Origin of the sequence: Thioclava atlantica (assembly GCF_000737065.1) — a bacterium.
Classification (GTDB): Bacteria; Pseudomonadota; Alphaproteobacteria; order Rhodobacterales; family Rhodobacteraceae; genus Thioclava; species Thioclava atlantica.
Genome location: NZ_AQRC01000009.1, coordinates 57,403 through 168,061, shown reverse-complemented (window position 1 = coordinate 168,061; position 110,659 = coordinate 57,403). Strand labels below are relative to the sequence as shown.

Genomic DNA, 110,659 nt, shown 5'->3' with positions numbered 1-110,659 from the left:
GCTACCAAATCTTCCGGTAGCGACCAAGGCGAGGATGGTGCAGCCTATGCCCCAAAAGAGGCAAACTTCCTCATCAGCATGCTCAAGGCTGCCAACTGCGGTGTGGTTTCGGTCAACCCGCAGGATACCGTCGAGAAGGCGATTACCCTGATGCTGGCGCACGATTTCTCGCAGCTGGCGGTCATGTCGAACGAGCGCACCCTCAACGGTGCGATTAGCTGGAAGACGATCGGCAAGCGCTTGAGCCACGAGAATAATCTCGTCGAAGTGAGAGACGCCATGGAGACGGCCGTCGCTCTGGAAGAAAGCGAAGCGCTGTTCAAAGCTACGAAATTGATCATCGAGCACGAATTCGTCTTCGTCCGATCCTCAACCGACAAGAAGGTTACTGGTATCGTCACTGCGACAGATCTGAGCGAGCAATTTCAGTTTCTATCAGAGCCATTTCTCCTCATCGGACAGATTGAGAACCAGATCCGAAAGCTGATGAATGGAAAGTTCACTACCCAGACTTTGCAGGAGGTCTGTGGCGACACGGACTCGGAGAGAAGGGAGCGAATTCAATCTGTCGTCGACCTAACGTTTGGTGAGTATCTTCGGATAATTCAGAAGCCAGAGAACTGGAAACTGCTCGACCTTCGCGTAGACAGGGGCGTATTTTGCGCTGAGCTGGATAAGGTCCGCGAAATCCGAAACGACGTGATGCACTTCGATCCGGACGGGATCGACGAAGAGCAATACGATCAGTTGAGACGATTCTCAGGGCTGATGGACGAACTGGATGCCTTAGCGCAATAGATATAGGCATCCACCCGGATGGGCGCGGAACTGACCGACAGCGCATCGCCAGGGCCGATGGACGATCTGTGCCAGCGCTGCGGTGGCCTGCGAGCATCTGGAAAGAGCTGGTCGGCGCCTTCGACGCGCCCTGTTCGAATGGCAGCTTCGGGCCGTTCGCGACGGGTCCGTAGGTCTGGGCGGAGAGCAGCCATTCGCTGCGCAAGCCACTAACGTCGGCAATGCGAAGATCGCGCACAGTCCGGTCTTGTCAGCAAAAGCGTCGCATCCGCTTTTGCTCCAGACTGCGCGATCAGGCTTTGTCGTCGCCTTCAGCCGATTTCGTTTCCGGCTTGGCGGCTGTCGGCAGCGTCGGCGGGCGCCGATATCCAAAGCCTTTCCGGGATTGCTTCTTCGCCGGCTGGCTCAGGAATTCGTTCAGGTCCAGTGGCTTCTTTTGAGGTGAATAGCCCAAGTTCGATCTCCGTTTCTACAGGTGACATGTGAACGCGCCGAAACATCCCGACACAGGGCGCGAGAAGCCGTTTGTGGTCTCTCGAAGCATATGCGGCGCCCGGACGGCGTTCTTCGTTCTGGGCGGCGCGCCGCAGGCGCGCTTTCGCGGGCCGGAAGGAACCGGCCCGCGAAGGACTGTATCAGACGAGTTCGAGATCCTTGGCGGATTCCCGACCATCGCGGCCGGTCTCGATCTCGAAGGTCACTTTCTGACCGTCAGCGACATGCGAGATCCCCGAACGCTCGAGCGCGGAGATATGCAGGAACACGTCCTTGCTGCCCGTCTCGGGTTCGATGAAGCCGAAGCCTTTGCTGGAGTTGAACCATTTCACGGTGCCATTGGCCATCGTGCTGTTTCCTTCTTTTGAATTCTGCCCGCAGGATGCGACAGGTCGGCCGGTCAGATCGAAAAGCAAACTGAGGCCGATGAAGGAGACAGGGTGCGGTCGGTATAACGAAGCTCTTTATACATGGGGTCTGACGGGCAGAAAACAAGGACGAACCGAAGATCGAGCCCCGGAAATCGCGATCCGTCGAGCGCTTGCGATCACGACATGGCCGGGGCCAGGCGATCTTTCTCGACATTGAGAAGGGCCTCGACCTGCGCAATCGCCTCGGCAGCCGGACGCCCCGGTGGGATCGCGGGGAAATAGGCCACCGTGATCGTTCCCTCGGTTTTGACACCCTTGCGCCAGACGTGACCGGCATTGTGCGCCACCGGCACGATCGGCAGGCCGAGTTTGCGGTAAAGCGCGATCAGGCCCGGCTGGAATGCGCATCTGTCGTCGACGCCGACACGCGTGCCTTCCGGGAAGATCAGGATCGAGCGCCCTTTCGCGGCCTCTTCGCGTGCCTGCGTGATCATTCCCGCCAGAGCACGCCCGCCACCGCCCCGGTCGATCAGGATCATCGGCGCATGTGCGAGGAACCACCCGAAGATCGGGATGCGCCGCAACTCGTGTTTTGCGATGATGCAGATATCGGGCACCAGCCGGTTGAAGGCCAGTGTCTCCCATGTGGACTGGTGGTTGCAGACATAGATGCAGGGGCGGTCGAGATGTTTGTTCTCGAGTCCCACTTCGCGCACGCGTTGCCGCAAGATCCCGCGCGACAGCAGGGAGAACCCGGCTGTCCAGAACCGAATGGCCGCCCGAACGAAGCTCGGTCGGTGCGCCAGCGCAAGGCACGGGATCAGCGGCGCCTGCAGCAGCGTCCAGAAACCGAACAACCCGTCGAAAAGCTTCGAGCGGGCTGCTTGCGGCCTCGACGTCGCAAAACCGCGTGCCTCCCGCAGCTGGGAAGCCTTTTGGGGGATGCGCTCAGGCCGCAAGGGGGCGAACACTCGCGTCGAACGGCATGAAACCAGCGGTATTGGCGGCACCGAGGAAAGCAGCGCGTGCGTCACCAACGGTGCCCATGCAGTCCATGGCCGCCTCGACACGCTCGATGGCGTGATCCAGCGCCGCATCGGCGACGGGCCATTTCCGGCGTAGCCAGTAGTGCGCTTGTTCGATTGTGCTGAAGTTTTTCACGTCGCCTTCCGGCGACACGACGAGCGAGATGGGTTGGCCCCAGTAAATTTCTATCAAGGTTCTTGTCTTTCTTGGTGTCCGTGATGGCTCCGATTTGAACGGTCGCGCGATCACGAAGGCACAGTAGGGGATTTCTCCGAAACCGTGCGGTTGATTGGTTGGCGCGCGATCACGCGCGCAGGTCTTTTTCCCGAACGGATCGTGCAAAGCTCAGCGCCGAAGCGCGCGCTTCTCGATCGTCAATCTCTGGCAAGCGAACGTCGCCAGGATATCGAGAGGGCAGCTTTCGCGGTCTCGGCCCGACAGAGCGCGGCTTGCTTGCCACGATCCTTGGTCTGCTCGAACGGCTTGGCGGCGCCATGCACCACCGAAAGGTTCCTTTTCCAAATGCCGCCTGCAAAGGGCAGCGGCCCGACAAAGCTCAAGATCGTCGCTGAGCCGGGAGGAACAGGGTCCGAGAATTAAGAGATGCAGGGAAGATGTAGGCGCTTTGTCCCGCGATTGCGAGAGAATTGATCCATTCGAGCGAAGTTTCCACGCAAGGCGTTGATAGCGTGATAAATAAATCCGCCTCGATAGGGGGAACACGCTGTCACGCAGAGCTTTGACGGCACGCAAAACCCGGCATCGGGACACATGAGCCTCGCATTCACACGCGACAAGCCCATATCGTGGGAATGGCCCTCCCGCGTGTTCGGCTGTCCCTTGGTGACGGTTCGCCTTGCCGGGACAGTCCTGCCGAAATCTTGCAGGGGCGCCATGCCACGCAGGAACGATCATTTCGATCACGCCGCGCCCTCGCGTGGCTATTGCATAGATATAAAGGACGCCGCCCGATGGCATTTCCGCCTCCTTCCGACATATCAGCCGCCGCAGGCGAGCGCGCCGATCTGCGCATCAAGATCGGCTGCCGGTTTGATCTCCGCCTGACGCAGCCGACGCCGATGATCGCGCTGCTCAATGTGCATTTCTCCCGCGCCGGAGATCTCGAATTCCCCGATCATCTGAAAACCACGCCGAATGTGCCGCTGAGCGCCTATCGCGACGGGTTCGGCAACTGGTGCACGCGCCTTGTCGCGCCCGAGGGCCTGTTCAGCATCGGCACAGAAGCGATCATCACCGATAGCGGCCAGCCTGACCCGCAGCCGCCCGAGGCCGGGTCCGACCGGGTGGAGGCATTGCCGGCCGAGGTTCTCGTCTACCTCCTTGGCAGTCGATATTGCGAGACCGACACCCTGTCCGAAACCGCCTGGCGCCTGTTCGAGCATACCCCGCCCGGGCGCGCCCGGGTGCAGGCGATCTGCGATTTCGTGCATGCGCATATCCAGTTCGACTATCTCGCCGCCCGGGCCACGCGCAGTGCCGCCCAGGCCTATGCCGAGGCGCAGGGCGTTTGCCGCGACTATGCCCATCTGGCGATCGCCTTCTGCCGATGCATGAACATCCCCGCCCGCTATTGCACAGGCTACCTTGGCGATATCGGTGAACCGCCGCCCTATCCGCCAGGGGACTTCGCGGCCTGGATCGAGGTCTGGCTGGAGGGGCGCTGGTGGGTCTTCGATCCGCGCAACAACACCCCGCGCATCGGGCGCATTCTCGTGGCTCAGGGCCGCGATGCGGCCGACGTTCCCCTGATCCATTCCTTCGGAACGAATGTCCTCGAGGGGTTCGAAGTCTGGTCGGATCAGATCCTCTGAACCCCCTCAGCCGAAATCGCGCAAAACCGGACGCTACTTATTTCCTTTGCTATTTTCGCCGAACCGGCGTAGTGAGAGCGGGCAACGTAATTCCCTTCTGCAACCTGTCTCCTTTGTCGGCTTCAGTCTGCCTTTTCGAATTGACTGAGCCGGGCTGTCGCGTTTTGCGGGCAGCATTTATCATAGGAGACATCACGATGGCCAATGGCACCGTGAAATGGTTCAACCAGACCAAAGGCTTCGGCTTCATCGAGGCGAAGACCGGCGGACGGGATATCTTCGTCCATATTTCGGCCCTTGAGCGCGCGGGCCTCTCGCAGCTCAATGACGGGCAGGCCGTGACTTACGAGATCGAGACCGGCCGCGACGGACGCGAGTCCGCCTGCGATCTGGCACTCGCCTGATCGGATCGGTTCCGGATCCGGTCCATCGGGCCGGATCCCGCGAACAGGGAGGGCACATGCCCCGCAAAGACAAGTTGAACGGCTTCTTCCGCGAACTTGCCCCGAAACCGGGGACGGCTCAGGACAAGACGGATGCCGCAGTGCGCATCATCCGAGAGGCGGAAGCTGAAAAAAGAGCGGATCTGACCGCGACTTTGCGCGCGGCGCGACTGGAGCGGGATGAGGGCGATCACGACCTGAAGCCACCGTCTCGCAGGACGAAACCGCGAAGTTGACCGGAAAATTCGGTCATCCAACAGAATTTCCCGGGCGTCTCCCGGGAATAACATGGAGGGCCGAAGATGGCTTTTGAAAAAGTGCCTTCGGGCAAAACGCCCCAGACGAATGACCTTGCGACCCATAAGGGCCATGCCGCCCTCGCTTGGCACCACTTCTTCCGCAGTCTGTCCGACGACAAGATATCGGACGAGCGTGGCCCCTTGGTGCGCGGCGTTCAGGAATAATCGTTCTCTAAAATCAGGGGTGTGGGGGTCCCGGCAAGAAGGCTGAGCGGCGCGAGGTTCCAAGCGAACCGGCTGACGCTCGCCACACGACTTGCCGGGAGGTGGAGCGGCAGGAGGAAACTCCTGCCGCTTCGCTTTTGAAAGGGCGGCCCTGCCCAATGATGGGACAGGCGACTATTTCCGTTCTCGGCAGCGATAATGTCATGTCCACGGAGCAGTGGTTTAGAGAACTCCGTCCCTTAGCCCGAGATGTCCGTCGTCAGATGGTTTGGGACACGAGGGGCTGATCTGGAACGGAGGGCTTGGCTCGTTTCCCAGGGCACCGGGAAGGTAGGAGTTCTCGAACAGGGGGCGGTTCTTCAGGGTCAGCTGCCGACGCTCGATCTTGCGTTGTGCCTGGAGGCTGCGACCGGCCATTCGCAGCGTCTCTTGCGAATGACCGCAATGGGCCGATAGCGTCAAACTTCCGGGCAACACAAGTTCGCGGCGTCTCTATCAGGCTTGATGAACGACCGGAATCGACGCGAGTTCTGCCGCGTGAGCTTTGGGCCATGCGGGCTGGAAAAACTCCCCGACCGCTAACCGTAAAAATCGAAAAAATTTCGACTGACGACTCACAGCAATTTTTCCGGCTACGCAAACTTATGCGCAAATCGCGCAAACTTATGCGTAGAACGCAAAGCTTTGCGCAAACCTACACCGCCTGTAGGGCGGCGCGAAGCGCTGCGCACTGAAAATTGGTTTTCTTCGAAAAAACCAGCACTCGGTGCCCATAAGATTGCGCACTGTTTGCGCAATAGTTTGCGCGCTTTTCCCATGACTTTGCGCTTTCAAAATGAGCGCTCAGTAGAGATTTCTGTTAAAAAGACTTTAGCGAATTTTTATTTCTGGAGAAAGAAAAATGACCCGCATTTCAGCCGAGATCGTGGATTTGACCGAGCAGCGGCGTCAATGAGGCTGATTGAATGAAGTCAGGACGCGGATTCCTCTATTGTTCGAATGTCGGGTGAGGTTGCCTCGACCCGCACGGCTCAGAGCTTCTCTTTGAAGTCTGCTTTCCCTAAAATGGTTTCCGCTATGCGGAGACGTTGCTCAGAACCGAGTACAGCATTGCCAAATCGCAGGTTTCGGTAGCTGCTCACATTGGTCTGCCGAGAGGTCATTTTTCACCTTCGACCGTGCGAAATAAAGTCTCGGCTGTGAACAGGCATGCAATTTTGGCTCTGGCGCACATTGTGTAATGTTTGACGGCTCCATTCCTAAATTTGGCGCAGATGCTGAAGATCATCTGTAGACGAAAAACTCAGGTGTTCTATCCCGACCGCCTGATCATGAGGCTACCGACCACAATGCTCGCACCAATCGCGAGCAGGAGAGGGCCGGCGAATTCCTCCGCCACAATGCCCGACGCGGAGGAAACCGACAGCAGCATCAGGCTGAACTCTCCTCCGTGGGCCAAGATGATCGCGGCCCGCCATGAGGTCTGAAGCGACTCGCCGAATAGTCGGGCGAGGAGTAAAACGATCAGCGTCTTTCCCAGAACCAGAATGGCGAGCCAGAACAGGACGCTCTGCCAAGACGAAGGCAAGATCCCAAGCGGCAGTTGCGTTCCGATGCCGATGAAGAAAATCCCCACAAATAAATCGCGAAAAGGCCGGATTTCCTTTTCGACCGCCTGGCGCGCGTCTCCCTCGCCGATAATCATGCCGGCCGCAAATGCGGCGAGTGCTGGAGAAAGGCCGGCGTAGGTCGCCACGATCGCAGACCCGAGCGCAATGGTGAGCGCGAGGAGTTGGGCAAGTTCCGGATCGCCACGCGACGCCACCCAGCGGGCAAGCACCTGCAACGGACCACGGGCAATGAACAGCGCGGCAACCAAAGCTGCCGCGCTGGCGATGACCGTTATCGCGGCATGCCCTTCAGCGGCCCCGCTCGTTGCATCGTGAAGAAGCAGGAATGCGACGGCTGCCAAATCCTGAAACAGAAGCACCGCGATGGCCAGGCGCCCCTGAGACGACGCCAGAGCGTCCAGGCTTGCGAGCACTTTCAGGCACATGGCCGTGGATGACATCGCAACGGCCCCGCCAACAAGAATCGCGGCGACGGGCGCGAAGCCGAATGCCAGACTTCCCAAGACCGCAGAGAGTACTGTCGTGATCGCGACCTGCGCGCCGCCGACACCGAAAACGTGATGCCTGAGCGTCACAAGCTTCTCAAACGAGAATTCGAGGCCGAGCGCGAACAGCAGGAGTATCACGCCAATCTCGCCGATGTTGGTGAGGGCCGTGCTCTGAGCAAGCAGTCCGAAACCGGCCGGCCCGATCAACAGACCCGCCAAGATGTACCCCACGATGCTGGGCACGCCGATCCGTGAGCATATCGTGACCAGCACGAACGCCACAGCCACCAGCAGGGCCGCACTTTCGAGAAATCCGGTCACGCCGTGCATTTGACTTATCCAAATCGCATGGCGCAGGGAAGGCCAGGAGCCAAAATCATCAGAGCCGCGATTGCGCCCATTGCGCGATCTGGGCGGCAGACATCGCGCCGCTCTGGCGCGCGATTTCCTTGCCGCCTTTGAAGAGGATCATGGTGGGAATGCCGCGGATCTCGTAGCGGCCGGCGATCTGCTGTTCGGCTTCCGTATCGAGCTTGCCCAGGCGGACACGGGGTTCGAGCGAGCGCGCCGCCGCTTCGAATTGGGGCGCCATCATCTTGCATGGTCCGCACCACTCGGCCCAGAAATCGACGAGCAACGGCAGGTCGGCATTTGCGTGGCGGTCGAAATTCGCCGCCGTTAGCGTAACCGGATGGCCCTGAAAGAGGGCGCCGCCGCAGCGTCCGCAATTGGGATTGTCGCCCAGGCGCTCTTGCGGCACCCGGTTGGTGGAATTGCAGTTCGGGCAGATAACGGTCGTCATTTGGTTTCCTTTGCTGAGCAGGCCCGGTCCTCCGGGCGGTGGATGGTTCTCTCGACGTCAGTGGCCAGACAGGCCGCGGCGCGCCTCGCGTTCTCGCGGCACGGGCAGATATTCGACGCCGCCGCCCTGCCGCCGCACAGGCTGCGGGTAAAGCGTCATCAGTTCCAGGACTTCCTTGGGCATGTCCGTTCCGACGGGCAGGCCCAGCTCGCGTGCCTCATCGGCGGAGATCGGATAATCATGGGTCCAGGTGCCGGTCGCCAGTTTCGCCGCCACATCCGCCGCCCGGGCCTCATCCATTTTGTCCGAGAGAAGCCGCTTCGCGAAGGCCTCGATCTGCGCGATGGCCTTGCGACCGACATCGGCCATGATCAGCGTCTGGTCGTCGATCTCGGCGATGGGTTTTTCCTCGACGACCTTGATCAGCGAGGCGGCGGGCATCTGGCCGAGCTGCGGATCGACGGGGCCCAGCACGGAATGCTCGCACATCACGATCTCGTCGGCGGCAAGCGCGATCAAGGTGCCGCCCGACATCGCGTAATGCGGCACGAACACGGTGACCTTTCCCTTATGGCCCTGAATGGCCCGCGCGATCTGGGTTGCTGCCAGCACCAGCCCACCCGGCGTGTGCAGCACGATATCGAGCGGCACCTCGTCGTCGGTCATCTGGATCGCACGCAGGACTTCCTCGGAATCGTTGACGTCGATGTAGCGCATCAGGGGAAAGCCCAGCAGGTTCATGGTCTCCTGCCGGTGGATCAGCGAGATGACGCGGCTCGCGCGTTTCTTCTCGATCTGGGCAATCTTGCGGGTGCGCATCGCCTCCAGATATCTGCGCTGAAGCACCGGTTGCAGCGCAGAGAAGATGAAGAAGAGCCAGAAAAGCTGCGTTATGTCCATGGACCTTGTCCTCCTTGCCGTCGGCCGTCGGGCAAAAAGCCGGAGATGCCTTCGTCGCGGTAATAGTTGCGATAGCCGTCGGCGCGCCTTCGAAGGAATGGCGTGACGAGCCAACCGGCGACGAACCCGCCGATATGCGCCCACCAGGCGACGCCGCCCATGGCCTGATCGCCCAGCGACAGGATGCCGGGGATCACCTGCAGGCCGAGCCAGATCATCGCGAAGCCAAGGGCCGGGACCTCGAAGAACAGCGGCAGGAAGAGAACCGGCACCATCACCACCAGCTTCGCCGCCGGAAACATGCGCGCATAAGCGCCGATCACGCCCGCGATCGCGCCGGATGCGCCGAGCGCGGGAATGACGGAATCGGGGTTGGCCAGGGCATGCGCCAGGCTGGCCGCGATACCGCAGAACAGATAGAACAGCGTGAACCGGCCCGGCCCAAGCCGGTCCTCGACCGCGGGGCCGAAAATCCAGAGCGTCCACATGTTCAAGATGAGGTGAAGCCAGCCCCCGTGCAGGAAGATATTGGTCAGGAATGGGGTCCAGCCGGACGGGGCGATGAGGCTTAGCTGTCCGAAGAAGCGCGAAGGCACCAGCGCGAACTCGAAAAGGAACCTGTCTACCACGCGCGGCGGCAGGCTTGTCTGATAGAGAAACGCGAGGACGTTCGCAGCAATGAGCGCCCATATGATGACGGGCGGGTAACGGCGTGCGACGCTGTCAAGATAGGGAAACAGTGGCAGTCTCCGCGTTCATCGGGGTGTCTGGCGGTCGTGGCGGAGCAAGGCGCGCGCGCGCGCCCGCCTTGCCCCTCGCCGTCACGCTTCGGCCTTGGTCTCATCGAGGAAGCGCAGGCTGTAACTGGCCTCGCCCAGCCTTTCGATGAGCTCGAGCTGCAACTCCAGCCAGGCCTTGTGCCCTTCCTCGTCGAGCACGATTTCCTCGAACAGCATTCGCGATCCGATGTCGTTTTCCTCTGCCGCGGCGCGTGCCGCCTGGCTGTAGAAGGCAATCGCCTCTTCCTCGTCCTTGAGGTCGGCTTCAAACATCTCGCGCAGGGTCTTTGCCCGAACCGGCGGCTTGTCGAAAGCCACCTCGGGCTCACCCTTGAGAAACAGGATCCGCTCCAGAAAGCGGTCGGAATGGCCGGTTTCCTCGGTCTGTTCCTCGCGCATCTGCGCGGCGAGACCGACAAGGCCCCAGTCCTCCAGGACATGGGCATGAAGCTGATACTGGTGTGCGGCGCTGATCTCCATCCTGAGCGCCTTGTTCAGGTTCTCAATTGTCTTGGCATTGGACATTTCGTCTCTCCTCGGTTGGGGTGTGGCAAAGTCTCAACTCTTTAGGCGGGGCGTCACGTCTTGCGCCGCCCCGCCGCGACGGTCACGCCCGTCCAGGCCGGCGGATCAGAAGCGGGGAAGGATTCGAGATCGGCCTCAAGCACCGGATCGAGCGGGCGATCATCGGTCCCGGACAGATCCCGCGCGCCATCTTGATCGACCGCCCTTCGCAGGCGGTGGTCCGAATGCCCCTGACCCGTGCCGGAGGAGACCCGAAAGGCCCCCGGCGCATCGGCCCCCTTGTAGAGTCGGTGCCTTTCCTGCCCCCGCCAGGGGTTGGGCGCGGTGCGGTGCGGGGCGTCCTCGCGCACGACATAATGCCAGTCCTGCCGCTCGGCGAAGTCCACGGCGCTGTCGCGGTCGGGGAATTTCAGCCGGATCGGGCGATAGGCGTCGTCGCTGGAGGTGTAGCCCATCAGCGGGTCGATCTGAAGCGGCCGGGACGGCTCGAACTCCAGGACCCAGTAGTTGGGCCGAGGCGCCGATGTCATCGCGGAACGGGCAGGACGGTAGATGATTGCCGTCGGCACGTCCCAGGATGGCAGATCGGTTCCGGGAATTTTCGGCGGGAATGGTGGACGATTATGGCCGCGCATATCAGTTCTCCCGGGTGTCGGTGGATACGAGAAGGTGACGTTCGAGATCGTCGAGTTTTTCCATTCGCCTCGAATTCAGGCGAACGGCGCGTTCGGTGTTCTGCGAAGGAAAGGCAGCAGCGTGCAGGACGTCCGACCGCATCGCTATCGTGAGATCGGCGACGGCATTCATCACGCCCTCTCCGTCCCCGTCCGAGAGCGTGCCGTCAGCAAAACCGGACTGCAAGCTCTCCAGTACCTGCTCGAAGCTGGACACGACCCCTGCACTCGCGACCACAGCCAGCTTGTGGCTGAGAACACGCAGTTCATCGATCAGCTTCGCATCGTGCCTTGCGGTTTCCACGATCTCTGCGACCTTCTCGATACAGGCCATGTAAATGTCGCATTGCTGCTGGAGGATGATGACCCTTCCTTCCTTGCGAAGCTCGAGATCGGTCTGGCGATTGAGAAGCGCCGCGGTCAGAATGATCGTCACGACAGCGCCGAGGAAGATGAGCGTCATCTCCTGCGCGAAAGGCAGTATGTCTTCGGCAAGATACATCGAACGAAAAACGAAAAGGATTCCGATGCCCAAGGCAGCGGCCGCACCAGCAAATACCAAGTCAGGCAGGCGGTTCGACATCAGCACCTCGCATTTTCGGTGTCAGGTGGCATGCACGGCTTTGCATCGGCGTCCGGCGCCTCTGCGTCCCGGTGCCGCAGGAAGATTGGCGTCGGACCGCTGCCGAACGGATTGAAGCCGGTGCTCAGGCAACGGTCGAAGATCGTTTCGTCCCATCGGGTGAAATCGTGCTCCTCGCCGGCAAGTCGCCCGTCATGCATCACAGGGCACCTCACGCCTTTGCCGATGGGGGAGCGTCATCGAAGGCCGCACCGTCCGAACGATCCGCCTTGCGAAGCCGTAACCCGAGGAGGATCATCATCACCCCGAAGAACGCGGCGTAGAAGCCGATCAGCCAGCCGAGCGCGAGGAAGCTTTCGACCGGGCGCGTCAGCAGCATCCAGGTCACGACGACACCGAGAACGACCGAGAGAAGGCCGCTTAGGATCAGCCAGATTTCGCCGTCGATTTCCTTTCGCAGGCGGATCGCTGCCGCGATCTCGAGGGCACCCGAGAACACGGACCAGAAGGCGATGCTGGCCCAGAGGAATGTCGCAAGCACAAGCGTCGCGACAAAAGGCGAGACAACCACGACGACGCCCGTGGCGATGCCCAGAATGCCGCTGAACATCAGCCAGCCCCAGCGTTCGCCCTTGCGGATGTTACGTATCGCGGCGACGAGGCCGAACACGCCGTCGGCAAAGGCGAACGCGCCGAAGACCAGCGTGAGCGCCAGAAGCGATTCCGCAGGCATGACGAAGGCTAACACTGCGATGATCAATGCGAGCACGCCGCGTAACACGAATGCCCACCAATTCCGGGACAGGCTGCACAGCATGTCCTGCATCTTGTCGGTCGGGTTTTCAGAGGCTGTGGTCATTGGTCGATCTCCTATTCAGTTCCATGTAAGGTGTCGGAGCCGACCTCCTCGCCGGTTAGGGCGGCGGCCAAGCGGCGGCGATCCTCGATCGGCTGAGGCAGACGCTGCGTGTGAGCGATTTCCCGTTGGACGGGCGCGCGGCCTGATGGTTCTCTGACAAACCCGGCTTCGGCAAGCCTCGCGCGTAGTGTCGCGCCCGCATTTTCTGCGATCTCCGCGACCTCTGTCTCGGTCAGGCCGAAAAGGTCTGCCGTCTCCGCGATCGTAGCGTTGTCGAGGTGGAGCCGATAGAGAACGCGGCGTTCGACCGACGGAAGATCGGCGATTGCCCGGTGCAGCACCATGGCGATCTTATGCCGATCCGCTTGGCTCTCGGGGTCTGTGCCGCCGTCGTCGGCGATGAGGTCCTCCAGCATCAGCACTTCGTCGGGCTGGTAGAACTCGAACATCGCCTGATCCGCCTCGGTCGGATCCTCCGCCGGGGCCTCGGGTTCCGCCTCGATGGAGGCGGCATCCTCAGGCACGGCGCGGGATTCTTCCTCGATGGTCTGAAAAGCCAGCCGTTTCAGCCAGTCGCCGACGGAAAACTCCGAAGGCCGATCCTCGAAGCGGGCCAGCCCCTTGAGGATCGTCGCATCGACGATATCGCGAACGCTCAGGTAGCCAGCCGGCACAGACCCGCTACACTCCAGATAGGTCAACTCGCGCCTGACGGTATCGTAAACCGTATCGAGATGATCCTCGATCAGGTCAAAGAAGAGCTGGCGCCGGTCCGCTTCCGCCGCATCCCGCGCGGGCGGCAGCGGGGCGCCGATCCGGCGCCGGCGGGCGGGGCGCTTGTATTCAGGCTCGTGCTTGAGGCGCGCCACATGCCGATCGACCTGGTGGCGCAGGTCGGCAAAGGTCTTGCGCAGGACAGGCTCGATCTCGAATCCCTCTTCCCGCGCCACGATCACGCCCGACGGCAGTTGCAGGCGCAGGCTGATTTTGATGCGCTTCTTGCCCCTCGTCTGCGAGGCAACGACTTCGAGCCGGACCAGATCCTCGCGAAAGCGCGCAAGGTGCGGTTCAAGTTGCCGCACCTCTTCCTCGATGACCTCAGGCGCGCGCTGTTGGCCGTGCCGGTCGAGATTGCGGAATGATCTAATGACGTTCATGCCGTGGACCTTCCTATAACTCTCCGAAGAGATGGTCCGGCGCGACCGATATCGCGCCGGGCCAGTCTTTTGCGCTGTCACTCGGCGGACTTGTCGTCCTTGGACTGCACCTCATCCCCAACGCTGGGCTTCGGAACGTCCGTCTTGTTTTCGGCAACTTCGCTGGACTCGCCGATCCCGGCTTGGGCCGGATCGTCCGGGCTGTCGTCACCGGTGTCCTTTACGATCTTTTCGAACACGACCCTCTGTTCGTCCTCCGACCAGGCGACGCGGACCTTGTCACCATCCTCGATCCGCCCGGAGAGCATCTCGCGGGCCAACTCGGTCTCCAGCTCCGACCGGATCAGCCGGCGCAGCTCGCGGGCGCCGAATTCGGGGCGGAAGCCGACGGCACCGAAATGATCGACCACGCTGGTGTCGAATTCGAGTTCGACGCCCTGGGTCATCGCGGTGCGCTTCACCCGGTTCAACTGCAATTCGACGATCTGGCGGATCTCCGACTGGTTCAGCGAGTGGAAGACGATGATCTCGTCGATCCGGTTGATGAATTCGGGCCGGAAATGACCGCGCAGCACGTCCATCAGTTCGGATTTCTGCTTTGCCTCGTCGAACTCCTTCGTGCCGCGCTTCTGTAGGTTGCGCTGGATGATGTCGGAACCGAGGTTCGAGGTGGCGATGATGATGGTGTTGGTGAAGTCTACGACGCGCCCCTTGCCGTCGGTCAGACGCCCGTCGTCGAACACCTGAAGCAGGATGTTGTAGACATCCGGATGCGCCTTCTCGATCTCGTCGAGCAGCACCACCGAATAGGGCCGGCGGCGGACCTTTTCGGTCAGCTGGCCCCCCTCGTCATAGCCGACATAGCCCGGAGGCGCACCGACCAACCGTGCCACCGCGTGACGCTCGCCATATTCCGACATGTCGATCCTGAGAAGCGCATCCTGATCACCGAAGATCACCTCGGCCAGCGTCTTGGCCAGTTCCGTCTTGCCGACGCCGGTCGGCCCGAGGAAGAGGAAGGTCGCAGTCGGACCGGAGCCTTCGCGCAGACCCGCGCGCGCGAGACGCACCGCATCGGCCACGGCGTGGATCGCTTCTTCCTGGCCGATGACGCGCTCGTGCAGCTTGTCTTCGAGCTTGAGGAGCTTGTCCTTCTCCTCGGTGGTCAGTTCGGTGACCGGAACCCCGGTGATCTTCGAGACGATCTGGGCGACGTGATCGGCGCGCACCTCGGCTGTCGCCGAAGCCTGATCGCGTTTCCATACCTCCAGCAGCTCGTCGAGCTCCGTCTGCCTGGCCTCCAGTTCCTTCTTCAGCTCGGCCGCCCGGTCGAATTGCTTGCGCGCGGCGGCATAGTCCTGTTCACGCCTGATCTGCGCGACCTCGGCTTCGAGCTCCTGCACGTCCACGGGCCGCGCAGTGGCCGAGATCTTCACCCGCGCCGCGGCCTGGTCGATCAGGTCGATCGCCTTGTCGGGCATGAAGCGACCGGTGATATAGCGATCCGAAAGCTCTGCGGCGGCGATGATCGCCTCGTCGGTGATCGTCACCTTGTGGTGGCTTTCGAGCGTGTCGCGCAGCCCGCGCAGAATCATGATCGTCTGTGCGACCGTGGGCTCGTCCACATAGACCGGCTGGAAGCGGCGTTCGAGTGCGGCGTCCTTCTCGATGTATTTCTGGTATTCGTTGAGCGTTGTCGCGCCAATCAGGTTCAACTCGCCGCGCGCCAACGCCGGCTTGAATGTGTTGGCGATGTCAAGTCCGCCCTCGCCGCCGCCCTGGCCGGCGCCGACGATGGTGTGGATCTCGTCGATGAAGAGAATGAGGTTGTCTTTCTCCTCGGTTATCTCCTTGAGGATCTTCTGCACGCGCTCCTCGAACTCGCCGCGATACTTGGACCCTGCGACCATCGAGTTGATGTTCAGTTCAACCAGCCGCTTGTCGCGCAGGGCCTCGGGCACCTCGCCGGCCACGATCCGCTGGGCGAGCCCCTCGATGATGGCGGTCTTGCCGACGCCGGGCTCGCCGATCAGCACGGGGTTGTTCTTCTTGCGCCGCGCAAGAACCTCGATCGTCGTCTCGATCTCGCGGGCGCGACCGATCACCGGATCGAGCTTGCCCTCGCGCGCGGCCTTGGTGAGGTCGCGGCTGAACTGGTCGAGATCGGGGGTGTTCGACGGAGTCTCGACGCGGCCTTCCTCGGCACCCTTGCCGACCACCTTCGTCACCTGCTGGCGCAGCGCCTGCGGCGTCAGCCCCAGCTTGCGCAGCATCGCCGCCGCGAGGCCTTCGCCCTCTTCGGCGAGCCCGATCAGCAAATGTTCCGGCCCGACATAGGAATGGCCAAGCTCGTTCGAGGCGATGAAGGCGCGGTTCAGCGCGTCCTTGAGACGCGGGCTGACACCGATCTCGCTCTCGGTCTTGCCCTCGCCGTGTTTGGCCTCTTTCTCGATCTGGCGGGCAAGATCATCCGCATCGATCTTGAACTGCTCAAGGATCGTGCGCACGACATCCGACGTTGTCAGCGCCAGCAGCAGATGTTCGGTATCCACCTCGTTGCGACCGAACTCGCCCGCCTTCTGCGCCGCCGCCTGCAACAGCTTGTTGCCCTGTTCGCTCAACCGGTCGGCGATCGTCTGCCCGCCGCCGCCCCGGCGGGCTCCGCGGCGCGGCGCTTCGCCGCCGAAGGTCGCGTCCACCACATCGTCATCCCCGACGTCGCCACCGGTATCCGTCGCGCCCACAGAGCGGCCCCGCATCGGGCTGTCCCCGAAGATGCTGCCAAAGCCGCTGTCGCCAAAGAAGTCGTCGAACAGCGAAGACCGCCCGAACAGCGATTCGAGCGGCGAGGCGCTGCGGCCCGACCGGCGCACCATCTCGCGGTAATGCTGGTCGCAAAGCTCCATGTCCTGCGTCTTGCCGTTGATCGAGGCCCGCACGCGCGCCGTCGCCGGGCGGCCGCAGATATCGCATTTTCCGTTCGCCATTTTGACCTCCTTCAGGTTGAAAATTGATGCGATCACACATTGAAATGAGTGCCGCGGATAAGACCTGGATCAAGTCGCCTTGCCCCGGGGCGGGTGGACCTTGCCCTGAACCTCCGCAAGGTCGGTCTCGTCCAGCGTCTCCTTCTCCAGCAGTCGCTGCGCGGTCTCGTCCAGCAGGGCGCGGTTCGCCGTCAGCAACGCCACCGTGCGCTCGAAGACCCCATCGACGATGTCGCGCACCTTCGCGTCCATCCGCTCGGCAGTGGCGTCGCTGTAGCGGCGGTTGAGCCAGGACGACTGATCGCCGGTGCCAAGAAAGCCCGGTCGCTCGCTGTCGTAACTCACATGGCCCAGATCGGGGTCCATCCCGTAGCGCGCCACCATAGCGCGGGCGATGTCGGTGGCCTTCACCAGATCGTCCGCAGCCCCGGTCGAGAGATGATCGTAGATCACCTTCTCGGCCGCGCGCCCGCCCAGAAGCACGGCGATCTTGTTCTCCAGCTCCTCGCGGGTCATCAGGAAGCGGTCCTCGGTCGGGCGCTGGATCGTGTAACCGAGCGCGCCGATCCCGCGCGGGATGATCGAGACCTTGTGCACCGGATCCACCCCCGGCAGCGCCATCGCCACCAGTGCGTGGCCCATCTCGTGATGGGCCACGATCTCGCGTTCGCGTGCGTTCAGAACACGATTGCGCTTTTCCAGCCCGGCGACGATACGCTCTACCGCGTTGTTGAAGTCTTCCATGGTCACCGCATCGGCCTTTCGGCGGGTTGCCAATAGCGCCGCCTCATTGACCAGATTTGCCAGGTCCGCTCCGGAAAAGCCCGGGGTCAGCGCGGCGACCTTCTCGGCATCCACGTCCGGTGCGAGCGTCACCTTCTTCATGTGTACCCCGAGGATCTGGATGCGGCCCTTCTTGTCGGGCTTGTCCACCAGCACCTGCCGGTCGAAGCGCCCCGCGCGCAGGAGGGCGGGGTCGAGGATTTCGGGCCGGTTGGTGGCCGCCAGCAGCACGATGCCTGCCGACGGGTCGAACCCGTCGAGCTCGGTCAGAAGCTGGTTCAGCGTCTGCTCGCGCTCGTCATGACCACCGGCGACCTGCCCGGCCGCGCGGGCGCGCCCGAGCGCGTCGAGCTCGTCGATGAAGATGATCGCCGGGGCGGATTTCCGGGCCTGTTCGAACAGGTCGCGCACCCGCGCGGCGCCCACGCCCACGAACATCTCGACGAATTCCGACCCCGAGATCGAGAAGAAGGTCACGCCCGCCTCACCCGCCACGGCGCGCGCGAGCAGCGTCTTGCCGGTGCCGGGCGGGCCGACCAGCAGGATGCCCTTGGGGATGCGCGCACCGAGCTTGCCGTAGTCGGCCGGGTTCCTGAGAAACTGCACCACCTCTTCCAGCTCGGCCTTGGCCTCATCCACGCCGGCGACATCGGCGAAGCTGACGCCAGTTTCCTTTTCCATATAGACCTTGGCCTTCGACTTGCCGACCTGCATGAAGCCGCCGAAACCCTGCCTGTCGGCGAACTTGCGAAACAGCAGCATCCAGATGCCGAAGAAGACGAGCGCCGGCGCCACCCAGGAAATCAGCGTGCCGAGGAACGTGTTCTGCGGCACGCCGGTGATTTCGACCCCCTTCTTGTCGATCAGTTGCAGGATCGAGGGATCGACGATGGTGGTCACGAAGTCGTTCTTGCCTTCCACTGGAACCGTAAACCGGCCCGAAATCGTATCGCGCCCCACGGTGACCGATTCGATCTTGCCGTCCTCGAGATAGGTCTGGAACTGGCTGAAGTTGATCGGTGCGACGGATCGCCAGCCCGCGATCGCGTTTTGGAGGAATAGAACGGCCACAAAAGCCACCACCCAATACCAGATGTTGTATTCGGTCTTCTTTTCCATTTCTCACCTGTTAGGTTCCAACCCGCGAACAGCTTAATGCGTTGTCGGCGCACCGCCAGACCAAAGTCGCGCCCCACCTCGTTTTTCGGGGGCGGGATCATTCCAGGGGTCGAAACCGTCCGGCCCTTCGGCTATCTACGGACGACTGACCCCGATGAAAGGCCCGGCCGAGATGACGTTCAATCCCCGCCACCGGTTCATCAACCTTGCCCAGTCTGTCCTGCTGCTGGCGGGAATGGGCGCCATCGGCTGGGTCGCCCTCAATGCCATCGTCGGCCCCGATCTGGCGCTGGCCATCGTTCTGGGCTCGCTGGGTGGGCTCCTGCTGGCGCCGGGGATGTCGAAACAGATCCTGATCCGCGCCTATCGCGCCCGCCGCCTGACCGGGCGCGACTTTCCCGAGGGGCTGGCGATCCTGGGCGAGCTGGCGCGCCGGGCGGGGCTGCCGCGGGTACCGGAACTTTACTACATCCCCAGCGAATTGCCGAATGCCTTCGCCATCGGCAAGCCGGAAGACAGTGTGGTCTGCATCAGCGACGGGCTCTTGCGGCTGCTCGATCGCCGCGAGCTGGCCGGCGTGCTGGCCCATGAGGTCGCCCATGTCGCCCATCGCGACCTGTGGATCATGGGGCTGGCCGATGCGTTGTCACGGGCGGTGTCGCTGGCATCCTGGTTCGGCCAGGTTATCCTGCTTGTGAACCTGCCGCTGATCCTCATGGGTGCGGCCTATGTGCCCTGGGAGGTGCCGCTTCTCCTGATCTTCTCGCCCACAATCATGGCGCTGCTGCAGCTTGCCCTATCGCGGACGCGGGAATATGAGGCCGATCTGGGCGGTGCGCGGCTGAGCGGCGACCCGGAGGGGCTGGCCTCGGCGCTTCTCAAGCTCGAACGCAGCGCGGGGCGGTTGTGGGAAGAGATGTTCCTGCCAGGCCGCCGCATCCCGGTGCCCTCGCTTTTGCGCACCCATCCGCCGACCGAGGAGCGGGTGCAGCGGCTGCGCGCGCTGGCGGGGCCGCTTCGGCCGACGCATCCCGAGGCGCCGTTGCGCCTGCCGCAGGTCGGCCGGATCGCGCCGCCGCGCTTCGGGCCCTGGGGTGTCTGGCGCTGAGCGAAAATTTCGTCGTGCCTCTCTTGAAACGAGCGTGACACATTCCTTGATTACAATCGAGACGCCCAATTGGGGTTTCAAGGACACGCAGAAAGGTTCGGCTGCAAGAGCGGACCACCGATGGCTCGCCAGTTCGGGAGTTTATCGGAAACGCGACGACACTCGAACGCCGATCGTCCGGCGGACCTTTCAACCTGTCCGGCTCCTCGGGCACCCTGGCTGACACGAGACCTTTCGTGTCATGGATTGGCAATGAAGGAGGCGAGACATGCTTTATCCCACATACATGCGCCGAAGCGACCCGTTCGCGCTGATGCGCTCCTTGCTGCGCGATGCAGACCGCTTCACGCCGTCGTTCGCGGCCCGGCCCGCCTTTCCGGCGGTGAACGTCTGGCAGAGCGACGAGGCCGTGGCGATCACCGCCGAACTGCCCGGCGTCGATCCGGCCGATATCGACATCCATGTGAAAGACGACGTGCTGACGATTTCGGGCGAGCGCAAGGCACCGGAATTGCCCGAGAACGCCCGCTGGCACCGCAACGAACGCGGCTATGGCAAGTTCAGCCGTGCCGTCCGTCTGCCCTTCGCCGCCTCCGATGACAAGGTCGAGGCGCGGATGACGGATGGCGTTCTGCGCATCGTCGTCGGCCGTCCGGAAGAGGACAAGCCGAAAAAGATCGCGATCAAGGCCGCCTGAGAGGAGGAGTTCGACATGACCACCGAAGTCACTAAAACTGCCGAGAAGACCCCGGCCGAGACGCCCGAGACCACCACCGGCGGGCGCGTCTATCAGCCGCTGGCCGATATCGTCGAGACAGACGAGGGCGTGACGCTGATGCTCGAGATGCCGGGTGTTGTCCCCGATGACGTGGATGTCACGCTGGAAAAGCGCGTGCTGACGATCCGCGGCAAGGTGCGGCCCACCAGCACCGAAAAGCTGCAACTGGCCTATGCCGAATATGGCGAGGGCGATTACGAGCGATCCTTCACCCTGTCGGAGGATTTCGACCCCGAAAGGATCGAGGCATCGGTCTCGCACGGCGTGCTGACGCTCTCGCTGCCGCGCGCGGCCGAAACTAAGCCGAAGAAGATCGCCGTCAAAGCGTCCTGAACAGAAGGAGGAATGGATATGCAGATCAAGGACCTGATCCCCTGGGCGCACAAAGATCACGCGCCCGAACCGAAAGCTGGTGACCAGAATCCCATCGCTACGCTTCAGCGAGATATGAACCGCCTGTTCGAAGGCTTCTGGAACCGCGTCGGCGATCTCGACTGGCCCTGGGGCAGCGGAGAGGCCCGCTCGGACGTGGTCGAGACCGACAACGCGGTCGAGGTGTCGATCGAGCTCCCCGGCATGGAGATGAAGGACATTGAGGTGTCCGTCAGCGACGACATGCTGACCGTCAAGGGCGAGAAGAAGATCGAGCGGCAGGACGAGAAGAAGGGCTACTACCTCTCCGAGCGCAGCTATGGCGCGATCTACCGCACGATTCCGCTGCCGCCCGGCGTCGATGGCGAGAAGGCCGAGGCGAGTTTCAAGGACGGCGTGCTGACGATCCGTCTGCCGCAGACACCCGAAGCCCAGGCCAAGGTCAAGCGCATCGAGGTCAAGGGCGCCTGAGGGCGTGTCACGGCGCCGCCGCGGGATAACCCGGCGGCGCCTTTTCCCCGAAAAAGAGATGACATGCTGGCAAGACTCGCCCTAATATTTATTCCCTATTATCCACGAGAAAAAGCAAGGCTTTCGGAAATGCTCAGCCTGCTTGCCTCGCGAAGGCCCCGGCTACGCCATAACGTCGTCGCTTCCGGTTAGGAGAAATCGGCCAATCTTCTGGGTTTCCCCCGAAGCGAGGCCACTCCATGATCACCGAACTGAAGTCCGTCCGCGATGTCTGGAAGAAGATGCCGACCGAACGTCACGCGCGGCTCTTCCTCGAGAACGCCATCTGGGGCGATGACCGGTTCTGTCCACATTGCGGCAGCTTGAGTTCGCGCCCGCTGCGCGGTGAATCCGTGCGCCCTGGCCTGTATCAGTGCATCGAGAGTGAATGCCGCCGCCAGTTCACCGTCACCACGAGGACGCCGCTCCACGCGACAAAGCTGGATCTCCGGACCTGGATCGCCGCGATGTTCCTCGTGCTGACGTCTTCCAAGGGCATCTCGTCGGTCGTGATGTCGCGCATCTTGGGGGTGAACCAGAAGACCGCGTGGAAGCTTGGCCACGCCATACGCGAGATGATGGATGATCGGCAGGGCATTGCCGGCCGACTGTCGGGTGTGGTCGAGGTCGATGAGGCCTTCGTCGGCGGCAAGCCAAAGTTCCGCCATGGCGTCAAGAACAAGCGGGGTCGAGGAACAGGCAAGCCGATCGCGCTCGTTGCTGCGGCGCGGAACGGTCAGGCTCGAGCTATTCTCATCCCGAATGCTCAAGCGCGCACGATGAAGCCCATCATCGAGGGCTGGATCGACCCGACCTCGGCGCTCGTCACCGACAAGAACCCGAGTTACGGAAAGATCGGGGCATCTTTTGCCAGCCACCATACGATCCAGCACAACAAGCGCCAGTATGCGAATACGAAGACCGGGGCGCATATCAACACCGTCGAGGCCGTGAACGCGGTCGTCCAGCGCGCTCTGATCGGCGTGTATCACCGTCTCGGACGGAAGCACCTACAGCGATACCTGGACGAGATCATCTGGAGGTGGAACCACAGGACCCCGGAGAGCAAAGTGCGGAAGCGGAAGTCTTCATCGGGCCTCTCAACCGCCGAGACCACGTCAGTATGGAGGCCGATCCCGGTTGTGGATCAGATGCGTGGCCTGCTCTGCGGAGCCGTCGGCCGCCAGATGAGACGCACACCGTCGTGGGGTCTTCGGTGGCCATGACCCCGTCGCAGCGAAGGTCCACTGAGAGCCCATTGCGGTCATAGGCATTCAAATGCGATGTTCCCAACCATGCCCAAGATGAACTTGCATATGATCAACGCGCGCCATCAGCTTACCGGCATAGCTAAATGGCTTTCAGAGCGGCTGGACGATGCTTTTGCGGTGTCTGCCAAGCATTTGCCGCTGCTCGATACGGATGTGATCATGAGGGCCGGTAAAGCCGTCATTCCTGAGAAGGGGCATCTGGGATATGCGCCCGAAAGGGGGCTGATCTACGTTACCGTAGACCCGGAAAATCCAGTCTTGCGGACGAACCCATCACAGTCTTTGGAACGTATGCTGGCGCATGAACTGCACCATTCCTCACGCTGGGACGGTCCAGGTTATGGCAAAACACTCGGTGAGGCGCTTGTTTCGGAGGGGTTGGCTGGGCATTTCGCACAGGAAGTTTATGGCGGCGAGCGTGAGCCTTGGGAGCAAGTGCCAGTCAGCACCTTGCGTCCCTACCTTTTCAAAGCTCAAGCTGATTGGCAAAGCGCCGATTACAATCATGCTGAATGGTTCTTCGGATCACACGAATTCCCGGCATGGGTGGGCTACTCCCTCGGGTATGAGATGGTAGGGCGTTATCTGGCTGCGCATGGTGATGCGCGTGCCGCGAAACTGGTCCACGCGGATGCTGCCGATTTTCGCGTATTTCTTGACGCTGTTTGAGGGGCCAGTTCGTCCGAGAAGCTGTCGAACGCGAACTTGGCGAGCCTCCTGCTTTTTCTCGTGGATAATAGGGAATTATTTTCGACGCGCAAATCCAAGGTTTCGGTGTCGACGAGGCAGAAGCCCTTGCTGACCAGCTGATGCAGCAGGCAAAAGCCAATGATGACAAACTGCGAGCGGCCTGATGTCCAAGCTTCCCATGTCTCCAATCCGAACCGGCGGAAAGCCCGCTCGAGTGAGCGAGCATCAACTGGAGATTGATGGTCTTTCCTTCGATGTTCATCGCAGTGATCGCCGCAAGACCATGCAGATCACGGTGGAACGTTCTGGTGAGCTGTCAATCGTTGCGCCTTCGACTGTTCCCGCTGATCAACTGGTCAGTTTCGTTGAAGAGAAGTTAATCTGGATTCACACCAAGGTCGAAGAGAAGGCAAGGCTTCAACAATGTGCCCCGAGAAAGGAATTCGTGGAGGGTGAAGGTTTCTTGTACCTTGGCCGGAGCCACCGCCTGCGTCTTATTGACAATCAACTGGTAGACCTCAGCCTGAAAAACGGCCGGTTCTGCCTGAGACGCGGCTCTATTCATCGAGGGCGGGACATCTTTGTCTCATGGTATACGCGGAGAGCCCAACAATGGTTCGAGAAGCAGGTCGCCGGGCTTTCCAACCGCATGGGTGTGACAGTGCAGGAGGTCAAAGTTCAAGATCTTGGCTTCAGATGGGGGTCTTTCGGCGCCGACGGCCGCGTTTCATTTCACTGGAAAGCTATCCTCCTGCCTCCCCGCATAGCCCAGTACGTTGCAGTGCATGAATTGGCACATGCTCATTACCCAGACCATTCCGCAAATTTCTGGATCAAGGTGGAGCAGCATTTGCCAGACTGGCGTTGGAGAAAGACTTGGCTGGCAGAGAATGGAATTCAGGCAGAGGGCCTATAGAACTAAGCCGCTCACCACACCGGTTGAGAAGTTCCGCAATGTGCCAAGATCGCCGCTGCGGTCGAAAGGGTGAGAAGCGGTCGTTCACTGCTCGCTCATGAAATGTCCGGTTTAGGCACCGACTTCTCGCCGCTCCATGAACCACTTTATTTGCTTTGCGGACGCGCAGTTGCTGGAACTGGATGTGGTGATTTGCTAGCTTGCGACCATGGCGACAGAAACGATTATCACCGACGCGCAACGCATGACCGAAGAGGGGACCTCGTTCGGGACGCCCAGCGGTATTGAACGGGAACTGCCGAGTGAGACTGTCGACGACCTACAGATCGCCGAACCGTTTAATCCTGATGATATCGACGTCACAACGCGCTCGATGACTATTGATCTTCTCCTATCGCGGATCCGTAGCAAGGCGATCGATCTCGAACCCGATTTTCAGCGACGCCGCGGCATCTGGACTGATCGCCAGCAGAGCCGGTTGATCGAGTCGCTGCTTCTCCGCATTCCGTTACCTACGCTCTATGCCGCCGAAGACGAGGAAGAGGATTGGGCGATCGTCGATGGGATCCAGCGCTTGACGACGATAACGCGCTTCATCGAACCAGAAGCAATCGGGGAAACCCCACTAAGCCTGACCGGGATGGAATATCTCGGTGAATCCTTCAATGGCAAGTTCTTCGCCGATCTCCCTGCGCGGCTGAAGCGCCGTTTGCGCGAGACCGAGCTCGTCGTTCACGTGATTCGTCACGGTACTCCGCAGGAAGTGAAGTTCAATATCTTCGCGCGGATCAACACCGGCGGCATGCCGCTCTCGGCGCAGGAACTGCGCCATGCCCTGATTCCGGGCAAGTCGCGGCATTTTCTTGGCCGGCTGGCTGGGCTCGAGGCGTTCAAGCAGGCTACCACCTATAGCATTCGCGACGAACGAATGGCCGATCGTGAGATGGTTTTGCGGTTCGTCGCCTTCAGCATGACCCGGCCTGAAGACTTCCGCGCCTATGATTTCGACCGCTTCCTTGGCGACGCGATGCGCGAGATAAATCGTCTCGACGATGCCGGTCTGCAAAGGCTCGAACACAGTTTCATTCGGGCGATGGATAGCGCGCGCGAAATCTTCGGCCAAGATGCGTTCCGCAAACGCTATCGCGAAACCGATGCGCGCTTCCCGATCAACAAAGCGCTGTTCGAGACCATTGCCGTGTCGCTCGCCAACCTCTCGGACAGCGAACTCGAGCGCTGCATATTACGGCAAGACGAGGTCCGTCGTCGGATGATGGAGGCGATGCAGGACCGAGAATTCGAGTCCGCCATTTCTCAGGGTACTGGCGGTATCGGCAAGGTGCGCAAGAGGTTCGAGACGGTGTCAAAGATGCTCAAGGACGTCGCCAATGTATAACGCCCTCACCTTGCATAATTTCAAGGCCTTCCGCGATATCCATATCCCCCTGAAGCCGTTGACCTTGCTGGCTGGTCTGAACGGTTCAGGGAAGAGTACCACGCTACAAGCGTTGGCTTTGCTCCGCCAATCATGGGATACTGGCTTCCTCTCGAGCCAGGGTTTTCTTCTGAACGGTGACTTACTCGAGCTCGGCACCGGTGTCGATGTGCTCAACGATGAGCATGATGACGAAGAAATCGGCATCACGCTGCATGGTCCCAAAGAGCGGGCCTTTGCGTATCGCGTCGCTTATGATCCTCGAGGCGATTTGCTGCATTTTGCCGTCAAACCCGAGTCTGGCTTTTACTCGGGGCTGGAGCATCAACGCGGCCTGTTCGGACATTGTTTTCAATATCTGCGCGCCGATCGCGCCGGGCCCGAGGTGAGCTTTCCGAAGGCCTATCACCTTGTCAACGAGCGCCGATTTCTTGGAAGCCGCGGTCAGTATACTGCGCATTTCCTGAGCCTGTTCGGCGACGATGAGGTCAATCCAAAACTTCGACATTCCAATGAGGCGGCCCCTGGGCTGCTCTCGCAAGTCAACGCCTGGCTGAAGGAGTTCAGCCCCGGCGTAGGGCTCGCTGTCGAGGACATCCCACGCACCGATGCCGTGCGCCTCGATTATTTCTACGGCGGGAGTGCCGGAATCAGTGGGTCCAATCCCTATCGCTCGACCAATGTCGGCTTCGGGCTGACTTATGTCCTTCCAATTCTCGTTGCGTGCCTGGCATCACCGCCTGACAGCTGGCTCCTGATCGAGAACCCGGAAGCGCACCTCCATCCGCAAGGCCAGGCTGCAATGGGGCAATTGATGGCGCGATCCGCCGCGACTGGTACAAGGATCGTGGTCGAAAGCCATAGCGATCATTTCCTCAATGGCATTCGCCTCGCCGTGAAGAACGGCGAAATTCTCGCCGGGGACGTCGGTCTCAATTTCTTCCGCCGGCCGTCCGGTATCAGCCAACCCGAGCGCGTTCATCCGGTCGTCACCCCCGAGGGTCGGCTCACAGACTGGCCCGATGGTTTCTTCGATCAATGGGACAAATCGCTCGATCAGCTGTTGAGTTGATATGACATTCATCGCTTTCTTAAACGAACTGTCCTTTCCAAGCGGCGCCGTTGAAGAGGAAGCCGCGGAAGCGGCGGTCTTGGGGCTGGCCAAGACGCTGCAGTCTTTGCGGCGGATCCATTCGAGCGCGGCGCTCCACTCCTCCGTGCCGCTGGCGTCGATTCCGCTCGGCGATGAGCAGTGGCTTGGCACGGTTATGGCAAAGGGACGCAGTCGCGACGAATGGCGGCTATTGCGCGGATTTGAGAACCGCGCGCCTTTCCGTGTCGAGTTGGGTGAAGCATTCGGCCTCGAAGCGGAATATCGTCACAATGACGTTCTGGCCGACGGTCTGGGCCTGAGCCACACCGTCGGTACACTCGGCGTCAGCTTTGCAACCGAGCCTTGGCTGGTCCCTACCGTGCCGCTCCATCGCATTTCGCTCGATAAAGACGGTGAGTGCGACGAACAGATCGTTCGCGTCCATCACGCCGCCACGCCCGCGCATGTCAGCGGCCATGACGAATGGCTGCGGCGGATGCCCGGAGAGCACGTGCGCGACGGCGAAGAGCTGTGGGCCCGCCGCGCCGAGATATTCCCGCATTTACTCTTCCTCCCGCGCACTGAGGCGCATCTACGCGCGTTAAAGGCTGGCGAGATCCACTTGGCATCTGCACAGCACGCGCTGATGGACCTCGAGATCGCCGCGGCGCGCTGGAAGATAAAGGATGCCGCGATGCCGACTTTCCTAACCAAAACCACACCGGAGGGGGAACAGCGGAGCAAGCTGTTCTACTTTGATGATCTGTCGGGCGTCCAACGCTGCTTCGACTGGCATTCGCGCTACACGCCCGGTGCCGGCAGGATTCACTTCTGGTGCGACCGTTCGTCGGGCCGACTTACGATCGCCCATGTCGGCGAAAAAGTACCGAGTTGATTGGGGCAAACGTAAGAGCCTTTCTGTGAGCACCCAATAAGAGCCGACGGAAGCTCATCCATGGGCTTGGTAGAACGCATGGGCCTGCAAAATGTGCTGCGGTGCCGCACTTGTTCAGATGTTTAATTCACTTTGAAATTCAATTCCGTCCCGCATCACTACCTTCATCGCCGAGTGCTGCTTCGGCACTCGTCGAACAGCGGCTTTGGGAAAGCAGAGAAGCGATATCCGTACCGTGTGACCGTCCGCAAAAGGGCCGAGCGCAGCACGATGCTGTGGCCTCAGCTATGCGGCGGCGCGGGGTTTTCTGCTACACGCCCAGTTTGACTGCCAGTGCAATAGGCACGAATGTTGTTTTTTTGGTGGGAAGCTGAAAACATGCAGGAATTAACGGATCTGGTGCCAGTCGGTTACGACATCGGCAACATGCTGCGAATTCACTGTGACTTTTTAGATCGCCACTTAAAGTCCAACCCGCATTGTGCAGTCTGAGTTTCTCCTGTTTCCTTATGAAGTCGTCTGCCAAATAACAGTCAAACTAGGCCCCCTGCCCCCACCTCAAGATACACCATCCGGATCAGACCCCGAGATTGAGCGCCTTGGCCTTGCGGTAGAAGGTCGCCCGCCCGATCCCGAGATCGCGCGCGGCGGCCGAGACATTGCCGCCATTGCGCGCGAGCGCCCGGGCCATCGCGGCGCGCTGCGCCTCTTCGAGCCCGTTGCGCATCCCCTGCTCGAGCAGGTCGGTCGCCGGGAGCTGCCCGATCTGGCCGGTCTCGAGCCCGAGATGGCGGCGCGCGGCGCGGGTCGCGCCGACCACGAGATCGTCGCGATCGAGCGCGAGCAGCATCACGCCCTGCGCCCCCGCCTCCCCGGTGCCGATCGAGAGGATCCGTGCGCCTTCATAGGAGGCGCGGAACAGATCGGCCTCGATCCGGTAGGCCGCATCCTGGACGGTGAGCGCCACGAGGCGCGCGTAGCCTTCGGTCATGTCCGCGCGCGCGGAACTCACATCGATCACCCCCGCCAGATCGCCCTGCGCCCCGAAGATCGGCGCGCCCATGCAGGTCAGCGCGGTGTTGCGGGTGCGGAAATGCTGGTCGCGCCAGACGGTGACGGGACGGGCTTCGGCCAGACAGGTGCCGATCCCGTTCGTGCCCTCCCGCCCCTCGGACCAGTCCGATCCGGGAGCGAGGTTCGAGGCGTGGAAATCCTCGGCATCGCCATCGCGCACCCGCTCGTCGAGCACGAGACCGCCGGCATCGGAGAGCAGCACCGAACAGCCCGCATCGCCCGCGGCGCGCGAAAGCCGATCTAGCACCGGCGAGGCGATCCGCATCATCAGCTCGGCCCTCTCGCGACGCGCGCGCATCTCGGTCTCGCTCAGGCGATCCTTGGGGCCGGCCTCGCCGGGGTCGATATGGTGATGGAGCAGCGAGCGGCGCCAGCTCGCGGCAAAGCCCGAGCGCACCGCGGAATGCGGCGAAGACACCACCTCGCGCACGATATCGGCATGATGGCGTTGCGTGGTCCGGATCTGCGACGGCATGCGAAAGCCTCCCCTCTTGCGCTGCGTCAGAGCAGGGAGGCTAGATCGATTCGGAGCGTTCACCACGAAAATTCGCTGCTGCAGCTGCTAAAACTGTCTCGAAAGTGAGACAGTCGGAGGTCACTCTTCCTCGTGGCGGCGGCCCCGGAACCCCTGGGCGACCACGAATTTCTCGGAACTGTCGGAACGCGAGGCGGGGGGTTTCACGTTCGCGACCTTCTCGAAATTCTTCTTCAGCGTCGTCAGGAGGCTCTGCTCCGCCCCGCCCGCGAGGACCTTGGCGACGAAGGTGCCGCCCTCCTCGAGCACGTCGAAGGCAAACTCGGCCGCCGCCTCGCACAGCGCGATGATGCGCAGGTGGTCGGTGTTCTGGTGGCCCGAGGACGCCGCGGCCATGTCCGACATCACCACGTCGGCCGGGCCGCCGAGCCACTCCTTCACCTTGTCATCCGCGCCTTCTTCGAGGAAGTCGAGCTGGTGGATCTCGGCGCCGGGGATCGCGTCGACCTCTTGCAGGTCGACGCCCAGAACCGTGCCGACCTTCTTGCCCGATTTCTCGCCGAGCGCATTGACCCGCTTCACCGCGACCTGACACCAGCCGCCTGGCGCGCAGCCCAGATCCACCACCCGCGCGCCGGGCACGAGGAAGCGGTACTTGTCGTCGAGCTCCATGATCTTGTAGGCCGCGCGGCCCCGGTAGCCCTCTTTCTTCGCGCGCTGCACGTAAGGGTCGTTGAGCTGGCGCTCGAGCCAGAGCGTCGAGGAGAGCTTGCGCCCCTTGGCGCTTTTCACGCGCACCCGCAGATCGCGCTGGCCGCGCCCGGAGGTGTTCTTTCCAGTCGGTGTCTTCGCCATCATTCCATCTCTTCGAGTACGCCGTCGGCGGCCATCTGCGCGTAAAGGAGCCCCTCGCGCAACCCCCGGTCCGCCACCGAGAGCTGATCGGTCGGCCAGACCCGCATCAGGGCCTGCAGGATCGCCGCCCCCGACATGATGAGGGTATGCCGGTCGCGCCCGATGCGCGGATCGGAGCGCCGCCCCTCGGGGCCGAGTTGCAGGAAGGAGCGGATCACCGCGTCGATCTGCGCGGAACTCATCGTCAGCCCGTCCACCCGGTTGCGGTCATAGCGCTTGAGACCGAGGTGACAGGCCGCCACCGTCGTCACCGTGCCGGACGTGCCGATCACCTGGAAGCCCTCTTGCGGGCTGCCCGAGGCATAGGGCGTGAAATCGGCCAGTTTCTCTTCGAAGAACCAGCTCATCAGCGCGAAGCGCGCGGCATCGTCCTCGACATCGGCGAACTGGTCCTTGAGCGTCGCCACGCCAAGGGGAACCGAGATCCAGTCCACCACCCGCGCGGCGGGCTCCGGCCCATCGGGCTGGTTGAACCCCTGCGACAGGCGCATGATCGCCCGGGCGCGGTCGCCGGGGGGAACGTCCTCGAGGTCGATCCAGACCAGTTCGGTCGAGCCGCCGCCGATATCGACCACCAGCACCTGTTCGGATTTCGGAGAGACCAGCGAGGCGCAGGAGATCACCGCGAGACGCGCTTCCTCCTCGGGCGGGATGATCTCGAGCGGCAAGCCCGTCTCGCGCCGCACATAGCGGATGAAATCGCGCGCGTTCTTCGCCCGGCGGCAGGCCTCGGTGGCCACCAGCCGCATCTGCAACACGCCATGGGCTTCGATCTTGCGCCGGCAGATCTGCAACGCCTGCACCGTGCGCGACATCGAGCTGCGCGAAAGCCGGCCATAGGTCTCGAGACCCTGGCCGAGCTGGACCGCCTTCGAGAAGCTGTCCACTACCTGGAACTGCGACCCGCTGGGGCGGGCGATCAGCATCCGGCAACTGTTCGTGCCAAGATCGAGAGCGGCATAAAGCCCCTCACCGGCCTTGGCGGTCTGGGTCGCGGGTGGCTCGACCTGAGCCGGTTTCACCGCTTTCGCGGGGTTCGCAGCTTTCGGGAGCGCGCCCGCCGACCGGCGACGCCTGGGCGCCATCTTAACGCCCTCCGATTTCAAGTTGTCACAAAACTATCGACTCGGAGGGGCCGGTTCAAGGGAGCGTGTCAGAGAAGTGATGGTTTGCAAGCGGCGCGCGGGGCCTCCCCCGCGCGCCGGGCTCTCAAAGAGAGGAGATCCGCAGCAGGCGGGCGATCTCGCCCACGATCCCGCGGCGGAACAAGAGCACGCAGGCGATGAAGGTGGCCCCGATCACCACCTGAACCCAGCTGCCGATCCCGCTCAGGACGTGCTGGAGCGTGACCACGATGAACGCGCCGACCACCGGGCCGAAGATCGTGCCCATGCCGCCCAGCAGCGTCATCAGGATCACCTCGCCCGACATCTGCCAATGCGCGTCCGTGAGCGAGGCGAACTGGAACACCATCGCCTTGGTCGAGCCCGCAAGCCCCGCCAGCGCCGCCGACAGCACGAAGGCGAGCAGCTTGAAGCGGTCGACGTTATAGCCCAGCGACAGCGCCCGCGGTTCGTTCTCGCGGATCGCCTGCAGCACCTGCCCGAAGGGCGAATGGATGATGCGGTAGATCGCGAGGAAGCCCACGAGGAAGATCGCCGCCACGAAATAGTACATCGCGAAGGGGTCGTTGAGATCGAAGATCCCCAGCAGATGCCCGCGCGGGATCCCCTGCAACCCGTCCTCGCCGCCGGTGAAGGGCATCTGCAGCGCGAAGAAATACACGATCTGCGCGAGCGCGAGCGTGATCATCGCGAAATAGATCCCCTGCCTGCGGATCGCGAGCGCCCCCACGACCCAGCCGAGCGCGGCGGCAAACAGCATCCCCGAGACGATGCCGAGGATCGGCGGGAAGCCCCAGACCTTGAGCACATGACCCGCGATATAGGCGGCGCCGCCGAAGAAGGCCGCATGGCCGAAGGAAAGCAGGCCGGTGAAGCCGATCAGCAGGTTGAAGGCCGCCGCGAAGAGCGCAAAGCACAGAAGCTGCATCACGAAGACCGGGTAGAGGAAGAAAGGCGCCGCGGCCAGGAAGGCCAGCAGGAGCCCCCAGAACACGAACTGCGCCGCGCGCGAGCGGGTCTTCTGCTCGGGGCTGGTCGCTTCGGCGTCGAATTCGCCGATTTCACTCGTCGTATTGCTCATGCTCTCACCCTCACCCTTGACGCCCGAAGAGACCCGACGGCCGCACCAAAAGCACGATCACCATCAGCAGGAAGATCACCGTGTTCGCAGCGGGCGCGTAGAACACCTTGGTCACCCCCTCGACGAGGCCGAGCGCGAAGCCGGTGACGACGGCGCCCATGATCGAGCCCATGCCGCCGATCACTACGACCGCGAAGATCACGATGATCAGGTTCGCGCCCATCAGCGGGCTCACCGAGTAGATCGGCGCGGCCAGCACGCCCGCCAGCCCCGCAAGCCCGGTGCCGAAGCCGAAGGTTAGCATCACCATCAGCGGCACGTTGATCCCGAAGGCCTTCACCAGCTCGGGGTTCTCGGTGCCCGCCCGCAGCCGCGCGCCGATCCGGGTGCGCTCGATCATGAACCAGACCGCCAGGCAGACGATGATCGAGAAGACGATCACGAAGAGACGGTATTTCGGGAACATCATGAAGCCGAGATTGGTCACGCCCTTGAGGCTTTCGGGCATGCCCGGATAGGGGGTGCCCGAGGCGTTGAAGAAGTTGATGAAGACGCCCTGCAGGACCAGGGTGACACCGAAGGTCAGCAGCAGCGAATAGATCGGGTCCAGCTTGTAGAGGCGGCGCAGCAGGAAGCGCTCGATCAGCATCCCGAAGCACGCCACCAGGATCGGTGCGAGGATCAGCGTCGGCCAGAAGCCGATATGCAGATCCGCCATCCCGATCCAGGTCCCGAGATAGGAATAGAGGATCAGCGCGAGGAACGCGCCCAGCATGTAGAGCGCGCCATGCGCGAAATTGACCACGTTGAGAAGGCCGAAGATCACCGCGAGCCCGAGGCTCAGCATCGCGTAGAACACGCCGTTATTGAGGCCCAGCATCCCCTGGGCGAGTATCAGTCGGATCATTGGATCCATAGGGTTATCCTCCCTGTCGGGTCCGGTTGCCCGGCCCGGTTTTCTCGTTACACGCTCAGATAGTGGTTGAGCCGGTCCATGCTGGTCTCGACCTGGTCGTGCTCGATCACGTCGACCACCTTGCCATGCTCGATGACGTAGTGACGGTCGGCCAGCGGCGCCGCGAAACGGAAATTCTGCTCCACCAGGACGATCGTGTAGCCGCGCGACTTGAGATCGCGAATCACCCGTCCCAGCGTCTTGACGATCACCGGCGCGAGGCCTTCGGTGATCTCGTCGAGCAGCAACAGCCGCGAGCCGGTGCGCAGGATCCGCGCGATCGCGAGCATCTGCTGCTCGCCGCCCGAAAGCCGCGTGCCCATCCGCTTGCGCACATTCGCGAGGTTGGGGAACATCTCGAAGAGCTCCTCGACCGACATGCCGCCCTCGCCCACATCGGGCGGCAGCATCAGGTTCTCCTCGACATTGAGCGAGGCGAAGATGCCGCGCTCCTCCGGGCAATAGCCGATGCGCCCCTCGGGCGAGATCCGGTGCGGCGGCTTGGTCAGGAACTCCTCGCCATTGATCCGGATCGAGCCTTCGCGGCGGTCCACCATGCCCATGATCGCGCGCAGCGTCGTGGACCGGCCCGCGCCGTTGCGGCCCAGAAGCGTGATCAGCTGCCCCTCGCCCAGTTCGAGGTCGATCCCATGCAGGACGTGGCTCTCGCCATACCAGGCGTGCAGGTTCTCGATCTTGAGCATCGGTTTGGTCATCGTCGCGGTGCTCATGCCATCTCCTCCTCGTCGGCGGAGACGCCCATATAGGCCTCCATCACCTGCGGGTTCTTCGACACTTCGGAATAGGGCCCCTCGGCAAGCACCTCGCCACGCGCGAGCACCGTGATCGTGTCGGCCAGTTCGGCCACGACGCCGAGATTGTGTTCCACCATGACGATCGTGCGGCCCTCGCGGACGCGCCCGATCAGTTCCGTCACCGCGCCCACATCCTCGGTGCCCATGCCCTGCGTCGGCTCGTCGAGCAGCATCAGCTCGGGCTCGAGCCCCAGCGTCGTCGCGATCTCGAGCGCACGCTTGCGGCCATAGGGAAGCTCCACCGCGCGCAGATGCGCGAACTCCCTGAGGCCGACCTGGTCGAGCTGGTCGAGCGCCTTCGCGTCGAGATCGTGCAGGACCGATTTCGACCGCCAGAACTGATAGCTGACCCCGAGGCTGCGCTGCAGCGCGAGGCGCACATTCTCGAGCGCGGTCAGATGCGGGAAGACGGCCGAGATCTGGAACGACCGGACGACGCCCATATTCGCGATCTCGGCGGGTTTCTTGTTGGTGATGTCGCCGCCATTGAACAGGATCTGACCCGAGGTCGGCGTGATGAATTTCGTGAGCAGGTTGAACATCGTGGTCTTGCCCGCGCCGTTGGGCCCGATGATCGCGTGGATCGCTCCGCGCTTGATGCGCAGGTCCACGTCGTTCACCGCCACGAAGCCGCCGAAGCTCTTGGTCAGCTTGCGCGCTTCGAGAATGATCTCGTCACTCATGATCTCTCTTTCGGACTGATACGTCAGCGGGGGCGGCCAGAGACCGCCCCCGTTCCAAACTGCGTTCAGGTCACTTCTGGACCAGCGGGCAGCCGCCCTCTTCGAGCGAGGCGTAGGCCTCGTTGCCCGGAATGGTGCGAACGACGTCGGCCACGTCCCAAGGATCGGTGCCGTCCTGCTTCACCTTCAGCAGGTACATGTCATGCTCGAGCAGACCGTCGGCGCGGATATGGCCGCCCTTGGCGAAGAAGTCGTCGATCTTCATCTTGCCGAGCTCGGCGCGCACCTTGTCGGGATCGTCGGTGCCCGCGGCCTTGACCGCGTTCAGATAGGCCATGGTGAGCGAGTAGTCGGCCGCATGCGGGAAGGTCGGCGCTTCGCCGCCCGAGAACTTCTCGTATTCCGCTTCCCACTTGCGCGACTCGTCGTCCTGGTTCCAGTACCAGCCGGTGGTGAACTGCAGGCCGTTCGCGACATCGGTGCCGAGCGATTTCACGTCGGAGATCAGCACCAGCATTCCGGCGAGCTGCTGACCGCCCGCGACGATGCCGAATTCATGCGCCTGCTTGATCGCGTTCACGGTGTCCTGACCGGCATTGGCCAGACCGATCACCTTCGCGCCCGAGCTTTGCGCCTGCAGCAGGTAGGAGGAGAAATCGGTCGTCGCCAGCGGCACGTCCGAAGAGCCCACCACCTTGCCGCCGAGACCCTCGACCACTTCCGCGGTGTTGTTCTGAAGCGCATGGCCGAAAGCGTAATCGGCGGTGATGAAATACCAGCTGTCGCCGCCATTCTTCACGACCGCGCTCGCGGTGCCGACCGGCAGCGCATGGGTGTCGTAGCCGTAATGGATGCCGTATTGGGTGCAGGCCTTGCCGGTCAGATCGGCGGTCGCGGCACCGGTGGCCATGGTGATCGTCTTCTTCTCGGACGCGAGCTGCTGCACCGCGAGCGCCACGGCCGAGTTGGTCAGGTCGGTGATCATGTCGACATGATCCTGGTCGATCCACTGACGCGCGGTGGCCGAGGCCACGTCCGCCTTGTTCTGGTGGTCGGCCGAGATCACCTCGATCGGCTTGCCGAGCACGGTGCCGCCGAAGTCGCGCACCGCCATCTTGACCGCGTCGACCGCGCCCTTGCCCGAGAAGCCGGTCGAATAAACGCCCGACATATCGCCCAGGACGCCGATCTTGACGACACCGTCCGAGACCGCGTCCTGCGCCAGGGCGCCATGGGCCCCCAGAGCCAGCGCGGCAGCGCTTACGCCCGCATAGATCGCTGATTTCATGTATAGTCCTCCCGTTTTTGGTTTCGCACGCCACATGCCCGGCCGACGGCCGATGCGCATGGCGCACAGCTTCAGGCAGCGCCTCCGCGCTCCCGAAAAGGCCTTGAGACTGGCTCACTCCTCCAGACACGGCCCGAACTCCTCCAGAGGGCCGTCTACAGGGAAACAGCTAGCCCGCATCCGGAGCTTTCAAGCCATCCTCCCCGTCGGTTCCCCCCAAGCCAGTAAAAATTCCGTCATCCTCTCCATGACGGGCAATTTCCGACTCTGGCCAAAAGGTTAGGTGGGAAAAAGCCCGTGACCATGCCACGTTTCGCCAACCCGATGTGCAGGAATACTCATACGAGCGAGAGATCATGAGCTTCGACTGGAACGACTTGCGATTCTTCCTCGCCGTGGCCCGGACCGGGCGGCTCACCGTAGCGGCGCGGATGATGGGCACCGATCACGCGACGGTCTCGCGGCGCGTGCGCGCACTCGAACTCCAGCTCGGCACGCAGCTCTTCGAACGCTCGCCGCGCGGCTACGCGCTCAGCGAACATGGCGAACGGTTGCTCGCGCATGCCGAGAAGATCGAGAATGCGGCCGCAAAAGTACAGGACGATCTTTCGGGAACGCTCTACGCGCTCTCGGGCACGGTCCGGATCGGCGCGCCGGACGGGTTCGGCGCCTTCTTCCTCGCGCCCCGCCTGGCCGATTTCGCCGTCGCCAATCCCGAGCTCGAAGTGCAGCTCGTCGCGACGCCGCGCCAGTTCAGCCTCTCCAAGCGCGAGGCCGATCTCGTGATCAGCCTCGACCGGCCCGAGAAGGGACGTCTGGTCACGCGAAAGCTCACTGATTACACGCTCCACCTCTATGCCACCCAGGACTATCTCGATCGCTCGCCGCCGCTCCGGCGCAAGGAGGATCTCTCCGAGCACCTGTTGATCGGCTACATCTCGGAGCTGATCTTCACACCCGAACTCGACTACCTGCCCGCCGTGGCCGAGAACGATCAGCACCGTTTCTCCTCGACCAACCTGTTCGCGCAGATGCGCGCGGCCGAGGCCGGGAAAGGCGTCTGCGTGCTGCCCGATTTCATGGCCTGCCACAGCCCCGCGCTGGTCCCCGTGCTGCCGCGGGACGTCGAGTTGAAGCGCTCCTACTGGCTGCTCACCCATCAGGATCAGCGCGAGATCGCCCGGGTGCGCGCCGCGATGAGCTTCGTCGCCGAGCAGGTGGGCCGCGCGCGGGCCGAATTCCTCCCCGAGATCGCGCCCCCCGCCCAGCCCGGCGCTTGAGGCGCGCTCATCATCTTGTCGCGGATTTTTCCGATCCGGCAGGCTGGCCGCGGCCCCTGCCCGGCTGCTAAGACCTGTCAGCGTCGCTCACCCGCGACGGAATGTCGAAAAACCACCGCGGCAGATGTCGCATTCGCCATACATCTTGGACACGAGGAGAGATTCGCATGGCACAGATCACCCTGGTCTACTGGCGCGATATCCCGGCCCAGATCATCGCGGGCAAGGGTCGGCGCGGGGTGAAGAAACCCCTGCCCGAGCGTTTCGAGCAGGCGATCGACCGGGCCGCGATGAAGATCGGCGCGAAGGATAGCGACGCCTATCTGGCCGAGTGGCGCAAGGTAGCCGCGGGCGAAGAGCCGGGCGACGATGCCGAGGCCGCCGAAGCGGTGCTGGCGCGGATCCTCTCCGACTACGACACGGCGCGCCTGCGCGCGCTGATCGCCAATGACGGGTGGGAGCCCCCGTCTTCGTAAGGGAGAGACGCGAATGGCACTTGTGAATTTCCGCCGCGAGGCCCTGAAACCGGCGGCGCGCCCGCCGGTGAATGCCCGGATCGCCGCGCTGCTCGACGGCGCCTCGGTCGAGGTGATGCCGCGCACCGCCGCCAAGGTGGAAAGCTTCCGCGAGTTGCTCGCGCCGGGCAGCCGCGTCTATATCGCCCATATCGACGGCACCCCCTTCGAGGAGATGCTCGCCACCGCGCGCCGCCTGCGCGCGGAAGGCTTCGAGCCGATGCCGCATTTCCCCGCGCGCATCATCCGCGACGCGGCCCAGCTCCACGACTGGGTGCAGCGCTACAAGGGCGAGGCCGGCGTGCGCCAGGCGCTGCTCCTGGGCGGTGGCGTGAAGGAGCCCGCGGGCGAATTCCACTGCGCGATGCAGATGATCGAGACCGGCGCCTTCGACGGCTTCGCGCGGCTCCATGTCGCGGGCCATCCCGAGGGCAATCGCGACATCGACCCGAACGGCGGCGAGGCCGAGGCGATGGCCGCGCTCAAGCTGAAACAGGATTTCGCCAACCGCACCGATGCCGATATGGCGATCGCCACGCAATTCGCCTTCGAGGCCGGACCGATCCGCGACTGGGCCGAACGGCTCGAGGCCAACGGCATCGAGATGCCGGTGCATCTGGGCGTGGCGGGCCCCGCCAAGCTGCAGACGCTCCTGAAATTCGCCATCGCCTGCGGCGTCGGCCCCTCGCTGAAGGTGCTGCAAAAGCGCGCCCGCGACGTGACCAAGCTGCTCCTGCCCTTCGAACCGACCGTGCTTCTGGCCGATCTCGCCGCTGATCGCCCCGGTAATATCGAAGCCATACATTTCTTCCCGCTGGGCGGCATCGCCGCCACGGCAAACTGGATCGACGAACAGAGAGGCCACTGAATGACCCGTACCGTCCTTGAATCGAAATCCAAGACCGTCGTGATCGGCTTCGACGAGCCCTTCTGCGTCATCGGCGAACGGATCAACCCGACCGGGCGCAAGAAACTCGCAGCCGAGCTCGAAATGGGCGATTTCTCGACGGTCGAGAGGGATGCGCTCGAGCAGGTCGCCTGTGGCGCCGGCGTGCTCGACATCAATTCGGGGGCGGTCTTCTCGAACAAGATGGCCGAGGACCCGCGCTATGCCGACAACAACTTTGTCGAACCGCCGCTGATGCGCGACCTGATCGCGAAGGTGCAGGCGGTGGTCGATGTGCCGCTGTGCATCGACAGCTCGGTGCCGGCCGCGCTCGAGGCGGGGCTCGCGGTGGCCGAGGGGCGTCCGCTGGTGAACTCGGTCACCGGCGAGGAGGAGAGGCTCGAACTCGTGCTCCCGCTGGTGAAGAAATACAACGTGCCGGTCGTCGCGATCTCGAATGACGACACGGGCATTTCCGAAGACCCCGACGTGCGCTTCGCGGTCGCCAAGAAGATCGTCGAGCGCGCCGCCGATTTCGGCATTCCCGCGCATGACATCGTGGTCGATCCGCTGGTAATGCCGGTGGGTGCGATGGCCACCGCGGGGCGTCAGGTCTTCACCCTCGTGCATCGCCTGCGCACGGAGCTGGGCGTCAACACCACCTGCGGCGCCTCGAACGTCTCCTTCGGCCTGCCCAATCGCCACGGCATCAACGGGGCCTTCCTGCCGATGGCGATCGGTGCGGGCATGACCTCGGCGATCATGAACCCGGTGCGCAACCAGGAGATGGAGGCGATCCGCGCCGCCAACCTGCTGATGAATCACGACCCGAACGGGATGGAGTGGATCAAGCTGTCGAAGACGCTCGACGCGATGCGCGAGGCCGGCCAGAGCTTCGCCGAAGCCTCGGCCGCCGCGGTGACCAGCGGCGGTGGACGCCGCGGAGGACGTCGCCGCACCCGCGGCTGAGCCGATCCCGCGAGACGACAGGAGGCCCGGGCCGGTCCCGGGCGTCATTGACGTTGCGCAAGGGGGCGATCCACCCGCCTGCCGCAGGGTTGGTTTTCCCTTTCTCGACAATCTCCGACCTGCCATCGCTTCTGCGCTGATTTTTGTTTCCGTTATCTCAACAATCCTATTCCAGGCAGAGAATCCGACACGAAAACCCCTCGGCACAGCGGCAACAGCCGGAGAAATCCGGCCAGGTCGGAAAATTCGCGATTGCCGGAAACCCGAGGCCCGGACCAAGCTGCTTGAGGGATGCCCGGGGCACCGGGCGGGAGGAGAACGAGCAGCGCATGTGCCTTTCACAGTCACGGCCCGAGGCGACCGATCCAACGGTGGCAACGCCCGCCTCGCCTGCGCGCCGTTATCTTCACGCTCTCGGCGCGGGGCTGGTCGCATTGGCGCTCGCGGGCTGCCTGCCCGCCCCGCCGCAGGCGGATGCCTCGCGCGCCGCGTCGAGCACGCTCGCCCTGCCGCCGGCGACGCTTGCGCCTTCCCCGCACATCTCGCCCGCCGCCCTCCCCGACAATGGCCGCCTCGGGCGCGATTTCCTCGAACTGAGCTTCTATCTCGAGACCGGCCGACCCCTGGCGCAGTTCACCCGCTTCGAGGGCCCGGTCTCGATCGCGCTCGCAGGCCCCGCCCCGCCCGTCGCCCGGCGCGAGCTCGACCGGCTCGTCGCACGGTTGCGCGAAGAGGCGGGGCTCCCCGTCTCGGCCCGGCCGGGGGCGGCGAACACGATCACGGTGCAATTCGTCCCGAAAGCGGTGATGCGCCGTTCCGTGCCCAATGTCGCCTGTTTCGTGGTGCCCGACACGCGCGACTGGGTCGATTACAAAAGCGCGCGCGGCACGGGACGGACCGACTGGTCGCGGCTCACGCAGCGCCGCCACGCGACCGTCTTCATCCCCGACCCCGCCACGCCGCAGGAAATCCGCGACTGCCTGCACGAGGAGATCAGCCAGGCGCTCGGGCCGGTCAACGATCTCTACCGCCTGCCCGATACGGTCTGGAACGACGATAATTTCCACACCGTCCTGACCCGCTTCGACATGACGATCCTGCGGGCCTATTACGATCCGGCGCTGCGCTCGGGCATGAGCCGCGAGGAGGTCGCCGCGCGCCTGCCCGAGATCCTCGCGCGGGTCAATCCGGGCGGCGGGCTGCGCGCGCCGCTTCCCGAGGACCCGACACCGCAAGCCTATGTCCGCGCGATCACCACCGCGCTCGGCTCGGGCGCAAGCGATGCCCGTCGCCGCGCCGCCGCGCGCACCGCCACCGAGATCGCGACCCGCTGGGGCTGGACCGACAGCCGCGCCGGCTTCGCCTGGTTCGCGCTCGGGCGGCTCGTCATGAAGACAGATCCCGACGCCGCGATCGCGGCCTATCGCAATGCGGGCGCGATCTATCGCGCGCTCCCCGGTGCCGCGATCCAGTCCGCCCATATCGACATGCAGCTCGCAGCCTTTGCGCTCGGCACCGGGCGTCCGCGCGACGCGATCGAGCTCGTGAACCGGGCGCTTGTGCTCGCGCAGGCGGGCGAGAACGCCTCTCTCATGGCCACGCTCTACATGATCCGCGCCGAGGCCTATGGACGGCTCGGAGATCCCGACCAGGCGCAGCGGGCCCGTCTCGACATGCAGCAATGGGCGCGCTATGGCTTTGGATCGGACGCGGCGGTCAAGCGCCGCACAAGCGAGGTGGCCGCGCTGGCCGTTGCAGGCGCGCGGGCGAACTAGCCGGGGCGTCCCGGCAGCAGGACCGGGAGGGGCGCGGATGTATGTTCTTGCAGGGATCGTGATCGGGATCATCTGGGGCGACCGGCGCGCCCGCAAGCGCGGCGGCAACACGCTCGACCGGGTCCAATACGCGGCCGTTCATGCGATCGGGCTGGCGCTGGTGGGGCTGTTCATCACCCTCGCGATCAACCGCATCTGGGCCTGAGGGAGGCCGGGGCGCGATGTTCCTGCCCTTCTATCAAAGCCTCAAACGCGGTGGAGTGCCCGTTTCCCTGCGCGAATACCTGAGCTTTCTCGAAGGGCTCGCGGCGGGGCTGTGCACCTACGATATCGACGGGTTCTACTATTTCGCCCGCGCCGCGATGGTGAAGGACGAGCGTTTCCTCGACCGGTTCGACCGCGCGTTTTCCGAGGCCTTTTCGGGGCTCGAGGCGATCACCCCCGAGGATGTGCTCGAGGCGGTCGATCTGCCCGAGGACTGGCTGCGCCGCGAGCTCGAGAAGCACCTCAGCGAGGAGGAGAAAGCCCGGATCGAGGCGCTTGGCGGTTTCGAGGCGCTGATGGAGACGCTGAAAAAGCGGCTCGAGGACCAGAAAGGCCGCCATCAGGGGGGCAGCAAATGGATCGGCACGGGCGGAACCTCGCCCTTCGGCGCCTATGGCTACAATCCCGAAGGCGTGCGCATCGGCCAGAGCGAAAGCCGCCACCAGCGCGCGGCGAAGGTCTGGGACAAGCGCGAGTTCCGCGATTTCGACGACACGGTCGAACTGGGCACGCGCAACATCAAGGTGGCGCTCAAACGCCTGCGCCAATGGGCGCGCCACGGCGCGCATGAAGAGCTCGACCTGCCCGGCACGATCCGCGCCAGCGCCGAGGCCGGCTATATCGACGTCAAGACCCGCCCCGAGCGGCACAACGCGGTGAAGGTGGTGCTTTTCCTCGATGTGGGCGGCTCGATGGATGCCCATGTGAAACTGGTCGAGGAACTGTTCTCGGCCGCGAAATCCGAGTTCAAGCATCTCGAACACTGGTATTTCCACAACTGCCTCTATGAAGGCGTGTGGAAATCGAACCAGCGGCGCTGGAACGAGGCCACGCCGACCTGGGACGTGCTGCATCGCTACGGGCCCGATTACAAATGCATCTTCGTGGGCGACGCCTCGATGTCGCCTTACGAGATCACCCATCGCGGCGGCGCGAACGAGCACTGGAACGACGAGGCGGGCCATGTCTGGCTGACCCGCGCGCGTGAGCAATGGCCCGATCACACCTGGCTCAACCCGATCCCCGAACGGCACTGGCCCTATACCCAGTCGATCCAGATCATCCGCGAGATCTTCGAGGACCGGATGCACCCGTTGACGCTCGAGGGGATCACCGCGGCGATGAAGGAGCTCGGATGAGCAAGCTGCGCTATCTCTGGGCCCATCACCGGGTCGCGGCGATCGGCTTCGCGCTGGCACTGCTGCTGGCGCTCTTCTTCACCGGCCGGCTGATGAACCGCGCGGTCTACTGGTCGGATCCCGCCCATCGCGACCAGATGCCCGAGGCCTGGATGACGCCGCGCTATCTCGCGCGCAGCTGGGATCTTCCGGTCGAGACCGTAACCGCGCTCCTCGCGCCCCCCGACGCGCGCGATCTCGTCACCGAGGGGCGCCCGACGCTCGAGCGGATCGCGAAGGCCAAGGGCCGCCCGGTCGCGGATTTGATCGCCGATCTCGCGGCCGCCCTGCCCGCCGCGCGCCAGGCGACGCCAGCCGGTGACGGGCAATGAGCTTTTCCGATCTCACCGACTGGCTGATGCTGCAGATCCCGTTCTACGGGCCGTGGCTGCTGGGGGTGACCACCTTCCTCAGTTGCCTCGCCATACCCGTGCCCTCCTCGCTGATGATGATCACCAGCGGCGCCTTCGTGGCCTCGGGGGATCTGTCGCTGGTGACCGTGGCGGGCGCGGCCTATGGCGGCGCGGTTCTGGGCGACCAGATCGGCTTCTCGCTCGGACGCCGGGCCGAGCGGTTCCTGCCCGCCCCCGGCACGAGACGCGGCGCCCTGGTCGCCCGGGCGATGGCGGCGCTGCGCAAGCGCGGGGCGCTCACCGTGTTCTTCTCGCGCTGGATGTTCTCGGCGCTCGGTCCCTGGGTGAACTTCGCGGCCGGCGCCTCGGGTTACCGGCGGCACCATTTCACCCTCGCCGATCTGGCCGGAGAAGCGGTCTGGGTCACGGCCTATGTCGGCCTCGGGATCGTCTTCGGCGCCAATCTCGACGCCGCCGCCGATCTCGCGGGCAACGCGCTCGGGCTGATGGGTGCGGGCGCGGCGGCGCTCGCGTTCGGCTGGTGGCTCTGGCACGCGGCGAAGGCGGCGCCGAAAGCTTGATCACGCCCGCGCGAGCCGCCATATCCATCCCATGATCCGTTTTCTCCCTTTCGTGCTCCTGCTGCTCTACGGGCTTGTCATGTGGCATTTCTCGTCCTGGCAGCTCAAACGCCAGTTCGACGGCAATTCGCGTCGGTTGCGCGACACCCGGCTCGAGCCGCTTCTCGACCGGCTCGCCGCAGCGCTCGAGGTTCCCGAAGTCCCGGTCCATGTCTACCAGATCGCACCGGTGAACGGGCTCGCCGCGCCCGATGGCCGCGTCTTCATCACCGAGGGGTTCATGGAGAAGTACCGCGCCGGCGAGGTCAGCCCCGAGGAACTGACCTCGGTGATCGCGCACGAGCTTGGCCATGTCGCGCTCGGCCATTCGCGCCGCCGGATGATCGACTTCTCCGGCCAGAACGCCCTGCGCGCGGTGCTGATGACGGTGCTCGGCCGCTTCATCCCGTTTCTCGGCGCCTGGATCGCCAACCTGATCACCACCGCGCTCGCCGCCCGGCTCAGCCAGCGCGACGAGTTCGAGGCGGACGAATTCGCCTCGGCCCTGCTGATCAAGGCCGGGATCGGCACCGCGCCCCAGGTTTCGCTCTTTCGCAAGCTCGACGCGCTCACCAGGAATGCGGGCCAGGGCGTCCCGGCCTGGCTGCTCACCCATCCCAAGACGCCGAAACGGATCGCCGCGATCGAGGCGAATGCGACGCGCTGGTCACGCGCAGAGCGCTGAATCTCCTTACTTTTGCCCCGCGCGCAGTCTAGTGTGCCCGCAACGGAGAGGCAGCGGATGCGCGACGACGGATCAGGGCAGGTGCGCAAACGCCGGGTGTTCTACATCCCCGGCTACGATCCCGTTCACCCCCGCCGCTACCGCGAAATCTACCGCAAGGAGGGCGCGGATCAGGCCGCGATCTCCGGCTATGACATCGCGCTCGAACCCAGGCGCGCGGGCAGCCGCTATGGCTGGCATGTCCGTTCCGCGCAGGAGGGCGCCCGGGTCGAGGCCGATATCGAGGTGCTGGTCTGGTCCGATATCGTGCGCGCCTCGATGGGGGTGTCGATCCCCGCGACCTATGCCCAGCTGATCGGCACGGCTGCGCGCTATATCGTCTCGGGCGCGCTCTTCCGGCTGATGCGGCTGAGGAAAGGCCCGGTCGTCGCGGCACTCTATCCGATCCTCGCGCTGATCGTGCAGGCGCTGATCGGGGTCGCGATCGGGGCCCTCGGCGCCGCCCTCCTGCTGGTTGCCCTGCCCGAATTCGCCTTCGACCGTCTCGTCGCGCTCATCCTCGCGGCCACCCTGCTCACGCTCAGCTTACGCTGGTTTCGCCGCCATGACCGCAAATACCTCGCCTATTACCTGATGCATGACTACGCCTTCACCGCCCGCTGGGGCGGCGCGAACCCGCCCGAGCTCGAGGCGCGCATGGCCGAATTCGGCGACCGGATCGCGCAGGCGATGGAGGAGGACTGGGACGAGGTGCTCGTCATCGGCCACAGCTCGGGCGCCCATCTCGCGATCTCGATCCTCGCCGATCTCCTCCGCGCCGGCCGAACCCCCTCTTCCTCTTGGCAAAAATATCCTCGGGGGTCCGGGGGCAGACAGCCCCCGGCACTGTCCTTCCTCTCGCTCGGCCATGTCGTCCCGATGGTGAGCTTCCTGCCCCGCGCGACGCGTCTGCGCGCCGATCTCGCCTATCTCTCGACGCGGCCCGAACTGTTCTGGCTCGACGTCACCGCGCCCGGCGATGGCTGCGCCTTCGCGCTATGCGATCCGGTCGCGGTCAGTGGTGTCGCGCCCGAGGGCCAGATCCATCCGCTGATCGTCTCGGCCGCCTTCACCCAGACGCTGAGCCCCGCGCGCTGGAAGGAACTGCGCTGGCGCTTCTTCCGGCTCCATTTCCAGTATCTGTGCGCCTTCGACCGGGTCGGCGATTACGATTATTTCCGCATCACCGCCGGTCCGCTGACGCTCGCGCAGCGCTTCGCAGGCCGCCCGCCCTCGAAAAGCCGCATCACCACCCCCGTCAACCGCTTCACCTCGACCGCCGCATGAGCCAGCCCCCCAGACCCACGCCCCGGCCCGACCGCGTCTCGCTCTGGCGCTATTTCCGGCTGTTTCGCGCCGATATCCTCTCGGCCCAGCCGGGGCGGCTCTACCGGGCCTGGATGGCCGAGTTCCGCACGCCCTTCTTCCATTCCTTCCTGTGCAACGATCCCGAACTGGTCGATCTGGTCCTGAACCGCCGCCCGCTCGATTTCCCGAAATCCGACCGCATCCGCGAAGGGCTCAAACCGCTTCTGCGCGAAAGCGTCTTCGTGACAAACGGCCCTCAATGGCAGCGTCAGCGCCGCATCATCGACCCCGCCTTCGAGGGCGGACGGCTGCGCGAGACCTTCCCCGCGATGTGGGCGGCAGGGCGCGCCTGCGTCGAGCGGCTGCGGATGAAGATCGCCGCCGATCCGATCGAGATCGAAGGGGAAACCTCGCATGCGGCGGCCGACATCATCTTCCGGACCCTGTTTTCGCTCCCGATCGAGGACCGGGCGGCCTCGGAGGTCTTCGCCGCCTTCAAGGCCCATCAGCGCACCGCGCCGGTGGTCAATCTCGGTGCGCTCCTGCCGCTGCCGCGCTGGTTTCCGCGCTTCCGTGCCCGCGAGACCCGCGCGAGCGCACGCCGCATCCGGGCGCTGATCGAGCAGTTGACCGAGGCCCGCGCCCGCGAGATCGCCGCCGGCACCGCGCCCGACGATCTCGCGACCAAGATCATGACCTTCCCCGATCCCGAAACCGGCGCCTGTTTCGCGACCGGGGAAATGGTCGATCAGGTCGCGGTCTTCTTCCTCGCGGGGCATGAAACCTCCGCCTCGGCGCTCGCCTGGTCGCTCTATCTTCTGGCCACACATCCCGACTGGCAGGCGCGCGTCGCGGCCGAGGCGCAGGAGGTCCTGAACACGGAAACCCCCGATTTTTCAACGCTCAACCGATTGAAGCTCAGTCGCGCAGTCTTCCGCGAAGCGATGCGCCTCTATCCGCCCGTGCCGATGTTCGTGCGTGAGGCGCGTGGCAAGGAGAATTTCCGGAGCCGCGAGGTTGCGCCCGGCGCTCAGGTGGTGATCAGCCCCTGGCACCTGCACCGCCACGAGCGGCTCTGGGACGACCCACACGGCTTCGACCCGGCCCGCTGGGAGAGCGAGAACGGCAAGGCCTGCCAGCGCCGCGCCTATATCCCCTTCTCGACCGGCCCGCGCGCCTGCCCCGGTGCGGGTTTCGCGATGGCCGAGGGGCCGCTACTGCTGGCGATGCTGACCCGCGCCTTCCGTTTCGAGGCGGTCGAGGGGCGCGAGCCGGTGCCGGTCGCCCATCTCACCGTGCGCGGGCGCGACGGGATCTGGTTGCGGGTGAGCGAACGCTGACGGGGCGCGGTCCCGGCGTGAGGGACGCGCGCTTCAGGAATTCTGGCCTGGAGGACGCGATCAGTCGCGGATCACCAGATCGGCGGCGCGGCTTTCGCGGCCGATCACGCGGCCATTGGGCAGATCGTTTTCCTCGACCCGGCGGCGGATCTCGGCAAGGTCGAGCCCCTGCTCGCGCCAGCGCCCGTTGAGCCGTGCGCGCAACTCCTCCTCGGGCACGTCGATCCGAACCGAGAGGTCGAAGAGCGGGTAGAGCTCGCGCCAGCCCGGACGGGTGAGCAGCAGGTAATTGCCCTCCACGATCAGATAGCGCGCTTGGCCCGGAACGGTGACGGCGCCCGGCACGACCGCATCCGCGTCGCGGTCGAACCCCGGGACAGGCATGTCCTCGCGGGTCGATTTCAGCGCGGCGAGAAGGTCATGAAACCCTTGCGTATCAAAGGTTTCCGGCGCGCCCTTCACATGGCGCAGCCCCTGCGCGTCGAGCCAGTCATTGTCGCGGTGAAACCCGTCCATCGCGACGATCGCCGCTTCGGCGCCGAGCCCGGCCGCCAGTTCGCGCGCGAGATGCGACTTGCCCGAACCGGGCGCGCCCACCAGCGCGATCACCACCCGCTCGCCCTCGATCTGGCGAACATGGGATGCGAGATCCGCACGCGGAACCTGCAATTCGGGATGCATGAACGCGCCGTGGTCGCCCATCGGGCCGTCGCTATCGCCGAGCCAGTCCGTCATCAGCCCATCGCCTTGACATAGCGCCCCAGAGCGGCGGCCGGATCGTCCTCGCGCCAGATCTCCTCGCCAAGCGCGAACCAGTCGGTGACGGGGGCGAAATCGGCGATCAGCGCCTCGGTCAGTGCGCCCTCGGCCACCACCGGCACCTCGATCACCTCCGACCACCACTCGAACAGATCGCGCTCGGCGCGCGGGCCGGTCCCCAGGGAGGTCTCGCCCACCGGGCCGAAGCAGACATAGTCGGCCCCCGCCTCGCCCGAGCTCATCCCGTCATGGCGCGAGGCACCGCAGAAGCTTCCGACGATCGCCTCCTGCCCCAGCTCCTTGCGCGCGGCGCGGATCTGGCGCGGGCCGTCGGTGAAATGCACCCCGTCGAGCCCGTGCCGCTCGACGAGACCCAGATGCGTCTCGATCACGAGGGCGACGTCGCGGGCATGGGCCACTTCGCGCAGCGCATCCGCCGCGCGGCCGATCTCGAACTCGTCGCGGCTTGCGAGCGCGAGACGGATGCAGGCCACCTCATGCGCATCGAGCACCCCCGCGAGACGGGGCGCGAATTCCTCCGCATCGAAGGCGGGCGGCGTGATGAGATAGATCTGCGGGCGATCCTCGGCCATGAGCGGGCTCCTTTGCTTTCTCGCCGCGTCTTAGCGCAAGGCGCGCGCCCTTGCCAGAGGGACGAGGCCCGACTAAAGGCGGGGATCGAAAAGGAGCGCCCATGACCGACCTTCCCGATCCCGCCCAACCCGCCTTCATCCTCGTACGTCCGCAGATGGGCGAGAATATCGGGGCGGCGGCGCGCGCGATGCTCAATTTCGGCCTGCGCCGGATGCGGCTCGTCGATCCGCGCGACGGCTGGCCCAATCCGAAGGCGGTGGCGATGGCCTCGGGGGCGGCGGGCCAGGTGCTCGATTTCGCGGGCGTCTACGAGGACGTGGCGGGCGCCGTGGCCGATTGCGATTTCACCTTTGCCACGACCGCGCGCGGGCGCGAATTGCCCAAACCGATCTACACCCCCGAAGCCGCGATGGTCGAGGCACGCCAGCGCATCCTCGAGGGCCAGAAGGTCGGCATCCTCTTCGGCCCCGAGCGCACGGGGCTGGAAAACGACGACATCACCCGCGCCAATGCGATCATCACCGTGCCGGTGAACCCGGAATTCTTCTCGCTCAACCTTGCGCAGGCGGTGCTGCTGACCGCTTATGAATATTCGCGCCACACGCTCGAGGCGACGCCGCGCGATCCCGGGCTTGCGGGCCATGACCCGGCCTCCGCCATCGAGGTCGAGAAGCTGGGCGATCACTTCGAGGAGCGGCTCGAGGAGGCCGGGTTCTTCCACCCGCCCGAGAAGGCGCCGATGATGAAACGCAACCTGCGCAACATGTGGAGCCGCTTCGGAATGACCCGCTCGGAGGTCCAGACGCTGCACGGCGCGCTGCGGCAAATTCTGCGCAAACGCGACTAAACGCTTCCCCAAATCGCCATTCTGTCCCATCTTGCCGCAATGTTGCGTGTGTTATGGATCTTTTTTCTGGCGATTTCGGCGGGCTCGGTCCTCGGCCTTGCGGCCCTGCTCTGGTTCTACCCGGTCCTGGGCGCGGGGGTGTGCCCACGCTGTTTCGGGCTCCAGCGCGCAGCGCCCGGTCTCTATGTCGAACCGGGCATGACGGGCTCGGCGCGCCGTCACGTCCTCGTCTCGATGGATACCGCGCGCGATCGCATCGTCGACTTCTATTCCGAGCGGCGCGCCCATGTCCGGATCGTCGCCTGCCACTCGGAGCGCTGTGATCGCAGGTTCGGCGGGCGCGGCGCCGCGGCGGTGACCTATTCGCTGGGGCCCTTCGCGGTGGTGCGGGTCTCCCCGCGCGGCCTCGACGCGACGGTCCTCGCCCATGAGATCGCCCATACCGAGGCCCATGCGCGGCTGGGCTTCGTGGGCCATGTCACACGCAAGATGCCCGCCTGGTTCGACGAGGGGCTCTCGGTGGTCGTGTCCGACGATCCGCGCTATCTCGCGCCCGGCACCGGCTCCGAGCGCTGCAAGGTGACGCCCGCCGCGGACCTGCCCGCCTCGCCCTTCGACTGGGCCCCGCGCGCGGCGCGCGATCCCAGCCTTTATGCGCAGGCGGCCTGCGCGGTGCTGCTCTGGGCCGAGGCGCAGGGCGAGGCGGGGGCGGTCCACACCCGGCTCGCGGCCGGAGCACGCTTTCCCTGAGCCCCCACGCGATTGCACTTGACCTCCGCGCGCGCGCGCAGAAAAAGGAGCCATGGCACAGGCATCTCTGAATATCGACCTCGACGCGGTGGTCGCGAACTGGCTCGCACTCGACGCGCGTTCGGGCGAGGCCACGCGCACCGCCGCCGTGGTCAAGGCCGACAGCTACGGGCTCGGCGCCGAGCGGGTCGCGCCCGCGCTTTACCGCGCCGGAGCGCGCGATTTCTTCGTCGCGCTGGCCGAGGAAGGCGCACGGCTGCGCCCGCATCTGGGCGAGGAGGCGCGGATCTTCGTGCTGGGCGGCCATATGGCGGGCGATGCCGCGCTGATCCGCGACGCGGGCCTTATTCCGATGCTGAACTCCCCCGAACAGGTGGCGCGCCATCTCGAGGCGCTCCCCGATGCGACATGCGGCGTGCAGCTCGATACCGGGATGAACCGGCTCGGGATGGAGGCGGAGGACTGGGAGGCGGCGGCGCCGATGCTGCGCGACAAGGGGCTCGCGCTGGTGATGAGCCACCTCGCCTGCGCCGACGAGCCCGAACACGAGATGAACCCCCGCCAGCTTGCCGAGTTTCACCGCATGACCGACGGCATCGGCGTGCCGCGCTCGCTCGCGGCGACGGGCGGCATCCTGCTGGGCCCCGATTACCATTTCGACCTGACCCGCCCCGGCATCGGCCTCTATGGCGGACGCCCCTTCGACGCGGCGCTCGGCGTGGCGCGCCTGTCGCTGCCGGTGATCCAGACCCGCGTGGTCCAGCCCGGTGAGACGGTGGGCTATGGCAATACCTGGGAGGCCGAGCGGGTCACGACGATCGCGACGCTCGCCGCGGGCTATGCCGACGGGATCCACCGGGTGCTGTCGAACGTCACCGATCTCTATGCGGGCGACATCCCCTGCCCGCTGCGGGGTCGCGTCTCGATGGATCTGCTGACGGTCGACGTGACCGATCTCGGCGAGGTGCCCGACACGCTCGATCTGATCGGTCCCTATCAGGGCGTGGATGCGCTGGCCGATCTGGCCGGCACGATCGGCTACGAGATCCTGACCGCGCTCGGGCCGCGCTATGCGCGCCGCTACTCGGAGCAGAAGACGTGAGCGCCGGGGCGATCACCGCCCCGCTCGCCCTGCTCGGCCGGGCCACGCTCGGTCTTCTGGCCGCCACGGGCCGGCGCGCGCTGTTTGCGGGCGAGACCATCGGCCACCTGCTGCGCCCGCCCTTCTATGCGCGTGAATTCTGGCTCGCCTGTCTCAATATCGGCTGGCTCTCGCTACCCGTCGTGGGGATGACCGCGCTCTTCACCGGGGCGGCGCTCGCGCTGCAGATCTTCGCGGGCAGCACGCGTTTCTCGGCCGAACAGGTGGTGCCCTCGATCACCGCGATCGGGATGGTGCGCGAGCTCGGCCCCGTTCTGGGCGGGTTGATGGTCGCCGCGCGGGTGGCCTCCTCCATCGCCGCCGAGATCGGCACGATGAAGGTGACCGAGCAGATCGACGCCCTCACCACCCTCTCGACCCATCCGATGAAATATCTCACCGTCCCGCGCGTGCTGGCCGCGACGCTCTGCGTGCCGGTCCTCGTGGGCGTGGGCGATGTCATCGGGATCATGGGCGGCTGGATGGTCGGCACGACCCGTCTCGGGTTCAACTCCGCGACCTATCTCAAGAATACCTGGGATTTTCTCGAATTCTGGGATGTCGGCTCGGGCCTCGTGAAAGGCGCCGCCTTCGGCTTCATCGTCGCGATCATGGGCTGCTATCACGGCATGCATTCGGGCCGCGGCGCGCAGGGCGTGGGCGGGGCCACGAAATCCGCGGTGGTCGCCGCTTCGGTGGCGATCCTCGCCGCGAACTACCTGCTCACGGAGGCGTTCTTCTCGGCATGATCGACCTCAGGGCCCTGACCAAGAGCTTCGGCTCCAACCATGTGCTGCGCGGGGTCGACCTCGTGGTGCCGACGGGGCAGTCCACAGTCATCATCGGCGGGTCCGGCACCGGCAAATCGGTCTTGCTGAAATGCATCCTCGGGCTCGTCGAGCCCGATGGCGGCACGATCACGCTCGACGGGCAGGACGTGCGCGAGGGCGACCGCGACGCCTTCCTCGCCCGGTTCGGGATGCTGTTTCAGGGCGGCGCGCTCTTCGACAGCCTCTCGGTGTGGCAAAACGTGGCGTTCCGGCTGCTGCGCGGCTCGCTGCAACGCCCCAAGGACGAAGCCCGCGAGGTCGCCATCGAGAAGCTGCGCCGGGTCGGGCTTTCGCCCGATGTCGCCGATCTCTACCCGGCCGAGCTTTCGGGCGGGATGCAGAAACGCGTGGGGCTCGCCCGCGCCATCGCCGCCGAGCCCGAGATCATCTTCTTCGACGAACCCACGACCGGGCTCGACCCGATCATGGCCGGCGTCATCAACGAGCTGATCCGCGAGATCGTCACCGAGATGGGCGCAACCGCGATGACGATCACCCATGACATGACCTCGGTGCGCGCGATCGCCGACCGGGTGGCGATGCTCCATGCGGGCAAGATCCGCTGGGAAGGTCCGATCGCCGAAATGGACGAAACGTCAGACCCTTACGTCCAGCAATTCATCCACGGCCGCGCCGAGGGGCCGATCGAGACGCTGCGCTGAACCGGCTCACCTGCTGCATGAATACCGCGCCTTAATCATCTGAATTATATATGTTTTGTTATTTCTTTATCGCAACACGAACGCCGCTCCCTCGCCTCGCCGCGTGACTTTCCGGGGAATTGGCTCTAGGGCTTTGAAATCCCGCGCCGCTGGCGCCAGACAGGGAACATGCGCCGGACATGCTGCTCAAACTTGCCAATCTGGCGCTCCTGATACTCTTTCCGATCGCCTGGACCGCGCCGCTTCTGCGCGCGGGTCTCCTGCCGTTTTTCGACCTCGACGCGATCTCGGTGCTCAGCGGCTTGCAGACATTGTGGGAAAAGGACGTGGCGCTCGCCCTCGTCGTCACCTTCCTCGCGCTCTTCGCCCCTTATCTGAAAGTGATCGGGCTCGCGCTGGTGCAGTTCGGCCTCGCCTCCGAGCGGCTCAAGCCCGCGCTGAGACTGCTGGGCAAGCTCGCGATGGCGGATATCTTCCTCATCGCGCTCTATATCGTGGTGGCGAAAGGCGTGGGCGTGGGGCGGATCGAGACCGCCTGGGGCCTCTATCTCTTCACCGGATGCGTGATCGCCTCTTTCGCGATCTCGCTGGCGGAGGGACGGAAGGCGCCGCAGCGCTGAGCGCGGCGCCTTCGCGAAATCAGTGCACCGAGACCGGCGCCAGATCGTTCTGGCGCGCCAGTGCGAAGGCCAGCTTGCGATCCTTCACCAAAGCGAGGCGCTCGCCGCTCGAATCGTGGACGGCATAGAGATGATCGAGGCCGCCCAGTTCCGCCTGCAGCTCCTCGGGGAGATCCTGCACCGCAACAGAACGGACATAGACGATCCGCTCGAGGCCCTCTTCGCCGAAATCGAATTTCGTATTCATGCGCGTTTCCTCCTTACCTCATTTCCGCTCGATCGGGATGGTCTGGACGACCGTCTCGGGCTGCGCCCGGCTGAGATCCACATGCAACAGCCCGTTCTCGATCGTGGCGCCCGCCACCTCGACGCCCTCGGCCAGCACGAAGCTGCGCTGGAAGGCGCGCGCGGCGATCCCGCGATGGAGGTAGAGCCGCTCGCCCTCCTCTTCGGATTGGCGCCCGCGGATCACCAGCGCCCGGTCCTCGAGCGTGATCGCGAGGTCTTCCTCGCGAAAACCGGCCACGGCCAGCGTGATGCGGAACGCATCCTCGCCACGTTGTTCGATATTGTAAGGCGGATAGGCGTCAGATCCCTTCGCGGTCCGCTCCACCAGCCTCTCAAGCTGATCGAAGCCCAGAAGATAGGGATGTGCGCCAAAGCTCAGTTTCGTCATCAGGCAAGCCCTTGTTCAAGCGACATTGCGAATGCGGATCCCGGTCAGCGGCAATCCGTCTAGGTGGAATATGGGCAGGGCGCGGGGCATCGGCAAGAGGCGCGCACGCGCCGAGGCGAAGGATTTTTTCTCCTAAGTGTCTCACAAACTGCTATATTGTACCTTCCGCCCGACCGCCCTGAACGAGTCGGGCGCTTGTACTTTGTCGCGTCAGAACCGGAAGCCGGATATGAATGCCCATATCGAGATGAACCCCGAAGAGGTGCTCCGCATGAAGCTCGAGGTGCTCAAGCGCGAGCACCGCGACCTCGACGAAGCGATCCACGCGCTGAGCAGCGCGGGCCATTCCGACCAACTGCGCCTCGTGCGGCTGAAGAAGCAGAAACTACAGCTCAAGGACGAGATCGCGCGGATCGAGGACCAGCTCACCCCCGACATCATCGCCTGATCGCGCCCGACAGGCACGGCTTGCCGCAGGGCTTGCCGCCACGGCACAGATTTCTATAGTGCGCGCTCCATCTGCGAGAGGGGATTGCATGGGCGTGAAAGTGGGAATCATCATGGGCAGCCAGTCGGACTGGTCCACGATGAAAGAAGCGGCGAACATTCTCGACGAACTCGGCGTGGCCTATGAGACGAAGATCGTCTCGGCCCATCGCACACCCGACCGGCTCTGGGATTACGGCAAGACCGCCGCGGAGCGTGGGCTGCATGTGATCATCGCAGGCGCCGGTGGTGCCGCCCATCTGCCGGGGATGATGGCCTCGAAGACCCGCGTGCCGGTGATCGGCGTGCCGGTGCAGACCCGTGCGCTCTCGGGCGTGGACAGCCTCTATTCCATCGTGCAGATGCCCAAGGGCTTCCCCGTCGCCACCATGGCGATCGGCGCCGCGGGAGCCGCCAATGCGGGTCTGATGGCCGCCGGCATCCTCGCGATCTCCGACCCTTCGCTGGCCGAACGCCTCGATGCCTGGCGCGCGGCGCTCTCGGCCTCGATCCCCGAGGAGCCCAGCGATGAGTGACGTTCTGCCCCAGGGATCGGTGATCGGCATTCTCGGCGGCGGCCAGCTCGGCCGGATGCTCTCGGTCGCGGCCTCGCGGCTCGGCTACAAGACCCATATCTACGAGCCGGGCGCCAACCCGCCCGCCGCCGATGTCGCCCATGCGGTGACGACCGCGCCTTACGAGGACGCGGCCGCCTTGCGCGCCTTTGCCGGGGCCGTCGATGTCATCACCTACGAATTCGAGAACATCCCCACCTCGGCGCTCGATCTTCTCGAGAGCCTCAAGCCGATCCGCCCCAACCGCCGCGCCCTCGCCGCGAGCCAGGACCGGCTGGTGGAGAAGGCCTTCCTCAACGATCTGGGGCTCGCGACCGCGCCCTTCGCGGCGGTCGACGATCTCGAGGATCTGCGCGAGGCGCTCGCCGAGATCGGCACCCCCGCGATCCTCAAGACCCGCCGCTTCGGCTATGACGGCAAGGGTCAGGTGCTGATCGAGAGCACCGATCAAGCCGAAGCCGCGCTGGCCGAGCTGAACGGCGCGCCCGCGATCCTCGAAGGCTTCGTCGATTTCTTCAAGGAGATCTCGGTGATCGGCGCGCGCGGGCTCGACGGCTCGATTTCCTGCTACGATCCCGGCCAGAACAAGCACGAGGGCGGCATCCTGCGCACCACCACCGTGCCCGCCGCGATCACCGACATGCAGCGCACCGACGCGGTGCTGCTGGCGGCCAAGATCCTCACCAAACTCGATTATGTCGGCGTGATGGGGGTGGAGCTCTTCGTCACCCGCGACCAGCTGATCGTCAACGAGATCGCCCCGCGCGTCCACAATACCGGGCACTGGACCCAGGCGGGTTGCACGGTGGACCAGTTCGAGCAGCATATCCGCGCAATCACCGGCTGGACGCTCGGAGACGGTGCACGCTATGCCGATGTCGAGATGACCAACCTGATCGGCGAGGATGTCGAGCGCGTGCCGCAGCTTGCCCGTGAATCTCGGAACCAGATCCATCTCTACGGCAAGGCCGAGGTCAAGCCGGGCCGCAAGATGGGCCATGTGAACCACGTCTTCTGAAGCCGGCGGGGCCGCGGCCCTGCGGCTTGGCGTCACTGCGCCGCCTTCACCCCGGCATCGTCGGGTTTGGAGGCGGTTTTCGCCGCGGGCAGGAAGCGGTCATCGATCAGGTCGTCGACGAAGACCGACAGAAGCGCGCCCCGCCCGTTCACCCCCGCCTTGCGGTAGATCGCGGCGCTCTGCGCCTTCACGGTGCCTTCCGAGGTGTCGCGCAGGCTCGCGATCTCGGCGATCGAAAGCCCCTTGATGGCGAACAGCGCGACCTCGCGCTCGGCCGCGGTAAGCCCCCATTGGGCGAAGCGTTCCTCGATCAGGTCGTGGAAGGCCGAGGTCGCCCGGCGCAGCCGCGCCTTCGTCCGCGCGCCCTCATGCAGGGCGTTGGCCAGCGCGATCGCGCCCAGAACAAGCCCCAGCAAAAGACCGAGCGCCGCGCCGATCTCGAGGATCTCGCGGCTGCGCCAGCTGATCGGCGCCACATAGAGGCCGAAGACGGATAGCAGGATATCGGAGATGAAGAACAGCGCGCAGACCGCCTGAAACAGGAAGATCGCCCCGACGAAGATCGCGCGCCGCATCCGCGTGGTCATCGGCGCCTCCCGGGGCGATGCGACGGCTCAATCATGCTCACCGTCGCTGCCGTCATCGCTGCTGTCGCTGCCCGAATCCGAGTCGTGATCCGAGCTGTCATCCGACCCACTGTCCGAGCTGTCATCGGAGCTGTCGTGGGCCCCGTCATCCGAGCCGTCATCTCCGCCCGAGGCGTTCGACAACCCCGAACCGCCCGAACCGCCCGAGCCTCTGCCCGTCCCGCCGCCCGGCCCGTTCAGGATCGGTGTGTGGCCCGAGCGCGAGAGATCGCGCAGCACCTCGCCGGTGCGCGGGTCGATCACGATCTCACGCGACACCGCGCCGCGCGCTGCGGTGATCCGGACCCGGCCCAGAAGCGTGCGGTTCACGTCGATATCGCCATAGCCGAAGGATTTGAGCTGGCGCACCACGGCCTCGGCCGCGGTCTCGGCTTGCGCCGCCCCTGCCCCGAGCGCCATCAGCGCCGAGGTCACGATCAGAAACCTGCGCCTGTTCATGCAGGGTCCTCCGATACTCTTGCGCCCCCGTTATGCCCGGCGCGACAGGCGCCGGGCAAGGGGGCAGATGCGTCAGTCGTCGCTGCCGCTGTCGTCATGGCCGGAATCGCTGCTGTCATCCGAGCTGTCATGCGAATCGTGATCGTCCGAGCTGTCGTGATCGGGGCCGTCATCGCTCGACATGCCGTGATCGTCGCCATGGTCGTCGGAACTGTCATCGCCCATGTGGTCGTGATCGTCCGAGCTGTCATCGGTGAAATCCTCGGAGCCGTTCTTCATCTCGACGCCCTGCGGAATGCTCTCGCCCGAACGGACGCGGTGCATTTCCTGCTTCTGGATCTTGCCCGTGGAGCGGTCATAGACCACCTCGATCTTCGTGCCGTCGGGATTGTATCCCTCGGCCTTGACCTGGCCGGGGCCGACGGTGACCTCGATCCCGGTAAAGCCATTCGCCTGCAGATTGTCGACGATGCCCTGGGTCGACACCTCGGCGGCGGCGAAATGGGTGCCCGCCGCGAGGACGGCCAGGATCGCAAGAGGGGTTTTCATGTTCATGTCTCGATCTCCTCCGTGACTGGAACGCCGCAGAAACGCGGCCGGTGGAGCGAGATTGGCGCCCCGCGCCGCCACCGTCCATTTGCCCGAGGGTTATATCGGGCCCCGCAATCCCCGGTTGATCGCCATAAACCTGAGTTTATGCGCCTCACGTCGCGATATCGACGCCCAGATGCTTCGCCACCGTGAAGATGTCCTTGTCGCCTCGGCCGCACATGTTCATCACGATGATATGCTCGCGCGGCAGCTCCGGCGCGATCTTCATCACATGCGCCAGCGCATGGGAGGGCTCGAGCGCCGGGATGATCCCCTCGAGCCGGCACGAGACCTTGAACGCCTCGAGCGCCTCCTTGTCGGTGATCGAGACATATTCGGCGCGCCCGATATCGTGCAGCCAGGAATGCTCGGGCCCGATGCCGGGATAGTCGAGCCCGGCCGAGATCGAATGCCCTTCGAGAATCTGCCCGTCATCGTCCTGCAGCAGATAGGTCCGGTTGCCATGCAGCACGCCCGGACGCCCGCCGGTGAGCGAGGCGCAGTGCTCCATCTTCTCGTCGACGCCGTGGCCGCCCGCCTCGACCCCGATGATCCGCACGGAAGGGTCGTCGAGGAAGGGATAGAACAGCCCCATCGCGTTCGACCCGCCGCCGATCGCGGCGATCACCGTATCGGGAAGACGCCCCTCGCCTTCCTGCTCGGCGAGTTGCCAGCGCACTTCCTTGCCGATCACCGACTGGAAATCGCGCACCATCGCCGGATAGGGGTGCGGGCCCGCGACCGTACCGATGCAATAGAAGGTGTCGCGCACATTGGTGACCCAGTCACGCAGCGCATCGTTCATCGCGTCCTTGAGCGTGCCGCGGCCCGATTTCACCGGCACCACCTCGGCGCCCAGAAGCCGCATCCGGAACACGTTGGGCGCCTGCCGCTCGACATCGGTCGCGCCCATGTAGACCACGCATTTCAGCCCGAACTTGGCGCAGACCGTGGCCGTCGCCACCCCGTGCTGCCCGGCGCCGGTTTCGGCGATGATCCGGGTCTTGCCCATGCGCCGCGCCAGCAGGATCTGCCCCAGCACGTTGTTGATCTTGTGCGCGCCGGTATGGTTGAGCTCGTCGCGCTTGAGATAGATCTTCGCGCCGCCCAGCTCCTCGGTCAGCCGGGGCGCGAAATAGAGCGGCGAGGGCCGGCCGACATAATGGGTCCACAGATCGTCCATCTGGGCCCAGAAACTCGCATCGGTCTTGGCCTTCTCGTATTCCTTCTCGAGCGCGAGGATCAGCGGCATCAGCGTCTCCGAGACGAAACGCCCGCCGAAAATGCCGAAACGCCCGTTCTCGTCGGGTCCGGTCATGAAGGAGTTGATCAGATCGTCGGCCATGGCTCACCTCGCGCGATTGTCTCGAAAAGGGGTGTATCGCCAAAGCGCGACGAGATAAATCCCCCGCCCCCTTCATCTAGACGAAAATACCCCGGGGTGAATGGCCGACGGTCAGAGGGGCAGCGCCCCTCGCCCCCGGTTCAGGCCTGCGCGGCCGCCAGAAAGGCGCGGATCCTGCCCGCATCCTTCTGCCCCGGCGCGCTTTCCACGCCCGAGGAGACATCGACCTGCCGCGCGCCGGTCAGCTCGATCGCCGCGCCCACATTCTCCGGCGTCAGCCCGCCCGCGAGCATCCAGGGCTTGTCCCATTCGCGGCCCGCGATCAGCCGCCAGTCGAAGGCCAGCCCGTTGCCGCCCGGCAGCTCGGCCCCCTTCGGGGGTTTGGCATCGACGAGGATCTGGTCGGCCACCGCCTCGTATTCGGCGATCTTCGGCAGGTCCGCGGCCTCGGCCACGCCCACCGCCTTCATCACCGGCAGCCCGAAGCGGTCGCGGATCTCGGCCACGCGCGCGGGGGTTTCGGTGCCGTGAAGCTGCAACATGTCGAGCGGAACCGCATCGCAGATCGCGGCCAGGTCTGCATCCGTCGCATTCACCGTCAGAGCCACCTTGGCGACGCCCGGCGGCACCTCGAGCGCGAGTTCGCGCGCCGCGGCGATCTCGAGATGGCGCGGCGATTTCGGGAAGAAGACGAAGCCGAGATAGCGGGCGCCCGCCGCGACCGCGGCCGCCACATCCTCGGGCGTGCGCAGGCCGCAGATCTTCACGCGCACCGGACCCGATGCGCCCCTGTCGATCGCGACGGTCGGCATCTCAGCGCCCGGGCCGATCGAGGAGCGCGAGCACCTCGTCCTCGGGCCCGTCCTTGTCCTTGCGCAGGGTCTTCACCTCGGCTTCGAGCTTGCTGGCCTTGCGGCTCGCGCGCGCGCCCTCGCGGCGCAGACGCGCCTCCCGCAGCCATTCCCAGACGAAGCCGATCAGGAGCCCGATCAGCGCGCCTGCCAGAATCACGAGGAAAAGCGGCACCGGAATCGCCCAGTCCACGCCGAGGAACTGCCCCAGTTCGGGCGGCAGCAGGCGCAGCGTGACGATCTGCCGGTTGGCAAGCGCCAGAACGATCAGGATCACGGCCAGAAGGCCAAGAAACAGCAGCCGAAGCATGCGGATCATGGGGTCTTATTCCTCTTTCCCGTTCAGCCGGTCGCGCAGCAGCTTGCCGGTCTTGAAGAAGGGAACGTGTTTCTCATCGACATCGACGGCCTCGCCGGTGCGCGGGTTGCGCCCGGTGCGCGCGTCGCGTTTCTTCACCGAGAAGGCGCCAAAGCCGCGGAGCTCGACGCGGTCGCCGTTGGCCAAGGCTTCGGTGATCTCCTCGAAGATCGTGTTGACGATCTTCTCCACGTCCCGCTGGAACAGGTGCGGGTTCTCTTCGGCAATCTTCGCGATCAACTCAGAGCGGATCATGTCAGGTTCCCCCCACGGGCTTTTTCCGGGTGTAACCCCCCGGATTCTCACGCGCGAATGGGCACGACTATAGGAGCATTCCTGCGAACGCGGAACAGCAAAGGATTGGAAAAACCGCATTTTTTGGCCGCGCGGCGCGGCACCGGCCGAAATTTGCCTCTTCGCATCTGCAGAAAACCGCCGCTGTTCGGCGGCCCGCAGCCCCGCGGCTTCGCATCGCGCGAATCGAAATGAAAAGGCCCCGCCATACGGCGGGGCCTTCCGTCGGGGCCGTGAGGCCCGCGTCTCTTACTGGTCGCCGCGCAGGGCCGCGCCGAGAATGTCGCCTAGGCTCGCACCCGAGTCCGACGAACCGTACTGTTCCACGGCCTCTTTCTCTTCGGCGATCTCGCGTGCCTTGATCGACACGCCGAGCTTGCGGGTCTTGCTGTCCACGTTGGTGACGCGCACATCGACCTTGTCGCCGACCTGGAAGCGCTCGGGGCGCTGGTCGGCACGGTCGCGGGCCAGATCCGAGCGGCGGATGAACGACTTCATGCCGTTATATTCCACCTCGATCCCGCCATCCTCGATCGCGGTCACTTCGACGGTGACGATCGAGCCGCGCTTCACGCCGTCAACGGCATCCGAGAAGGTGTCGGCGTCGAGCGCCTTGATCGAGAGCGAGATACGCTCTTTCTCGATATCCACCTCGGTGACCGCGGCCTTGACCACGTCGCCCTTGCGGTAGTTCTGGATCGCATCTTCGCCACGCTGGTCCCAGCTCAGGTCGCTGAGGTGCACCATGCCGTCGATATCGTTCTCGAGACCGATGAACAGACCGAATTCGGTGATGTTCTTGACTTCGCCCTCGATGACGGTGCCGACCGGGTGGGTCTCGGCGAAGACTTCCCACGGGTTGCGCATGGTCTGCTTGAGGCCAAGCGAGACGCGGCGCTTCGCGGTGTCGATCTCGAGCACCATGACTTCGACTTCCTGGCTGGTCGAGACGATCTTGCCGGGATGGACGTTCTTCTTGGTCCAGCTCATTTCCGAGACGTGCACGAGGCCCTCGACGCCCGGCTCCAGCTCGACGAACGCACCGTAATCGGTGATGTTGGTCACGCGGCCGGTATGAACCGAATTCAGCGGGAACTTGGCTTCGACCGAATCCCACGGATCCGACTGCAGCTGCTTCATGCCGAGCGAGATGCGGTGGGTTTCCTTGTTGATCTTGACGACCTGGACCTTCACGGTCTCGCCGATCGACAGGATCTCCGAGGGATGGTTCACGCGGCGCCACGCCATGTCGGTGACGTGCAGCAGGCCGTCGACACCGCCCAGATCCACGAAGGCACCGTATTCGGTGATGTTCTTGACCACACCGTCCACGACCTGACCTTCGGAGAGGTTCGCGATGACCTCGGCGCGCTGTTCGGCACGGCTTTCCTCGAGGATCGCACGGCGCGAGACAACGATGTTGCCGCGGCGACGGTCCATCTTGAGGATCTGGAAGGGCTGCTTGAGACCCATGAGCGGGCCGGCATCGCGCACGGGGCGCACGTCGACCTGCGAGCCCGGAAGGAACGCAACCGCACCCCCGAGATCGACGGTGAAGCCACCCTTGACGCGACCGAAGATGGCGCCTTCGACGCGCTCTTCCTTGGCGTAGGCTGCCTCGAGACGATCCCATGCCTCTTCACGGCGGGCTTTCTCACGCGAGATCACGGCTTCGCCGCGGGCGTTTTCCACGCGGTCGAGATACACCTCGACCTCGTCGCCGATCTCGATCTGCGGAGCCTCGCCGGGATTGGCGAATTCTTTCAGCTCGACGCGGCCTTCCATCTTGTAGCCGACATCGATGATGGCCTGGCCCGCCTCGACGGCGATGACCTTGCCTTTGACGACCGAACCCTCTTGGGGGGTGTCGATCTCGAGGCTTTCATTCAGAAGCGCCTCGAATTCTTCCATGCTTGCATTTTGCGACATGCGTTTACGAGTTCCTTTTCATATTCAGTTTTCTGGCCATGCGGTTGGCTCCGCCGGTCTTTCGTTGAACTGTCCGAATGCACGAAGGCGAGCGCCGGGCAAGACCCGACCCTCTCAGACCGCGCCGATATAGGCGCGATTTGCCTGTACAGCAAGATAAATCTGGCTTCGAGCGCGCTTTGGTCGCGCCCGCGCGCGAGGGAGCGCCTTCTCAGCCGTGCGCCGGTGCCGCCAGCGCAGCCTCGATCGCGCGTTCCATCGCATCGGAGAGCGGCTTGGTCGGAGCGCGGTAGGTCGCCGCGACATTGCCGTCGCGATCCAGCAGCACCTTGTTGAAATTCCAGCTCGGCTCGAAGCCCCGGCTCTCGCGCAGCCAGCTGTAGAACGGATGCGCCTGCGCGCCGGTCACTTTGGTGATCCGCGCCATCGGCAGATCCGCCCCGAAGGTCATCGCGCAATAGCGCTTGGCCTCCTCGGCGCTCGACAGCTCCTGCTTGAAATCGTTCGAGGGCACGGTGAGGACCACCAGCCCCTTCTCGGCATAGCGCTCGGCCAGATCCTGCAATTGGGTGAACTGGGGCGCGTAGCCGCATTTCGAGGCGGTGTTGACCACCAGGACGACCTTGCCGCGGTAATCGGCAAGGCGCACCTTCTCCCCTTCGACGAGATCGAACTGCAGATCGGCCGGGGCCGCCATCTCGGCCTGCGCCATCGTCACGCAAAGACAAAGCGACAGAATTGCGGCGGCAAGACGGGTCATCATCGCGGTCATCCCGGGGTGGCTTCGGTCTCAATACGCCGTCACGAGGCATCGGGCTCACATTTCCGTGATACCCTATCCGCAAACCGCCCCCCATTCAATCGCAGATCCGGCTCACCGAACGATATTTCGGCACCTTGGGATCGCGGATCTCGTTGGGATCCCGAGGGCTTACACCGGGCATCGGAGTGTCCGGCTCCACGCTCACGCTCTCGGGATCGAGGAGGAGATCCTGACAGATCCCGAGCGGGCTTTGCGTGATCTGGCCCAGATCGCGCAGGTCGATCAGATGCCCGCTCTTGCGCGCATATCCCGTGACCCCGAAAACGAGAGGAGGCGTGACCCGCAATCGCAGCGTGCCGGGCCCGAAGAGATCGCGGAGCCCCTGCCAGTCTTCGGGCGCCCCGAGCGCGAGCTGAAGCTCGAAGCGACCCGGCGGCACGAGCAGACGGAAGAACGCGCCGCCCCGCGCATAGCCGCCCATGACATCCTGCCCCGTCGCCACGTCCCGCAGCACGAGATAGATATCGCGCCCGGGCGCGGATTTGATCTGCAACGGCAAGGTGCGCGGCAGGCCCGTCTCGGCCCAGAGGAGCCCCTGCGGCCGGGGTTCGGCCGACACGGGCAGTGCCAGAAGAAGCAGGATCAGAAATGCTCGTAACATGGCCCAGACTAGCCCGGATCATGCCCGCCCGCCAGTCAGGCAAGCCGCGCCGCAACCGCCGCGCAGGCCGCGGCCACCGCCTCCTCGATGCTCAGATCGGAGGTGTCGATCACCAAGGCATCCTCGGCGGGCCGGAGCGGCGCATCGGCGCGGTTCATGTCGCGCGCGTCACGCTCGCGCACCTCGGCCAGAACCTGCACCTCGTCGCCTCCGACCTCGAGCCAGCGCCGATGCGCGCGCACCTCGGGCGAGGCGGTCACGAAGAGTTTCACCTCCGCCCCGGGGCAGATCACCGTGCCGATATCGCGCCCGTCGAGCACCGCGCCCCCCTCGCGCCGCGCGAACTCGCGCTGGAAATCGACCAGGGCCGCGCGCACCTCGGGAAGTGCTGCGACCTTCGAGGCCGCCTGCCCCGCCGCGAGCGTGCGCAGATCGTCGCGCTCGAGATCGGCCGGCGAGAGTGACCTTGCCGTGTCGACCGGATCGCGCCCGGTGGCCTGCGCCTTCACGCCCACCGCGCGGTAAAGCGCACCGGTATCGAGATGGGCAAAGCCGAACCGCTCGGCGACCGCGCGGCTGATCGTGCCCTTGCCCGCGGCGGCGGGTCCATCGATGGCAATGGTGAAGCGCATTCTCGCTCCTCTTTCTTCCTGGCGACCGGCGGATGCCTCCGGCGGGGGTATTTATCTCCAGGTGAAGAGGAAGCCTCTCCCGCCTTCACCTGGGTCAAATACCCCCCGCGGAGCGTCCCGTCCTAGCCGTTTTCCCTGACGATCCGGGCCCCGAGCCCCGCCATCAAATCCTCGAAGACCGGGAAGGAGGTGGCAATCGGCGATCCGTCATCGACCGAGACCGGCTCCTGCGCGGCCATGCCGAGCACCATGAAACTCATCGCGATGCGGTGGTCGAGATGGGAGGCGGCGATCGCGCCGCCCGGCACGCCCTGCGGCCCGCAGCCATGCACGATCAGCGTGTCCTCGTCTTCCTCGATCTTTACGCCATTGGCCTCGAGCCCGCGCGCCATCGCGTCGATCCGGTCGCTTTCCTTCACCCGCAGCTCATGCACGCCGGGCATCCGCGTCACGCCCGTCGCGAAGGCCGCGACGACCGAAAGGATCGGGTATTCGTCGATCTGGGCCGAGGCGCGCGCGGCGGGCACCTCGAGCCCGTGCAGCTCCGAATAGCGCACGCGCAGATCGGCCACCGGCTCGCCGCCCTCCTCTCGCTCGTTCTCGAACGTGATGTCGGCGCCCATTTCCTTGAGCGTGATGAAAAGCCCGTTGCGGGTCGGGTTCTGGCTGACGCCGGGCACCACGATCTCCGAGCCGGGCACGATCAGCGCGGCGCAGACCGGGAAGGCCGCCGAGGACGGATCGCGCGGCACCGCGACCTCCTGCGCGACCAGCTCGGGGCGGCCCTGAAGGGTGATGACATGGCCTTCGGCGGTTTCCTCGGTCGAGATCTCGGCACCGAAGCCGCGCAGCATCCGCTCTGTATGGTCGCGGGTCGGGGTCTTCTCGATCACCACGGTCTGGCCCGGCGCGTTCAGCCCTGCCAGCAACACCGCCGATTTCACCTGCGCCGAGGCCATCGGCGTCGCGTAGCGCACCGGCACCGGGTCGGCCGCGCCCAGGATGGTCATCGGCAGTTTGCCGCCCTGTCGGCCATAGGCCTGCGCGCCGAACATAGCGATCGGGTCGGTGACGCGGCCCATCGGGCGTTTGCGCAGGCTCGCATCGCCGGTGAAGGTCGCGGCGATCGGCGAGGTCGCCATCGCCCCCATGATCAGCCGCACGCCGGTGCCCGAATTGCCGCAATCGATGACTTGATCGGGTTCCGCGAAGCCGCCCACGCCCACGCCGTGCACCGACCATTCTCCGGGGCCGTGCTGCGTCACCTCGGCGCCGAAGGCCCGCATCGCCTTGGCGGTGTCGAGCACGTCCTCGCCCTCGAGCAGACCGGAGATCCTGGTCTCGCCCACCGAGAGCGCGCCGAGGATCAGCGCGCGGTGGCTGATCGACTTGTCGCCGGGAACCTCTGCGATGCCCGTAAGGGGCCCGCATTTGCGCGAGGTCATCTTGATCGGGGTGCCGTGGCCGGACATGTCGCCTCCCTCATTTCGTCGCGCCCGTGTTAGCGCGATCCGGCGGGAGGCGGAAGGGCTCAGATTCGGCGATAGGTCAGGTAATGCGGCTTGCGGCCCTCGCGCAGCGCCTTTTGCTCGTAGCGCGTGGAGAGCCAGTCCTCCCAGGGCGTGTCCCAATCGCCGGAAACCGGCTGCGGATCGTCGAAATCGAAAGCCGCGGGGACCTCGAAAAGCGGCTCGAACCCGGCCTTGGGAACCTCCTCCACCGTCTGGCGGACATAATCAGGAATGTCGGTCGCCACGCGGAACTCCGCGCCGGGCTTGAGCGCACGGTGCAGCGGTTCGAGATGCTCGTCGGTAACGAAGCGCCGACGGTGGTGCTTCGATTTCGGCCAGGGGTCGGGATAGAGCAGGAAGGCCTTCTCGATCGAGCCCTCGGGCAGCACGTCCATCAGGTCGCGCGCATCGCCCGGATGCACCGCGACATTGGTGATCCCCTCGCGGCGCAGCTTGCCCAGCAGCATCGCGACCCCGTTGATGAAGGGCTCGCAGCCGATGATCTCGACGCCCGGATAGGTCTTGGCCATATGCGCCAGATGCTCGCCGCCGCCGAACCCGACCTCGAGCCAGACCGGCTTGCCGAGGAACCGCGCCGCCATGTCGAGAGGCGCGCGCTCGGGGTTCACATCCCAGCCGACCGGACCGGGCGAGAGCCGGTCCAGATCCTCGCGCAGATAGTCCTTCTGCGCCTTGTTCAGCGTCTTGCCGTGGCGGCGTCCGTAGAAATTGCGCCAGGGCTGTTCCGGGGGCGTGCCGCTCGGGGCGGTGTCATCATGCTCACTCATGGCCGCGCCTCTAGCCGCATGCGGGGCGGAACTCAAGCCTTCTGGATCAGGAAGAGCCCCAGGCACATGAAGCCGATCCCCGCGCCGCGCATCAGCGTCAGTGGGCGTATCGCCGCGCCAAAGAGCCCGAACTGGTCGATCGCGGCGGCCGAGATCATCTGGCCGAGCAGGACGAAGAAGATCGCGTTGCCGACCCCGAAGCGCGGCGCGATGAAGGTGACCGAGAGCACGTAGAAGGCGACGAAGAGACCGGCGAGAAACAGATACCAGGGCTGGCCCGGCAGGCGCGCGATGGGCGACGGGCCGGTGGTCACCATCATCGCCGCCACCGCACCGCCGAGCGCCACGCAAAACAGCACGACCGCCGCCACCGCGGGCGATCCGATCCGTCCGCCGAGCTGGGCGTTGAGCGCGGCGAGCACCGGGATCCCGATCCCGGCGGCGAGCATGATGGCGGCATAGCGCAGGGCGTCGGGCATCGGGGCCTCCTTCGGGCTCGTTCGGCTGCGCGCGCAGGCTGGCGCGAAAGGCGGCGCGGCGCAAGCGGGATCGGCGCCCCGGGAGATCTGTTCGTTTTTGCGCATATTATCTGCCCCCATCGGCATTCTCTAAATTTTCGCACAGGGTAGAAGTCAGGGCATCGCCTTCGGGCAAGACAGATGACCAGATGAAGGACCAGCTCATGACGAAACTCTCCGACCTCGCGGCCCCGCTCGGCCGCCTCCTCCTCGCCCAGATCTTCGTGATCGCGGGCTTCCAGAAGATCACCGGCTATGCCGGCACGCAGGGTTACATGGAGGCGATGGGCGTGCCCGGCGCGCTGCTGCCGCTCGTGATCCTGACCGAGATCGGCGGCGGGCTCGCGCTGGTTCTGGGCTGGAAGACCCGGATCGTGGCCTTCCTGCTGGCGGGCTTCACCCTGCTCTCGGGCTTCCTGTTCCACTACCTGCCGGGGCTCGACGCGACCGGAATGGAGGCGCAGGGCCAGATGATCAACTTCATGAAGAACGTCTCGATCGCGGGCGGGATGCTGATGATCGTGTCGATGGGCGCAGGCGCGTTCTCGCTCGACCGGCGCGGCGCGGCGTCGCGCGGCTGATCCCCCGGCCATCGCATAATGCAAAAGGCCCCGCGAATGGGGGGCCTTTTCTTCCTGAATGTGTCGCGGTCAGCTGCGCTCAGCCGCGCCCGCGATAGGGCGGCACGCCCTGATCGGGGATCCACATATCGGCGGGTTGCGGCCCGGTCTGCCAGAACACGTCTATCGGGATGCCGCCGCGCGGATACCAATAGGCGCCGATGCGCAGCCATTCGGGCTCGAGCAGATCGCGCAGCCGCTGGCCGATCATCACCGAGCAATCCTCGTGGAAAGCCCCGTGATTACGGAAGCTGCCGAGGAAGAGCTTGAGCGACTTGCTCTCGACGAGCCAGTCCTTCGGCACGTAGTCGATCATGATATGCGCGAAATCGGGCTGTCCGGTCAGCGGGCAGAGCGAGGTGAATTCGGGCGCGGTGAAGCGCACGAGGTACCGCTCGCCCTCGCGCGGCTGCGGAACCCGCTCGAGAACCGCGTCCTCGGGCGCGTTCGGCAGGTCGGTCGCCTGGCCCAGCTGGGTCAGGCCGGTCACATCGGTGCTCATCTCACACGGCCTTCTTCAATGCGTCGATCAGGTCGGCCTTCTCCCAGGAGAAGCCGCCATCGGGTTCGGGCGCGCGCCCGAAATGCCCGTAGGCCGCGGTGCGCTCGTAGATCGGCTTGCACAGGTCGAGCGTCTCGCGGATGCCCCGGGGGGTGAGGTCCATCACCTGCCCCACGGCGCGTTCGATCGCCTCGTCATCGACCTCGCCGGTCCCGAAAGTGTCGACATAGATCGAGAGCGGCTTGGCGACCCCGATCGCATAGCTCACCTGGATGACGCATTTCTTCGCCATGCCCGCGGCGACCACGTTCTTCGCCAGGTAGCGCGCGGCATAGGCGGCCGAGCGGTCCACCTTGGTCGGGTCCTTGCCCGAGAACGCGCCGCCGCCATGCGGGGCAGCGCCTCCATAGGTGTCGACGATGATCTTGCGCCCGGTGAGGCCTGCGTCGCCATCCGGCCCGCCGATCACGAAAGTCCCGGTCGGGTTCACCCACCATTCGGTCTCGGGCGTGATCCAGCCCTCGGGCAGGGTCTCGCGGATATAGGGCTCGACGATGGCGCGGATATCGTCCGAGGTCTGGTGTTCATGCGCGTGCTGGGTCGAGAGCACGATCTGGGTGACGCCCACGGGGCGGCCGTTCTCGTAGCGCACCGAGAGCTGCGATTTCGCATCGGGGCGCAGTTCGGGCTCGGCGCCCGATTTGCGCGCCTCGGCCAGACGACGCAGGATCGCATGGGCATAATGGATCGGCGCGGGCATCAGTTCGGGCGTCTCGTCGGTCGCGTAGCCGAACATGATCCCCTGATCCCCGGCCCCGTCCTTGTCGACGCCTTGCGAGATATGGGCCGATTGCGGGTGCAGGAAATTCGCGACCTTCAGCGTCGCCCAGTGAAACTCGTCCTGCTCGTAGCCGATATCCTTGACGCAATCGCGCACGATCTTGTCGATGCCTTCGAGATATTCGGCCAGCTTGGTCTTGTCCGACAGCCCCACCTCGCCGCCGACGACGACCTGATTGGTGGTGGCGAAGGTCTCGCATGCGACGCGCGCGTTGGGCTCCTCCGCGAGGAAAGCATCGAGGACCGCATCCGAGATCCGGTCACAGACCTTGTCGGGATGCCCCTCCGAAACGGATTCGGAGGTGAAGACGTAATTCGCGCGTGCCATGAGAAGTGCTCCGTTGATTGAAATCCCCACTCCGTCAGGAAGCCGTTGGAGCGGTTCGAGATTTGTAGCTAGACCTCGCGTCTCGTGCGGTCAACGCCAATACGCGAAAAGATTGAGACAAGAGCGAGAAACGCAACGATCGCGGCAATGACGGGCAGATCCCCGATCTGCGAATAGAGCGTGGGCTCCAGCGCGGGCGGCAGCGCCACGTCGAGCTTGCCGGTCCGGTCCATCCCGAGGCTCGCCACGATCCGCCCCTTCGCGTCGATCATCGCCGAGACCCCGGTATTGGCGTCGCGCGCCAGCGGCAGCCCCTGCTCGATCGCGCGCAGCCGGGCTTGCGCGAGGTGCTGATAGGGCCCGGACAGCGTGCCGAACCAGGCGTCATTGGTGACCTGCAAGATCCAGTCGGGCCGCTGCGGGAAATCCATCAGATCCTGCGGGAAGATCGCCTCGTAGCAGATCAGCGGCGCGACATGGCCGAGCTTGCCGAGGTTCAGAAGCCGCTCGCCCGGCCCCGCCGAATAGCCATTGCCCACCTGGGCTGCGAAAGCGGTGATCCCGAATTTCGCCATCTCGTCGCCGAAGGGGATGTATTCGCCGAAGGGCACGAGATGGGACTTGTCGTAAAGCGCCTCGACCTTGGCATCGGGCGTGATCACCGCGAGCGAATTGAAATAGCGGCTGCCCTCGCCGCGCTGGATGCCCATCGCGATCGGGATGCCATTGGCCGCCTCGGCCGACACCTCCAAACCTCCCTGCGGGCGGTCGAGCAGGAACGGCACCGCCGTTTCCGGCCAGACGATCAGGTCGGGCTCGGGCTGGCCCTGCGCGGGCGGCTCATGCGAGAGATCGAGAAGCCGCTGGAAATATTTCATCCGGTATTCGGGCAGCCATTTGAGCGCCTGCGGCGCGTTGGGCTGCACCAGCCGCAAAGTGATCGGCTGGGCGCGCGGGCTGACCGGCGCGTCGAGTCGCGCGGCGCCGCCGAGCCAGAGCGCCACCAGCCCCGCGAGCGCCCCGCCCGTGACCCCGAGCGCCGGCGCGATCCGCATCCCGCGCGTCATCGCGGGGGCGGCAGCCACCAGCATCGTGATCAGGCTCAGCCCCAGCGGCCCGATATAGGCCGCCGCCTGAGCCACGGGCGTGCCGATCCAGACATGTCCGACCAGCACCCAGGGAAAGCCGGTGAAGACATAGGAGCGCAGCGCGTCCGAAGCTGCCATGCCAAGCGCGATCCCGAGCGCGCGGCTGCGCGGCCCCTGCCCCGCAAGCGCGCCGAGCCCGAAGCCCACCGCCCAGAACACGCCCATGCCCGCCGCCATCAGCACCAGCGCGAAGGGCGCCATCCAGCCATAGATCTCGGGCTCGACCATGAAGGGCTCGACGATCCAGAACATCGCCGCGAGCGCATAGCCGAAGCCCGTCGCGAAACCGGTCCAGGCCATCGAGGCCCGCCAGCGCTGAGCGGTAGCCAGCCACACCGCCGCAGCCAGCGCAGGCAACGCGATCCACCACAAACCGAAGGGCGCCTGCCCCGCAGCCACCAGAGCACCCAGCACAGCGGCCTGCGCCAGCACCTGCCAGCGCGGCCTCAGCGGGGCGCGCAAACCATCTCGGAGAATCTCGATCATGGGCCCGTCATAGAGCGCTTATTCGGCCGGCGCCACACCGGGCAGCCGCACGCGCAGCCTCTTGATCCGGCGCGGATCAGCATCGACCACCTCGTATTCGACACCGTTCTCGGCCACCACGACCTCACCGCGCGCCGGCACACGGCCCAGCTGCATGAAGACGAGCCCGCCCATCGAGTCGATCTCGTCCTCGGCCTCGGCATCGGCGAGGCGCATCCCCGTCACGGCCTCGAAATCGCATACCGGGGCGCGGGCCTGGACGATCCACTGACCGGGTTTCTCCTCGCGCCAATAGGCGTCGTCGGCCTCATCGTGTTCGTCCTCGATTTCGCCGATCACCTGTTCGATCAGGTCCTCGAGCGTCAAGAGGCCGTCCACTCCGCCATATTCGTCGATCACCAGCGCCATGTGGATGCGCTGGACCTGCATCTTCTGTAACAGGACGCCGATCGGCATCGAGGGCGGCACATAGAGAAGAGGCCGGATCAGCTTGCGCAGCGAGAACCGCCCGTTGCCCGAGCCGAACCCGTATTCCAGCGCGAGATCCTTGAGGTGCACGAGCCCCAGCGGCGTGTCGAGCGTCTCCTTGAAGACCGGCAGGCGCGAATAGCCATGCTCGCGGAATTTCTCGACCAGCTCGTCGCGGGTGATGGTGACAGGAACGGCCTCGATCTCGACTTTCGGGATCGCCACGTCACCCACGCGCATCCGGCGCAGGTTGCCAAGACCCGGCGGCGGGGCCGGCAGCGGGGCTTTGGGCTGTTCTGCCTGAATTTCGGTTTCGGGCGCACGCGCACCGAAGAACCGGCTGAGCAACCCGCGCGAGGCGGGCTCCGAAGACTGCCCGGGTTCGGAATTCTCCGAGGCTTCGGCAATGGCGGGGGAACCCCCGTCAGCGACCTGTCCCATATTTCCTTTCCAAAAACGACGCGTCCGCGATCCGATGATTACACATATGGGTTGCGGATTCCTACGCTTTCAAGAAGCCGGATTTCGATTTGTTCCATAAGTCGCGCATCTTCGTCGCGGACATGGTCGTATCCGAGCAGGTGGAGCACCGCGTGCACGAGCAGATGAAGCGCGTGATCGGCCAGGCTCTTGTCCTGCTCGCCGGCCTCGCGCGCGCAGGTTTCATAGGCGATCGCGAGGTCGCCGAGCTCGATCTCGCCGAAGATGTCGGGTTCGGGAGCGATGGGCTCGGCCCCGGCCTCCTCGGCGCCGCGCTCCTCGGCGGGCCAGCTCAGCACATTCGTCGCCTTCGGCTTGTCGCGGAACTCGGCATTGAGCTCGGCGATGCGCGCGTCGTCGCAGGCCAGCACCGAGAGCCTGCACAGCGCCGGATCGATTCCCCGATCCTCCAGCACCATCCGCGCGGCGCGTTCGGCCAGCTCTTCCAGCCCGAGCGCCTCCCAGCGGGGATCCTCGATCTCGATCTCAATTTCCATCCGCGCCCCCGATCGGCACCTGCCCGACCTGCTTGCCCGCCTTGTCGAAGACCAGCACCTCGCCCTGATTAGTCACCACGACCGTGTAGCTGCGCGCGAAGGTCACCGCCTCGGCCTGCGCGCCCGCGGGCAGCGTGATCGCAGGGGGAAGCTGCGGCAACGGAGAAGGTGCGCGCAAGCGGATGACAAGCAGCGCCACAATCGCTACAAGCCCCACGATCATCACGCCTGCCAGCACCGTCACCAAGAGCTTGAGAAAGCGCAGATCGGGTGGCAGCGTCGTTGGCAGGTCGTCATCAGGCAGGTCGGACATGGACAAGCAGATCCTCAGCGTAGAGATCGGGCCCGGGATGGGTCCCCGCCTTGATAAGGCCTTGGCGGCGGCTGTGCCAGAGGAAGCGTCGCTCTCGCGCTCGCGGCTGGCCAGACTGATCGCGGAGGGCTCGGTCAGCCGCGACGGCGCGGCGATCACCGACCAGAAGGCCAAGGTCGAGGAAGGCGAGATCTACCAGATCGCGCTCGAACCGCCCCGGCCGGTCGAGACCGTCGCCCAGGAGATCCCGCTCGAGGTGCTCTGGGAGGACGAGGACCTGATCGTGGTGAACAAGCCCGCGGGCATGGTCACCCACCCCGCCCCCGGATCGCCCGAGGGCACGCTGGTGAACGCGCTGCTGCATCATTTCGGCGGCAATCTCTCGGGCGTGGGCGGCGAGGCGCGGCCCGGCATCGTGCACCGGATCGACAAGGACACCTCGGGCCTGCTGGTGGTGGCGAAATCGGATCGCGCGCATCACGGGCTCGCCGCGCAATTCGAGGCGCATAGCGTGCATCGCCATTACCTCGCGGTCTGCCACGGCGTGCCTGACCCGGCCGATCCGCGTCTGCGCGGGCTCGACGGCGTGAGCTTCGAGCAGGGCGGCGTGCTCAAGATCGCGACCCAGCTCGCGCGCCACAAGACCGACCGCCAGAAACAGGCCGTCGTCGCGCATGGCGGACGTCACGCGGTCACCCGCGCCCGCGTCGTCGAGGCGTTCCAGGGCACCGCCGCGCTGATCGACTGCTGGCTCGAGACCGGCCGCACCCACCAGATCCGCGTCCACATGGCCTATGCGGGTCACGGGCTGATCGGCGATCCGGTCTATGGCGGTCGGCGCAAGATCTCGGAAAAGGCGATCGGCCCGGCGGCGGCCGAGGCCGCGCGCACCTTTCCGCGCCAGGCGCTCCATGCCGCGACGCTCGGCTTCGAGCATCCGGTGACCGGCGAGAACCTGTCCTTCGCCGCACCCCTGCCCGAGGATATGGAGGCGCTCGTGACCTGCCTGCGCGACGCTTCGTGACCTGGGCAGAGCTGGTCACGCTTCTCGTCCACTTCCTCGGCCAGATCGCGGCGCTGCTGCGCGTGCTCACCCGTCCCGACAAGCCGCCCGCGGTGCGTGCGAGCTGGGCGATCCTGATCCTCTCGGTCCCCTTCGTGGGGGTGCTCCTTTACGTCCTCATCGGCGAGACGCGGCTCAACCAGCGCATCGCGCGGCGGCTGAAGGCCACCGTCGCGGCCCTCCCCGCCCCCGCCGCGACCACGCCCGAGGCGATCGAGGCGGTCTCACCGGCCTATCGTCCCGCCTTCGCCCGCGCCGCCGCGGTGAACGGCTACGCGCCGGGTTATGCGGGAGCGACGCGCTTCCTGCCCGATACCGGCGAGCAGATCGACGCCCTGCTGGACGATATCGGCTCCGCGCGCGAGACGATCCACCTGACCACCTATATCTGGCTTGCCGACAGCACCGGGATCGCGGTCGCCGAAGCGCTGGCATCGGCGGCGCGCCGCGGCGTGACGGTGCGGGTTCTCGTCGACGGGCTGGGGGCGCGGCAATTCATGCGCTCGCCACATTGGCGCGAGATGCGCCGGGCGGGCGTGCGCACCGGCGTCGCCTTCTCCTTCCGCTGGCCGCTCTTCAAGCTCGCGACGATGCGCATCGACCTGCGCAATCACCGCAAGCTCCTCGTGGTGGACGGCCACATCGCCTATTGGGGCAGCCGCAACGTCGCCGACCCCGAATTCCGCATCAAGGCGAAATTCGCGCCCTGGCGCGACGTGCTGCTGCGCCTCGAAGGGCCGCTCGCGACCCAGGCCCAGCACATCTTCGCGACCGACTGGATCACCCATACGAGCGAGGACATCTCGGGCCTGCTCTCCGAGGCGCCGCCCTTCACGGGCCCCGCCGCGGGCGGTCTCGCGGTGAGTTTCGCGACCGGGCCGCTTCTCGATCCGCGCGGAGTGCCCGACGTGTTTCTCGCGGTGATCGGGGCCGCGCGCGAGAGCGTCTCCCTCACCACCCCCTATTTCGTGCCCGGCGAGGAGATCGCCTCCGCCCTGCGCGCCGCGGTCCGGCGCGGCGTGCGGGTCCGGGTGATCGTGCCGCGGCGCAACGACTCGCGCTTTGTCGCCCATGCCGCGCGCAGCTTCTATCCGTTGCTGGTCGAGGCCGGCGTCGAAATCCACGAACACGCGCCGGGCCTGCTTCACGCCAAGACGCTTCTCGCCGACGAGCGGGTCGCGATCATCGGCTCGGCCAATCTCGACCGGCGCAGCTTCGAGCTCAATTACGAGAACTCGCTGCTGATCGAGGACGCCGCCCTCGGCACGCAGATCGCGCAGCAACACGACCGCTGGATCGCGGATTCGCGCCTGCTGACGCATGAGCTCATCTCGGACTGGCCGCTGCATTGGCGGATCGTGAACAACGCGATGTCGATCCTCTCGCCGGTACTCTGATCCGCCCCGCCCGAACCTTACAAAAAATTAAGAATTTCGAGACGGAAAACTCTTAATGTTGCGTTAATATCAATATGCGACAGCCCGAGAGTGAACCGCGCGGACGACTCGCGCGTTACTTGAAAGACGAAACCGCGCTCCCCATATCGAGCGGTTGCCACAACGGAGTATTGGGAGACAGATGACGAGTTACAGCAATCTTCCGGCCCCCAGCCCGGAACAGGGGCTCAACCGGTATCTGCAGGAGATCCGGAAGTTTCCTCTTCTCGAACCGGAGCAGGAATACATGCTGGCCAAGCGGTGGGCCGATCATCAGGACACCGAGGCCGCGCATCAGCTGGTGACGTCGCATCTGCGGCTCGCGGCCAAGATCGCCATGGGCTATCGCGGCTACGGCCTGCCGCAGGCCGAGGTCATCTCGGAGGCGAATGTCGGCCTGATGCAGGCGGTCAAGCGTTTCGATCCCGAGAAGGGGTTCCGGCTTGCCACCTACGCGATGTGGTGGATCCGCGCCGCCATCCAGGAATACATCCTGCGCTCGTGGAGTCTCGTGAAGCTGGGCACCACCTCGGCGCAGAAGAAGCTCTTCTTCAACCTGCGCAAGGCGAAAGCCAAGATCGGCGCCTACGAAGAAGGCGACATGCGCCCCGAGAACGTGGCCCAGATCGCCCATGACCTGAACGTGACCGAGCAGGAAGTGATCTCGATGAACCGGCGCCTGTCGGGCTCGGATGCCTCGCTCAACGCGCAGATCGGCGCCGGCGACGAAGGCACCGCGCAATGGCAGGACTGGCTCGAGGACGAGGATGCCGACCAGGCCGAGGCCTATGCCGAAACCGAGGAGCTCGAGGCGCGCCGCGAGATGCTGATGGAATCGATGGATGTCCTGAACGAGCGCGAGAAGGATATCCTGATGCAGCGCCGCCTGCGCGACGCCCCGGTGACGCTCGAGGAGCTTTCGGGCCAGTACGGCGTGAGCCGCGAGCGGATCCGCCAGATCGAGGTCCGCGCCTTCGAGAAGCTGCAAAAGCGGATGACCGACCTTGCCCGGGAAAAGGGCATGTCGGTGCCCGCCTGACCGGATCTGTAGCCAGTGACGAGTACCCGCCGCTCCCGAAAGGGGGCGGCTTTTTCGTTTCCGGCCCTCCGAACGCGGGCGCACGGGACATATAGGCCGGGCGCCCGGTAGAAACCGTTGACCGGATCGACATTCGTGGTCAGCGTAGCGGCGTGTTCTCCCTGCAGGCCGGAAACCATGATCCCGCACAGTCTCCATCATCTGCTGCTCGTCTATCTGGCCTATCTGGTCGCAGTCGCCAGCCCCGGCCCCAGCACCCTGTCGATCATGGGCGTCGCGATGAACCGGGGGCGCATCCCCGCGATCGCGCTGGCCCTGGGCGTGGTGACCGGGATCATGGTCTGGGCGACCCTCGCCGCGACCGGGATTTCCGCGGTCCTGAGCGCCTACGCCCAAGCCATCTTCGCCATCAAGATCGCCGGCGGTGCCTACCTGCTCTTTCTCTCGTGGAAATCCCTGCGCGCGGCATGTGCCGCGGAGGCGCCGCGGGGGAAGACGATCTCGGGCGCGACGAACAGGACCTTTTACCGCCAGGGCGTGCTCATTCACCTGACCAATCCCAAAGCGGTGCTGGGTTGGATCGCGATGATGTCGCTCGGGATCGAGCCGGGCGCGCCCGCCTATACCCTGCCCGCCATCGTGATCGGCTGCGTCTGCCTCGGGCTCGTGGTCAATGTCGGCTATGCCTTCGTTTTCTCCACCGCGGCGATGGGCCGCGCCTATCGCGCCTCGCGGCGCTGGATCGAGGGCACCCTCGCCGCCGTCTTCGGCTATGCGGGCTTGCGTCTGCTGCTTTCGAGACCCTGACCCGTCCCGCAACTCCGATTGCACAGTCGCGCCGCCGCGCCATTGCGCCCCCCGCCGATCGCGCTAACATCGCGCCCGATTCACAGGAGGATGTAAGCATGGACGCAATGAACTGGGGTATCTTGGGCGCGGCGAAATTCGCGCGTGAGCACATGGGGCCGGCGATCCATGCCGCGAGGGGCGCACGGCTTGCCGCGCTTGCCACCTCGAGCGCCGAAAAGGCGCAGCCTTTCAAGGATTTCGCGCCCGATCTCAAGGTGCATGACAGCTATGACGCGCTGCTGGCCGATCCCGAGATCGAGGCGGTCTATATCCCGCTGCCCAACACGCTTCACGTCGAATGGACCAAGAAGGCGCTCGCCGCGGGCAAGCATGTGCTGTGCGAGAAGCCGATCGCGATGGAAGCCTCGGAGATCGACGGGCTGATCGCGGCGCGCGACGCCTCGGGCAAGTTCGCGACGGAAGCCTACATGATCGTGCATCACCCGCAATGGGAGCTCGCGCGGCAATGGCTCGACGAGGGGCTGATCGGCGAGCTGCGCCATGCCGATGTGGTGTTTTCCTTCAACAACCCCGATCCGACGAATATCCGCAACAAGCCCGAGACGGGTGGCGGCTCGATCCCCGATATCGGCGTCTATGCCTATTCCTCGGTCCGCTTCGCCGCGCGCGCCGAGCCGGGCGAGCTGCGTTCGGTGATCCAGCGCGAGAACGGCGTGGACACCTATACCCATGTGACCGGCGAGATGCTCGGCGCGAAGGGTGGCTTCACCTATTCGGCGATCACCTCGACCCGGCTGCATCCGCGCCAGGAAGTGACCTTCCAGGGCGACGCGGGGCTCATTCGCCTGAGTTGCCCGTTCAACGCCAATGTCTTCGATCAGGCCGAGGTCACGCTGAGCCGCACGGGCGAGCCGGACCGGGTCCAGCGCTTCCCGGGCGTGAACCAATACGTGATCCAGGTCGAGAACTACGTCCGCCATATCCGCGAGGGCGCGCCCTATCCGTGGACGCTGGAGGACGCGCGCGGCACCCAGGCGATGATCGACAAGGTGCGCGCGAGCGAGCTCTGAACACCATCAGCGACGCGCCCTGCTTTCGGGCGGGGCGCGTCGCTGATGATCTGGATGTTTGAGGCGAGCGCCCGCCTGTCACCTCAGCCCCCGATGCCAGCGCCGATGCGGCGATCCGGAAGGATCGACGTCGCCAGACGCCCCGCGCCAAGGACGAACCTCGATCGAGGCCCACGATCAGAAATACTGATCTCGATCGCCCGCGAATAAGCGCAGCTTATCTCAGCGCAGTTTCGGCGGCTTGGTCGGGTCCATGCCCGGAGCGGCGCCGGGGATGATCTCCTGGACCTCCTCTTCCTCGCGCTCGGGCACATGCAGAACCAGCCCCTGTGCGAGGAGGATCCCGGCCGCGGGTTCGTCCGCTCCGAGGAAGGTCACGTCGAGCTCGCCCGCGTCGAGGCCGGAGAAGGTCAGCGCCTCGCCCATCGCCTTGGCGATCCCGGCGCGGAACCGCTCCTCGGCGCCGATGATCGCGAGCACATGGCCGCGCCGGCCGCCCTCATAGGTCACCCCGCCCAGAACCGCCGATTGCGCGAGCCCCGCGAGCTGTTCGAACTTCGCCTCGAAAGCGGGCAGCAACAGCCCCAGCACCGCCGGCGAGAGCGCGGGCGCGGTGAACTCCACCGGACGGCCCTCTGCCGCCTGCGGCGCATGGGCCAGCGTCTCGCTCAGCCATTCGAGCGCCTCGGGCGGCAGCAGCATCGCGCTCTCGGCCACGCCCAGATTTATCCCGAGCCCGATCCCCTCGCCCACCAGATGCTGCGCGATCACGCGCCCGGGCAGCGCCGCATAGGGCTGGGGCCCGTCGGCAAACTCTCCCAGACGCTCCTCGGTGTCGAAGACCAGAACGAAATCGCCCTCCTCGGTCGAGAAGACCTGCGGGCGGATATTCTCGTCCTCGGGCTCTTCCTCGAGGAGCAGGAACAGCTCGGCATCGGCCAGACGGTCATAGACGGCGAGACGTTTCGCCTCGTTCTCGGGGTCGGTTTCCATCGCGGTATGGGCGCGGTCATAGGGGGTCATGTCAGCTCCTTCACCCGGGCGCGCAGAACCGGCAGCAATTCCGCTTCGAACCAGGGGTTTTTCTTCAGCCATCCCGTATTGCGCCAGGACGGATGAGGCAAGGGAAAGAGGCCCGGCGCATGCGCGCGCCAGCCGCGCACGGTCTCGGTGACGCTGCGGGTGCCCAGATACCAGCGCTGCGCCGCACCCCCCACGAGAAGCGTCAGATCGACCGGGCCGATCTCGGCATTGACCCGGTCGCGCCAGGTCTCGGCGCAGATCGCGGGCGGCGGAAGATCCGCGCCCTTCGCGTCATAGCCGGGAAAGCAGAAGGCCATCGGTGCGATCGCGAGGCGCGTGCGATCGTAAAAGGTCTCGCGGTCCACGCCCATCCAGTCGCGCAGGCGATCTCCCGAGCGGTCGTTGAAGGGCCGACCCGTCTCATGGACGCGGATCCCCGGCGCCTGCCCCACGACGAGGATTCGCGCGCCGCGCGCGAACCAGACGACGGGGCGCGGCTCATGGGCGGTCGCGGTGGCCCGGAAACGCGCACGACACAGCCGGCATGCCTCGATTTGCGCCTGCAGGCTCGGGCTCATGGTTCCTGACGCAACGACAATTTCCGTTTCATGCGAAAACTCTCCCGCAAATCGACATAATGCTGCCCACCTCGACAAATAACCAACTTTATTAACCAATGCAGAGCATGGTTTGGTGGGTTCCGACAGTTTCGGCAGATAGTGACGATGATCGAATTTGAAAACGTCTCCAAGTCCTTCTGGACCGGCAAGCAGCGCAAGGTGATCCTTGACCGCGCCAGCTTCCGCGTCGGGCTCGGAAATTCGCTTGGCATCCTCGCACCCAACGGCACGGGTAAGACGACGCTCATCAACATGATGGCGGGGCTCGAGAAGCCCGACGAGGGCGAGATCCGCAAGACCTGCCGGGTCTCCTTTCCGCTGGGCTTCATGGGCGGCGTCGTCTCGAAACATACCGCGCGCGAGAATGCGCGTTTCATCGCGCGGCTCTACGGGCTCGATCCCGATTACGTCGAGGCGTTCTGCCGCTGGCTCACCGGGATTGCCGAATATTTCGACATGCCGGTGGGAACTTACAGCTCGGGAATGCGCTCGCGCTTTACGTTTTCCTTGCTCCTCGCACTGGAATTCGACATCTATCTGATCGACGAGGGGATGCCGTCAACCACCGACGTTGAATTCAATCGCAAGGCAGGCTCGATCCTGCGCGACCGGCTGCGCGACAGCACGGTGGTGGTGGTCTCGCACAAACCCTCCACGATCGAGAAATTCTGCCGCCAGGCGGCGGTTCTGCGTGACGGGCAGCTCTACATGTTCGACAACCTGGAAGAAGCGAAGCGGATGTATGACTATCAGTCCTAAGGCACTCAAGTATCGCATCCGCCGCACCGGTCCCGTCCTCGCGGAGACCGAGCCCCGGACACCCGCGTCAGCCGCGGCGCCGCAACCGCGCGAGCCCGCCCCGCGCCGTGCCGTGGCCCTGCCCCGGCCGCAGCCGCAACCCGCCAAGCCCGCGCCGCAAACGGACGATCCCGCAGAGCTTTTCGAAGCGGATGAGGACGGGTTCGGCGATCAGAAATTCCCGACCGCGCAGGGCGGCACCGATGTGCTTGCCGCGGGCGAGAAGACGCCCGAGGAAGAGATCGCGGCGATCCGCGCCGAGGGGCTGACCGGGCGTCAGCTTCGCCTCGCGCGGCGGATGGCGCAGAAACAGGGGATCCGGGCGAGTTCGGATTTCGAGGCGGTGCTGATGCTGCGCCGGGCGGGCATCGACCCGTTCGACCGCTCGAACATCGTGGCGCTGGTCAAGGGCAAGGGCGATGCGACCTCGCGCGCGCTCGCGCGCACCGACGGGCCGGGCGCGGATACGCGGGTGCAGCTGCCCCAGACGGTCAAGCCGGGCCAGCCGCCCTCGACCGAGGTGATGTCCGGGGACCGCCGCGCCGCCGAGATCCTCAAGATCCAGCGCGACATCGCACGCCGCCGCCGCCGCAAGCTGACCCTGCTGGCCGCGCGGCTCGCCTTCTTCGTGTTCCTGCCGACGCTGATCGCGGGATATTACTATTTCGCGATGGCGACGCCGATGTACGCGACCCATACCGCCTTCGTGATCCAGAAGGCCGAGGGGCTGGGGCAGTCGGGGCTGAGCGGCCTGTTCTCGGGCACGCAGCTCGCCACGAACCAGGACTCGGTCACGGTGCAGTCCTACCTGCAATCGCGCGACGCGATGCAGCGGCTCGAACGCGATCAGGGCTTCAAGACGGTGTTCGAGAACCCTTCGATCGACCCGCTCCAGCGCCTGCCCGAACACGCCTCGGACGAGCAGGCCTACCGGCTCTACCAGCGGATGGTGAAGATCGGCTACGATCCGTCCGAAGGGATCGTGAAAATGGAGGTGATCGCCCCCGATCCGAAGGAATCGCAGAAATTTTCGGAGGCGCTGATCTCCTATGCCGAGGAACAGGTCGACCAGCTCACCTCGCGGCTGCGCGGCGACCAGATGAAGGGTGCGCGCGAGAGCTATCAGGATGCCGAGGCGAAGGTCTTCGCGGCCCAGGCCAAGGTGCAGAACCTGCAGGAGAAGGTCGGCATCCTCGACCCGGTGAGTGAGAACTCGCTGGTGATGGGCCAGGTCTCGAGCTTCGAGACCCAGCTTCAGCACAAGCGGCTCGAGCTTGGCCAGCTTCTCGACAACCCCAATCCGAACCAGGCGCGGGTCTCGGGCGTGCAGGGCGATATCGACCGGCTGCAGGGCATGATCGCGGGGCTGCGCGGCAAGCTGACCACGGCAAAGGGCTCGGGCGAGTCGCTCGCCGCCGTCACCGGCCAGCTCCAGATCGCGCAGGCGGAGTTGCAGACCCGGCAGATGTTGCTCTCGGCGGCCGCCCAGCAGATGGAGACAGCGCGGATCGAGGCCAACAAGCAGGTGCGTTATCTCGAGATGGGCGTGCGCCCGGTCGCGCCCGACGAGGCGACCTATCCGCGCAGTTTCGAGAACACGCTGTTGGCTTTCCTGATCTTCTCGGGCATCTATCTGATGCTGTCGCTCACCGCCTCGGTCCTGCGCGAACAGGTCTCGAGCTGATCTGAGCGGCCCCTGCAAAGGCTGCGGAGAGCATTATGAAAGACGTGAAAATCGGCGGGCTGACCGTCTCGAACGATCGCCCCCTGACGGTGATCGCCGGCCCCTGCCAGCTGGAAAGCCGCGACCATGCTCTGATGATCGCGCGCGAGATGGCGAAAGCCTGCGATCAGGCGGGTGCGCAATTCATCTTCAAGGCCAGCTACGACAAGGCGAACCGCACCAGCCTCAAGGGCAAGCGCGGCCTCGGGATCGAGGCGGGGCTGAAGATCCTCGAAGAGGTGCGCGCCGAGATCGGCTGCCCGGTGCTGACCGATATCCACGATGCCGAGCAGGCGCGGGTCGCGGGCGCCGTGGTCGACGTGATCCAGATCCCGGCCTTCCTGTGCCGCCAGACCGATCTGTTGCTGGCCGCGGGGGAAACGGGCTGTGTCGTCAATATCAAGAAGGGCCAGTTCTTGGCCCCCTGGGACATGCCCAATGTCGCCGAGAAGGTCGCCTCGACCGGGAACGAGAAGATCCTGCTGACCGAGCGCGGCACCTCCTTTGGCTACAATACGCTGGTGGCCGACATGCGCGGCCTGCCCGAGATGATGAAGACCGGCTATCCGGTGATCATGGACGCGACCCATTCGGTCCAGCAGCCGGGCGGTCAGGGCGGCTCCTCCGGCGGCCAGCGCGAATTCGCGCCGGTGATGGCGCGCGCGGCGGTCAGTCTCGGGATCGCGGGGGTGTTCATCGAAACCCACGAGGCGCCCGATACGGCGCCCTCGGACGGGCCCAACATGATCCCGCTGCGCGAGATGCCGAAACTCGTTCAGGTGCTGATGGAGTTCGACCGGGTCGCCAAGGACAACCCGATCCGGCTGTAACGAAAGCGGGCGCGCCGTGACCGGCGCGCCCTGCCCCAACTCGTTCGGCCGGTTTCAGCTGTCGGCCACGACCTCGGCGCGCTGGCGGCCGAGACCCTCGATCTCGAGCTCCACCACGTCGCCGGGGCGCAGGAAGCGCGGGTTTTCCATCCCCATCGCGACGCCCGGAGGGGTGCCGGTCGAGATCACGTCGCCCGGATGCAGCGTCATGAATTGCGACAGGTAGCTGACCAGTTTCGCCACGCCGAACACCATCGTCTCGGTCGAGCCGTCCTGCATGACCTCGCCGTTCACGCTCAGCTTCATCGCGAGTTTCTGCGGATCGGCCACAGCGTCGCGGGTCACCAGGTAGGGCCCGAGCGGGCCGAAGCTGTCGCAGCTCTTGCCCTTGGTCCACTGCCCGGCGCGGTCCTTCTGGTAGCTGCGCTCGGAGACGTCATTGGCGAGCACGAAACCCGCGACATGGTTCATCGCGTCGTCTTCCGAGACGTATTTCGCCGCGGTGCCGATCACGATGCCCAGCTCGACCTCCCAGTCGGTCTGTTCCGAGCCGCGCGGGATCACAATCGGATCGTTCGGGCCCTGGATGGCCGAGGTGGCCTTCATGAAGATCAGCGGTTCGGCCGGGACCTGCGCGCCCGACTCGGCGGCGTGGTCGGCATAGTTGAGACCGATGCAGATCATCTTGCCGATCTCGGCGATCGGCGTGCCCAGACGGGTGTCCGCCGGAACCGCCGGCAGCTCGGTCAGATCGAGCGAGCCGAGGCTGGCGAGGCCCTCGTCGCTCAGCACCGCCCCGCCGATATCCTCGATCTGACCCGACAGGTCGCGGATCACGCCCTGATCGTCGAGCAGACCCGGTTTCTCGGCCCCCTTGGGCCCATGACGCAGCAATTTCATGATCACTCCTCCTTGGATTGGCGGCATGAAGTCAGGCCGGGCGGGCAGATGCAAGGGGGTCAGTCGACATGCAGGACGAATATGACCATCAGCACGCTGAGCGCGAAAACGAGCGCCATGAGCACCAGGTCGGGCCAGTTCGTACCGCCTTCGTCGAGCGCCTCCTCCGCGTCAATCCGCGCCCGCAGGAGCCGCATCCGGATGAAGGCGAGCGCGACCACCACGCCCCCTGCCCCGATCATCGCCACGTCCGACCAGGCGGGCATTTTCGCGCCCGTGAGCTTCGCCGCCGTCAGCCCCACCCCGACGATCGCGATCGCGGTGCGCAGCCAGGCGAGGAAGGTGCGCTCATTGGCGGCGTGGTCCTTGAAGTTGCGGATCATCGGCGCGTCTCCTTGCGGTCCGGGGCCTGTCGGCTGACCGGGGGAATCGATGCGCGGCCGCGCGGCCGGACGCCTTCCCGAAATGGCCCCTCGGATGGCCAACCAACAGCCTCCGGACCGCGTTCCCCGATCGCTCGGCGGAGGTGTGGCGGGCAGCGCGCGCGCCGCTCACGGGGAATGTGAAGCCGCTCTCACAATTTCGTCGGCGCATTGAAACATCCGTCATGTCTTTTGACATCGGCGCGAGCGGTCCGGGCTCCATGAAACAAGGCGCGGCACCCAAACACCGCTGAACTCAGGCCCCGCGCCCGTCGGAGTGCTCGCGACCGATCATCTCTGCGTGAGGAGGAGTGGTCGCGCCCATTTGATTGCTCCACCCTATGCGGAACCGAGCGGCGATCCGCCGAAACCGCGTGAAATCTGACCTTTCCCGGACGGAGCCCTCCGTCCCATTCATGTATTTGAATATGAGGAACAGATCACGCTGGCGTGCGTTGCTCGTGAAAAGCAGAAGAAATGTCAGACCTTTAGGGAGCCATGACCGTGACGTCCAAGACACCCGCCGGCCCGATGCGCCCGAACGCCCAGTGAAGAGCGGAGCCAGACCATGCAAATAACCCCCACGCTCGGACTTCTGCTCGCGCTGAGTTTCGTCATCTCGCTGATCGCGCTTTCGATCCTGATCTGGGCGATCGCGAACAGGCAGGTCCGCACCCCCGATCAAGACGACGCGCGCACGATCTTCGCGCCCGGCGAAGGCGCCGAGATCGACGAACACGACAAGCCGCACCATTTCGACCCCGTCCGTGCCGGTATCGACGCCTCCTCGGCCCGCCCCGTGCTGTGGCTGGTGGGCGCGGCGGTGTTCTGGCTGATCTACGGCTCGCTGCACGGGCTCGCCGCCTCGCTCGAGCTGCACCTGCCCGACATGATGACGGGCGCGGCGCAGATGACCTTCGGCCGGATGCGCACCGTGCATCTCAACTCGGTCGCCTATGGCTGGGCCAGCCAGGCGGGCCTCGCCTCGGTGTTCTGGATCATTCCGCGCATCTTCCACACCAGGCTGCGCCATGCGGGCATGGTCAAGACCGGGATCGTGCTGTGGAATATCGGTGTCGCCGCGGGCGTGGCCGCGATCGCCAGTGGCTGGACCGACGGGCTCGAATGGCTCGAGATCCCGTGGCAGATCGACATCATCCTCGCCGCGGGCGCGGCCTGTTTCGTGCTGCCGCTGATCCAGACCGCGCGGGCGCGCAAGGTGCACCACATCTACGTCTCGGGCTGGTATTTCCTCGCCGGCATCCTGTGGTTCCCGGTCCTGTTCGTGATCGCGAACATTCCGGGCCTCCACTGGGGGATCGAGCAGGCCACGGTGAACTGGTGGTTCGCCCATAACGTGCTCGGGCTCTGGCTCACCCCGCTCGGCGTCGGCACGGCCTATTACATGATCCCGAAGATCATCGGCAAACCCGTCTATTCCTACGCGGTCTCGCTGGTGGGCTTCTGGGCGCTGGCGCTGTTCTATTCGCAGGTTGGGATCCACCACCTGATCGGCGGCCCGGTGCCGACCTGGCTGGTGACGCTGTCGATCGTGCATTCGGTGATGATGTTCGTCCCGGTGATCGCGGTGGCGATCAACCAGCATGTGACGGTGGCGCGCAATCTCTGGGCGTTCAAGGAGAGCGTGCCGCTGCGCTTCATCTCGCTGGGCGCGCTGTGCTACACGCTCGCCTCCTTCCAGGGCTCGATCGAGGCGCTGCGCTCGGTCAACTCGATCACCCACTTCACCCATTACACGGTCGGCCACGCGCATCTGGGGGCCTATGCCTTCGTGAGCCTCGTCATGATGGGCGCGATCTACCAGATCGTGCCGCGCGCGACGGGCAAGCAATTCCCCTTCCCGCGCATGATCATGTGGCATTTCTGGCTCAACGTGATCGGCTTCGCGGTCTATTTCCTGTCGCTCACCATCGGCGGTGTGCTGCAGGGGCTCGCGATGCTCGACGCGACGAAGCCCTTCGCCGACAGCGTGACCCTGCTCAAGCCCTATCTCGAGGGCCGCTCGCTGGGCGGCGGGCTGATGACGCTCGGCCATGTGCTGCTGGCGATCAATCTCATCGCGCTGGCCTTCGCGAAGCGTGAGACGACCGAAACCGACAACATGGTGGCCGCAGAATGAACCGCTATCTTCCTCTCGCTATCACCACGCTGGCGATCCTCGCGATCGCGACGCTGTTTCTGGTCATCGCTCCGGGAATGCAGATCCGCGGCCAGGGCGCCGCGCCGGGTCTGCAACCCTATACCGAGGCGGAGGCGCGCGGCCGCGAGGTCTATATCTCGATGGGCTGCGTCTATTGCCACAGCCAGCAGCCGCGCGCGACCGCGCAGGCCCCCGATGCCGAACGCGGCTGGGGCCGGGCCTCGGTCGCGGGCGACTATGCCTATGACGCGCCGCATCTGCTGGGCACGATGCGCAGCGGCCCCGACCTGATGGATATCGGCGACCGCCTGCCCTCGCAGGGCTGGCAGCTGACCCATCTCTACCAGCCGCGCGCGATCTCGAGCTGGTCGATCATGCCCGCCTACCCCTTCCTCTTCGAGCACAAGGACAAGGCGGCGCAGGGCGATGTGGTGGTCAAGCTGCCGCCCGCCTATGCGCCCGAGACCGGCGTGATCGTGGCCAACCAGGAGGCGCTCGACCTCGTGGCCTACCTGCGCGGGATGCGCCACGACTATGCCCCGCCCGCAGACGGTCTGCGCGACGACGGCTATGCGCTGATGGCGGCGCAAGCCAAGTCCAAGACCGAAGCCGCGAAATCCGCTCAGTGAGCCGGAGGGAGACCTGATGACTGACAAGAACAAGCAAGACCCGCGGCTTCCCGACGAGACGTTCGAGCCGTACGAAGCGAACCGCCGGATCCCCCTGCCGGTCTACTGGATCGCGATCGCGCTGGCGATCTGGGGAGTGGTGATGCTGGTCCAGACGAGCCATTCCACCCTGCTCGCCGACAAGGAGCGCGCCGCGCTCGACAAGCAGGACGTGGCTGCCAACGCCCCGGTCGGGGCCGAGCCCGCCGCCTCGGGCAAGACCGTCTTCAACGCCAATTGCGCGACCTGCCACGGCGAGTTCGGGACCGGCTCGGTCGGCGCGGTGCCGCCGCTCGCGAATTCCGACATCGTCAAGGCCGGAGGCGCGAAGCTTATCGCGCAGATCGCGATGCGCGGCATCGACGGTCCGATCACGGTGAACGGGACGACCTATGACGGTCACATGCCGAATTTCGCCTCCGCTCTCGACGACAAGGAGATCGCCGCGGCGGCCAGCTATGTCGCGCGCACCTTCACCGGCGCGAAGGACGGCGTGAGCGCCGAGGCGGTGGCCGAGATCCGCAAGGCCTCCGCGGGTCAGGACCCGTGGGCCGGCGGTGCGGAACTCGCGGCTGCAACCCCGGGGCTGCCCGCGCAGCCGAGCGCTCCGCAGGCGGCGGCGGATATGGTGCAGAATGCCGATGTGGCGACGCTGGTGAGCCAGGGCGCGGGCAGCGTCTGGTCCTGCGCGAGCTGTCATGGCGATCAGGGCGAGGGCACCCAGACCGTGCCGCGCCTCGCGGGCCTTCCCGCCGCCTATATCGCCAAGCAGCTGCATGACTTCCAGCAGGGCACCCGCGAGAACGACTCGATGGCCTATGTCGCCAAGGCGCTGACCGATGCGCAGATCACCGCGCTGGCCGATCACTACGCGGTGATGCGCGCGCCCTCGGGCGCCCGGCCCTCGCTCGACGGCGATCTCGCGCGCGGTGAGCAGATCGCCCGCGAGGGCGACTGGTCAATCGGCGTTCCGGCCTGCTTCACCTGCCACGGCCCCTCGGGCTTCGGCGTCGCACCGGACTTCCCCGCGCTCGCGGCGCAGCAGCCCGCCTATGTCGCGCATCAGCTTGCCATGTGGGCGGGCGGATCGCGCCACAACTCGCCGCTCGGCCTGATGGCCGGGATCGGCAAAGCCCTCAACGACGCGGATCGCCGTGCGGTGGCCGATTACCTCGCTTCGCTGCCGCCCGTTCCCGCGACCCCGAAAGTGGAGTTGACCGCGATGCGCTCCGACGCGCAGCCGGCCAAGGAGACGACCAATGACCAGTAACCATCCCTCCGACACCCCGCCCCCCGGCCCCGACAAGCCCTCGCGCGGGCAGACCGCGAAACGGGTCATCTATGCGGTGAGCGGCGGCCTCGTCCTCGCCGTGCTCGGCTCGCTCGCGCTCGATTACGGGCTCGCGCCGGGCTGGCTCACCGGCCAGGGGAACACGCCCACGCCCGCCGCGAAAGGCGATCAGGCCAAGCTCTTCACCCCGCCCGATGTCAGCACGATCCCCGATGACGATTTCGGCCAGTCGGTGCGCCGCGGCATGGCGATCTTCAACGATACCGGGACCAACGCGCATGACTATGTCGGCAATGCGCTGAACTGTTCGAACTGCCACCTCGATGCGGGCCGTCAGGCCTATTCCGCGCCGATGTGGGCGGCCTACCCGGTCTATCCGAAATATCGTAGCAAGAACAAAATGGTGAACACCATGGAGGACCGCATCCGTGGCTGCTTCACCTATTCGATGAACGCGCAGGGCTCGCCCACGGGCGGCCCGCCGCCCTATGGCTCGGATGTCTATCGCGACCTGCAGGCCTATTTCTTCTGGATGTCGAAGGGCCTGCCCACGGGCGAGAAGCCCGAAGGCGCGGGCTTCGGCAAGATCGACAAGCCCGAGAAGGAACCCTCGCTCGACCGCGGCGCGGAGGTCTTCGCGGCCAATTGCGCGGTCTGTCACGGCAAGGACGGGCAAGGCCAGAAGGACATGAACGGCAAGCAGGTCTTCCCGCCGCTCTGGGGGCCGGAGAGCTACAACTGGGGCGCGGGCATGCACAAGGTCGATGCCGCGGCTGCCTTCATCAAGCACAACATGCCGCTCTCCGAGCCGGGCAAGCTGACCACGCAGGAGGCCTGGGACGTGGCCGCCTTCGTCGACAGCCATCCGCGCCCGAAGGACCCGCGCCAGGTGAACGGGATGACCGTCGAGGACGCGTTCAACAAGCTGCACCACAAGCATGACGGCTACTACGGCAAGACCGTCGACGGGCAGTTGTTGGGGGGCGGAGCAAGCCCGCAAAGCGCCGGCGCCCCACAGCAAGACGGAAATTCGGGCGGGTGAACTCCCTCCTCCTTCCTCGACCCGAATTCGGACCGGCGCCTCCCTCGCGCCGGTCCTTTTTCTTGGGCGGGCGCGGTGCTCACCGCGGATCACAGCCTGCGGAATGTTCTTGAAACCCGGCGCGGGCGATGCATTATGTCCACGCAAACATATCGCAAAGACGGATCGCCCATGTTCGCTCGCCTGACCGCCGCCGCCCTCGCCCTTTTCACCCTTGCCCTGCCCGCGCAGGCCGGCGAGGTGACGGTCTTCGCCGCCGCCTCGATGAAGACCGCGCTGGACGAGGTGGCGAAGAGCTGGGAGGAGAAGACCGGCGATAGCGCCCATATCTCCTATGCCGGGTCCGGGGCGCTGGCGCGCCAGATCGCCGCCGGTGCGCCCGCGGATATCTACATCTCGGCCAATCCGGGCTGGATGGAGACGGTCGCCAGGACAGGCCGCGTGCAGGCGCAGGAGGATCTGCTGGCCAACCGGCTGGTGCTGATCGCTCATGATCCGCAGGCGAGCCAGGTGACGATCGGGCCGGATCTCGATCTCGAGGCGCTCCTGAAGGGCGGCAAGCTCGCGATGTCGCTGGTCAATTCGGTGCCCGCCGGCCAATACGGCAAGGCCGCGCTCGCGCATTACGGGCTTTGGGACGCGATCGCGCCCGATGTCGCGCAGGCCGACAATGTGCGCGCGACGCTCGCGATGGTGGCGCTCGGGGCCGCGCCTTACGGGATCACCTACGCGACCGATGCGGTGGCAGAGCCGCGTGTGCATGTCGTGGCCACCTTCCCCGATGACAGCCACCCGCCGATCCGCTATCCCGCGGCACGGCTGACGGATACGGAGGCGGCGCAGAGCTTCTACGAGGCGCTCACCTCTCCCGCGGCCGCGAAAATCTTTGAGGCACAGGGGTTCCATACGCTGAAATGAACTGGCTGAGCGGGCAGGACTGGCAGGCGGTCGCGCTGTCGCTGAAGGTTGCGGGATGGGCGACGGCGCTGTCGCTGCCGCCCGGCATCTTCGTGGCCTATGCGCTGGCGCGCTGGCGCTTTGCCGGGCGCTCGATCGTCAACGGGCTGGTGCATCTGCCGCTGATCCTGCCGCCGGTGGTGACGGGCTATCTGCTGCTGATCGGTTTCGCGCCGAACGGACCGATCGGGGGCGCGCTGGCGAAGATCGGGCTCACGCTGGCCTTCACCTGGAAAGGGGCCGCCCTTGCCGCGGGCGTGATGGCGTTTCCCCTGATGGTGCGCGCGATCCGGCTCGCGATCGAGGCGGTGGACCCGAAGCTCGAGGAAGCGGCCGCCACGCTCGGGGCGTCGCGCGCCTGGGTCTTCGCCACCGTCACCCTGCCCCTCATCGCGCCCGGCGTTCTGGCCGGCGCGATCACGGCCTATGCCAAGGCGATGGGCGAATTCGGCGCGACGATCACCTTTGTCTCCAACATCCCCGGCCAGACCCAGACCCTGCCGCTCGCGATCTATTCGCAACTTCAGGTGCCCGGCGGCGAGGCCGATGCAGCGCGGCTCGTGGTGATCTCGGTCACGCTGGCGCTGGGGGCGCTGCTGGTCTCGGAATGGCTCGCGCGGCGGATTGCGGCCCGGATCGCGGGGCGCGGGTGATGCTGGAGATTTCGCTCAGGCACCGGCTGTCGGGCTTCACGCTCGATCTCGCCCTATCCGCGCCCTCCGGGGTGACCGCGCTGTTCGGGCCGTCGGGCGCGGGCAAGACGACGGTGGTCAACGCGGTGGCGGGCCTCCTGCGTCCCGAGCAGGGCCGGATCGCGGTCGGGGGCGAGGTGTTGCTCGATACCGGGGCGAATATCTGCCTGCCGCCGCACAAGCGCCGGATCGGCTACGTATTCCAGGATGCGCGGCTCTTTCCGCATCTGAGCGTGCGGGCGAACCTGCTTTACGGGCGCCGCTTCGCCCCCGTCTCGCGCGACGGGGCCGAGTTCGACCGGGTGGTTGCGATGCTGGGGCTCGAAGCGCTGCTCGAGCGGCGCCCCGCGGCGCTCTCGGGTGGCGAGAAGAGCCGGGTCGCGCTTGGCCGCGCGCTGCTCTGCGCGCCACGGATGCTGTTGATGGACGAGCCGCTGGCCGCACTCGACGCCGCGCGCAAGGAGGAAATCCTTCCCTATTTCGAGCGGTTACGCGACGAAGTTCAACTGCCGATCCTCTATGTCAGCCACGCGCCCGCCGAAGTTGCGCGGCTCGCCACCTCCGTCGCGCTGATCGAAGCGGGGCATCTGCGCGGCTTCGGCCCGGCCCGCGAGGTGCTCTCCGATCCGGGCCTCGCGCCCTCTCTGGGGATGCGCGAGGCAGGCGCGGTGATCAGCGGACAGGTCGCGGGGCAGGAGGCCGACGGGCTCGCCCGGATCGAGACCGCGGGCGGTCCGGTCCTGTTGCCCTACCCGACCGGTCAGCCGGGTCAGGCGCTGCGGCTGCGCATCCATGCCGGCGACGTGACGCTCGCGCGCGGCCGCCCCGAGGGGCTTTCCGCGCTCAACATCCTGCCCGCGCGGATCACCCAGATCCGGCCCGCCGAGGCGCCGAGCGTCTATGTCCAGCTCGCCCTCGGCCCCGAACGCCTGCTCGCGCGGCTCACCACCCGCTCGGTCGCGGCGCTTGGCCTGACCGAGGGAATGGAGTGCCACGCGATCATCAAGGCGATGTCGGTCGCCTCGGAAGACGTTCTCGGCCGCTGATCAGCCCGCCAGAAGCGCCGCGTTGCCGCCCGCCGCCGTCGTGTCGACGCAGAGGTGGCGCTCATGAACGACGTCGGTCAGCTGCGGCGCGCCGGTGACGAGCGCGAGGATCGGCCCCTTGCGGACGGCGAGCGCCTGCACGTAATCGCCCGCGTCCTCGCCCCACCAGATCACCCCCGCGATGCCCTCGAGCGTCTCGAGCAACTCCGCCGGGATCCGGCCCTCGGCCCCGACCGCGATACCGCCCAGGGCCTCGACCGCCGCGATCTGCGCGGCCTGCGCCTCCGCCCCCGGCCCGAGGCACAGGATCGGCCCGCGCGCATAACGGCGCAGCGTGTTGGCCTCGCCCGTCGGACCGGGCAACTCGATCCGATCGAGCGGCGGGGCCGCGCGGCAGGTCGATTGCGCCGCGACGAGGCGTTTGCGCAGGGCGTTGAGATCGGCCTCACCCTCCCAGGCCACCGCCGGGGCCGCAGCCTCCGGGCTTCGCGCGAAACGGGTAAGATAGAGCGGCCCGCCGGCTTTCGGCCCCGTTCCCGAGAGCCCCTCGCCGCCGAAGGGCTGCGAGCCCACGACCGCGCCGATCTGGTTGCGGTTCACGTAGAGATTGCCGACATGGAGCGCGTCGGAGACCTCCTGCACGCGGTTGTCGATCCGGCTGTGCAGCCCTGCGGTCAGCCCATATCCGGTCGCGTTGATCGCTGCGAAGACCTTCTCGAGATCCTCGCCGCGATAGGTCGCGACATGCAGGACCGGACCGAAGACCTCGCGTTCGAGATCCTCGATCCCGCCCACGCGGATCAGCGTGGGCGCGATGAAATGACCCTGCGCGGGTGCGTCGAGACGGTGCAGCACGCGCCCCTCCTGCTCGGCCTTCGCGATATAACCCGCGATATCGGCCTGCGCCTCGTCGTCGATCACCGGGCCGACATCGGTCGAGAGATGCCAGGGATCGCCCAGGCTGAGCTCATCCATCGCACCCTTGATCATCTCGATCAGGCCGGGGGCCACATCCTCCTGCACGTAAAGGCAGCGCAGCGCCGAGCAGCGCTGGCCCGCGGATTGGAAAGCCGAGGCGACGATATCGCGCGTGGCCTGTTCGTGCAGCGCCGTGCTGTCGACGATCATCGCGTTCAGACCACCGGTTTCGGCGATCAGCGGCGCGGAAGGGTCGAGATTCTCGGCCATCGCGCGGCGGATCATCAGCGCGGTGTCGGTCGAGCCGGTGAAGACCACGCCGGAGATGCGCGGATGCGAAGTGAGCGCCGCGCCCACGCTCTCGCCGCGGCCCGGCAGCAGCTGCAGCACCTCGCGCGGCACGCCCGCCTGATGCATCAGACGCACCGCCATCGCGGCCACGAGCGGGGTCTGCTCGGCCGGCTTGGCAAGCACCGCGTTCCCGGTCGCGAGCGCGGCCGAAATCTGCCCGGTGAAGATCGCGAGCGGGAAGTTCCACGGGCTGATCGCGGCGAAGATCCCGCGCGGGGCCGGATCGCTCGCCTCGGCCTGCGCGGCGTAGTAGCGCAGGAAATCGACTGCCTCGCGCAGCTCGCCCACCGCGTCGAGCTGGCTCTTGCCCGCCTCGCGCGCGAGCACCGCGAAGAACGGGCCGAAATGCTCCTCGTAGAGATCGGCCACGCGGCGCAGGGTGGCGGCGCGTTCGGCGACCGGAGCCTGCCAGACGCGGGCGGCCTCGATCGCGCGGGCCACGCAATCCGTATCCGCCTCGACGACCTGCGCGATCTGCGCGCCGGTGGCCGGGTTCACGACCGGCACGGCCCGACCCGAGACCTCGCCCGCAACGAGCGGTCCGGCATCGGGGATCGGGACGGCGCGGGCCGCCTCGATCCGCGCGAGCGTGCCTTCGTCGGTCAGATCGAAGCCTTCGGAATTGCGCCGGCCCTCGCCGAAGATCTTCGCCGGATGGCGCAGAAGATCGGTGGGTTTCACATGGGCGAGCGCCGCGAACGGGTCCTCGGCGATGGTCTCGGGGGCCACGTCCTCATCGACGATCTGGTGCACGAAGGAGGAGTTCGCGCCGTTCTCGAGCAGCCGCCGCACCAGATAGGCCAGCAGGTCGCGATGTGCGCCCACGGGCGCATAGATCCGGCAGCGCGTGCCCTCTTCGCGATGGACGATCTCGTGCAGCCGCTCGCCCATGCCGTGCAGGCGCTGAAACTCGAATTCGCGCCCCTCGGCCATCTCGAGGATCGCCGCGACCGAATGGGCGTTATGGGTCGCGAATTGCGGGTAGATCCGGTCGGAATAGCCGAACAGCTTGCGCGCATTGGCGAGGTAGCTGACATCGGTCGCGGGCTTCGTGGTGAAGAGCGGGAAATCGGGCAGGCCCTCGACCTGCGCGAGTTTCATCTCGGTATCCCAGTACGCGCCCTTCACCAGCCGCACCATGATCTTGCGGTCGAGCCGGGTCGCCAGCGCATGCAGCCAGTCGATCACCAGCCCCGCGCGCTTGCCATAGGCCTGCACGACGACGCCGAACCCGTCCCAGCCTTCAAGCTCGGGATCCGACAGCACGGCCTCGATCACCTTGAGCGAGAGCACCAGACGGTCCTGCTCCTCGGCGTCGATATTGAGCCCCATGCCGCCCGCTCTGGCCTGGCGCGCCAGATCGCGCAGCACCGGCACCAGCTCGGTCATCACGCGTTCTTCCTGCGCCACCTCGTAGCGCGGATGGAGCGCGGAGAGCTTGACCGAAATGCCGGGATTCTCGGCGACCGGGCCGGGTTTGCACGAGCCCGCGATGGCGCGGATCGCACCGGCATAGGCGCGGGCATAACGCGCCGCGTCGGCCGCGGTCATCGCCGCCTCGCCCAGCATGTCGTAGCTGTAGGTATAGCCGCGCTCCTCGAGCTTCTTCGCGCGCCCGAGCGCCCCTTCGATCGTCTCGCCGAGCACGAACTGGCGGCCCATCTCCTTCATCGCGCGCGAGACCGCGGCGCGGATCACCGGCTCGCCCAGACGCCGCACCGCGCCGCGCAGCACGCCCGCCATGCCGGGTTTTTCCTCTTCGAGCACGCGCCCCGTCAGCATCAGCGCCCAGGTCGAAGCATTGACCATCGAGGACGAGGCCGCCCCCAGATGCTTGCCCCAGTCCGAGGGCGCGATCTTGTCCTCGATCAGCGCGTCGATGGTGTCGGCATCGGGCACGCGCAGCATCGCCTCGGCCAGGCACATCAGCGCCACGCCCTCCCGGGTCGAGAGCCCGTATTCGGCGAGGAAATGCTCCATCAGCGTCGGCTTGGCCTCGGTCCGGATCCGCCGCACCAGCTCGGCCGCGCGGGCCGAGATGTCGCGTCGCGTCGTCTCGCTCAGTTCGGCCTGGCCGCGCAGGCGCGCCAGCAGCGCCGCCTCATCGGCAAATTTCGCCTCGGTGGTGAACTGATCGAACGTTTCGCGCATCGGCGACCTCCCTTTGTCCAGATCGTGGGATTCTAGGCGATTTCCGCTAGGCGTTCCGCACAAAGATTTGCTAGAGACTAGCCGGACTGAACTATTTTCGGAGGCCGAAAAGATCATGAGCCCGAAACTCGACCCGATCGACAGGCGAATCCTCGACGAGCTCGTCGCCGATGCCCGCCTGCCCATCGCCGAGCTCGCGCGCCGCGTCGGGCTGTCGAAAACCCCCGTCGCCGCGCGGATCAGGCAGATGGAGGAGATCGGGCTGATCACCGGCTACCGGGCGATGATCTCGCCGATCAAGCTGGGCCTGACCCATGTCACCTATGTCGAGCTGCGCCTGAGCGACACCCGCGAGGCCGCGCTCAAGGCCTTCAACACCGCGGTGCGCGCGATCCCCGAGGTCGAGGAATGCTACATGATCGCGGGCGGCTTCGATTATCTGGTGAAGATCCGCGCCCGCGACATGGCAGATTATCGACGGATCATGGCCGAGGAGCTCTCCGCCCTGCCCCATGTCCACTCTTCGTCGAGCTATGTCGCGATGGAGGCGGTGGTCGAGCATAGCGTGCTGCCGATCGAGTGAACCCGGGGGTCCCGATCGTCTCCTCGGTCGGGTCGGCCAGACCGGGCCGCGCCGGGCCCTTCCCGAACGAAAAGGGCGGCGAGTTTCCCCGCCGCCCCTTCTCTTCCTTCAGGCGCGATCACTCGCCCTGTTTCTTGATCCGTCCGTCGAGCTTGGGCGCGACCGTGCCCTTCGCCTCGATGTAGTTGATCACGTCATTGGCCATCAGGTTGCCGTTGCCGGCATTGACCAGAACCTTGCCGCCGCCGAGCGCGGTATAGCCGTCGCCGCCCGAGAGCATGTAGTCATTGGTCGCGACCTTGTAGAGCTTGTCCTTGTCGAGGGGCTCACCGCCGACGGTGACGGAGACCACGCGCGAGCCGGCCGGGGCGGAGGCGTCATAGACGACATCCATGCCCGAGATCTGCGGGAAGCGGCCCGCCCCCTTCTCGACCTGGCTGAAGCCGTTCTCGAGCGCCGAGAGCAGCTGCGAACCCGGGATCTCGGTCACGACGGTCTTGTTGCCGAAGGGCAGTTCGGTCAGCACGTCCTTGCGGGTCAGCTTGGTGCCCGCGTCATAGGTGCGGTCGCCGCGGATGCCGCCGCCATTGATCAGCGTGACATCGGCCTTGGTCGCGTCGCGCAGGGCGTCGGCGATCAGGTCGCCCATCGGGCTCTCTTCCGAGCGCACCACGTTGCGGCGCGAGTCGAGCGCGGTCTCGGAGGTGCCGATCACCTGCCCGAGATTCTCATCGAGCTTCGTCTTCAACCCGTCCACGAGCTTCATCGAGTCCGGGTCGGGCGTGACATTGGCGGTGTCGATCCAGCGGAAATCGGGCGTCCAGCTGATCTTGCGCTTGCCGTCCTTCTCCGAGATGTCGACGGTCAGGTCGAGCGGCTGCAGGAAGCGCGCGTCGATCGAGGTCTCAACATAGGCGGTGATGCCGTCATAGAAGGTCGCGTTGAGGTGATCGTCGCCCGAGACGACGACGTCGAAATCATGGCTCGCGATCAGTTCGCGGTCGTTTTCCTGATCGGTCTGAACGACGCCGATCACCAGATCCGCCCCGTCCTCGCGCGCCTTCTTGGCCGCCGCGATCGCGGCATCGACGGTGGACTGGAATTTCAGATCGCCGGAATTCGCGACCTCGGGAGTTGTGTCCTGCGCGACCGGGATCAGCGCGACTTTCAGCCCGCCGATCTCCTTGGTCATCACGCCGCCCAGATCCGGAACGGGTGAGCCGTCGGCCTGCGTCACGTTGATCGCCGCCCAAGGGTAGTTCGAGGCCTTCATCTTCTGCTCGAAATTCTCCGGGCCGAAATCGAATTCGTGGTTGCCCGGCACCGCGAGGTCGAAGGGCACGAGATTGGTCAGGTCGATGGTGTTCTGACCCTTGTCGATCCCCGACATCAGCGAGGGCGAGAGCATGTCGCCATCGAAGAGATAGAGCGTGTTGGGATTGTTGGCGCGCTCCTGCTTGGCGACGGCGTTGAGCCGCGCGAAGCCGCCGCGATGGCCGTCCCCGTCGAAATTGTAGATGTCGCCGACGCCCAGAATGGTCAGCTTCACGGTCTCGGCCTGAACCGGCGCGCCGGCCAGAAGGGCCGACGCCGCGGCCCCGAGCATCACCGCAGCGAGGCGGCGCTTGATATCGGACATGTCTGTCTCCCCGTGGTTGTTCGTCAAATCCATGTTTGCTTTAGAAATTTTCCGCGGCCCCGAGAGAGGCGGCAGCGGACCACGCGGGCGATGATGCGCCAAGGCCGGAAAGCTGGCAAACCCCTTTCACGAGGCTTTCCGTAATGTCACCGAAGTTTCACTTGGCAGAACGCATCTATTTCGTTATTTCTCGAACTATGGAAGAAATGATCGTCACTCGCCTCGCGACCCTCGGCCATCCCCAGCGGCTGGCGATTTTCCGGCTGTTGATGCGCCGCTATCCCGACGCCTTGCCCGCGGGCGAGATCGGTGCGGTGCTCGATCTCAAGCCCTCGACGCTCTCGGCCTATCTGGGCGCGCTGGCGCAGGCGGGGCTCGTCAGCCAGAGCCGCGCGGGCACCTCGCTTCTCTACCGGATCGAGATCGAGAGCGTGCGCGCCACCTTCGACTACCTGCTGCTCGAGTGCTGCCGCGGGCGTCCGGAGATCTGCTCTTCCCCGACCCTGCCCTCATCGCGGACCCCCGAGCCCATGACCGGCCGCAAGTTCAATGTCCTCTTCATCTGCTCGGGCAACTCCGCCCGTTCGATCCTCGCCGAGACGATCCTGCGCGATCTCGCGGGCGAGAGGTTCACCGCCTATTCCGCGGGCACGAAGCCGTTCTCGGAACTCAATCCCTTCGCGCTCAAGGTGCTGCGCGACAAGGAACATGACATCGCGCCGCTGCGCGCCAAGCACGTGTCCGAATTCACCGGCCCCGAGGCGCCGCGGATGGATTTCGTCTTCACCGTCTGCAACCAGGCCGCGAACGAGGAATGCCCCGCCTGGGAAGGCCAGCCGATCAGCGGCCATTGGGGCATGCCCGACCCGGTGAAGGTCGAAGGCACCGAGGCCGAGAAGGCACTGGCGTTCCAGCAGACCTATGGCGCGCTGCGCCGGCGCATCGAGGCCTTCGCCGCCCTTCCCCTCGCCGCCCTCGACCGCATCGCCCTGCAATCCGCCGTCGACGATATCGGCCGCAGCCAATGAAAGAGACCAAGATGACCACCTATGCCCTGAACGGCCTCGGCCGGATCGGAAAGCTCGCTCTGAAACCTCTTCTGGAGCGCGGAGCGAAAATCGCCTGGATCAACGACGCGGTGGGCGACCCCGAGATGCATGCGCATCTGCTTCAGTTCGACACCGTCCACGGCCGCTGGGACGCGGAATTCGCGCATGACGCCGAGAGCGTCACGATCGACGGCACCCGCCTGCCCTTCATCGGCACGAAGAAGATCGAGGAACTGCCGCTCGAGGGCGTCGATGTGGTGATCGACTGCACCGGCGTCTTCAAATCCGAGGCCAAGCTCGCCCCCTATTTCGCGGCCGGCGTGAAGAAGGTCGTGGTCTCGGCCCCGGTGAAGGACGGACCGACGGCGAATATCGTCTATGGCGTCAATCACGACATCTACGACCCCGCGCAGCACCGGATCGTGACCGCGGCGAGCTGCACCACGAACTGCCTCGCCCCGGTGGTGAAGGTGATCCACGAATCCCTCGGGATCAAGCACGGCTCGATCACCACGATCCATGACGTGACCAACACCCAGACCATCGTGGACCGGCCCGCAAAGGATCTGCGCCGGGCGCGCTCGGCGCTCAACTCGCTGATCCCGACCACGACCGGCTCGGCCACCGCGATCACGCTGATCTATCCCGAGTTGAAGGGCCGGTTGAACGGCCATGCGGTGCGGGTCCCGCTCCTGAACGCCTCGCTGACCGATTGCGTCTTCGAGGTGGAGCGTGAAACGACGCCCGAAGAGGTGAACGCGCTCTTCGAGGCGGCGGCGGCCGGCCCGCTCAAGGGCATCCTCGGCTACGAGACCCGCCCGCTGGTCTCGGCCGATTACACCAACGATATCCGCTCCTCGATTGTGGACGCGCCCTCGACGATGGTGATCAACGGCACGCAGGTGAAGGTCTATGCCTGGTATGACAACGAGATGGGCTATGCGAACCGGCTGGTGGACGTGGCGCTGATGGTGGGGGCTTCGCTGTGACGCACCGACCCGAGGGGCTTTCCGCCTATATCGCGGTGACGGCGGCCTATTGGGCCTTCATGCTCACCGACGGTGCGCTCAGGATGCTGGTGCTGCTGCATTTCGACCGGCTGGGCTTCTCGCCGGTGCAGCTTGCCTATCTCTTCATCCTCTACGAGGTGGCGGGAATGGTGACCAACCTCTCGGCGGGCTGGATCGCGGCGCGGTTCGGGCTGACCTCGACGCTCTATGCCGGGCTCGGGGTGCAGGTGGTGGCGCTGCTCGCGCTCTCGCAGCTCGACCCGGCCTGGAGCCTGGGCTTCTCGGTGATCTACGTGATGGCGGTGCAAGGGGCGAGCGGGGTCGCGAAGGACCTCGCCAAGATGTCCTCGAAATCGGCGGTGAAGCTGCTCGCGCCCTCGGGCAATGGCGGGCTGTTCAAATGGGTCGCGGTGCTGACCGGCTCGAAGAACGCGGTGAAGGGCTTCGGCTTCCTGCTCGGCGCGGCGCTGCTGGCGAGCCTCGGCTTCGTGGGCGCGGTGATCGCGATGGCGACGGTGCTCGCGCTGATCCTTGCCGCGATCATCGTGGCGATGCCGCCGGGCCTGCCCAGGGGGCGCAAGGGCGCGAAATTCTCGGAAGTCTTCTCGAAATCGGCCAATGTGAACTGGCTCTCGGCGGCGCGGGTGTTCCTGTTCGGCGCGCGCGACGTCTGGTTCGTCGTCGGCATCCCGATCTATTTCTACGCGGTGCTCTCGGACGGCTCGCCCGAGGGCGACCGCGCGGCCTTCTTCCTCGTCGGCTCCTTCATGGCGCTCTGGATCATCCTCTACGGCGCGGTTCAGGCCGCGGCTCCGCGCATCCTCAAGGCGCAGACCCGCCCCGAAGCCGCGCTGATCGGCGCCGCGCGGCACTGGGCGCTCGCGCTTCTGGTGGTGCCGGCCCTGCTGACGCTGGCGACGCTGCTCGCCCCCGCCCCGACGCTTTGGCTCACGCTGACGCTGGTCGCGGGGCTCCTGATCTTCGGCGCGATCTTCGCGGTGAATTCCTCGCTCCATTCCTACCTGATCCTCGCCTTCACCCAGGCCGAGCGGGTGACGATGGATGTGGGCTTCTACTACATGGCCAATGCGGGCGGGCGTCTGCTCGGCACGCTGATGTCGGGCCTGAGCTACCAGATCGGCGGGCTTCCCCTGATGATGGGGGCCGCGACGGTGATGGTGGGGCTCAGCGCGCTCGCCTCGGGCCGGTTGAGTTCGGCCGATCCCTCCCTTTCCGCCTCCCGGTGAGTGGACATTCCCGCGCGGGCAGGGTTTTCTTGCGCGCGAGGAAGGGGCGACCCGCGTGTCGCCGGGAGAAAGGGAGGTGCCCCGTGCTGTCACGAGGCAAGGATTACGCCGCCACGCGCGCGGCGTTTCGCTGGGATATACCCGAGCACTACAATATCGGCGTCGGTACATGCGACAAATGGGCCGAGGCCGATCCCGACCGGATCGCGCTGATCGAGGTCGAGGAGGATGGCTACGGGCCCTTGCGCGAGACCTCCTTTGCCGAGCTGCACGCCGCCTCGAACCGCTTTGCCAATGTGCTCGCGGCGAAGGGCCTGGGCGGAAACGGACGTGATGCGGGCGACCGGGTGGCGATCTTGCTGCCGCAACGGCGCGAGACCGCGATCGCCCATATCGCGGCCTTCAAGGCAGGCTGCGTCTCGCTGCCGCTCTTCACGCTGTTCGGGCCCGAAGCGCTGTTGCACCGGCTGCGGGATTCGGGCGCGCGGGTGCTGGTGACAGATCCCGCGAGTTTCGAGCTGATCCGCGAGATCCGCGCCGAGCTGCCCGCGCTCGAGGCCGTCTTCGTCACCGATGGAGGGGCCGAGGGTGCGGAGGATTTCGACGCGGCGCTTGACGGCGCCTCGCCCGAGTTCACCCCGGTGAAGACCCGTGCCGAGACCCCCGGCGTGTTGATCTACACCTCCGGCACGACGGGCAATCCGAAAGGCGCGCTGCATGCCCATCGGGTGCTTCTGGGCCACCTGCCCGGCGTAGAGATGAGCCATGATTTCCTGCCCCAGGAGGGCGACCGGATCTGGACGCCCGCCGACTGGGCCTGGATCGGGGGGCTGCTCGACGTGTTGCTGCCCGCGCTCCATCACGGGGTGCCTGTCGTGGCCTGCCGTTTCCGCAAGTTCTCGGCCCGGGCCGCGGCGGACCTGATCCGCCGGCTGAGGGTGCGCAACGCCTTCCTGCCGCCGACCGCGCTGAAGATGATGAAGGCCGATCCCGACAGCGTGGCCTGGGATCTGCAGATGCGCTCGGTCGCCTCGGGGGGCGAGCCCCTGGGCGCGCAGCTTCTCGACTGGGGCCGCAAGGCGCTCGGGGTCACGATCAACGAATTCTACGGCCAGACCGAATGCAACATGGTGGTGTCTTCGGCCGCCTCGCTCGACGCGCCCGAGCCCGGCGCGATGGGCTGGCCGGTGCCGGGCCACGAGGTCGCAATCATCGACAGCGCGTCCGGCGAACGCCTGCCCGAGGGCGCGGAAGGCGCGATCGCGGTGCGCGCGCCCGACCCGGTGATGTTCCTGGGCTATTTCAACCAGCCCGAGGCGACAGAGGCCAAATTCGTGACCGGGTCCGAGGGACGCTGGCTGCTCACCGGCGACCGGGGCGTCGCGGGCCGCGAGGGACGGTTGCGTTTCAAGGGCCGCGACGACGACATCATCTCGACCGGCGGCTACCGCGTCGGACCTGCCGAGATCGAGGATTGCCTGATCGCCCATCCGGCGGTGCAGATGGCGGGCGTGGTCGGCCAACCCGATCCGTTGCGCGGCGAGATCGTCGCGGCCTTCATCACGCTCTGCCCCGGATACGGGGACAGCGAGAGCCTGCGCGAGGATCTCGCCCAGCATGTCCGTGCGCGGCTTGCGAAATACGAATATCCCCGCGCGATCTACGTGATCGACGATATGCCGGTGACCACCACCGGCAAGATCATCCGCAACGCGCTGCGCGCGCGCCTGCCGCAGGAGACCGTCCAATGACCGACAGCCCCGTCCTGTTCGAGACCCGCGACAAGATCGCGATCATCACCCTCAACCGCCCCGAGCGGCGCAACGCGATCAATGCCGAGGCCGGTCAGGCGCTGGCGGAGGCGGTGGCCCGGCTGGAAGCCGATGACGCATTGCAGATCGGCATCCTGCGCGGCGAAGGATCGGCCTTCTGCGCGGGCATGGATCTCGCGGCCTTCTCCGAGGGCAAGGTCGAGGAGCTTCTTTTCGCGAAGGGCGGCTTCGGCGGCATCACCGAGGCGCATCGCACCAAGCCGTTGATCGCGGCCTGCCACGGCGCGGCCCTCGCGGGCGGGTTCGAACTCGCGCTCGGATGCGATCTGATCGTGGCCGAGGACGGCTGCCGGTTCGGCCTGCCCGAAGTGCTGCGCGGCCTGGTCGCCGGCGCAGGCGGCGCGCTCCGGCTCGCCAGCCTGATCCCGCCCGCTCGGGCCCGCGAGATCCTGCTCACCGGGCGCCTGTTCGACACCGCGGAAGCTTGGGATCTGGGCCTGCTCGCACGGCGCGCCAACCCGGGTCAGGGCTTCGAGGCGGCGCTTGCATTGGCCGGGGAGATCGCGCGCAACGCCCCGCTTGCGCTGCGCGAGACGCTGCGCCTGTCGCGCGAGATCGAACGCGCGGGGCTCGATCCTCTCTGGTCGGAAAACGCGCGCACGCTCAAGGCGATCATGGAGAGCGACGATGCGGCGGAGGGCGCGAAGGCGTTTCTGGAGAAACGCGCGCCGCAATGGTCGGGAAAATAGGCTGAGGGGAGAGGGGATCGGGTGCGGTTCGAGGGCGAGCGCGCCCCGGGGCCCGTGTCCGATCGAGCAGCGCCCAGCCGGGGGCCGGGCGCTGCGCTGTCGCTTACGCTTTCTCGAACAGCGCCTTGCGGCGCTCGACGCGTTCGCGGATCTTCTCGACATCCGCGATCGGGGTCGCGGCCAGCAGCGTGCGCGTATATTCGTGCTGCGGATTGGCGAAGATCGCATCGCGCGAGGCGTGCTCGACCACCTCGCCCGCATTCATCACCATCACCTCGTCGGCGAAATAGCGCACCACCGAGAGGTCGTGGCTGACGAAGACATAGGTCAGGTCGAACTCGTCCTGCAGGTCCTTGAGCAGGTTGAGCACCTGCGCCTGAACCGACAGGTCGAGCGCCGAGACCGGCTCGTCGAGCACGAGGATCTTGGGGTTGAGCATCAGCGCGCGCGCGATCGCGATCCGCTGGCGCTGGCCGCCCGAGAACATATGCGGGTAGCGATTGTAGTGCTGACGCTCCAGCCCCACCTTCTGCAGCATCGCCTCGGCACGTTCGCGCCGCTCGGCCGCCGGGACATCGGTGTTGATGATCAGCGGCTCGGTCAGCACGTCGCCCACTTTCTGGCGCGGGTTAAGCGAGCTGTAGGGGTTCTGGAACACGATCTGCACCTTCGCGCGCAGTTCGGGCGTCACCTTCTGCTCGCGAATGTCGATCGGCTTGCCCTCGATCAGCAGCTCGCCCGTATTGGCCGGGTCGATCAGCGTCAGGATGCGCGCCAGCGTGGACTTGCCGCAGCCGGATTCGCCCACGATCGCCAAGGTCTTGCCCTGCTCGAGCGCGAAGGAGATCCCGTGCAGCGCCCGCACGGTCTTCGCACCGCGCAGGAAGCCGCCCGAGACGACATAGTCGCGCGTCAGGTTGCGCCCTTCCAGGATCACGCTCATTGCACACCCTCCCAGCCATCGGCGACGGTCAGCAGACGGTCCCCGGTCGCGTTTTCCGGCAACGCGGCGAGAAGCGCGCGCGTATAGGGATGTTGCGGGTTCTCGAAGAGGCTCAGCACGTCGGCCTCCTCCATCTTCCGGCCCTTGTACTGGACGCTCACACGGTCCGCGGTCTCGGCGACCACGCCCATGTCATGGGTGATCATGATGAGGCCCATGCCGTATTCCTCCTGCAACTTCATCAGCAGATCGAGGATCTGCTTCTGGATCGTCACGTCGAGCGCGGTCGTGGGTTCGTCCGCGATCAGCAGGCGCGGCTTGCACGCGATCGCCATCGCGATCATCACCCGCTGGCATTGCCCGCCCGAGAGCTGGTGCGGGTAGCTTTTCAGCCGCCGCGCCGGATCGGGGATGCCCACCGACTCGAACAGTTCGAGCGCGCGTTTGCGCGCGGCCTTGCCCTTGAGACCGAGATGGCGCTCGAGCACCTCCTCGATCTGGTAGCCGCAGGTGAAGGACGGGTTGAGCGAGGAGATCGGCTCCTGGAAGATCATCGAGATCTCGCGGCCGATGATCTGGCGACGCTCGCGGCCCGACATCTTCAGCATGTCGCGCCCGTCATAGGTCATCTCGTCGGCGGTGATGGTCGCGGTGGGCGGCAAGAGCCCCATCACCGCGAGCATCGAGACCGATTTGCCCGAGCCGGATTCGCCCACGATGGCGAGCACTTCGCGCTCTTCCACCTCGACATCGATCCCGTCCACCGCCCGGAACGGGCCCTGGGCGGTGTCGAATTCGACGGTCAGATTGCGGATTTTCAACAACGCCATGGTCTCAGCTCCGCTTCAGTTTCGGGTCGAGCGCGTCGCGCAGGCCATCGCCCATCAGGTTGATCGCCAGCACCGAGATCAGGATCGCGAGACCGGGGAAGGTCACGACCCACCACGCGCGCAGGATGAATTCGCGCGCCTCCGAGAGCATCGTGCCCCATTCCGGGGTCGGCGGCTGCGCGCCGAGCCCGAGGAAGCCGAGCGCGGCCGCGTCGAGGATCGCGTTCGAGAAGGACAGCGTCGCCTGCACGATGAGCGGCGCGAGGCAGTTCGGCAGCACGGTGCGGAACATCAGGCGCATGTTGCCCGCCCCCGCGACCCGCGCGGCCATCACGTAATCCTTGTTCTTCTCCGACAGCACCGCCGCGCGCGTCAGGCGTGCGAAATGCGGCTGCATCACCAGCGCGATCGCGATCATCGCATTGGTCAGCCCCGGACCGAGGATCGCCACGAAGACGAGCGCCAGCAGGAGCGACGGGAAGGCGAGGATCACGTCCATCACCCGCATGATGATGGTGTCGACCCAGCCGCCGAACCAGCCCGCGAGCAGGCCGAGGATCACGCCGACGGAGAGCGAGAGCACCACCACCACGACGCCGATGAAGAGCGAATAGCGCGCGCCATAGAGCAGCCGCGAGAGCAGGTCGCGCCCGACCGCGTCGGTGCCGAGCCAGAAATGGCCATGCGCGCTGTCGGTCATCGGCGCCGCCAGCAGCGCGTCGCGATATTGGGCGTCGGGATCGAAGGGCGACAGGACGGGCGCGAGGACCGCCGCGATCACCACGAGCACGAAGACCGCGAGCCCGATCACCGCGCCACGGTTTTCCTTGAAATAGAACCAGAACTCCGCGAATTGCTCGCGCCGCGTTCCGGAGGGGATGTTGGTTTCGGTCACTTCGGACATGTCACTCACCTATGCCGGATACGCGGATTGATGAGACCGTAGAGCAGATCCACGATCAGGTTCACGACCATCACGATCACGGCGATCAGCAACAGACCGCCCTGCACCGCCGGATAGTCGCGGCGCGAGATGGAATCGACCATCCACTTGCCGATGCCCGGCCAGGAGAAGATCGTCTCGGTCAGGATCGCGCCGGCCATCAGCATGCCGACCTGCAGGCCGATCGTGGTGATGACGGGGATCATCGCGTTGCGCAGCGCATGGATGCCGATCACGCGGCGCGGCGGCATCCCCTTGGCGCGCGCGGTGCGCACGTAATCCTCGCCCAGCACTTCGAGCATCGCCGAGCGGGTCTGGCGCGCAATCACCGCGAGCGGGATGGTCGCCAGCACGATCGAGGGCAGGATCAGGTGGCTCAGCGCCGAGGAGAGCGCGCCCTTCTGCCCCGAGGCGATCGCGTCCCAGATCATGAAGCCGGTGCCGTTCGGGAAATAGTACATCAGCGAGATGCGCCCCGAGACCGGCGTCCAGTGCAGCACGCCTGAGAACAGGATGATGAGCAAAAGCCCCCACCAGAAGATCGGCATCGAGTAACCCACCAGCGCCGAGCCCATGGTGACCTGGTCGAACCAGGAGCCGCGCTTGATCGCGGCGAGCACGCCGACCGGCACGCCGATCGCGACCGCGAGGATCATCGCGCAGAGCCCGAGCTCGAGCGTGGCCGGGAAGAGGGTGAAGAATTCGTGGATGATCGGCTTGTGCGTCACCAGGCTCTCGCCCAGATCGCCGTGCAGCACACGCCAGAGGAACTCGCCATATTGCACCCAGATCGGGCGGTCGAAGCCGAGTTGATGCGTCAGCTCGGCGTGGCGTTCAGGGGACAGGCCCCGCTCGCCCGCCATCAGCAGCACGGGATCGCCGGGAAGCACCCGCACGAAACCGAACGCGACGATGGTGATCCCGATCAGCGTGGGGATCAGCCAGAGGATCTTGCCTATGAAAAATCGGATCATGTCAGCCCGCTTATGTCAGCGGGGCGCCCGGTCGCCCGGACGCCCCTTTTCGGTTGCAGGGGGGAGTTACAGGATCACTCCTGAATGTCCACCCCGTAGAAGTCGTGATGGCCGAGCGGGCTCATCACATAGCCCGAGACCTTCTTCGACATCGGCATGAACACGGTCGAGTGGGCGATCGTGTCCCACGGCGCCTGGTCCTTGAACACGACCTGGGCCTGCTCGTAGAGCTTCGTGCGCTCGGCCTGGTCGGTGGTCTTCGCGGCCTTGGTGATCAGGTCGTCGAAGTCCTTGTTGCACCAGAAGGCACGGTTCGAACCGCTTTCGGCCGCCGCGCAGCTCAGCAGCACCGCGAGGAAGTTGTCCGGGTCGCCATTGTCGCCGGTCCAGCCGAGGATGACCGCGCCGTCACGGGTCGGGTCCTTCGACTTCTTGAGGTACTCACCCCATTCGTAGGAGACGATGTTCGCCTTCACGCCGATCTTCGCCAGATCGGCCTGCATCAGCTCGGCGGTGCGGCGTGCGTTGGGCATGTAGGGCCGCTGCACGGGCATCGCCCAGATGTTCATCTCCAGATCCTTCACGCCCGCATCGGCGAGCATCTTCTTCGCCGCTTCCGGATCGAAGGCGTCGTCCTTGATGTCGTTGTTATACGACCACATGGTCGGCGGGATCGGGTTCTTGGCAACCTGGCCGGCGCCCTGGAACACGGCGTCGATGATCGCCTGCTTGTTGATCGCCATGTTCAGCGCCTTGCGGACTTCCGCCTTGTCGAAGGGCGCCTGCTTGGTGTTGTAGGCGAGATAGGCGACGTTCAGGCCCGGCTGCTCTTCGACCTTGATGTTCTCGTCGGACTTGAGCGCCTGCAGATCGGCCGGCGACGGGTAGGGCATGATCTGGCATTCGCCCGCCTGCAGCTTCTGCATGCGCACCGCCGGATCGGGGGTGATCGCGAAGATCAGGTCGTCGATCGGAGCCTTGCCCTTGAAGTAGTCCGGGTTCGCCTTGTAGCGGATCACGGCGTCCTTCTGGTAGGCGACGAATTCGAACGGGCCGGTGCCGACGGGGACGTTGTTGATGTCGGCCTTGCGGTCGTCGGCGGCGAGCTTGTCGGCATATTCCTTCGACAGGATCGAGGCGAAGTCCATCGCGAGATCGGACAGGAAGGGCGCGTTCGGCTCGTTGAGCGTGAACTTCACCGTCATGTCGTCGACCTTCTCGATCGACTTGACGATCTTCGGCATGTCCATGCCGTTGTAATATTCATAGGACACGCTCGGCGCGTAAGCGTAATAGGGGTTGTCCTTGTTCGCCTGGCGATCGAACGAGAAGAGCACGTCATCGGCGTTGAAATCGCGCGAGGGGGTGAAGCCGTCCACCGAATGGAACTTGACGCCGGGGCGCAGGTGGAAGGTGTAGGTCAGCCCGTCCTCCGAGATGTCCCAGCTTTCCGCGAGGCCCGGCTCGAGTTCGGTCGTGCCCTTCTTGAATTCGACGAGCTGGTCATAGACCGGGCGCGACGAGGCGTCGAAGGTCGTCCCCGAGGTGTAGGGCGCGGGATCGAAGCCCTCGGGCGAGGCCTCCGAGCAATAGACGAGCGTCTTGGCGCCGGCGCCGCCTGCGGTCATCAGAACCGCGGCAGCCCCTGCCAGAAGCATCGAGCGAATGGTCATGATCTGTCCTTCCTGTTGGTTGGTTCGAGCGTGCGTCGTCCGGCTCTCTGGCCGCCTCTCGGCGGCACGACGTGACCGGGTTTCGACACAAACTGGTGAGAGATAAACTCGATTTGATCGGGTGGTCAATGAATGCCGTGACGTCCGGGGTCACGAGGACTTGAATTCGCAAATCGCAATATAAGGGCGCGACGTGGCGCTCAGTCGAGCGCGATCACATCCACCGCCTGGGCGCTCTGATGCCCGCCCGCGCCGCGCATCGCGCCCCGCAGCGGGGGCACGTCGTCATAGTCGCGCCCATAGCCCACGGTGATGTAATCGTCGCCCGCGAACTGGTCGTTGGTCGGGTCGAACTCGATCCAGCCGGTCTCCGCCCCCGCCCAGGCGCGCACCCATGCATGCATCGCATCCGCTCCCTCGAGCCGCGGCTGTCCCGGTGGCGGATAGGTCCGCAGGAAACCCGAGACATAGGCCGCGGGCACGCCGATCCCGCGCAGGCAGGCGATCATGATATGGCTGAAATCCTGGCACACTCCATGGCGGTTCGCGAAGGCCTCGGAGGCGGGCGTGTCGACATCGGTGGCCTCGGCGTCGAAGCGCATCTCGCGATGGAGCGCGCGCCCCACCGCCTCGATCGCCTCATGCGCGGTCATGCCCGCGCGCAGCTGGTCGCGCGCGAAAGCGGTGGTCTCGGCCATCGGAGCGGCCCTGCGCGACTGGCCAAGGAAGTGATGGGGCGCATCCGGCGCAAGCCCGCGGCGCTGCGCGATCTCGAGGGGCAGTTCATGCAGCGGCGAGGAAAGATCGAGCCCCGGCTGCGAGGCGCGCCGGTCGACCCGTGCGACAAGCTCCACGCCGATCTCC

General features: G+C 65.5%; 118 protein-coding genes and 1 riboswitch (2 of these 119 running past the window's edge). Of the genes, 59 read left to right on the top strand and 59 right to left on the bottom strand.

Annotation, left to right across the window (positions count from 1 at the left end):
- Nucleotides 1–798 carry the 3' portion of a CBS domain-containing protein gene (locus DW2_RS12475; protein WP_038147020.1) on the top strand. It extends 228 nt beyond the left edge of the window, so the window shows 798 of its 1,026 coding nt (coding positions 229–1,026); its start codon lies off the left edge, out of view; its stop codon occupies nt 796–798.
- A gap of 292 nt (nt 799–1,090) precedes the next feature.
- On the opposite strand, the gene DW2_RS20075 is transcribed toward DW2_RS12475, so the two are convergent.
- From DW2_RS20075 to DW2_RS20180, 4 genes are all read right to left on the bottom strand, one after another.
- Complete coding sequence (locus DW2_RS20075; RefSeq protein ID WP_168172822.1) at nt 1,091–1,252, bottom strand: hypothetical protein; 162 nt, start codon at nt 1,250–1,252, stop codon at nt 1,091–1,093.
- 181 nt (nt 1,253–1,433) lie between these two features.
- Nucleotides 1,434–1,640: a cold-shock protein gene (locus tag DW2_RS12470; RefSeq protein ID WP_038147019.1), complete on the bottom strand. Its 207-nt coding sequence runs from the start codon at nt 1,638–1,640 to the stop codon at nt 1,434–1,436.
- Between the two features lie 200 nt (nt 1,641–1,840).
- The gene (locus DW2_RS12465; protein ID WP_202900114.1) at nt 1,841–2,698 is read right to left on the bottom strand and encodes a lysophospholipid acyltransferase family protein; all 858 of its coding nucleotides are present in this window, start codon (nt 2,696–2,698) and stop codon (nt 1,841–1,843) included.
- Nucleotides 2,613–3,032: a DUF982 domain-containing protein gene (locus tag DW2_RS20180; protein WP_238321327.1), complete on the bottom strand. Its 420-nt coding sequence runs from the start codon at nt 3,030–3,032 to the stop codon at nt 2,613–2,615. Before DW2_RS20180 ends, DW2_RS12465 begins: the two co-directional genes overlap by 86 nt.
- Nucleotides 3,033–3,715: 683 nt before the next feature.
- On the opposite strand from DW2_RS20180, the gene DW2_RS12455 reads away from it, so the two are divergent.
- From DW2_RS12455 to DW2_RS19785, 5 genes are all read left to right on the top strand, one after another.
- Nucleotides 3,716–4,522, top strand: coding sequence for a transglutaminase-like domain-containing protein (locus tag DW2_RS12455; protein WP_038147083.1), 807 nt, complete (start codon nt 3,716–3,718; stop codon nt 4,520–4,522).
- A gap of 197 nt (nt 4,523–4,719) precedes the next feature.
- Nucleotides 4,720–4,926, top strand: coding sequence for a cold-shock protein (locus tag DW2_RS12450; RefSeq protein WP_038147014.1), 207 nt, complete (start codon nt 4,720–4,722; stop codon nt 4,924–4,926).
- Nucleotides 4,927–4,982: 56 nt separating this feature from the next.
- The gene (locus tag DW2_RS12445) at nt 4,983–5,201 is read left to right on the top strand and encodes a hypothetical protein (RefSeq protein ID WP_038147012.1); all 219 of its coding nucleotides are present in this window, start codon (nt 4,983–4,985) and stop codon (nt 5,199–5,201) included.
- Nucleotides 5,202–5,267: 66 nt separating this feature from the next.
- Nucleotides 5,268–5,429 carry a hypothetical protein gene (locus tag DW2_RS19790; protein WP_156102962.1) on the top strand — a complete coding sequence of 54 codons (162 nt, stop codon included), beginning with the start codon at nt 5,268–5,270 and terminating at the stop codon, nt 5,427–5,429.
- Nucleotides 5,430–6,113: 684 nt separating this feature from the next.
- On the top strand, nt 6,114–6,398 hold the full coding sequence (locus DW2_RS19785; protein ID WP_156102961.1) for a hypothetical protein: 285 nt from the start codon (nt 6,114–6,116) through the stop codon (nt 6,396–6,398).
- A gap of 343 nt (nt 6,399–6,741) precedes the next feature.
- On the opposite strand, the gene DW2_RS12435 is transcribed toward DW2_RS19785, so the two are convergent.
- The 11 genes from DW2_RS12435 to ftsH all read right to left on the bottom strand — a co-directional run bounded on the left by DW2_RS12435 (nt 6,742) and on the right by ftsH (nt 18,716).
- Nucleotides 6,742–7,878 (bottom strand): cation:proton antiporter domain-containing protein, encoded by a 1,137-nt coding sequence (locus DW2_RS12435; RefSeq protein ID WP_038147009.1) that lies wholly within the window; start codon nt 7,876–7,878, stop codon nt 6,742–6,744.
- A gap of 49 nt (nt 7,879–7,927) precedes the next feature.
- Nucleotides 7,928–8,350, bottom strand: a complete 423-nt coding sequence (trxC, locus tag DW2_RS12430; protein WP_038147008.1) for a thioredoxin TrxC — start codon at nt 8,348–8,350, stop codon at nt 7,928–7,930.
- Between the two features lie 57 nt (nt 8,351–8,407).
- Entirely contained in the window at nt 8,408–9,250 is an 843-nt protein-coding gene (locus DW2_RS12425) for an SDH family Clp fold serine proteinase (protein ID WP_038147007.1), read from the bottom strand.
- Nucleotides 9,241–9,846 (bottom strand): rhomboid family intramembrane serine protease, encoded by a 606-nt coding sequence (locus DW2_RS12420; protein WP_238321326.1) that lies wholly within the window; start codon nt 9,844–9,846, stop codon nt 9,241–9,243. The genes DW2_RS12425 and DW2_RS12420 overlap by 10 nt, the downstream gene beginning before the upstream one ends.
- A 225-nt stretch (nt 9,847–10,071) precedes the next feature.
- Nucleotides 10,072–10,554, bottom strand: coding sequence for a bacterioferritin (locus DW2_RS12415; RefSeq protein WP_038147004.1), 483 nt, complete (start codon nt 10,552–10,554; stop codon nt 10,072–10,074).
- Nucleotides 10,555–10,607: 53 nt separating this feature from the next.
- On the bottom strand, nt 10,608–11,189 hold the full coding sequence (locus DW2_RS12410) for an NADH dehydrogenase ubiquinone Fe-S protein 4 (RefSeq protein WP_038147002.1): 582 nt from the start codon (nt 11,187–11,189) through the stop codon (nt 10,608–10,610).
- A 1-nt stretch (nt 11,190) separates the two neighbouring features.
- Nucleotides 11,191–11,811, bottom strand: coding sequence for a hypothetical protein (locus DW2_RS12405; protein WP_038147000.1), 621 nt, complete (start codon nt 11,809–11,811; stop codon nt 11,191–11,193).
- 211 nt (nt 11,812–12,022) lie between these two features.
- Nucleotides 12,023–12,628 carry an HdeD family acid-resistance protein gene (locus DW2_RS12395; RefSeq protein ID WP_272944428.1) on the bottom strand — a complete coding sequence of 202 codons (606 nt, stop codon included), beginning with the start codon at nt 12,626–12,628 and terminating at the stop codon, nt 12,023–12,025.
- 53 nt (nt 12,629–12,681) lie between these two features.
- On the bottom strand, nt 12,682–13,827 hold the full coding sequence (locus tag DW2_RS12390; protein WP_038146995.1) for a sigma-70 family RNA polymerase sigma factor: 1,146 nt from the start codon (nt 13,825–13,827) through the stop codon (nt 12,682–12,684).
- Between the two features lie 77 nt (nt 13,828–13,904).
- A complete protein-coding gene (locus tag DW2_RS12385; protein ID WP_038146994.1) occupies nt 13,905–16,814 on the bottom strand; it encodes an ATP-dependent Clp protease ATP-binding subunit in 2,910 nt (969 codons plus the stop codon).
- A gap of 69 nt (nt 16,815–16,883) precedes the next feature.
- Entirely contained in the window at nt 16,884–18,716 is a 1,833-nt protein-coding gene (gene ftsH, locus DW2_RS12380) for an ATP-dependent zinc metalloprotease FtsH (RefSeq protein ID WP_038146993.1), read from the bottom strand.
- Between the two features lie 172 nt (nt 18,717–18,888).
- Here ftsH and DW2_RS12375 point away from each other — a divergent pair, with 172 nt between their 5' ends.
- The 10 genes from DW2_RS12375 to DW2_RS12330 all read left to right on the top strand — a co-directional run bounded on the left by DW2_RS12375 (nt 18,889) and on the right by DW2_RS12330 (nt 27,784).
- Nucleotides 18,889–19,824, top strand: coding sequence for a zinc metalloprotease HtpX (locus DW2_RS12375; protein WP_038147080.1), 936 nt, complete (start codon nt 18,889–18,891; stop codon nt 19,822–19,824).
- Between the two features lie 268 nt (nt 19,825–20,092).
- Nucleotides 20,093–20,521: an Hsp20/alpha crystallin family protein gene (locus tag DW2_RS12370; protein WP_038146992.1), complete on the top strand. Its 429-nt coding sequence runs from the start codon at nt 20,093–20,095 to the stop codon at nt 20,519–20,521.
- A 15-nt stretch (nt 20,522–20,536) separates the two neighbouring features.
- Nucleotides 20,537–20,935 (top strand): Hsp20/alpha crystallin family protein, encoded by a 399-nt coding sequence (locus tag DW2_RS12365; protein WP_038146990.1) that lies wholly within the window; start codon nt 20,537–20,539, stop codon nt 20,933–20,935.
- A 12-nt stretch (nt 20,936–20,947) separates the two neighbouring features.
- On the top strand, nt 20,948–21,445 hold the full coding sequence (locus DW2_RS12360) for an Hsp20/alpha crystallin family protein (RefSeq protein WP_238321325.1): 498 nt from the start codon (nt 20,948–20,950) through the stop codon (nt 21,443–21,445).
- 239 nt (nt 21,446–21,684) lie between these two features.
- Complete coding sequence (locus DW2_RS12355) at nt 21,685–22,710, top strand: IS1595 family transposase (protein WP_038146989.1); 1,026 nt, start codon at nt 21,685–21,687, stop codon at nt 22,708–22,710.
- A 69-nt stretch (nt 22,711–22,779) separates the two neighbouring features.
- Nucleotides 22,780–23,424, top strand: a complete 645-nt coding sequence (locus tag DW2_RS12350; RefSeq protein WP_038147078.1) for a DUF2268 domain-containing putative Zn-dependent protease — start codon at nt 22,780–22,782, stop codon at nt 23,422–23,424.
- Nucleotides 23,425–23,608: 184 nt separating this feature from the next.
- Complete coding sequence (locus DW2_RS12345; RefSeq protein WP_081874973.1) at nt 23,609–24,361, top strand: M48 family metallopeptidase; 753 nt, start codon at nt 23,609–23,611, stop codon at nt 24,359–24,361.
- A gap of 208 nt (nt 24,362–24,569) precedes the next feature.
- Nucleotides 24,570–25,757 carry a DUF262 domain-containing protein gene (locus DW2_RS12340; protein WP_038146985.1) on the top strand — a complete coding sequence of 396 codons (1,188 nt, stop codon included), beginning with the start codon at nt 24,570–24,572 and terminating at the stop codon, nt 25,755–25,757.
- Entirely contained in the window at nt 25,750–26,868 is a 1,119-nt protein-coding gene (locus tag DW2_RS19405; RefSeq protein ID WP_038146983.1) for an AAA family ATPase, read from the top strand. Before DW2_RS12340 ends, DW2_RS19405 begins: the two co-directional genes overlap by 8 nt.
- A 1-nt stretch (nt 26,869) precedes the next feature.
- Nucleotides 26,870–27,784, top strand: a complete 915-nt coding sequence (locus tag DW2_RS12330) for a hypothetical protein (RefSeq protein WP_038146981.1) — start codon at nt 26,870–26,872, stop codon at nt 27,782–27,784.
- Nucleotides 27,785–28,361: 577 nt separating this feature from the next.
- On the opposite strand, the gene DW2_RS12325 is transcribed toward DW2_RS12330, so the two are convergent.
- The 8 genes from DW2_RS12325 to DW2_RS12290 all read right to left on the bottom strand — a co-directional run bounded on the left by DW2_RS12325 (nt 28,362) and on the right by DW2_RS12290 (nt 36,194).
- Nucleotides 28,362–29,333: a GAF domain-containing protein gene (locus tag DW2_RS12325; protein WP_038146978.1), complete on the bottom strand. Its 972-nt coding sequence runs from the start codon at nt 29,331–29,333 to the stop codon at nt 28,362–28,364.
- Between the two features lie 120 nt (nt 29,334–29,453).
- Nucleotides 29,454–30,188: an RlmE family RNA methyltransferase gene (locus DW2_RS12320; RefSeq protein ID WP_038147077.1), complete on the bottom strand. Its 735-nt coding sequence runs from the start codon at nt 30,186–30,188 to the stop codon at nt 29,454–29,456.
- A complete protein-coding gene (locus DW2_RS12315) occupies nt 30,188–31,333 on the bottom strand; it encodes a Ppx/GppA phosphatase family protein (RefSeq protein ID WP_038146975.1) in 1,146 nt (381 codons plus the stop codon). Before DW2_RS12315 ends, DW2_RS12320 begins: the two co-directional genes overlap by 1 nt.
- A 124-nt stretch (nt 31,334–31,457) precedes the next feature.
- Entirely contained in the window at nt 31,458–32,432 is a 975-nt protein-coding gene (locus tag DW2_RS12310; protein WP_420340842.1) for a branched-chain amino acid ABC transporter permease, read from the bottom strand.
- 31 nt (nt 32,433–32,463) lie between these two features.
- Entirely contained in the window at nt 32,464–33,360 is an 897-nt protein-coding gene (locus DW2_RS12305; protein WP_238321324.1) for a branched-chain amino acid ABC transporter permease, read from the bottom strand.
- A gap of 56 nt (nt 33,361–33,416) precedes the next feature.
- Nucleotides 33,417–34,124, bottom strand: a complete 708-nt coding sequence (locus tag DW2_RS12300; RefSeq protein ID WP_202900116.1) for an ABC transporter ATP-binding protein — start codon at nt 34,122–34,124, stop codon at nt 33,417–33,419.
- Nucleotides 34,125–34,135: 11 nt separating this feature from the next.
- The gene (locus DW2_RS12295) at nt 34,136–34,906 is read right to left on the bottom strand and encodes an ABC transporter ATP-binding protein (protein ID WP_038146969.1); all 771 of its coding nucleotides are present in this window, start codon (nt 34,904–34,906) and stop codon (nt 34,136–34,138) included.
- 70 nt (nt 34,907–34,976) lie between these two features.
- On the bottom strand, nt 34,977–36,194 hold the full coding sequence (locus DW2_RS12290; RefSeq protein WP_038146967.1) for an ABC transporter substrate-binding protein: 1,218 nt from the start codon (nt 36,192–36,194) through the stop codon (nt 34,977–34,979).
- Between the two features lie 356 nt (nt 36,195–36,550).
- On the opposite strand from DW2_RS12290, the gene DW2_RS12285 reads away from it, so the two are divergent.
- The 12 genes from DW2_RS12285 to DW2_RS12235 all read left to right on the top strand — a co-directional run bounded on the left by DW2_RS12285 (nt 36,551) and on the right by DW2_RS12235 (nt 47,406).
- The gene (locus DW2_RS12285; RefSeq protein ID WP_038146966.1) at nt 36,551–37,474 is read left to right on the top strand and encodes a LysR family transcriptional regulator; all 924 of its coding nucleotides are present in this window, start codon (nt 36,551–36,553) and stop codon (nt 37,472–37,474) included.
- Nucleotides 37,475–37,641: 167 nt separating this feature from the next.
- Nucleotides 37,642–37,950, top strand: coding sequence for a virulence factor (locus tag DW2_RS12280; RefSeq protein ID WP_038146965.1), 309 nt, complete (start codon nt 37,642–37,644; stop codon nt 37,948–37,950).
- A gap of 13 nt (nt 37,951–37,963) precedes the next feature.
- A complete protein-coding gene (locus tag DW2_RS12275) occupies nt 37,964–38,857 on the top strand; it encodes a methylenetetrahydrofolate reductase (RefSeq protein WP_038146964.1) in 894 nt (297 codons plus the stop codon).
- Nucleotides 38,858–39,844, top strand: coding sequence for a methyltetrahydrofolate cobalamin methyltransferase (locus tag DW2_RS12270; protein ID WP_038146963.1), 987 nt, complete (start codon nt 38,858–38,860; stop codon nt 39,842–39,844).
- A gap of 329 nt (nt 39,845–40,173) precedes the next feature.
- Entirely contained in the window at nt 40,174–41,619 is a 1,446-nt protein-coding gene (locus tag DW2_RS12265) for a DUF2927 domain-containing protein (RefSeq protein WP_081874971.1), read from the top strand.
- A gap of 37 nt (nt 41,620–41,656) precedes the next feature.
- Nucleotides 41,657–41,824 carry a hypothetical protein gene (locus DW2_RS20070; RefSeq protein WP_202900113.1) on the top strand — a complete coding sequence of 56 codons (168 nt, stop codon included), beginning with the start codon at nt 41,657–41,659 and terminating at the stop codon, nt 41,822–41,824.
- A 16-nt stretch (nt 41,825–41,840) separates the two neighbouring features.
- The gene (locus tag DW2_RS12260; RefSeq protein ID WP_038146962.1) at nt 41,841–43,022 is read left to right on the top strand and encodes a vWA domain-containing protein; all 1,182 of its coding nucleotides are present in this window, start codon (nt 41,841–41,843) and stop codon (nt 43,020–43,022) included.
- Nucleotides 43,019–43,393 (top strand): hypothetical protein, encoded by a 375-nt coding sequence (locus DW2_RS19100; protein WP_051855979.1) that lies wholly within the window; start codon nt 43,019–43,021, stop codon nt 43,391–43,393. Before DW2_RS12260 ends, DW2_RS19100 begins: the two co-directional genes overlap by 4 nt.
- Nucleotides 43,390–43,995: a DedA family protein gene (locus DW2_RS12250; RefSeq protein ID WP_051855976.1), complete on the top strand. Its 606-nt coding sequence runs from the start codon at nt 43,390–43,392 to the stop codon at nt 43,993–43,995. The genes DW2_RS19100 and DW2_RS12250 overlap by 4 nt, the downstream gene beginning before the upstream one ends.
- Before the next feature lie 31 nt (nt 43,996–44,026).
- A complete protein-coding gene (locus DW2_RS12245; protein ID WP_038146961.1) occupies nt 44,027–44,719 on the top strand; it encodes a M48 family metallopeptidase in 693 nt (230 codons plus the stop codon).
- A 57-nt stretch (nt 44,720–44,776) separates the two neighbouring features.
- Nucleotides 44,777–46,045, top strand: a complete 1,269-nt coding sequence (locus tag DW2_RS12240; protein ID WP_038146959.1) for a hypothetical protein — start codon at nt 44,777–44,779, stop codon at nt 46,043–46,045.
- The gene (locus DW2_RS12235; protein ID WP_038146956.1) at nt 46,042–47,406 is read left to right on the top strand and encodes a cytochrome P450; all 1,365 of its coding nucleotides are present in this window, start codon (nt 46,042–46,044) and stop codon (nt 47,404–47,406) included. The genes DW2_RS12240 and DW2_RS12235 overlap by 4 nt, the downstream gene beginning before the upstream one ends.
- Before the next feature lie 60 nt (nt 47,407–47,466).
- Here the strand turns inward: DW2_RS12235 and DW2_RS12230 are convergent, their stop codons facing one another.
- Nucleotides 47,467–48,141: a nucleoside/nucleotide kinase family protein gene (locus DW2_RS12230; RefSeq protein ID WP_238321323.1), complete on the bottom strand. Its 675-nt coding sequence runs from the start codon at nt 48,139–48,141 to the stop codon at nt 47,467–47,469.
- Nucleotides 48,141–48,758 carry a thiamine phosphate synthase gene (locus DW2_RS12225; protein ID WP_038146954.1) on the bottom strand — a complete coding sequence of 206 codons (618 nt, stop codon included), beginning with the start codon at nt 48,756–48,758 and terminating at the stop codon, nt 48,141–48,143. The genes DW2_RS12230 and DW2_RS12225 overlap by 1 nt, the downstream gene beginning before the upstream one ends.
- Before the next feature lie 101 nt (nt 48,759–48,859).
- Here DW2_RS12225 and DW2_RS12220 point away from each other — a divergent pair, with 101 nt between their 5' ends.
- The 6 genes from DW2_RS12220 (at nt 48,860) to DW2_RS12195 (ending at nt 53,609) form a co-directional block, all read left to right on the top strand.
- Nucleotides 48,860–49,606, top strand: coding sequence for an RNA methyltransferase (locus tag DW2_RS12220; RefSeq protein WP_038146951.1), 747 nt, complete (start codon nt 48,860–48,862; stop codon nt 49,604–49,606).
- A 48-nt stretch (nt 49,607–49,654) separates the two neighbouring features.
- The gene (locus DW2_RS12215; protein ID WP_156102960.1) at nt 49,655–50,356 is read left to right on the top strand and encodes a hypothetical protein; all 702 of its coding nucleotides are present in this window, start codon (nt 49,655–49,657) and stop codon (nt 50,354–50,356) included.
- A gap of 52 nt (nt 50,357–50,408) precedes the next feature.
- Nucleotides 50,409–51,458: an alanine racemase gene (alr, locus tag DW2_RS12210; protein WP_038146949.1), complete on the top strand. Its 1,050-nt coding sequence runs from the start codon at nt 50,409–50,411 to the stop codon at nt 51,456–51,458.
- Nucleotides 51,455–52,246, top strand: coding sequence for an MlaE family ABC transporter permease (locus tag DW2_RS12205; RefSeq protein ID WP_420340840.1), 792 nt, complete (start codon nt 51,455–51,457; stop codon nt 52,244–52,246). Before alr ends, DW2_RS12205 begins: the two co-directional genes overlap by 4 nt.
- Nucleotides 52,243–52,989: an ABC transporter ATP-binding protein gene (locus tag DW2_RS12200; protein ID WP_038146947.1), complete on the top strand. Its 747-nt coding sequence runs from the start codon at nt 52,243–52,245 to the stop codon at nt 52,987–52,989. The genes DW2_RS12205 and DW2_RS12200 overlap by 4 nt, the downstream gene beginning before the upstream one ends.
- A 179-nt stretch (nt 52,990–53,168) precedes the next feature.
- Nucleotides 53,169–53,609, top strand: a complete 441-nt coding sequence (locus DW2_RS12195; RefSeq protein WP_156102959.1) for a paraquat-inducible protein A — start codon at nt 53,169–53,171, stop codon at nt 53,607–53,609.
- Nucleotides 53,610–53,628: 19 nt separating this feature from the next.
- Here the strand turns inward: DW2_RS12195 and DW2_RS12190 are convergent, their stop codons facing one another.
- Together DW2_RS12190 and DW2_RS12185 are read right to left on the bottom strand one after the other, a co-directional pair.
- The gene (locus DW2_RS12190) at nt 53,629–53,856 is read right to left on the bottom strand and encodes a DUF1150 family protein (RefSeq protein WP_038146945.1); all 228 of its coding nucleotides are present in this window, start codon (nt 53,854–53,856) and stop codon (nt 53,629–53,631) included.
- Between the two features lie 18 nt (nt 53,857–53,874).
- Nucleotides 53,875–54,285: an Hsp20 family protein gene (locus tag DW2_RS12185; RefSeq protein ID WP_038146944.1), complete on the bottom strand. Its 411-nt coding sequence runs from the start codon at nt 54,283–54,285 to the stop codon at nt 53,875–53,877.
- Between the two features lie 229 nt (nt 54,286–54,514).
- Between DW2_RS12185 and DW2_RS12180 the strand changes: the two genes are divergently transcribed.
- The 3 genes from DW2_RS12180 to DW2_RS12170 all read left to right on the top strand — a co-directional run bounded on the left by DW2_RS12180 (nt 54,515) and on the right by DW2_RS12170 (nt 56,364).
- On the top strand, nt 54,515–54,733 hold the full coding sequence (locus DW2_RS12180) for a YdcH family protein (RefSeq protein WP_038146942.1): 219 nt from the start codon (nt 54,515–54,517) through the stop codon (nt 54,731–54,733).
- Nucleotides 54,734–54,821: 88 nt separating this feature from the next.
- A complete protein-coding gene (purE, locus tag DW2_RS12175; RefSeq protein WP_038146939.1) occupies nt 54,822–55,307 on the top strand; it encodes a 5-(carboxyamino)imidazole ribonucleotide mutase in 486 nt (161 codons plus the stop codon).
- Complete coding sequence (locus tag DW2_RS12170) at nt 55,300–56,364, top strand: 5-(carboxyamino)imidazole ribonucleotide synthase (RefSeq protein WP_038146937.1); 1,065 nt, start codon at nt 55,300–55,302, stop codon at nt 56,362–56,364. Before purE ends, DW2_RS12170 begins: the two co-directional genes overlap by 8 nt.
- Before the next feature lie 32 nt (nt 56,365–56,396).
- Here the strand turns inward: DW2_RS12170 and DW2_RS12165 are convergent, their stop codons facing one another.
- The 14 genes from DW2_RS12165 to DW2_RS12100 all read right to left on the bottom strand — a co-directional run bounded on the left by DW2_RS12165 (nt 56,397) and on the right by DW2_RS12100 (nt 67,651).
- On the bottom strand, nt 56,397–56,951 hold the full coding sequence (locus tag DW2_RS12165) for a helix-turn-helix transcriptional regulator (protein WP_238321322.1): 555 nt from the start codon (nt 56,949–56,951) through the stop codon (nt 56,397–56,399).
- Nucleotides 56,952–56,978: 27 nt separating this feature from the next.
- A complete protein-coding gene (locus DW2_RS19095) occupies nt 56,979–57,449 on the bottom strand; it encodes a hypothetical protein (RefSeq protein WP_051855972.1) in 471 nt (156 codons plus the stop codon).
- A gap of 72 nt (nt 57,450–57,521) precedes the next feature.
- The gene (locus DW2_RS12155; RefSeq protein ID WP_038146935.1) at nt 57,522–58,004 is read right to left on the bottom strand and encodes a PepSY domain-containing protein; all 483 of its coding nucleotides are present in this window, start codon (nt 58,002–58,004) and stop codon (nt 57,522–57,524) included.
- Nucleotides 58,005–58,152: 148 nt separating this feature from the next.
- The gene (gene trpB / locus DW2_RS12150) at nt 58,153–59,385 is read right to left on the bottom strand and encodes a tryptophan synthase subunit beta (protein ID WP_038146933.1); all 1,233 of its coding nucleotides are present in this window, start codon (nt 59,383–59,385) and stop codon (nt 58,153–58,155) included.
- 140 nt (nt 59,386–59,525) lie between these two features.
- Complete coding sequence (locus DW2_RS12145; protein WP_051855969.1) at nt 59,526–60,197, bottom strand: phosphoribosylanthranilate isomerase; 672 nt, start codon at nt 60,195–60,197, stop codon at nt 59,526–59,528.
- A gap of 1 nt (nt 60,198) precedes the next feature.
- Nucleotides 60,199–60,555: a lipopolysaccharide assembly protein LapA domain-containing protein gene (locus DW2_RS12140; protein WP_038146932.1), complete on the bottom strand. Its 357-nt coding sequence runs from the start codon at nt 60,553–60,555 to the stop codon at nt 60,199–60,201.
- A 6-nt stretch (nt 60,556–60,561) separates the two neighbouring features.
- Nucleotides 60,562–60,849: an integration host factor subunit beta gene (gene ihfB / locus DW2_RS12135; RefSeq protein ID WP_038146931.1), complete on the bottom strand. Its 288-nt coding sequence runs from the start codon at nt 60,847–60,849 to the stop codon at nt 60,562–60,564.
- Nucleotides 60,850–61,137: 288 nt separating this feature from the next.
- Nucleotides 61,138–62,817, bottom strand: coding sequence for a 30S ribosomal protein S1 (gene rpsA / locus DW2_RS12130; protein WP_038146929.1), 1,680 nt, complete (start codon nt 62,815–62,817; stop codon nt 61,138–61,140).
- A 211-nt stretch (nt 62,818–63,028) separates the two neighbouring features.
- Nucleotides 63,029–63,580: a glutathione peroxidase gene (locus DW2_RS12125; RefSeq protein WP_238321321.1), complete on the bottom strand. Its 552-nt coding sequence runs from the start codon at nt 63,578–63,580 to the stop codon at nt 63,029–63,031.
- 94 nt (nt 63,581–63,674) lie between these two features.
- The gene (locus DW2_RS12120) at nt 63,675–64,241 is read right to left on the bottom strand and encodes a hypothetical protein (RefSeq protein ID WP_051855966.1); all 567 of its coding nucleotides are present in this window, start codon (nt 64,239–64,241) and stop codon (nt 63,675–63,677) included.
- A gap of 35 nt (nt 64,242–64,276) precedes the next feature.
- Entirely contained in the window at nt 64,277–64,873 is a 597-nt protein-coding gene (locus DW2_RS12115) for a (d)CMP kinase (RefSeq protein WP_038146927.1), read from the bottom strand.
- A gap of 122 nt (nt 64,874–64,995) precedes the next feature.
- A complete protein-coding gene (aroA, locus tag DW2_RS12110) occupies nt 64,996–66,345 on the bottom strand; it encodes a 3-phosphoshikimate 1-carboxyvinyltransferase (protein WP_038146924.1) in 1,350 nt (449 codons plus the stop codon).
- Nucleotides 66,346–66,404: 59 nt separating this feature from the next.
- A complete protein-coding gene (gene trmB / locus DW2_RS12105; RefSeq protein WP_038146921.1) occupies nt 66,405–67,172 on the bottom strand; it encodes a tRNA (guanine(46)-N(7))-methyltransferase TrmB in 768 nt (255 codons plus the stop codon).
- 32 nt (nt 67,173–67,204) lie between these two features.
- Nucleotides 67,205–67,651, bottom strand: coding sequence for a DMT family transporter (locus DW2_RS12100; protein WP_038147048.1), 447 nt, complete (start codon nt 67,649–67,651; stop codon nt 67,205–67,207).
- A 188-nt stretch (nt 67,652–67,839) separates the two neighbouring features.
- Between DW2_RS12100 and DW2_RS12095 the strand changes: the two genes are divergently transcribed.
- On the top strand, nt 67,840–68,271 hold the full coding sequence (locus tag DW2_RS12095; RefSeq protein ID WP_238321320.1) for a DoxX family protein: 432 nt from the start codon (nt 67,840–67,842) through the stop codon (nt 68,269–68,271).
- Between the two features lie 79 nt (nt 68,272–68,350).
- Here the strand turns inward: DW2_RS12095 and queF are convergent, their stop codons facing one another.
- The 6 genes from queF to DW2_RS12065 all read right to left on the bottom strand — a co-directional run bounded on the left by queF (nt 68,351) and on the right by DW2_RS12065 (nt 73,372).
- On the bottom strand, nt 68,351–68,812 hold the full coding sequence (gene queF, locus DW2_RS12090; protein WP_038146919.1) for a preQ(1) synthase: 462 nt from the start codon (nt 68,810–68,812) through the stop codon (nt 68,351–68,353).
- Between the two features lies 1 nt (nt 68,813).
- Complete coding sequence (gene metK / locus DW2_RS12085; RefSeq protein WP_038146917.1) at nt 68,814–69,980, bottom strand: methionine adenosyltransferase; 1,167 nt, start codon at nt 69,978–69,980, stop codon at nt 68,814–68,816.
- Between the two features lie 6 nt (nt 69,981–69,986).
- Nucleotides 69,987–70,037, bottom strand: a riboswitch (SAM-SAH riboswitch).
- 11 nt (nt 70,038–70,048) lie between these two features.
- The gene (gene lnt, locus DW2_RS12080) at nt 70,049–71,614 is read right to left on the bottom strand and encodes an apolipoprotein N-acyltransferase (RefSeq protein WP_038146915.1); all 1,566 of its coding nucleotides are present in this window, start codon (nt 71,612–71,614) and stop codon (nt 70,049–70,051) included.
- An 18-nt stretch (nt 71,615–71,632) separates the two neighbouring features.
- Entirely contained in the window at nt 71,633–72,523 is an 891-nt protein-coding gene (locus DW2_RS12075) for a hemolysin family protein (protein WP_038146913.1), read from the bottom strand.
- A gap of 38 nt (nt 72,524–72,561) precedes the next feature.
- The gene (gene ybeY, locus DW2_RS12070) at nt 72,562–73,059 is read right to left on the bottom strand and encodes an rRNA maturation RNase YbeY (protein ID WP_038146912.1); all 498 of its coding nucleotides are present in this window, start codon (nt 73,057–73,059) and stop codon (nt 72,562–72,564) included.
- Nucleotides 73,049–73,372, bottom strand: coding sequence for a DUF6476 family protein (locus DW2_RS12065; protein WP_038146910.1), 324 nt, complete (start codon nt 73,370–73,372; stop codon nt 73,049–73,051). Before DW2_RS12065 ends, ybeY begins: the two co-directional genes overlap by 11 nt.
- Between DW2_RS12065 and DW2_RS12060 the strand changes: the two genes are divergently transcribed.
- The 5 genes from DW2_RS12060 (at nt 73,371) to DW2_RS12040 (ending at nt 78,790) form a co-directional block, all read left to right on the top strand.
- On the top strand, nt 73,371–74,396 hold the full coding sequence (locus tag DW2_RS12060) for an RluA family pseudouridine synthase (protein WP_038146908.1): 1,026 nt from the start codon (nt 73,371–73,373) through the stop codon (nt 74,394–74,396). The two genes, DW2_RS12065 and DW2_RS12060, sit on opposite strands and share 2 nt — an antisense overlap.
- A complete protein-coding gene (cls, locus tag DW2_RS12055; RefSeq protein WP_051855963.1) occupies nt 74,393–75,832 on the top strand; it encodes a cardiolipin synthase in 1,440 nt (479 codons plus the stop codon). Before DW2_RS12060 ends, cls begins: the two co-directional genes overlap by 4 nt.
- A 181-nt stretch (nt 75,833–76,013) precedes the next feature.
- Nucleotides 76,014–76,910, top strand: a complete 897-nt coding sequence (gene rpoH / locus DW2_RS12050) for an RNA polymerase sigma factor RpoH (protein WP_038146904.1) — start codon at nt 76,014–76,016, stop codon at nt 76,908–76,910.
- A gap of 177 nt (nt 76,911–77,087) precedes the next feature.
- A complete protein-coding gene (locus tag DW2_RS12045) occupies nt 77,088–77,717 on the top strand; it encodes a LysE family translocator (RefSeq protein WP_038146903.1) in 630 nt (209 codons plus the stop codon).
- Nucleotides 77,718–77,815: 98 nt separating this feature from the next.
- Nucleotides 77,816–78,790 carry a Gfo/Idh/MocA family protein gene (locus DW2_RS12040; protein ID WP_038146902.1) on the top strand — a complete coding sequence of 325 codons (975 nt, stop codon included), beginning with the start codon at nt 77,816–77,818 and terminating at the stop codon, nt 78,788–78,790.
- A gap of 222 nt (nt 78,791–79,012) precedes the next feature.
- On the opposite strand, the gene DW2_RS12035 is transcribed toward DW2_RS12040, so the two are convergent.
- Together DW2_RS12035 and DW2_RS12030 are read right to left on the bottom strand one after the other, a co-directional pair.
- A complete protein-coding gene (locus DW2_RS12035; protein WP_038146899.1) occupies nt 79,013–79,813 on the bottom strand; it encodes an SseB family protein in 801 nt (266 codons plus the stop codon).
- Nucleotides 79,810–80,391: a uracil-DNA glycosylase family protein gene (locus DW2_RS12030; RefSeq protein ID WP_038146896.1), complete on the bottom strand. Its 582-nt coding sequence runs from the start codon at nt 80,389–80,391 to the stop codon at nt 79,810–79,812. The genes DW2_RS12035 and DW2_RS12030 overlap by 4 nt, the downstream gene beginning before the upstream one ends.
- Nucleotides 80,392–80,538: 147 nt before the next feature.
- Between DW2_RS12030 and DW2_RS12025 the strand changes: the two genes are divergently transcribed.
- Genes DW2_RS12025 through kdsA form a run of 3 tightly spaced genes read left to right on the top strand, consistent with a single transcriptional unit; the run spans nt 80,539 to nt 83,784 of the window.
- Nucleotides 80,539–81,192: an ABC transporter ATP-binding protein gene (locus DW2_RS12025; protein WP_038146894.1), complete on the top strand. Its 654-nt coding sequence runs from the start codon at nt 80,539–80,541 to the stop codon at nt 81,190–81,192.
- Complete coding sequence (locus DW2_RS12020) at nt 81,176–82,915, top strand: KpsE/RkpR family capsule polysaccharide export protein (RefSeq protein ID WP_038146893.1); 1,740 nt, start codon at nt 81,176–81,178, stop codon at nt 82,913–82,915. The genes DW2_RS12025 and DW2_RS12020 overlap by 17 nt, the downstream gene beginning before the upstream one ends.
- A gap of 35 nt (nt 82,916–82,950) precedes the next feature.
- Nucleotides 82,951–83,784, top strand: coding sequence for a 3-deoxy-8-phosphooctulonate synthase (kdsA, locus tag DW2_RS12015; protein ID WP_038146892.1), 834 nt, complete (start codon nt 82,951–82,953; stop codon nt 83,782–83,784).
- A 54-nt stretch (nt 83,785–83,838) separates the two neighbouring features.
- On the opposite strand, the gene DW2_RS12010 is transcribed toward kdsA, so the two are convergent.
- Together DW2_RS12010 and DW2_RS12005 are read right to left on the bottom strand one after the other, a co-directional pair.
- Entirely contained in the window at nt 83,839–84,684 is an 846-nt protein-coding gene (locus tag DW2_RS12010; protein ID WP_038146891.1) for a fumarylacetoacetate hydrolase family protein, read from the bottom strand.
- Between the two features lie 59 nt (nt 84,685–84,743).
- Entirely contained in the window at nt 84,744–85,067 is a 324-nt protein-coding gene (locus DW2_RS12005; protein WP_038146889.1) for a YidH family protein, read from the bottom strand.
- A gap of 607 nt (nt 85,068–85,674) precedes the next feature.
- Between DW2_RS12005 and DW2_RS12000 the strand changes: the two genes are divergently transcribed.
- The 7 genes from DW2_RS12000 to modC all read left to right on the top strand — a co-directional run bounded on the left by DW2_RS12000 (nt 85,675) and on the right by modC (nt 92,963).
- On the top strand, nt 85,675–87,246 hold the full coding sequence (locus tag DW2_RS12000; RefSeq protein WP_038146888.1) for a cbb3-type cytochrome c oxidase subunit I: 1,572 nt from the start codon (nt 85,675–85,677) through the stop codon (nt 87,244–87,246).
- Entirely contained in the window at nt 87,243–87,896 is a 654-nt protein-coding gene (locus DW2_RS11995) for a cbb3-type cytochrome c oxidase subunit II (RefSeq protein ID WP_038146886.1), read from the top strand. The genes DW2_RS12000 and DW2_RS11995 overlap by 4 nt, the downstream gene beginning before the upstream one ends.
- Nucleotides 87,897–87,912: 16 nt before the next feature.
- Nucleotides 87,913–89,205, top strand: a complete 1,293-nt coding sequence (locus DW2_RS19400) for a c-type cytochrome (protein ID WP_081874970.1) — start codon at nt 87,913–87,915, stop codon at nt 89,203–89,205.
- Nucleotides 89,195–90,268: a c-type cytochrome gene (locus DW2_RS11985; RefSeq protein WP_081874969.1), complete on the top strand. Its 1,074-nt coding sequence runs from the start codon at nt 89,195–89,197 to the stop codon at nt 90,266–90,268. Before DW2_RS19400 ends, DW2_RS11985 begins: the two co-directional genes overlap by 11 nt.
- A 171-nt stretch (nt 90,269–90,439) precedes the next feature.
- Nucleotides 90,440–91,186 carry a molybdate ABC transporter substrate-binding protein gene (gene modA / locus DW2_RS11980; RefSeq protein WP_038146885.1) on the top strand — a complete coding sequence of 249 codons (747 nt, stop codon included), beginning with the start codon at nt 90,440–90,442 and terminating at the stop codon, nt 91,184–91,186.
- A complete protein-coding gene (gene modB, locus DW2_RS11975; RefSeq protein ID WP_038146883.1) occupies nt 91,183–91,878 on the top strand; it encodes a molybdate ABC transporter permease subunit in 696 nt (231 codons plus the stop codon). The genes modA and modB overlap by 4 nt, the downstream gene beginning before the upstream one ends.
- Complete coding sequence (modC, locus tag DW2_RS11970; protein WP_038147042.1) at nt 91,875–92,963, top strand: molybdenum ABC transporter ATP-binding protein; 1,089 nt, start codon at nt 91,875–91,877, stop codon at nt 92,961–92,963. Before modB ends, modC begins: the two co-directional genes overlap by 4 nt.
- Here the strand turns inward: modC and putA are convergent, their stop codons facing one another.
- Nucleotides 92,964–96,383, bottom strand: coding sequence for a bifunctional proline dehydrogenase/L-glutamate gamma-semialdehyde dehydrogenase PutA (gene putA / locus DW2_RS11965; RefSeq protein WP_038146881.1), 3,420 nt, complete (start codon nt 96,381–96,383; stop codon nt 92,964–92,966).
- A gap of 115 nt (nt 96,384–96,498) precedes the next feature.
- On the opposite strand from putA, the gene DW2_RS11960 reads away from it, so the two are divergent.
- Nucleotides 96,499–96,966 (top strand): Lrp/AsnC family transcriptional regulator, encoded by a 468-nt coding sequence (locus DW2_RS11960; RefSeq protein ID WP_038146879.1) that lies wholly within the window; start codon nt 96,499–96,501, stop codon nt 96,964–96,966.
- Nucleotides 96,967–97,084: 118 nt separating this feature from the next.
- Here DW2_RS11960 and DW2_RS11955 read toward each other — a convergent pair whose 3' ends face one another.
- Nucleotides 97,085–98,605 (bottom strand): bifunctional metallophosphatase/5'-nucleotidase, encoded by a 1,521-nt coding sequence (locus tag DW2_RS11955; RefSeq protein WP_038146878.1) that lies wholly within the window; start codon nt 98,603–98,605, stop codon nt 97,085–97,087.
- Nucleotides 98,606–98,802: 197 nt separating this feature from the next.
- Between DW2_RS11955 and DW2_RS11950 the strand changes: the two genes are divergently transcribed.
- The 5 genes from DW2_RS11950 (at nt 98,803) to DW2_RS11930 (ending at nt 104,432) form a co-directional block, all read left to right on the top strand.
- Nucleotides 98,803–99,633, top strand: a complete 831-nt coding sequence (locus DW2_RS11950; protein ID WP_038146876.1) for an arsenate reductase/protein-tyrosine-phosphatase family protein — start codon at nt 98,803–98,805, stop codon at nt 99,631–99,633.
- A gap of 11 nt (nt 99,634–99,644) precedes the next feature.
- Nucleotides 99,645–100,643 carry an ArsJ-associated glyceraldehyde-3-phosphate dehydrogenase gene (locus DW2_RS11945; RefSeq protein ID WP_038147041.1) on the top strand — a complete coding sequence of 333 codons (999 nt, stop codon included), beginning with the start codon at nt 99,645–99,647 and terminating at the stop codon, nt 100,641–100,643.
- Entirely contained in the window at nt 100,640–101,911 is a 1,272-nt protein-coding gene (gene arsJ / locus DW2_RS11940) for an organoarsenical effux MFS transporter ArsJ (RefSeq protein WP_038146875.1), read from the top strand. The genes DW2_RS11945 and arsJ overlap by 4 nt, the downstream gene beginning before the upstream one ends.
- A gap of 83 nt (nt 101,912–101,994) precedes the next feature.
- Nucleotides 101,995–103,662: an AMP-binding protein gene (locus DW2_RS11935; protein WP_038146874.1), complete on the top strand. Its 1,668-nt coding sequence runs from the start codon at nt 101,995–101,997 to the stop codon at nt 103,660–103,662.
- On the top strand, nt 103,659–104,432 hold the full coding sequence (locus DW2_RS11930) for a crotonase/enoyl-CoA hydratase family protein (protein WP_038146873.1): 774 nt from the start codon (nt 103,659–103,661) through the stop codon (nt 104,430–104,432). The genes DW2_RS11935 and DW2_RS11930 overlap by 4 nt, the downstream gene beginning before the upstream one ends.
- Nucleotides 104,433–104,535: 103 nt before the next feature.
- Here the strand turns inward: DW2_RS11930 and DW2_RS11925 are convergent, their stop codons facing one another.
- From DW2_RS11925 to DW2_RS11900, 6 genes are all read right to left on the bottom strand, one after another.
- A complete protein-coding gene (locus tag DW2_RS11925; RefSeq protein WP_038146871.1) occupies nt 104,536–105,375 on the bottom strand; it encodes a dipeptide ABC transporter ATP-binding protein in 840 nt (279 codons plus the stop codon).
- Nucleotides 105,372–106,205 carry an ABC transporter ATP-binding protein gene (locus DW2_RS11920; protein WP_081874967.1) on the bottom strand — a complete coding sequence of 278 codons (834 nt, stop codon included), beginning with the start codon at nt 106,203–106,205 and terminating at the stop codon, nt 105,372–105,374. Before DW2_RS11920 ends, DW2_RS11925 begins: the two co-directional genes overlap by 4 nt.
- A 4-nt stretch (nt 106,206–106,209) precedes the next feature.
- Nucleotides 106,210–107,109, bottom strand: a complete 900-nt coding sequence (locus DW2_RS11915) for an ABC transporter permease subunit (RefSeq protein ID WP_038146869.1) — start codon at nt 107,107–107,109, stop codon at nt 106,210–106,212.
- Between the two features lie 5 nt (nt 107,110–107,114).
- On the bottom strand, nt 107,115–108,122 hold the full coding sequence (locus tag DW2_RS11910) for an ABC transporter permease subunit (protein WP_038146867.1): 1,008 nt from the start codon (nt 108,120–108,122) through the stop codon (nt 107,115–107,117).
- Nucleotides 108,123–108,196: 74 nt separating this feature from the next.
- Nucleotides 108,197–109,795 (bottom strand): ABC transporter substrate-binding protein, encoded by a 1,599-nt coding sequence (locus tag DW2_RS11905; RefSeq protein ID WP_038146864.1) that lies wholly within the window; start codon nt 109,793–109,795, stop codon nt 108,197–108,199.
- A gap of 200 nt (nt 109,796–109,995) precedes the next feature.
- Nucleotides 109,996–110,659, bottom strand: partial view of a transglutaminase family protein gene (locus DW2_RS11900; RefSeq protein WP_038146862.1) — the 3' portion only. 215 nt of this gene lie beyond the right edge of the window; only the last 664 of its 879 coding nucleotides appear in the window; its start codon lies off the right edge, out of view — the gene reads right to left on this strand; the stop codon is at nt 109,996–109,998.

Bases quoted from the DNA above. Each gene is read 5' to 3' on its own strand.
- DW2_RS12320 (WP_038147077.1), bottom strand. From the start codon at position 30,188: ATGGCGAAGACACCGACTGGAAAGAACACCTCCGGGCGCGGCCAGCGC.
- DW2_RS12405 (WP_038147000.1), bottom strand. From the start codon at position 11,811: ATGTCGAACCGCCTGCCTGACTTGGTATTTGCTGGTGCGGCCGCTGCC.
- DW2_RS12245 (WP_038146961.1), top strand. From the start codon at position 44,027: ATGATCCGTTTTCTCCCTTTCGTGCTCCTGCTGCTCTACGGGCTTGTC.
- DW2_RS11985 (WP_081874969.1), top strand. From the start codon at position 89,195: ATGACCAGTAACCATCCCTCCGACACCCCGCCCCCCGGCCCCGACAAG.
- queF (WP_038146919.1), bottom strand. From the start codon at position 68,812: ATGAGCACCGATGTGACCGGCCTGACCCAGCTGGGCCAGGCGACCGAC.
- DW2_RS12385 (WP_038146994.1), bottom strand. From the start codon at position 16,814: ATGGCGAACGGAAAATGCGATATCTGCGGCCGCCCGGCGACGGCGCGC.
- putA (WP_038146881.1), bottom strand. From the start codon at position 96,383: ATGCGCGAAACGTTCGATCAGTTCACCACCGAGGCGAAATTTGCCGAT.
- DW2_RS11920 (WP_081874967.1), bottom strand. From the start codon at position 106,205: ATGGCGTTGTTGAAAATCCGCAATCTGACCGTCGAATTCGACACCGCC.
- DW2_RS12285 (WP_038146966.1), top strand. From the start codon at position 36,551: ATGAGCTTCGACTGGAACGACTTGCGATTCTTCCTCGCCGTGGCCCGG.
- DW2_RS12250 (WP_051855976.1), top strand. From the start codon at position 43,390: ATGAGCTTTTCCGATCTCACCGACTGGCTGATGCTGCAGATCCCGTTC.
- DW2_RS11905 (WP_038146864.1), bottom strand. From the start codon at position 109,795: ATGACCATTCGCTCGATGCTTCTGGCAGGGGCTGCCGCGGTTCTGATG.
- DW2_RS11960 (WP_038146879.1), top strand. From the start codon at position 96,499: ATGAGCCCGAAACTCGACCCGATCGACAGGCGAATCCTCGACGAGCTC.
- DW2_RS12035 (WP_038146899.1), bottom strand. From the start codon at position 79,813: ATGACCCCCTATGACCGCGCCCATACCGCGATGGAAACCGACCCCGAG.
- DW2_RS12025 (WP_038146894.1), top strand. From the start codon at position 80,539: ATGATCGAATTTGAAAACGTCTCCAAGTCCTTCTGGACCGGCAAGCAG.
- DW2_RS19405 (WP_038146983.1), top strand. From the start codon at position 25,750: ATGTATAACGCCCTCACCTTGCATAATTTCAAGGCCTTCCGCGATATC.
- trmB (WP_038146921.1), bottom strand. From the start codon at position 67,172: ATGAGTGAGCATGATGACACCGCCCCGAGCGGCACGCCCCCGGAACAG.
- DW2_RS12290 (WP_038146967.1), bottom strand. From the start codon at position 36,194: ATGAAATCAGCGATCTATGCGGGCGTAAGCGCTGCCGCGCTGGCTCTG.
- modA (WP_038146885.1), top strand. From the start codon at position 90,440: ATGTTCGCTCGCCTGACCGCCGCCGCCCTCGCCCTTTTCACCCTTGCC.
- DW2_RS12120 (WP_051855966.1), bottom strand. From the start codon at position 64,241: ATGTTACGAGCATTTCTGATCCTGCTTCTTCTGGCACTGCCCGTGTCG.
- trxC (WP_038147008.1), bottom strand. From the start codon at position 8,350: ATGACGACCGTTATCTGCCCGAACTGCAATTCCACCAACCGGGTGCCG.
- DW2_RS12190 (WP_038146945.1), bottom strand. From the start codon at position 53,856: ATGAATACGAAATTCGATTTCGGCGAAGAGGGCCTCGAGCGGATCGTC.
- DW2_RS12010 (WP_038146891.1), bottom strand. From the start codon at position 84,684: ATGAAATTGCTGCGTCATGGGCCCAAGGGGGCCGAGAAACCGGGTCTG.
- modB (WP_038146883.1), top strand. From the start codon at position 91,183: ATGAACTGGCTGAGCGGGCAGGACTGGCAGGCGGTCGCGCTGTCGCTG.
- DW2_RS12185 (WP_038146944.1), bottom strand. From the start codon at position 54,285: ATGACGAAACTGAGCTTTGGCGCACATCCCTATCTTCTGGGCTTCGAT.
- DW2_RS12240 (WP_038146959.1), top strand. From the start codon at position 44,777: ATGCGCGACGACGGATCAGGGCAGGTGCGCAAACGCCGGGTGTTCTAC.
- DW2_RS12450 (WP_038147014.1), top strand. From the start codon at position 4,720: ATGGCCAATGGCACCGTGAAATGGTTCAACCAGACCAAAGGCTTCGGC.
- DW2_RS12075 (WP_038146913.1), bottom strand. From the start codon at position 72,523: ATGGGACAGGTCGCTGACGGGGGTTCCCCCGCCATTGCCGAAGCCTCG.
- DW2_RS12410 (WP_038147002.1), bottom strand. From the start codon at position 11,189: ATGCGCGGCCATAATCGTCCACCATTCCCGCCGAAAATTCCCGGAACC.
- DW2_RS12195 (WP_156102959.1), top strand. From the start codon at position 53,169: ATGCTGCTCAAACTTGCCAATCTGGCGCTCCTGATACTCTTTCCGATC.
- DW2_RS12060 (WP_038146908.1), top strand. From the start codon at position 73,371: ATGGACAAGCAGATCCTCAGCGTAGAGATCGGGCCCGGGATGGGTCCC.
- DW2_RS11955 (WP_038146878.1), bottom strand. From the start codon at position 98,605: ATGTCCGATATCAAGCGCCGCCTCGCTGCGGTGATGCTCGGGGCCGCG.
- DW2_RS11910 (WP_038146867.1), bottom strand. From the start codon at position 108,122: ATGATCCGATTTTTCATAGGCAAGATCCTCTGGCTGATCCCCACGCTG.
- DW2_RS12435 (WP_038147009.1), bottom strand. From the start codon at position 7,878: ATGCACGGCGTGACCGGATTTCTCGAAAGTGCGGCCCTGCTGGTGGCT.
- DW2_RS12235 (WP_038146956.1), top strand. From the start codon at position 46,042: ATGAGCCAGCCCCCCAGACCCACGCCCCGGCCCGACCGCGTCTCGCTC.
- DW2_RS12360 (WP_238321325.1), top strand. From the start codon at position 20,948: ATGGATATGCAGATCAAGGACCTGATCCCCTGGGCGCACAAAGATCAC.
- DW2_RS12270 (WP_038146963.1), top strand. From the start codon at position 38,858: ATGACCCGTACCGTCCTTGAATCGAAATCCAAGACCGTCGTGATCGGC.
- DW2_RS12200 (WP_038146947.1), top strand. From the start codon at position 52,243: ATGATCGACCTCAGGGCCCTGACCAAGAGCTTCGGCTCCAACCATGTG.
- DW2_RS12390 (WP_038146995.1), bottom strand. From the start codon at position 13,827: ATGAACGTCATTAGATCATTCCGCAATCTCGACCGGCACGGCCAACAG.
- DW2_RS12115 (WP_038146927.1), bottom strand. From the start codon at position 64,873: ATGCGCTTCACCATTGCCATCGATGGACCCGCCGCCGCGGGCAAGGGC.
- DW2_RS19790 (WP_156102962.1), top strand. From the start codon at position 5,268: ATGGCTTTTGAAAAAGTGCCTTCGGGCAAAACGCCCCAGACGAATGAC.
- DW2_RS12145 (WP_051855969.1), bottom strand. From the start codon at position 60,197: ATGCCGACCGTCGCGATCGACAGGGGCGCATCGGGTCCGGTGCGCGTG.
- DW2_RS12395 (WP_272944428.1), bottom strand. From the start codon at position 12,628: ATGCTGTGCAGCCTGTCCCGGAATTGGTGGGCATTCGTGTTACGCGGC.
- DW2_RS11995 (WP_038146886.1), top strand. From the start codon at position 87,243: ATGAACCGCTATCTTCCTCTCGCTATCACCACGCTGGCGATCCTCGCG.
- DW2_RS12065 (WP_038146910.1), bottom strand. From the start codon at position 73,372: ATGTCCGACCTGCCTGATGACGACCTGCCAACGACGCTGCCACCCGAT.
- DW2_RS19400 (WP_081874970.1), top strand. From the start codon at position 87,913: ATGACTGACAAGAACAAGCAAGACCCGCGGCTTCCCGACGAGACGTTC.
- DW2_RS12265 (WP_081874971.1), top strand. From the start codon at position 40,174: ATGTGCCTTTCACAGTCACGGCCCGAGGCGACCGATCCAACGGTGGCA.
- DW2_RS12180 (WP_038146942.1), top strand. From the start codon at position 54,515: ATGAATGCCCATATCGAGATGAACCCCGAAGAGGTGCTCCGCATGAAG.
- DW2_RS11945 (WP_038147041.1), top strand. From the start codon at position 99,645: ATGACCACCTATGCCCTGAACGGCCTCGGCCGGATCGGAAAGCTCGCT.
- DW2_RS12345 (WP_081874973.1), top strand. From the start codon at position 23,609: ATGTCCAAGCTTCCCATGTCTCCAATCCGAACCGGCGGAAAGCCCGCT.
- ybeY (WP_038146912.1), bottom strand. From the start codon at position 73,059: ATGGAAATTGAGATCGAGATCGAGGATCCCCGCTGGGAGGCGCTCGGG.
- purE (WP_038146939.1), top strand. From the start codon at position 54,822: ATGGGCGTGAAAGTGGGAATCATCATGGGCAGCCAGTCGGACTGGTCC.
- DW2_RS12225 (WP_038146954.1), bottom strand. From the start codon at position 48,758: ATGGCCGAGGATCGCCCGCAGATCTATCTCATCACGCCGCCCGCCTTC.
- trpB (WP_038146933.1), bottom strand. From the start codon at position 59,385: ATGGCCGACGATCTGATCAACTCCTTCATGACCGGACCCGACGAGAAC.
- DW2_RS12425 (WP_038147007.1), bottom strand. From the start codon at position 9,250: ATGGACATAACGCAGCTTTTCTGGCTCTTCTTCATCTTCTCTGCGCTG.
- DW2_RS12375 (WP_038147080.1), top strand. From the start codon at position 18,889: ATGACGTTCAATCCCCGCCACCGGTTCATCAACCTTGCCCAGTCTGTC.
- DW2_RS12280 (WP_038146965.1), top strand. From the start codon at position 37,642: ATGGCACAGATCACCCTGGTCTACTGGCGCGATATCCCGGCCCAGATC.
- DW2_RS12315 (WP_038146975.1), bottom strand. From the start codon at position 31,333: ATGGCGCCCAGGCGTCGCCGGTCGGCGGGCGCGCTCCCGAAAGCTGCG.
- rpsA (WP_038146929.1), bottom strand. From the start codon at position 62,817: ATGTCGCAAAATGCAAGCATGGAAGAATTCGAGGCGCTTCTGAATGAA.
- DW2_RS12155 (WP_038146935.1), bottom strand. From the start codon at position 58,004: ATGAACATGAAAACCCCTCTTGCGATCCTGGCCGTCCTCGCGGCGGGC.
- alr (WP_038146949.1), top strand. From the start codon at position 50,409: ATGGCACAGGCATCTCTGAATATCGACCTCGACGCGGTGGTCGCGAAC.
- DW2_RS12365 (WP_038146990.1), top strand. From the start codon at position 20,537: ATGACCACCGAAGTCACTAAAACTGCCGAGAAGACCCCGGCCGAGACG.
- DW2_RS12330 (WP_038146981.1), top strand. From the start codon at position 26,870: ATGACATTCATCGCTTTCTTAAACGAACTGTCCTTTCCAAGCGGCGCC.
- DW2_RS12260 (WP_038146962.1), top strand. From the start codon at position 41,841: ATGTTCCTGCCCTTCTATCAAAGCCTCAAACGCGGTGGAGTGCCCGTT.
- DW2_RS12445 (WP_038147012.1), top strand. From the start codon at position 4,983: ATGCCCCGCAAAGACAAGTTGAACGGCTTCTTCCGCGAACTTGCCCCG.
- DW2_RS12470 (WP_038147019.1), bottom strand. From the start codon at position 1,640: ATGGCCAATGGCACCGTGAAATGGTTCAACTCCAGCAAAGGCTTCGGC.
- ftsH (WP_038146993.1), bottom strand. From the start codon at position 18,716: ATGGAAAAGAAGACCGAATACAACATCTGGTATTGGGTGGTGGCTTTT.
- DW2_RS12000 (WP_038146888.1), top strand. From the start codon at position 85,675: ATGCAAATAACCCCCACGCTCGGACTTCTGCTCGCGCTGAGTTTCGTC.
- lnt (WP_038146915.1), bottom strand. From the start codon at position 71,614: ATGATCGAGATTCTCCGAGATGGTTTGCGCGCCCCGCTGAGGCCGCGC.
- DW2_RS20070 (WP_202900113.1), top strand. From the start codon at position 41,657: ATGTATGTTCTTGCAGGGATCGTGATCGGGATCATCTGGGGCGACCGG.
- DW2_RS12140 (WP_038146932.1), bottom strand. From the start codon at position 60,555: ATGATCCGCATGCTTCGGCTGCTGTTTCTTGGCCTTCTGGCCGTGATC.
- DW2_RS12295 (WP_038146969.1), bottom strand. From the start codon at position 34,906: ATGAGTGACGAGATCATTCTCGAAGCGCGCAAGCTGACCAAGAGCTTC.
- aroA (WP_038146924.1), bottom strand. From the start codon at position 66,345: ATGTCCGGCCACGGCACCCCGATCAAGATGACCTCGCGCAAATGCGGG.
- DW2_RS12415 (WP_038147004.1), bottom strand. From the start codon at position 10,554: ATGTCCAATGCCAAGACAATTGAGAACCTGAACAAGGCGCTCAGGATG.
- DW2_RS12275 (WP_038146964.1), top strand. From the start codon at position 37,964: ATGGCACTTGTGAATTTCCGCCGCGAGGCCCTGAAACCGGCGGCGCGC.
- DW2_RS12045 (WP_038146903.1), top strand. From the start codon at position 77,088: ATGATCCCGCACAGTCTCCATCATCTGCTGCTCGTCTATCTGGCCTAT.
- DW2_RS11915 (WP_038146869.1), bottom strand. From the start codon at position 107,109: ATGTCCGAAGTGACCGAAACCAACATCCCCTCCGGAACGCGGCGCGAG.
- DW2_RS12370 (WP_038146992.1), top strand. From the start codon at position 20,093: ATGCTTTATCCCACATACATGCGCCGAAGCGACCCGTTCGCGCTGATG.
- DW2_RS11925 (WP_038146871.1), bottom strand. From the start codon at position 105,375: ATGAGCGTGATCCTGGAAGGGCGCAACCTGACGCGCGACTATGTCGTC.
- DW2_RS12220 (WP_038146951.1), top strand. From the start codon at position 48,860: ATGACCGACCTTCCCGATCCCGCCCAACCCGCCTTCATCCTCGTACGT.
- DW2_RS12125 (WP_238321321.1), bottom strand. From the start codon at position 63,580: ATGATGACCCGTCTTGCCGCCGCAATTCTGTCGCTTTGTCTTTGCGTG.
- kdsA (WP_038146892.1), top strand. From the start codon at position 82,951: ATGAAAGACGTGAAAATCGGCGGGCTGACCGTCTCGAACGATCGCCCC.
- DW2_RS11950 (WP_038146876.1), top strand. From the start codon at position 98,803: ATGGAAGAAATGATCGTCACTCGCCTCGCGACCCTCGGCCATCCCCAG.
- ihfB (WP_038146931.1), bottom strand. From the start codon at position 60,849: ATGATCCGCTCTGAGTTGATCGCGAAGATTGCCGAAGAGAACCCGCAC.
- DW2_RS19095 (WP_051855972.1), bottom strand. From the start codon at position 57,449: ATGAACAGGCGCAGGTTTCTGATCGTGACCTCGGCGCTGATGGCGCTC.
- DW2_RS12325 (WP_038146978.1), bottom strand. From the start codon at position 29,333: ATGCCGTCGCAGATCCGGACCACGCAACGCCATCATGCCGATATCGTG.
- rpoH (WP_038146904.1), top strand. From the start codon at position 76,014: ATGACGAGTTACAGCAATCTTCCGGCCCCCAGCCCGGAACAGGGGCTC.
- DW2_RS12095 (WP_238321320.1), top strand. From the start codon at position 67,840: ATGAAGGACCAGCTCATGACGAAACTCTCCGACCTCGCGGCCCCGCTC.
- DW2_RS12030 (WP_038146896.1), bottom strand. From the start codon at position 80,391: ATGAGCCCGAGCCTGCAGGCGCAAATCGAGGCATGCCGGCTGTGTCGT.
- DW2_RS12005 (WP_038146889.1), bottom strand. From the start codon at position 85,067: ATGATCCGCAACTTCAAGGACCACGCCGCCAATGAGCGCACCTTCCTC.
- DW2_RS12170 (WP_038146937.1), top strand. From the start codon at position 55,300: ATGAGTGACGTTCTGCCCCAGGGATCGGTGATCGGCATTCTCGGCGGC.
- DW2_RS12040 (WP_038146902.1), top strand. From the start codon at position 77,816: ATGGACGCAATGAACTGGGGTATCTTGGGCGCGGCGAAATTCGCGCGT.
- DW2_RS12340 (WP_038146985.1), top strand. From the start codon at position 24,570: ATGGCGACAGAAACGATTATCACCGACGCGCAACGCATGACCGAAGAG.
- DW2_RS12230 (WP_238321323.1), bottom strand. From the start codon at position 48,141: ATGACGGACTGGCTCGGCGATAGCGACGGCCCGATGGGCGACCACGGC.
- DW2_RS12100 (WP_038147048.1), bottom strand. From the start codon at position 67,651: ATGCCCGACGCCCTGCGCTATGCCGCCATCATGCTCGCCGCCGGGATC.
- DW2_RS12020 (WP_038146893.1), top strand. From the start codon at position 81,176: ATGACTATCAGTCCTAAGGCACTCAAGTATCGCATCCGCCGCACCGGT.
- DW2_RS12305 (WP_238321324.1), bottom strand. From the start codon at position 33,360: ATGATCCGACTGATACTCGCCCAGGGGATGCTGGGCCTCAATAACGGC.
- DW2_RS12165 (WP_238321322.1), bottom strand. From the start codon at position 56,951: ATGACCACGCGGATGCGGCGCGCGATCTTCGTCGGGGCGATCTTCCTG.
- metK (WP_038146917.1), bottom strand. From the start codon at position 69,980: ATGGCACGCGCGAATTACGTCTTCACCTCCGAATCCGTTTCGGAGGGG.
- DW2_RS12350 (WP_038147078.1), top strand. From the start codon at position 22,780: ATGCCCAAGATGAACTTGCATATGATCAACGCGCGCCATCAGCTTACC.
- DW2_RS12300 (WP_202900116.1), bottom strand. From the start codon at position 34,124: ATGACCAAACCGATGCTCAAGATCGAGAACCTGCACGCCTGGTATGGC.
- DW2_RS11930 (WP_038146873.1), top strand. From the start codon at position 103,659: ATGACCGACAGCCCCGTCCTGTTCGAGACCCGCGACAAGATCGCGATC.
- DW2_RS19100 (WP_051855979.1), top strand. From the start codon at position 43,019: ATGAGCAAGCTGCGCTATCTCTGGGCCCATCACCGGGTCGCGGCGATC.
- DW2_RS12355 (WP_038146989.1), top strand. From the start codon at position 21,685: ATGATCACCGAACTGAAGTCCGTCCGCGATGTCTGGAAGAAGATGCCG.